This window comes from Streptomyces sp. bgisy130 (assembly GCF_057708345.1).
Genome location: NZ_JBYISA010000028.1, coordinates 1 through 95374 on the forward strand (window position 1 = coordinate 1; position 95374 = coordinate 95374).

The 95374-nt window shown below is 69.8% G+C and carries 92 protein-coding genes and 1 pseudogene; 45 read left to right on the forward strand and 48 right to left on the reverse strand.

The annotated features are described in order from the left end of the window. Positions 1-29: 29 nt before the first annotated feature. Positions 30-872: a TIM barrel protein gene (locus AC3EUV_RS28305; protein ID WP_432145265.1), complete on the reverse strand. Its 843-nt coding sequence runs from the start codon at positions 870-872 to the stop codon at positions 30-32. 134 nt (positions 873-1006) lie between these two features. Between AC3EUV_RS28305 and AC3EUV_RS28310 the strand changes: the two genes are divergently transcribed. The 8 genes from AC3EUV_RS28310 (at position 1007) to AC3EUV_RS28345 (ending at position 7889) form a co-directional block, all read left to right on the forward strand. After that, positions 1007-1276 carry a YkoF family thiamine-binding protein gene (locus tag AC3EUV_RS28310; protein ID WP_432145264.1) on the forward strand — a complete coding sequence of 90 codons (270 nt, stop codon included), beginning with the start codon at positions 1007-1009 and terminating at the stop codon, positions 1274-1276. After that, positions 1273-1653 carry a helix-turn-helix domain-containing protein gene (locus AC3EUV_RS28315; protein ID WP_432145263.1) on the forward strand — a complete coding sequence of 127 codons (381 nt, stop codon included), beginning with the start codon at positions 1273-1275 and terminating at the stop codon, positions 1651-1653. Before AC3EUV_RS28310 ends, AC3EUV_RS28315 begins: the two co-directional genes overlap by 4 nt. Positions 1654-1863: 210 nt before the next feature. Then, the gene (uraD, locus tag AC3EUV_RS28320; RefSeq protein WP_432145271.1) at positions 1864-2376 is read left to right on the forward strand and encodes a 2-oxo-4-hydroxy-4-carboxy-5-ureidoimidazoline decarboxylase; all 513 of its coding nucleotides are present in this window, start codon (positions 1864-1866) and stop codon (positions 2374-2376) included. Then, complete coding sequence (gene uraH, locus AC3EUV_RS28325) at positions 2373-2783, forward strand: hydroxyisourate hydrolase (protein ID WP_435604169.1); 411 nt, start codon at positions 2373-2375, stop codon at positions 2781-2783. The genes uraD and uraH overlap by 4 nt, the downstream gene beginning before the upstream one ends. A gap of 7 nt (positions 2784-2790) precedes the next feature. Beyond that, positions 2791-3747: a factor-independent urate hydroxylase gene (pucL, locus tag AC3EUV_RS28330; protein ID WP_432145261.1), complete on the forward strand. Its 957-nt coding sequence runs from the start codon at positions 2791-2793 to the stop codon at positions 3745-3747. 84 nt (positions 3748-3831) lie between these two features. After that, positions 3832-4641 carry a solute carrier family 23 protein gene (locus tag AC3EUV_RS28335; protein WP_432145260.1) on the forward strand — a complete coding sequence of 270 codons (810 nt, stop codon included), beginning with the start codon at positions 3832-3834 and terminating at the stop codon, positions 4639-4641. Between the two features lie 45 nt (positions 4642-4686). Next, positions 4687-6090, forward strand: a complete 1404-nt coding sequence (locus tag AC3EUV_RS28340) for an 8-oxoguanine deaminase (protein WP_435604170.1) — start codon at positions 4687-4689, stop codon at positions 6088-6090. Positions 6091-6392: 302 nt separating this feature from the next. Continuing rightward, a complete protein-coding gene (locus tag AC3EUV_RS28345; protein ID WP_432145270.1) occupies positions 6393-7889 on the forward strand; it encodes a nucleobase:cation symporter-2 family protein in 1497 nt (498 codons plus the stop codon). Positions 7890-7996: 107 nt separating this feature from the next. Here the strand turns inward: AC3EUV_RS28345 and AC3EUV_RS28350 are convergent, their stop codons facing one another. Both AC3EUV_RS28350 and AC3EUV_RS28355 read right to left on the reverse strand, forming a co-directional pair. Next, complete coding sequence (locus AC3EUV_RS28350) at positions 7997-8872, reverse strand: chitosanase (RefSeq protein ID WP_432145258.1); 876 nt, start codon at positions 8870-8872, stop codon at positions 7997-7999. Positions 8873-8904: 32 nt separating this feature from the next. Further along, positions 8905-9459, reverse strand: a complete 555-nt coding sequence (locus AC3EUV_RS28355; protein ID WP_432145257.1) for a TetR/AcrR family transcriptional regulator — start codon at positions 9457-9459, stop codon at positions 8905-8907. A 336-nt stretch (positions 9460-9795) separates the two neighbouring features. On the opposite strand from AC3EUV_RS28355, the gene AC3EUV_RS28360 reads away from it, so the two are divergent. Continuing rightward, entirely contained in the window at positions 9796-10245 is a 450-nt protein-coding gene (locus AC3EUV_RS28360; RefSeq protein WP_432145256.1) for an FAD-dependent monooxygenase, read from the forward strand. Positions 10246-10265: 20 nt separating this feature from the next. Here AC3EUV_RS28360 and rocD read toward each other — a convergent pair whose 3' ends face one another. The 9 genes from rocD to AC3EUV_RS28405 form a co-directional block, all read right to left on the reverse strand. After that, on the reverse strand, positions 10266-11522 hold the full coding sequence (gene rocD, locus AC3EUV_RS28365) for an ornithine--oxo-acid transaminase (protein WP_432145255.1): 1257 nt from the start codon (positions 11520-11522) through the stop codon (positions 10266-10268). Between the two features lie 83 nt (positions 11523-11605). Next, positions 11606-12781: a M20 metallopeptidase family protein gene (locus AC3EUV_RS28370; protein ID WP_432145254.1), complete on the reverse strand. Its 1176-nt coding sequence runs from the start codon at positions 12779-12781 to the stop codon at positions 11606-11608. Next, positions 12778-13926: an amidohydrolase family protein gene (locus tag AC3EUV_RS28375; protein ID WP_435604171.1), complete on the reverse strand. Its 1149-nt coding sequence runs from the start codon at positions 13924-13926 to the stop codon at positions 12778-12780. The genes AC3EUV_RS28370 and AC3EUV_RS28375 overlap by 4 nt, the downstream gene beginning before the upstream one ends. Then, positions 13916-15313 (reverse strand): glutamine synthetase family protein, encoded by a 1398-nt coding sequence (locus AC3EUV_RS28380; protein ID WP_435604172.1) that lies wholly within the window; start codon positions 15311-15313, stop codon positions 13916-13918. The genes AC3EUV_RS28375 and AC3EUV_RS28380 overlap by 11 nt, the downstream gene beginning before the upstream one ends. Further along, positions 15310-16758 (reverse strand): APC family permease, encoded by a 1449-nt coding sequence (locus tag AC3EUV_RS28385; RefSeq protein WP_432145251.1) that lies wholly within the window; start codon positions 16756-16758, stop codon positions 15310-15312. The genes AC3EUV_RS28380 and AC3EUV_RS28385 overlap by 4 nt, the downstream gene beginning before the upstream one ends. A gap of 116 nt (positions 16759-16874) precedes the next feature. Continuing rightward, complete coding sequence (locus AC3EUV_RS28390) at positions 16875-17795, reverse strand: MurR/RpiR family transcriptional regulator (RefSeq protein ID WP_432145250.1); 921 nt, start codon at positions 17793-17795, stop codon at positions 16875-16877. A gap of 141 nt (positions 17796-17936) precedes the next feature. After that, positions 17937-19565, reverse strand: coding sequence for a malate synthase A (aceB, locus tag AC3EUV_RS28395; RefSeq protein WP_432145249.1), 1629 nt, complete (start codon positions 19563-19565; stop codon positions 17937-17939). Between the two features lie 277 nt (positions 19566-19842). Continuing rightward, positions 19843-20421, reverse strand: a complete 579-nt coding sequence (locus AC3EUV_RS28400; protein ID WP_432145269.1) for a nucleotidyltransferase family protein — start codon at positions 20419-20421, stop codon at positions 19843-19845. Between the two features lie 158 nt (positions 20422-20579). Then, on the reverse strand, positions 20580-20801 hold the full coding sequence (locus AC3EUV_RS28405; RefSeq protein ID WP_432145248.1) for a hypothetical protein: 222 nt from the start codon (positions 20799-20801) through the stop codon (positions 20580-20582). Positions 20802-21169: 368 nt separating this feature from the next. Between AC3EUV_RS28405 and AC3EUV_RS28410 the strand changes: the two genes are divergently transcribed. Both AC3EUV_RS28410 and AC3EUV_RS28415 read left to right on the forward strand, forming a co-directional pair. Continuing rightward, positions 21170-23008, forward strand: coding sequence for a serine/threonine-protein kinase (locus tag AC3EUV_RS28410; RefSeq protein WP_435604173.1), 1839 nt, complete (start codon positions 21170-21172; stop codon positions 23006-23008). Between the two features lie 363 nt (positions 23009-23371). After that, on the forward strand, positions 23372-23662 hold the full coding sequence (locus tag AC3EUV_RS28415) for a DUF5955 family protein (protein ID WP_432145246.1): 291 nt from the start codon (positions 23372-23374) through the stop codon (positions 23660-23662). Between the two features lie 142 nt (positions 23663-23804). Here AC3EUV_RS28415 and AC3EUV_RS28420 read toward each other — a convergent pair whose 3' ends face one another. Further along, positions 23805-24605 (reverse strand): IclR family transcriptional regulator, encoded by an 801-nt coding sequence (locus AC3EUV_RS28420; protein WP_432145245.1) that lies wholly within the window; start codon positions 24603-24605, stop codon positions 23805-23807. A 267-nt stretch (positions 24606-24872) separates the two neighbouring features. Here AC3EUV_RS28420 and AC3EUV_RS28425 point away from each other — a divergent pair, with 267 nt between their 5' ends. The 4 genes from AC3EUV_RS28425 (at position 24873) to alc (ending at position 29879) form a co-directional block, all read left to right on the forward strand. Beyond that, positions 24873-25661, forward strand: a complete 789-nt coding sequence (locus AC3EUV_RS28425; RefSeq protein ID WP_435604174.1) for an aspartate/glutamate racemase family protein — start codon at positions 24873-24875, stop codon at positions 25659-25661. 42 nt (positions 25662-25703) lie between these two features. Next, positions 25704-27251 carry an NCS1 family nucleobase:cation symporter-1 gene (locus tag AC3EUV_RS28430; RefSeq protein ID WP_432145243.1) on the forward strand — a complete coding sequence of 516 codons (1548 nt, stop codon included), beginning with the start codon at positions 25704-25706 and terminating at the stop codon, positions 27249-27251. A 157-nt stretch (positions 27252-27408) separates the two neighbouring features. Beyond that, complete coding sequence (gene allB, locus AC3EUV_RS28435) at positions 27409-28752, forward strand: allantoinase AllB (RefSeq protein ID WP_488187902.1); 1344 nt, start codon at positions 27409-27411, stop codon at positions 28750-28752. Further along, a complete protein-coding gene (gene alc / locus AC3EUV_RS28440) occupies positions 28749-29879 on the forward strand; it encodes an allantoicase (protein WP_435604175.1) in 1131 nt (376 codons plus the stop codon). The genes allB and alc overlap by 4 nt, the downstream gene beginning before the upstream one ends. 20 nt (positions 29880-29899) lie before the next feature. On the opposite strand, the gene AC3EUV_RS28445 is transcribed toward alc, so the two are convergent. The 4 genes from AC3EUV_RS28445 to AC3EUV_RS28460 form a co-directional block, all read right to left on the reverse strand. Continuing rightward, the gene (locus AC3EUV_RS28445; protein WP_432145241.1) at positions 29900-30580 is read right to left on the reverse strand and encodes a thiaminase II/PqqC family protein; all 681 of its coding nucleotides are present in this window, start codon (positions 30578-30580) and stop codon (positions 29900-29902) included. Between the two features lie 204 nt (positions 30581-30784). Continuing rightward, complete coding sequence (locus AC3EUV_RS28450) at positions 30785-33472, reverse strand: glycoside hydrolase family 84 protein (protein ID WP_435604176.1); 2688 nt, start codon at positions 33470-33472, stop codon at positions 30785-30787. Positions 33473-33634: 162 nt separating this feature from the next. Continuing rightward, on the reverse strand, positions 33635-33823 hold the full coding sequence (locus AC3EUV_RS28455; protein ID WP_432145239.1) for a DUF6126 family protein: 189 nt from the start codon (positions 33821-33823) through the stop codon (positions 33635-33637). Positions 33824-33859: 36 nt separating this feature from the next. Beyond that, positions 33860-34486: a helix-turn-helix domain-containing protein gene (locus tag AC3EUV_RS28460; RefSeq protein ID WP_432145238.1), complete on the reverse strand. Its 627-nt coding sequence runs from the start codon at positions 34484-34486 to the stop codon at positions 33860-33862. A 334-nt stretch (positions 34487-34820) separates the two neighbouring features. On the opposite strand from AC3EUV_RS28460, the gene AC3EUV_RS28465 reads away from it, so the two are divergent. From AC3EUV_RS28465 to AC3EUV_RS28480, 4 genes and pseudogenes are all read left to right on the forward strand, one after another. After that, positions 34821-35270, forward strand: coding sequence for a guanyl-specific ribonuclease (locus tag AC3EUV_RS28465; RefSeq protein WP_432145237.1), 450 nt, complete (start codon positions 34821-34823; stop codon positions 35268-35270). 413 nt (positions 35271-35683) lie between these two features. Further along, positions 35684-36343, forward strand: a complete 660-nt coding sequence (locus AC3EUV_RS28470) for a bifunctional 4-hydroxy-2-oxoglutarate aldolase/2-dehydro-3-deoxy-phosphogluconate aldolase (RefSeq protein ID WP_432145236.1) — start codon at positions 35684-35686, stop codon at positions 36341-36343. Positions 36344-36486: 143 nt separating this feature from the next. After that, positions 36487-37311 carry a transporter substrate-binding domain-containing protein gene (locus tag AC3EUV_RS28475; RefSeq protein ID WP_435604177.1) on the forward strand — a complete coding sequence of 275 codons (825 nt, stop codon included), beginning with the start codon at positions 36487-36489 and terminating at the stop codon, positions 37309-37311. 149 nt (positions 37312-37460) lie between these two features. Continuing rightward, positions 37461-37700: pseudogene (locus AC3EUV_RS28480) on the forward strand (PaaI family thioesterase); the annotation flags it as partial. Between the two features lie 24 nt (positions 37701-37724). Here the strand turns inward: AC3EUV_RS28480 and AC3EUV_RS28485 are convergent. Next, on the reverse strand, positions 37725-38099 hold the full coding sequence (locus AC3EUV_RS28485; protein WP_432145234.1) for a VOC family protein: 375 nt from the start codon (positions 38097-38099) through the stop codon (positions 37725-37727). Positions 38100-38370: 271 nt separating this feature from the next. Here AC3EUV_RS28485 and AC3EUV_RS28490 point away from each other — a divergent pair, with 271 nt between their 5' ends. The 7 genes from AC3EUV_RS28490 to AC3EUV_RS28520 all read left to right on the forward strand — a co-directional run bounded on the left by AC3EUV_RS28490 (position 38371) and on the right by AC3EUV_RS28520 (position 45438). Further along, the gene (locus tag AC3EUV_RS28490) at positions 38371-39147 is read left to right on the forward strand and encodes a GntR family transcriptional regulator (protein WP_432145233.1); all 777 of its coding nucleotides are present in this window, start codon (positions 38371-38373) and stop codon (positions 39145-39147) included. Between the two features lie 299 nt (positions 39148-39446). After that, positions 39447-40451 carry a sugar ABC transporter substrate-binding protein gene (locus AC3EUV_RS28495; protein ID WP_432145232.1) on the forward strand — a complete coding sequence of 335 codons (1005 nt, stop codon included), beginning with the start codon at positions 39447-39449 and terminating at the stop codon, positions 40449-40451. A 182-nt stretch (positions 40452-40633) separates the two neighbouring features. Next, positions 40634-41647, forward strand: a complete 1014-nt coding sequence (locus tag AC3EUV_RS28500) for a sugar ABC transporter substrate-binding protein (protein WP_488187901.1) — start codon at positions 40634-40636, stop codon at positions 41645-41647. After that, on the forward strand, positions 41644-42714 hold the full coding sequence (locus tag AC3EUV_RS28505) for an ABC transporter permease (RefSeq protein WP_432145231.1): 1071 nt from the start codon (positions 41644-41646) through the stop codon (positions 42712-42714). Before AC3EUV_RS28500 ends, AC3EUV_RS28505 begins: the two co-directional genes overlap by 4 nt. Next, a complete protein-coding gene (locus AC3EUV_RS28510; protein WP_251083760.1) occupies positions 42711-43520 on the forward strand; it encodes an ATP-binding cassette domain-containing protein in 810 nt (269 codons plus the stop codon). The genes AC3EUV_RS28505 and AC3EUV_RS28510 overlap by 4 nt, the downstream gene beginning before the upstream one ends. Positions 43521-43747: 227 nt before the next feature. Next, positions 43748-44869 (forward strand): ROK family glucokinase, encoded by a 1122-nt coding sequence (locus tag AC3EUV_RS28515; RefSeq protein ID WP_190838507.1) that lies wholly within the window; start codon positions 43748-43750, stop codon positions 44867-44869. Next, positions 44866-45438, forward strand: coding sequence for a hypothetical protein (locus tag AC3EUV_RS28520; RefSeq protein ID WP_432145229.1), 573 nt, complete (start codon positions 44866-44868; stop codon positions 45436-45438). Before AC3EUV_RS28515 ends, AC3EUV_RS28520 begins: the two co-directional genes overlap by 4 nt. Here AC3EUV_RS28520 and AC3EUV_RS28525 read toward each other — a convergent pair. Beyond that, positions 45411-45695 (reverse strand): DUF6333 family protein, encoded by a 285-nt coding sequence (locus AC3EUV_RS28525; RefSeq protein ID WP_435604196.1) that lies wholly within the window; start codon positions 45693-45695, stop codon positions 45411-45413. The genes AC3EUV_RS28520 and AC3EUV_RS28525 overlap by 28 nt on opposite strands. Positions 45696-45871: 176 nt before the next feature. On the opposite strand from AC3EUV_RS28525, the gene AC3EUV_RS28530 reads away from it, so the two are divergent. The 3 genes from AC3EUV_RS28530 to AC3EUV_RS28540 all read left to right on the forward strand — a co-directional run bounded on the left by AC3EUV_RS28530 (position 45872) and on the right by AC3EUV_RS28540 (position 48020). Continuing rightward, positions 45872-46201, forward strand: coding sequence for a PadR family transcriptional regulator (locus tag AC3EUV_RS28530; RefSeq protein ID WP_432145228.1), 330 nt, complete (start codon positions 45872-45874; stop codon positions 46199-46201). A gap of 2 nt (positions 46202-46203) precedes the next feature. After that, complete coding sequence (locus AC3EUV_RS28535) at positions 46204-46581, forward strand: DUF1048 domain-containing protein (protein WP_432145227.1); 378 nt, start codon at positions 46204-46206, stop codon at positions 46579-46581. Between the two features lie 206 nt (positions 46582-46787). Further along, positions 46788-48020, forward strand: coding sequence for a serine hydrolase domain-containing protein (locus tag AC3EUV_RS28540; protein WP_435604178.1), 1233 nt, complete (start codon positions 46788-46790; stop codon positions 48018-48020). Between the two features lie 75 nt (positions 48021-48095). On the opposite strand, the gene AC3EUV_RS28545 is transcribed toward AC3EUV_RS28540, so the two are convergent. The 3 genes from AC3EUV_RS28545 to AC3EUV_RS28555 form a co-directional block, all read right to left on the reverse strand. Beyond that, a complete protein-coding gene (locus AC3EUV_RS28545; protein ID WP_432145225.1) occupies positions 48096-48410 on the reverse strand; it encodes a universal stress protein in 315 nt (104 codons plus the stop codon). Between the two features lie 333 nt (positions 48411-48743). Beyond that, positions 48744-49733, reverse strand: a complete 990-nt coding sequence (locus AC3EUV_RS28550) for a glycine betaine ABC transporter substrate-binding protein (RefSeq protein WP_432145224.1) — start codon at positions 49731-49733, stop codon at positions 48744-48746. Positions 49734-50043: 310 nt separating this feature from the next. Further along, positions 50044-51246 carry an erythromycin esterase family protein gene (locus AC3EUV_RS28555; RefSeq protein WP_432145223.1) on the reverse strand — a complete coding sequence of 401 codons (1203 nt, stop codon included), beginning with the start codon at positions 51244-51246 and terminating at the stop codon, positions 50044-50046. A 58-nt stretch (positions 51247-51304) separates the two neighbouring features. Between AC3EUV_RS28555 and AC3EUV_RS28560 the strand changes: the two genes are divergently transcribed. Then, positions 51305-52054: a TioE family transcriptional regulator gene (locus AC3EUV_RS28560; RefSeq protein WP_432145222.1), complete on the forward strand. Its 750-nt coding sequence runs from the start codon at positions 51305-51307 to the stop codon at positions 52052-52054. A gap of 154 nt (positions 52055-52208) precedes the next feature. Here the strand turns inward: AC3EUV_RS28560 and AC3EUV_RS28565 are convergent, their stop codons facing one another. The 4 genes from AC3EUV_RS28565 to AC3EUV_RS28580 form a co-directional block, all read right to left on the reverse strand. Beyond that, a complete protein-coding gene (locus AC3EUV_RS28565; protein ID WP_432145221.1) occupies positions 52209-52472 on the reverse strand; it encodes a hypothetical protein in 264 nt (87 codons plus the stop codon). 116 nt (positions 52473-52588) lie between these two features. Continuing rightward, on the reverse strand, positions 52589-53353 hold the full coding sequence (locus AC3EUV_RS28570) for an SDR family NAD(P)-dependent oxidoreductase (protein ID WP_432145220.1): 765 nt from the start codon (positions 53351-53353) through the stop codon (positions 52589-52591). Positions 53354-53623: 270 nt separating this feature from the next. Next, positions 53624-54361: a permease prefix domain 1-containing protein gene (locus AC3EUV_RS28575; RefSeq protein WP_435604179.1), complete on the reverse strand. Its 738-nt coding sequence runs from the start codon at positions 54359-54361 to the stop codon at positions 53624-53626. After that, the gene (locus tag AC3EUV_RS28580; protein ID WP_432145218.1) at positions 54358-54705 is read right to left on the reverse strand and encodes a PadR family transcriptional regulator; all 348 of its coding nucleotides are present in this window, start codon (positions 54703-54705) and stop codon (positions 54358-54360) included. The genes AC3EUV_RS28575 and AC3EUV_RS28580 overlap by 4 nt, the downstream gene beginning before the upstream one ends. 240 nt (positions 54706-54945) lie before the next feature. Here AC3EUV_RS28580 and AC3EUV_RS28585 point away from each other — a divergent pair, with 240 nt between their 5' ends. The 5 genes from AC3EUV_RS28585 to AC3EUV_RS28605 all read left to right on the forward strand — a co-directional run bounded on the left by AC3EUV_RS28585 (position 54946) and on the right by AC3EUV_RS28605 (position 59361). Next, complete coding sequence (locus AC3EUV_RS28585) at positions 54946-55278, forward strand: hypothetical protein (protein WP_435604180.1); 333 nt, start codon at positions 54946-54948, stop codon at positions 55276-55278. A gap of 153 nt (positions 55279-55431) precedes the next feature. Next, positions 55432-56058, forward strand: a complete 627-nt coding sequence (locus tag AC3EUV_RS28590; protein ID WP_432145216.1) for a hypothetical protein — start codon at positions 55432-55434, stop codon at positions 56056-56058. A gap of 5 nt (positions 56059-56063) precedes the next feature. Continuing rightward, positions 56064-56354, forward strand: a complete 291-nt coding sequence (locus tag AC3EUV_RS28595; RefSeq protein ID WP_435604181.1) for a hypothetical protein — start codon at positions 56064-56066, stop codon at positions 56352-56354. A 309-nt stretch (positions 56355-56663) separates the two neighbouring features. Beyond that, the gene (locus AC3EUV_RS28600; RefSeq protein WP_432145214.1) at positions 56664-57020 is read left to right on the forward strand and encodes a hypothetical protein; all 357 of its coding nucleotides are present in this window, start codon (positions 56664-56666) and stop codon (positions 57018-57020) included. 76 nt (positions 57021-57096) lie between these two features. Further along, positions 57097-59361: a hypothetical protein gene (locus AC3EUV_RS28605; protein WP_432145213.1), complete on the forward strand. Its 2265-nt coding sequence runs from the start codon at positions 57097-57099 to the stop codon at positions 59359-59361. Between the two features lie 46 nt (positions 59362-59407). Here AC3EUV_RS28605 and AC3EUV_RS28610 read toward each other — a convergent pair whose 3' ends face one another. From AC3EUV_RS28610 to AC3EUV_RS28620, 3 genes are read right to left on the reverse strand one after another with little or no spacing between them, the layout of a single operon-like run. Then, positions 59408-60391: a helix-turn-helix transcriptional regulator gene (locus AC3EUV_RS28610; RefSeq protein ID WP_432145212.1), complete on the reverse strand. Its 984-nt coding sequence runs from the start codon at positions 60389-60391 to the stop codon at positions 59408-59410. Between the two features lie 11 nt (positions 60392-60402). After that, positions 60403-61350, reverse strand: coding sequence for a VOC family protein (locus AC3EUV_RS28615; protein ID WP_435604183.1), 948 nt, complete (start codon positions 61348-61350; stop codon positions 60403-60405). A 45-nt stretch (positions 61351-61395) separates the two neighbouring features. Continuing rightward, positions 61396-62523 (reverse strand): FAD-dependent monooxygenase, encoded by a 1128-nt coding sequence (locus AC3EUV_RS28620; RefSeq protein WP_432145210.1) that lies wholly within the window; start codon positions 62521-62523, stop codon positions 61396-61398. A gap of 485 nt (positions 62524-63008) precedes the next feature. Between AC3EUV_RS28620 and AC3EUV_RS28625 the strand changes: the two genes are divergently transcribed. After that, positions 63009-64160: an ABC transporter substrate-binding protein gene (locus AC3EUV_RS28625; RefSeq protein ID WP_432145209.1), complete on the forward strand. Its 1152-nt coding sequence runs from the start codon at positions 63009-63011 to the stop codon at positions 64158-64160. 195 nt (positions 64161-64355) lie between these two features. Here AC3EUV_RS28625 and AC3EUV_RS28630 read toward each other — a convergent pair whose 3' ends face one another. Continuing rightward, positions 64356-65378 carry an ornithine cyclodeaminase family protein gene (locus tag AC3EUV_RS28630; protein ID WP_432145208.1) on the reverse strand — a complete coding sequence of 341 codons (1023 nt, stop codon included), beginning with the start codon at positions 65376-65378 and terminating at the stop codon, positions 64356-64358. A gap of 361 nt (positions 65379-65739) precedes the next feature. Between AC3EUV_RS28630 and AC3EUV_RS28635 the strand changes: the two genes are divergently transcribed. Beyond that, on the forward strand, positions 65740-66987 hold the full coding sequence (locus tag AC3EUV_RS28635) for a PucR family transcriptional regulator (protein ID WP_435604184.1): 1248 nt from the start codon (positions 65740-65742) through the stop codon (positions 66985-66987). Between the two features lie 130 nt (positions 66988-67117). Here AC3EUV_RS28635 and AC3EUV_RS28640 read toward each other — a convergent pair whose 3' ends face one another. The 14 genes from AC3EUV_RS28640 to AC3EUV_RS28705 form a co-directional block, all read right to left on the reverse strand. Continuing rightward, positions 67118-67519, reverse strand: a complete 402-nt coding sequence (locus AC3EUV_RS28640) for a hypothetical protein (RefSeq protein WP_435604185.1) — start codon at positions 67517-67519, stop codon at positions 67118-67120. Next, a complete protein-coding gene (locus AC3EUV_RS28645) occupies positions 67512-67697 on the reverse strand; it encodes a hypothetical protein (protein ID WP_432145205.1) in 186 nt (61 codons plus the stop codon). Before AC3EUV_RS28645 ends, AC3EUV_RS28640 begins: the two co-directional genes overlap by 8 nt. Positions 67698-67889: 192 nt before the next feature. Beyond that, positions 67890-68822, reverse strand: coding sequence for a DMT family transporter (locus AC3EUV_RS28650; RefSeq protein WP_432145204.1), 933 nt, complete (start codon positions 68820-68822; stop codon positions 67890-67892). Continuing rightward, positions 68819-71134, reverse strand: coding sequence for a WD40 repeat domain-containing protein (locus AC3EUV_RS28655; RefSeq protein WP_435604186.1), 2316 nt, complete (start codon positions 71132-71134; stop codon positions 68819-68821). The genes AC3EUV_RS28650 and AC3EUV_RS28655 overlap by 4 nt, the downstream gene beginning before the upstream one ends. Beyond that, positions 71131-72486 (reverse strand): lysine N(6)-hydroxylase/L-ornithine N(5)-oxygenase family protein, encoded by a 1356-nt coding sequence (locus AC3EUV_RS28660; RefSeq protein ID WP_432145202.1) that lies wholly within the window; start codon positions 72484-72486, stop codon positions 71131-71133. The genes AC3EUV_RS28655 and AC3EUV_RS28660 overlap by 4 nt, the downstream gene beginning before the upstream one ends. Then, on the reverse strand, positions 72479-74053 hold the full coding sequence (locus tag AC3EUV_RS28665) for a class I tRNA ligase family protein (protein WP_435604187.1): 1575 nt from the start codon (positions 74051-74053) through the stop codon (positions 72479-72481). The genes AC3EUV_RS28660 and AC3EUV_RS28665 overlap by 8 nt, the downstream gene beginning before the upstream one ends. Before the next feature lie 32 nt (positions 74054-74085). Beyond that, positions 74086-74877 (reverse strand): 2OG-Fe dioxygenase family protein, encoded by a 792-nt coding sequence (locus tag AC3EUV_RS28670; protein ID WP_435604188.1) that lies wholly within the window; start codon positions 74875-74877, stop codon positions 74086-74088. Between the two features lie 342 nt (positions 74878-75219). Beyond that, a complete protein-coding gene (locus tag AC3EUV_RS28675) occupies positions 75220-75918 on the reverse strand; it encodes a type 1 glutamine amidotransferase domain-containing protein (RefSeq protein WP_435604189.1) in 699 nt (232 codons plus the stop codon). An 87-nt stretch (positions 75919-76005) separates the two neighbouring features. After that, positions 76006-77079: a cupin domain-containing protein gene (locus tag AC3EUV_RS28680; RefSeq protein WP_435604190.1), complete on the reverse strand. Its 1074-nt coding sequence runs from the start codon at positions 77077-77079 to the stop codon at positions 76006-76008. After that, entirely contained in the window at positions 77076-78554 is a 1479-nt protein-coding gene (locus tag AC3EUV_RS28685; RefSeq protein ID WP_435604191.1) for a pyridoxal phosphate-dependent decarboxylase family protein, read from the reverse strand. Before AC3EUV_RS28685 ends, AC3EUV_RS28680 begins: the two co-directional genes overlap by 4 nt. 36 nt (positions 78555-78590) lie before the next feature. After that, on the reverse strand, positions 78591-78914 hold the full coding sequence (locus AC3EUV_RS28690; protein WP_432145196.1) for a hypothetical protein: 324 nt from the start codon (positions 78912-78914) through the stop codon (positions 78591-78593). Between the two features lie 26 nt (positions 78915-78940). After that, on the reverse strand, positions 78941-79618 hold the full coding sequence (locus AC3EUV_RS28695; protein ID WP_488187900.1) for a hypothetical protein: 678 nt from the start codon (positions 79616-79618) through the stop codon (positions 78941-78943). Beyond that, a complete protein-coding gene (locus AC3EUV_RS28700; RefSeq protein ID WP_432145194.1) occupies positions 79518-79820 on the reverse strand; it encodes a hypothetical protein in 303 nt (100 codons plus the stop codon). The genes AC3EUV_RS28695 and AC3EUV_RS28700 overlap by 101 nt, the downstream gene beginning before the upstream one ends. Positions 79821-79883: 63 nt before the next feature. After that, the gene (locus AC3EUV_RS28705) at positions 79884-80846 is read right to left on the reverse strand and encodes a DMT family transporter (RefSeq protein WP_435604192.1); all 963 of its coding nucleotides are present in this window, start codon (positions 80844-80846) and stop codon (positions 79884-79886) included. A gap of 65 nt (positions 80847-80911) precedes the next feature. On the opposite strand from AC3EUV_RS28705, the gene AC3EUV_RS28710 reads away from it, so the two are divergent. Then, positions 80912-81973: a LysR family transcriptional regulator gene (locus AC3EUV_RS28710; protein WP_432145192.1), complete on the forward strand. Its 1062-nt coding sequence runs from the start codon at positions 80912-80914 to the stop codon at positions 81971-81973. 176 nt (positions 81974-82149) lie between these two features. Here AC3EUV_RS28710 and AC3EUV_RS28715 read toward each other — a convergent pair whose 3' ends face one another. Beyond that, complete coding sequence (locus tag AC3EUV_RS28715; protein WP_432145191.1) at positions 82150-82869, reverse strand: HAD family hydrolase; 720 nt, start codon at positions 82867-82869, stop codon at positions 82150-82152. A 222-nt stretch (positions 82870-83091) separates the two neighbouring features. Further along, positions 83092-84012 carry a ScbA/BarX family gamma-butyrolactone biosynthesis protein gene (locus AC3EUV_RS28720; protein WP_435604193.1) on the reverse strand — a complete coding sequence of 307 codons (921 nt, stop codon included), beginning with the start codon at positions 84010-84012 and terminating at the stop codon, positions 83092-83094. A gap of 99 nt (positions 84013-84111) precedes the next feature. Here AC3EUV_RS28720 and AC3EUV_RS28725 point away from each other — a divergent pair, with 99 nt between their 5' ends. The 4 genes from AC3EUV_RS28725 (at position 84112) to AC3EUV_RS28740 (ending at position 88634) form a co-directional block, all read left to right on the forward strand. Then, on the forward strand, positions 84112-84732 hold the full coding sequence (locus tag AC3EUV_RS28725; RefSeq protein ID WP_432145189.1) for a ScbR family autoregulator-binding transcription factor: 621 nt from the start codon (positions 84112-84114) through the stop codon (positions 84730-84732). A 372-nt stretch (positions 84733-85104) separates the two neighbouring features. Then, the gene (locus AC3EUV_RS28730; protein ID WP_432145188.1) at positions 85105-85530 is read left to right on the forward strand and encodes a hypothetical protein; all 426 of its coding nucleotides are present in this window, start codon (positions 85105-85107) and stop codon (positions 85528-85530) included. Positions 85531-86144: 614 nt separating this feature from the next. Next, on the forward strand, positions 86145-86690 hold the full coding sequence (locus AC3EUV_RS28735; RefSeq protein WP_432145187.1) for a MarR family winged helix-turn-helix transcriptional regulator: 546 nt from the start codon (positions 86145-86147) through the stop codon (positions 86688-86690). Positions 86691-87164: 474 nt separating this feature from the next. Continuing rightward, positions 87165-88634: an IPT/TIG domain-containing protein gene (locus AC3EUV_RS28740; protein ID WP_435604197.1), complete on the forward strand. Its 1470-nt coding sequence runs from the start codon at positions 87165-87167 to the stop codon at positions 88632-88634. A 329-nt stretch (positions 88635-88963) separates the two neighbouring features. Here the strand turns inward: AC3EUV_RS28740 and AC3EUV_RS28745 are convergent, their stop codons facing one another. Then, complete coding sequence (locus AC3EUV_RS28745; RefSeq protein WP_432145186.1) at positions 88964-89341, reverse strand: hypothetical protein; 378 nt, start codon at positions 89339-89341, stop codon at positions 88964-88966. Between the two features lie 314 nt (positions 89342-89655). On the opposite strand from AC3EUV_RS28745, the gene AC3EUV_RS28750 reads away from it, so the two are divergent. Further along, the gene (locus AC3EUV_RS28750) at positions 89656-90648 is read left to right on the forward strand and encodes a PI-PLC domain-containing protein (protein ID WP_432145185.1); all 993 of its coding nucleotides are present in this window, start codon (positions 89656-89658) and stop codon (positions 90646-90648) included. A 1355-nt stretch (positions 90649-92003) separates the two neighbouring features. Continuing rightward, a complete protein-coding gene (locus tag AC3EUV_RS28755; protein ID WP_435604194.1) occupies positions 92004-93413 on the forward strand; it encodes a sugar transferase in 1410 nt (469 codons plus the stop codon). Between the two features lie 76 nt (positions 93414-93489). Here the strand turns inward: AC3EUV_RS28755 and AC3EUV_RS28760 are convergent, their stop codons facing one another. Further along, on the reverse strand, positions 93490-94434 hold the full coding sequence (locus tag AC3EUV_RS28760) for a GDP-L-fucose synthase family protein (protein WP_435604195.1): 945 nt from the start codon (positions 94432-94434) through the stop codon (positions 93490-93492). A gap of 161 nt (positions 94435-94595) precedes the next feature. On the opposite strand from AC3EUV_RS28760, the gene gmd reads away from it, so the two are divergent. After that, the coding region (gene gmd, locus AC3EUV_RS28765) for a GDP-mannose 4,6-dehydratase (protein WP_432147148.1) at positions 94596-95374 on the forward strand (779 nt) is incomplete at its 3' end.

Below are 95374 nucleotides of genomic sequence, written 5' to 3' on the forward strand. Positions count from 1 at the left end.
AGTGTCTCTTTCGAAGCGCTTACGAGGTGTCAGGAGTGCGCCGCGCGGCGGTCGGCCGGGAGCCAGCCGAAGGTCTCGGCGCTCGGGCGGTCGCCGGGCTTGTACTCCAGGCCGACCCAGCCGTCGTAACCGGCCTTGACGAGGCGGTCGAGCAGGCCGGCGAGGTCGAGGTCACCGGTGCCGGGCGCGCCGCGGCCGGGGTTGTCGGCGATCTGCACATGCGCGGTCTTGGCGGTGCAGCGGTCGATGACCTCGACCAGGTCCTCGCCGTTCATCGACAGGTGGTAGAGGTCCATCAGGAAGCGGGCGTTGTCCAGGCCCGTCGCCGCGTTCACCGCGTCCACGACCTCGATCGCCTTCGGCGCCGAGACGATCGGGCACTTCGGCGACTCGGGTGCGTTGAGCGCCTCGATCAGCAGCGTCCCGTTCACCTCCGCCACGGCCCGCGCGGCGTACGTGAGGTTCTCCAGCGCCAGCCGGTCCTGCTCGGCCGGGTCCACCCCCTCGACGCGGTTGCCGTACAGGGCGTTGAACGCCGTGCAGCCCAGTGAGCGGGCGAACTCCACCGCCACCGGCACATTCGCCCGGAACTTCGCCGACTCGTCGCCGGGGACGGACAGCGCGCCGCGGTCCGGGCCCGGCAGCTGTCCGGCGTAGAAGTTCAGCCCCACCAGCCGGGTCCCCGCGTCGTTGAGCGCGTCGCGCAGTGCGTCCAGCTCCGCCTGCTCCGGCACCGGGGCATCCACCCACGGCCACCACAGCTCCACGGCGGTGAAGCCCGCGGCCCGCGCGGCCGCCGGCCGCTCCAGCAGCGGAAGCTCGGTGAACAGGATCGACAGATTGACGTTGAAGCGCGTGTCCGGGAAACCCATAACGGCGGCGCCCTTCCGGATAGTGGAACTGTTTTTCTGCTTAATGGAACACTGCCTGCCGGGCTCGGAGGCTGTCAAGGGGGCCCCGGGGCAATTTCTGGTGGCCGGGCCGAACCGCGCGTAGGTTGAGCGGCGTGCGATTGAGAGTGGAGTTCACAACGGAGCCGTTCGACCTGGACGAGGCGCCGGCGCATGCGGTGGTGGCGCGGGACATCGTCACGGGCGCCGAGCTGGATGCCGTGGATGTCGGTCCGTTCGGCAATACGGCCGAGGGCGACGCCGATCAGGTGCTCGGCGCGGTGGCCGCGCTGCTGCGGGAATCCCTGCAAGCGGGCGCCACCCGGGTCTCCCTTCAGGTCAATGTCATCGGCGAGGCCGGGCGGGGCGAGGGGGGCGCGACATGACGGATCCCGCCGACCACCCCTTCGTCCAGGCGGTCAAGCCGCTGGTCGACGCGATGGGTGGCCAGATGGTCGAGCCGGACCTGGCCGAGGGTGACGATGTCGTCCTGACCTGGGAGGGCCAGGACCGGGTGGCCGTACGGCTGCCGCATCTGTCGGACTCGCTCGACCACATCCTTGCCGAGCTCCAGCGCCGGCACGGGGTGCCGCTGGCGGAGCTGGACCGTAAGACCAAGCAGTCGGTCGTGCGGATTCTGGAGTCCCGCGGCGCCTTCTCGGTCCGGCACGGCGTGGAGACGGTCGCCAGTGCGCTCGGGGTGAGTCGCTTCACCGTGTACAACTACCTGAACAGGGAGAATGCCGCGAAGGACGCCGACTGAGGGCGGCCGGTCACGGCCCCGCCGGCCGCCGCAGCCGCCGTCCCGCAGCACCGGACGGCGGCTTTTGTGTCGCCGAGTTTTCAACAAAGTGTTGACGTGATGTTGCCGGGGGTCTTAGCTGTTTCCAGCCAAGAAGAGCTGACCAGCACCACCAGGCCACGGAGGCTTCCCGTGTCTTCGAGTTCACCGCACTCGACGGGGGACACCCCCGTGCCCCCCGCGGGGCTCACCCGCTTCAACACCGCGGCCGACGCCACGGCACGCGCCGCACTGCACGAGGTGTGCGCGAGCCGGGCATGGGGCGAGCGGCTCCTCGCCCGGCGCCCCTACGCCACCACCGACGCCCTGTTCGCCGCGAACGACGCCGCCATGGCCGATCTGACCGCGGCGGATCTGGCCGAGGCGATGGCCGGGCACCCGCCCATCGGCCGGCCGAAGCCGGGCGACCCGACCTCCCACCGCGAGCAGAGCGGTATGGCGGGCGCCTCCGACGCGCTCAAGGCGGAGCTGCTCGAACTCAACCTGGCCTACCAGGAGAAGTTCGGGCATGTCTTCCTGATCTGTGCCTCCGGCCGCACCGGAGAGCAGATGCGGGACGCGGTCCGTCACCGGATCGACAACACGCCGGAACAAGAACGAGAGATCGTTCGTACCGAACTCGGCAAGATCAACCGCATTCGTCTGACCCGTATCGCGGAGCACGCAGAAGGAGACGCAGCATGAGCAGCGCGACGGCCGCACCGACGTCGGTGTCCACCCACATCCTGGACACCAGCGTGGGCCGCCCCGCGGAGGGCGTCGCCCTCACGCTCTCGGTGCGCTCCGGCAGCGACGGCGCCTGGACCGCCCACGGCGCGTCCACCACCGACGCGGACGGACGCTGCAAGGACCTGCCGGACCTGCCGGCCGGCGCCACCCATGTGCGCCTCGACTTCGCCGTCGAGGAGTACTTCGCTTCACCCCGCAAGGCACACCAGCAAGCCGAGGAACAGCAGGACGCCCCCCGCGCAAGGGACAGCGGAGCGTTCTTCCCGGAGGTGGCAATCACCTTTGCCGTCCAGCCGGGCGAGCACTATCACGTACCGCTGCTGCTCAACCCGTTCGGCTACTCCGTATACCGAGGGAGCTAGCACCGACATGACTGCCCATTCCCGCCCGGCCCGCCCGGTGATGCTCGGCCAGAACCAGTACGGCAAAGCGGAAAACCGCGTCGTCAAGATCACCCGCGACGGCGACACCCACCACATCAAGGACCTGAACGTCTCCGTGTCGCTCTCCGGCGACCTGGAAGAGGTCCACCTCTCCGGCTCCAACGCCCACTGCCTGCCGACGGACACGACCAAGAACACCGTGTACGCCTTCGCCAAGGAGTACGGGATCGAGTCGGCCGAGCAGTTCGGCATCCACCTGGCCCGGCACTTCGTCACCAGCCAGGAGCCGATCCACCGGGCCCGCATCCGGATCGAGGAGTACGCCTGGGAACGGATTGCCAGCTCGGACGCCAACTCCCGTTTCATCGGCGCCGACGAGGTCCGGCACTCCTTCGTCCGCAAGGGCCAGGAGACCCGCCTGACCGAGATCACCTACGACGGTGAGCAGTGGCAGGTCATCTCCGGGCTGAAGGACCTCGTGGTGATGAACTCCACCAACTCGGAGTTCTGGGGCTACATCAAGGACAAGTACACGACGCTCAAGGAGGCCTACGACCGCATTCTCGCCACCGAGGTGTCCGGCCGCTGGCGGTTCAACTGGACCGACGACGAGCAGCGGATGCCGAACTGGGAGCGTTCGTACGAGCAGGTCAAGAAGCACATGCTGGAGGCCTTCGCGGAGACCTACAGCCTCTCGCTTCAGCAGACCCTGTACCAAATGGGGTCGCGCGTCATCAATCACCGTTCCGAGATCGACGAGATCCGCTTCTCGCTCCCGAACAAGCATCACTTCCTGGTGGACCTGGAGCCGTTCGGGCTCAAGAACGATACCGACGAAGGTGCCGTCTACTACGCGGCGGACCGCCCGTACGGCCTGATCGAAGCCACTGTTCTGCGCGACGGTGTCGAGCCCAAGATCCCGGTGGATCTGACGAACCTCTGAGCGCTCCGACGCAACGCCGTGCCGTGCGTTCCCTTCCCCACCCCGCAGCGGGGAGGGGAACGCATATCCTGAGGGGAACGACCCATGGCACAGCACTCGCACGACCCGCACCACCCCACGTCCCCGGTCCATCCGGTGGACGAGAAGCCGGCGGTCCGGCGGCTCGTCCCGGCCGCGCTCCAGCACATCGCGGCCATGTACGCCGGTGTCGTCACCCCTCCGCTCATCATCGGCCAGGCCGTCGGCCTGGACACCGCGGGCCGCACCCGGCTGATCGCCGCGAGCCTGCTCATCGCCGGGCCCTCGGCCGGCATGCTGGCCCTCGGCGAGATCTGCGACCGCCCGGCCACCGCCGCCACCCTCACCCGCGGACTGCGCACCGACGGCCTCGCCACCCTGCTCGGCCCCGTCTTCGGCGGCTTCCCGACCAGCGCCTTCGCCCAGAACGTCGGGGTGGTCTCGCTGACCCGCGTGCGCAGCCGGTATGTCGTCGCGCTGGCCGGCGGCACGCTGCTCGTGCTGGGCGCGTTCCCCGTGCTGGGCGCGGTGGTCTCGCTGGTGCCGATGCCGGTGCTCGGTGGCGCGGGTATCGTCCTGTTCGGATCGATCGCGGTCAGCGGCATCCGTACGCTCTCCGAGGCCGGTCTCGACGACAGCTCCAACATCATCCTGGTGGCCGTCTCCCTCGGTGCGGGCATCATCCCGCTCGCCGCGCCCACCTTCTACGCCGACTTCCCCGCCTGGGCACGGACCGTGCTCGGCTCCGGGATCAGCGCCGGAGCCCTGACCGCGGTCGTGCTCAATCTGTTCTTCCACCATCTCGGCACCCGGAGCAGCCCACGGGCAGCGGTCCTGTCAGCCGCCTCGTCCGGCTCCGGCACTCAAATCCCCTAGGGCCATGCCGTGCCCACCGCCAGTACCGAAAGAAGGAACCGCACCATGGCTGCACCGGCATCCCCTGACAGCCCGGTGACGCAGCGCCTCGTCATCGAGAACTGCGCCATCGCGACCGTCGACGCCCATGACACCGAGTACGCCACCGGCCATGTGGTCGTCGCCGGCCAGGTCATCGAGTCGGTGGGCGCCGGCCGGGCCCCCGAGGGACTGGAGAACGTCGTCCGGCGGATCGACGGCACCGGACACCTCGTCACCCCCGGCCTGATCAACACCCATCACCACTTCTACCAGTGGCTCACCCGTGGCCTGGCCACCGACCACAACCTGTTCAACTGGCTGGTCGCGCTCTACCCGACCTGGGCCCGTATCGACGCCCCGATGCTCGCCGCGGCCACCCAGGGCTCGCTCGGCATGATGGTCAAGGGCGGCGTCACCACCGCCTCCGACCACCACTACGTCTTCCCCCGGGGCTCCGGCGACCTGGTCGGCGCGGAGCTCGCGGCGGCCGCGGAGATCGGTGCCCGGATCACCCTGGCCCGCGGCTCCATGGACCGCAGCGAGAAGGACGGCGGGCTGCCCCCGGACTTCGCCGTCGAGACCACCGAGGGCGCCCTGCTGGCGACCGAGGAGGCCATCGACACCCACCACGACGCCTCCTTCGGCTCGATGGTGCAGATCGCCGCCGCGCCCTGCTCGCCGTTCTCCGTCTCCACCGAACTCATGCGGCAGGGCGCCGAGTTGGCCCGCCGTAAGGGCGTACGGATGCACACCCACGGCTCGGAGACCGTGGAGGAGGAGAAGTTCTGCCACGAGCTGTTCGGCATGGGCCCGACCGACTACTTCGAGTCGACCGGCTGGCTCGGTGACGACGTGTGGATGGCGCACTGCGTCCACATGAACGACTCCGACATCGCCGCCTTCGCCCGCACCGGCACCGGCGTCGCGCACTGCCCGTCCTCCAACGCCCGCCTCGCGGCCGGCATCGCCCGGGTCCCCGACCTGCTCGCGGCCGGCGTCCCGGTCGGCCTCGGCGTCGACGGCACCGCCTCCAACGAGTCCGGCGAACTCCACACCGAGTTGCGCAACGCCCTGCTCATCAACCGTCTCGGCGCCCACCGGGAGGCCGCCCTCAACGCCCGCAAGGCGCTGCGGCTCGGCACCTACGGCGGTGCGCAGGTCCTCGGCCGGACCGCCGAGATCGGCTCGCTGGAGGCCGGCAAGCTCGCCGACCTCGTGCTGTGGAAGCTGGACGGTCTCGGGCACTCCTCGATCGCCGACCCGGTCACCGCGCTGGTCTTCGGAGCCGCCGCGCCGGTCACCCTCTCCCTCGTCGGCGGCCGGCCGGTCGTCGAGGACAACCACCTCAGCAACGTCGACGAGGACGCCATCGCCCGCACCGCGCGGGCGGAGGCCCAGCGTCTGGCCCGTATCGCCGCCGAGGGCTGACCCCCTTGGCGCGGTCACGCGACCGGCGCACACCCCTGACTCGGCCGGGAGGGACGGCTCCCGGCCGGGCTTGTGGATCCGAGCGGGATCCACAAGCGCCGGACCCCGGAGGTATGGGAACTCCCGTATCTCCGGGGCCGGTTGGCCCGGCCACCACCGTCCACGCGCCACAAGCGCGCCCGGCCGCACCACGCTCACCAGGCGACTTCCCGCAGTACGCACCACATCGCACGCCCTCCGTGACAGCCTCGCCTCGCCGGCCCCGGCGACGCAGAAATCGAAGGAGGCCCGCAGTGGCCGCAATGACCGGGCAGCAGTCGGAGGGGGACCGGAAGCATCCGGTCGATGAGACCCTCCCGCCCTTCAAGATGTTCACCAGTGGCCTCCAGCACGTGGCCGCCATGTACGCGGGTGTGGTGGCCCCGCCGATGATCGTGGGTCCGGCCTGCGGGCTGAGTGCCACCGAGACCGCCTTCCTGATGGGCGCCAGCCTCTTCACCGCGGGTATCGCCACCCTCCTCCAGACCCTGGGCTTCTGGAAGGTCGGCGCCAAGCTCCCGTTCGTCAACGGTGTCTCGTTCGCCGGTGTCACGCCGATGGTCGCCATCGGCAAGGCGCAGAGCCCCGAGAACGCCCTCCCCATCATCTTCGGCGCGGTGATCGTCGCCGGGGTGCTGGGATTCCTCGTCGCGCCCTACTTCTCCAGGCTCGTACGGTTCTTCCCGCCGGTGGTCACCGGCACCGTCATCACCCTGATCGGCGTCTCGCTGCTGCCGGTGGCGTTCAACTGGTCCCAGGGCGGCAACGACCGGGCCCCGGACTACGGTTCGCTGACGAACATCGGGATGGCCGCGCTGACGTTCCTGATCGTGCTGGTGCTGCGCCGGGTGCTGCGCGGCTTCCTCCAGCAGATCGCGATCCTGCTCGGGCTGATCGCCGGCACCCTGATCGCGATACCCGTCGGCATCACCAACTTCTCGGCGATCTCGGAGGCGTCGCTGGTCGGCTTCCCGACGCCGTTCCACTTCGGTGCCCCGCAGTTCGACATCGCGGCGATCGTCAGTATGTGCATCGTGATGCTGGTCTGTATGACCGAGTCGACGGCCGACATGCTCGCCCTCGGCCGGATCGTCGGCCGCCCGGCGGACGAGCGCACCATCGAGGGCGGACTGCGCGCCGACACCCTCGGCACCGCGCTCAGCCCGCTGTTCAACGGCTTCGCCAACAGCGCCTTCGCCCAGAACATCGGCCTGGTCGCGATGACCAAGGTGCGCAGCCGCTTCGTGGTGGCGACCGGCGGTCTGATCCTGATCGTGCTCGGCCTGTGCCCGGTGGCCGCCTCGGTCATCTCGCTGGTCCCGCTGCCGGTCCTCGGTGGCGCCGGCATCGTGCTCTTCGGCTCGGTGGCCGCCAGCGGCATCCAGACGCTGGCCTCCGCCGCGATGGAGAAGGGGGACAACGCCCTGATCGTCGCGGCGGCCGTCGGTATCGGCCTGATCCCGATCGCCGCCCCGGACTTCTACCACAGCCTCCCCAAGGACCTGCTGGTCGTCCTGGACTCCGGCATCAGCACCGGCTGTCTGGTCGCCATCGCCCTCAACCTCGCCTTCAACCACTTCGGCCGGAAGACGGCGGACGGGGATGCCGCGGACGGGGACGCGGCGGACAGGGACGCGGCGGACGGGACCACGACGGGCGATCCGGCAGCGGCCGGGCACGGCAACCCGGAGCCCGCATCGCCGCCCACCGCCGTCCCCACGGACGACGCCGGGGAGCCCGCGGCGGCGCCCGTCCACTGACGCCGGGCGGCCCGACGGCCCGTAGGGGAGCGGCATCCGGCGCTTCCCTACGGGCCGTCGGGCGCTGTGCGGGCTACGGTCCGGCGGTGCCGGCGCGGCCCAAGAGGTCAGCCGAGGTGGTAACGCTCCCCGTAGACCTTCCAGTTGAGCGGGGTGTGCAGATCGAGGTTGCCGTCCTTGAGGAACACCCGCTGCGCGGTGTCGATCCGGCTGGTGTCTTGGTGGGCCTCCTCCTGCCGCATCGCCCACACCCGGGCGTCGAGGAAGGCGTTGAGGTAGGTCTTCTCGTCGCCGCCCCGGGACGGCGGCTCGGCCTTCGCCAGCGCCCGCTTGCGGATGGCGGGGAAGCCGGTCCGGTCGTCGCCGTCGCCGTGCACCACGAGCGCGTCGTAGTACGCGAACTGGCCCAGTGCCCCGATGCCGTCGGCCTTGCCCCGCTCGACCGCGGGACGGAAGTACAGCCTGTCCCGCTCATCGTCCTGGGCCTTGCGGAACGCGGGGTCCCGGGCGGCCTTCTTCCATGCCTCCGGGTAGCCGGGGTCCAGGCCGTCGTGCGAGTCGCCGCCGTCCACTTCACGCAGGGCGGGCAGGTACCCGGCCAGGACGTTGTCCGGCTTGCGGTGGGTGTAGAGCTCGACGAGTTCGAGCATGTCGTGCGTTCCGGACGTGAAGCCGATGATGCCGCCGGTGTATCCCCGGCCGTCACCGATGTCCTCGATGTACCCGTACTGGGCCCGCCAGTCCAGCGAGGAGTTCTCCGCACTGGAGACCAGCTGCATGGCGATCTCCTTCTTCGCCGGGTCGTCCAGGTCCGCCGCCGCGCGCGCCGGGTGCCGGGCGTGGTGGCCCGGGGCCGTACGGTGCGGGGCATCCGGCGGGGCCGTGCAGGCGCCGGCGGTGGCCACGGTGAGCAGCACGAGGCCCAGGGTGAGGCCGGCGGTGGGGGTTTTGGGCACGGCCCGGCCGTTCGCTCGGGTGCGCATGGAATTCTCCTGTCGGAGCGGGTGGTGGTGCGTCAGCCCAGCAGCCCGCGCAGCAGTTCGCGGATGCCCGGCCCCGGGTCGAAGTCATCGACGGGGAAGGCGAGTTGGTGGAAGGCGACGCCGTCCATGTAGTCGAAGAGGATCTCGCAGTGCCTATGGGGGTCCGGCGAGTCGAAGCGCTGTAGCCACTCCGCTCCCCAGCCGACGACGGTCTCGCGGCCGCGGGTGAGCGTCGGGCGGAGTTCGGGCCGGGTGGTGGCCTCCAGGTAGAGCGCGAAGCGGGCGGCGGTCCTGGCCCGCTCGGGTCCGGTCGCGTACACCAGAAACCGGGTGACGGTGTCGGCGAGCTCCCCGGCGTCGGCCGGGCTGGCGGCCGCGGCGAAGCTCTCCCAGTCGCGGCGCTCCAGGACCTGGAGGTGGTCGACTATGCCGTCGATCAGCGCCGTCCGGTTGCGGAAGTAGTTGGAGGTGGTGCCGGACGGGACGCCCGCCGCGGCATCGACGGCCTGGTACGTCAGCCGCCGCGCTCCCTCGCTCCCCAGTACCTGGATCCCCGCGTCCAGCACCTGATCCCGCCGTCGTGCCACCCGAACGCCCTCCGCCGTGATTCTTAGCTCTGCTTGCCATGCCGGCTACTATGTTTGTAGTGCCGATCTACTACGGACATAGTATCGTGCCGGTATGACCCGGACACCGCACACGGCTGCCGTTGTCGGCGGCGGCATCGGCGGTCTCGCCACCGCCCTCTTCCTCCGCAGGAGCGGCTGGTCGGTCGCCACCGCGCCCGGTACGTCGGCGCGTCCTCCTGGCGCGGCACGGTCGAGGGGGAGACCGGGAGCACCACCGAGACCTGGGGCGAGGGCCTCCGCTTCGGCATTACGCCCAGCTCGGGCGGCCGGACCAACTGGTTCGCCTCTGCCGTCGTGCCCGAGGGGCAGCGCGACCCGGGCCGGGAAGCCGACACCCTGCGCGGCTGGTTCGGTCACTGGCACGCCGGAGTGCGCGACATCCTGGACCGGCTGGCGGAGCCCGAGGTGCTGCGCCTGGACCTCTACTACCTCGATCCGCCGCTGCCGTCCTACGTCAGGGGCCGTACCGCCCTCATCGGCGACGCGGCCCACGCCATGACTCCGGACCTCGGCCGGGGCGCCTGCGAAGCGCTCGTCGACGCCGTGGAGTTGGCCCGGTCCCTGACGGCCGCCCCGGACGTGCCGGCCGCGCTGCGTGCGTACGACCGGGCCCGGCGCCCGGCGACCCAGCGGCTGGTACGCGCCGCGCGCCTGATGAACCGGATGGCCCACGCCCGGCGGCTGCCCGCCCTGCGGAACGCCGCGCTGTGGACCGCGGTGACGGTGGGCGGTGGGCCGGGCTGAGGGCCGCCGGGCGGATCGCCTCAGGCGCGCGGTGCGGCGAGCACCTCGGCGAGCTGTCCGGCCATCCAGTCGAGTTCGTCGGCCGCGATGACCAGGGGCGGGGCGAGGCGGATCGTGGAGCCATGGGTGTCCTTGGCGAGGATGCCCCTGGCCAGGAGCCGTTCGCAGGCCTCGCGCCCCGACATGAGCTCCGGGTCGATGTCGATCCCGCTCCACAGCCCGCGGCTGCGCACGGCGCGGACGCCATGGCCTATGAGTCCTTCGAGCCGCTTGCGGTGCTGCTCGCCGAGCCGGGCGGCCCGCGCCTGGTACTCGCCGGTCCGCAGCAGCTCGACGACGGCGTGCCCGACGGCGGCGGCCAGCGGATTACCGCCGAAGGTCGAGCCGTGGCTGCCGGGCCGGATGACGCCGAGGACCGAGCGGGGGCCGACCACGGCGGAGAGCGGCACGATGCCGCCGCCGAGGGCCTTGCCCAGGATGTACAGGTCCGGGGTGACGCCCTCCGCGTCGCAGGCGAACGTGGTGCCGGTGCGGCCGAGACCGGACTGGATCTCGTCGGCCACGAACAGCACGTTCTCCCGGCTGCACAGCTCGCGCACGGCCGGCAGGTACCCCGGCGGCGGGATCAGCACGCCCGCCTCGCCCTGGATCGGTTCGAGCAGCACCGCCACGGTGTGCTCGTCGACCGCGGCCGCCAGCGCGGCGGCGTCTCCGTAGGGCACCGAGCGGAAGCCGGGCGTGAACGGGCCGAAGCCGTCCCGCGCGACCGGGTCCGACGAGAAGCTCACGATCGTGGTGGTGCGCCCGTGGAAGTTGCCGTCGGCGACGATGATATTGGCCCGGTCCGCGGGCACGCCCTTGACCTCGTAGCCCCACTTCCGGGCCACCTTCAGCGCGGTCTCGACGGCCTCGGCGCCGGTGTTCATCGGCAGGACCAGGTCCATCCCGGCGAGTTCGGCGAGATCCCGGCAGAACGGGCCGAGCCGGTCGTTGTGGAAGGCGCGGCTGGTCAGGGTGAGCCGTTCGAGCTGGTCCCGGGCCGCGTCCAGCAGCCGGGGGTGGCCGTGGCCGAAGTTGAGCGCCGAATAGCCGGCCAGGCAGTCCAGATAGCGGCGGCCGCCGACGTCGGTCACCCACGCGCCCTGGCCGGACGTGAGGACCACCGGCAGCGGGCTGTAGTTGCGGGCGGTGGCGGTATCGGCGAGGTGGAGGTGCTGCCGGGCCTCGGGGGCGAGCGGGAAGCCGCCGGTGGTGTCGGTGCTGTCGGCGGTGGTCATGGGTGGTTCCTCGTTCCTGGTGGCGCGGGTGATACGGGTGCGGGAGGAGGGAGGTGCGGGCAGCACCACGGGCGTAGCGGGTGTCAGGGCCGGGGGGCGAACTGCTCCGCGGCGGCCAGATAGCCGGCGAGCAGGGCGTGGGCGACGTCCCGCACCCGTTCGTCGGGCGGCAGGAACGTCGGGGAGTGCAGCTGCTCGGTGCCGCCGTGCGTCCCCACGAACAGCATCAGCGCGGGCATCCGCGCGGAGAAGTACGCGAAGTCGTCCGCGCCCGCGGAGCGCAGGTCCGCGGCGACCTTCAGCCCGAGGGAGGCGAGCAGCGGCCGGGTGGCGGCGGTCAGGGTCGCGTCGTTGTCGAGCACCGGCTCACCCCGGGTGATCCGGACGTCCGCGGTGCACCCGTACGCCTGCGCCACCAACTCGGCGGTCTCCGCCAGCCGTTGATGGAGGAACTCGCGGTCGGCCGGCCGCATCGCGCGCAGGGTGCCGCGCGCCTCGGCGGAGCCGGGGACGACATTCGCCGCGGTTCCGGCGGCGAGCGTGGTGACGCTCAGCACCACGGAGGACATCGGGTCGGTTCCGCGGCTCACCAGGGACTGGAGCGCGACCACGACATGGGCGAGGGTGACGACGGGGTCGCGGGTGAGGTGCGGGTAGGCCGCGTGGCCGCCGCGGCCCCGGACGGTCACGGTGAACTCGTCCGCCGAGGCGTTGACACCACCAGGGGTGCAGGCGACGGTGCCCGCCGCGAGCAGCGGCTGGACATGCGCCCCGACGGCCGCCCGGCACTGCTCCCGTTCGAGGATCCCGTTCTCGGTGACGTCCTGCGCGCCGGAAGGATAGGTCTCCTCGCGGGGCTGCAATACGGCGAGCAGCGGGGCCGGTCCGCCGGCCCGGTCCACCGCCCGCGCGAGGGCGACCAGCGCGGCCAGGTGCACATCATGACCGCAGGCATGCATCACCCCCGGGTGCCGGGACGCCCAGGGCACGCCGGTCTCCTCGTGCACCGCCAGGGCGTCGAGTTCCCCGCGCACGGCGATGGCCGGACCGCTGCCGCCCACGCGGACCACGGCTCCGGTGCCGGCGACCTCGGTGGCGGTGTGCCCGCCGGGCAGCGCGGCGAGCACCAGCTCGCGGGTGGCGGCCTCGTCGCCGGACAGCGCGGGCCGGGCATGGAGTTGATGGCGCAGCTCGACGGCGCCGGCCAGCTCCCGTTCGAGCTGCGCCGCGAGCGCGCCGAGGATGGTCTCGCTGCTCATGCGCCGCCCTCCAGACCGTAGACCCGGCGGGCGTTGTCGTGTCCGATCATGCGGGCCACCCGGACCGCCTCACCGAGGTCCCATTCGCCGCTGCCGACCCATGGAGCCAGCGCCCGCAGCATGCCGCGCCGCCACAACAGCGCGCCCAGATGGTGCAGTTCGGGCGGCCCCCAGGCATCGCTGGAGAAGAGGATCTTGGCGAACGGAGCCAGCTCCAGGGATTCGGCGACCACCGCGTCGGAGCGCACCCCGGTGTAGTTGACCCCGAGCCCGACATCGAAGAAGACATGCGGGAAGACCTGCGCCAGATAGCCGGCGTTGCGGTGGAAGGGGTAGCAGTGCAGCAGCAACAGGTCGACGCCGTGCGGCTGCACATTCCTGATGAAGCGGGTGAGCAGCAGCGGGTCGCAGCGGTGCAGCTCCACATCCGGATCGCCGTATCCCGCGTGCAGCTGGATGGGCAGCCCCCGGTCGACGCCGGACCACAGCACGAAGCGCAGCAGCACCGGGTCGCTGACCCGTACGGTTCCGGTGCGCGCGCACTCGGCCAGCCAGCTCCCGGCCGCGGCGATGACCTCGTCGTCCCCCGGCCGCCCGGGGTCGAAGTCGAAGCCGAACCGGTAGGCGACGATGCTCTTGAGGCCGACCGCGTCCACGGTCCGGGCGGCGAGGGTCTCGCGGAACCGCTCGGGCAGACCGGCCGCGTCCACCCCGCTGCGGGCCACGTCCTCCAGCACCGACTCCAGCCGTACGATCTCGTCGACGGGGCGTCCGGAGGCCCGGGCCATCTCGTCGGTGCCGAGGATCTCCGCGCCCCCGTAGCCGGTCTCCAGCAGGTAGTGGTCGATGCCCGAGGCCGCGAGCAGTCTGCGGGTGACCTCCGCCGCGCCCAGTTCGCCGCGCCGGGCGAGATAAGCCTCCGGCGTGGCGTGTGCGGGGAGGCCGAGGACCGGGGCGCACCAGCGGCGCACCGCGAACCCGATCTGCGAGTCGAACTGGGTCATCCACGGCGGGACCGGACGGTCGGACTCGGTGAGCATCAGCTCCAGTCCGGCGCGGTCGACGTCGTCGCGGAGCGCACCGTGGACATGGTGGTCCACGAGGGGCAGTTCCGCGAGCGCCGCCGCCAGGGCATCAGTGGACATCGGCAACCTTCCGGATACGTGCGGCGTCGTCCAGCCCGGCCAGCTGGGCGAGCTCGGAGCGCTTGACCGACAGATGGGTGGCGAGCAGCCGCGGGTCGAACCAGGACCGCACGATCTCGTCCGATTCGAGTGCGTGCAGGGCCTCTTCGAGGGAGGACGGGAGGGCGGGGACCCCGTCGAGCACCGCGGCGTCGGTGTCCTCCGGCCACACCGTGGGCTCGTCGTAGTCGCGGACCAGCCCTTCCAGCCCGGCGCGCAGCAGGACCCCCAGGGCGAGCCAGGGATTGGCGGTGGCGTCGGCCGCGCGGTACTCCAGGTTGAACTGTGCGGCGGGATCGGACCCGGCGAGCTCGGTCGTGGGGCAGATCCGCAGCAGCGACTCGCGGTTGTGCTCGGCCAGGAAGATCCCGCCGGCGCTCCAGCGGTGCGGGGTGAGCCGGAGGAAGGAGACCGGGCTCGGCGCCGTCCAGGCGGTCAGCGCCGGGGTGTGGCGCAGGATGCCGGCGGAGAACCGGGCGCCGAGCGCCGAGAGGCGGCCCGGCCGCGCGGCGTCGAAGAGGACCGGACGGCCCTCGGCGTCCCGCAGACTCAGATGGAGGTGGACCCCGTTGCCCACCCCGTCGGGCGCTAGCAGGGGCGCGAAGCTCACCGGCAGGCCACGACGGCGGGCGAGGTCGCGCACCAGCTCCTTGAGGAGGACGGCGCGGTCGGCGGCGGCCATCGCAGTACCGGGGCGCAGGGTGATCTCGAACTGGCCGTCCCCGTATTCCGGGAGCCAGTTCTCCGGCTGCAGCCCGGCCTGTTCCAGCAGCCGTACGAGGTCCGAGCCGAAGGGCTCCGCCTGGCGGAAGCGCTGGAGCGAGAACGGCGGGCTGTCCGGCAGTCCGCCGAGCACGAATTCGTGCTCGATCGCGGCGACCACCTCCAGCCCCGTGCGCTCGCGCAGCTCCTCGACCGCGTCACGGAGGAAGGTGCGCGGACAGCAGGGCCAGGGTTCCCCGTCGGGCAGGGTCTGGTCGGCGAGGTAGAGCCGCAGCGCCGGAGTGTCCCCGTCCGCCGGGATGTCGACGCCGGTGGCCGGGTCCGGGATCAGCCGCAGATCGCCCCGCGAACCGAAGACGTTGTCCGGCGCGATCGGGCCGAACGAGGAGATCGCGAGATCGGCCGGGACCCAACCGGTGCCGGAACGCAGCGCGGAGGACTGCTCCGCGGCCGGCACGGCACGCCCCCGCACCTGCCCGGCCAGATCACAGGTGGCGACGAAGACGGTGGCGGCGTCGGTCATCGGGGGGTCCTCGGGTGCGGTGCGGAGGGCGGGGGAGGGGCAGGGGGCGACGGCGGGACCGAGGAGTCCTGGCTCCTTCCCCTTCGTGTGCACCAGGGTCATGAGGGGACCTTTCGGTTCGGGTCGGGCAGCTGCGCGTCGGTGACCAGCGCGCCGGCCAGCCGGGCGCCGATGCGCCGGGTGAGGGAGGGGGCGAACAGGACGACCGCGACACCGGCCAGGCACCAGGCTGCGGCGATCCAGGGGAAGTAGGTGTAGGGCGCGCGCTGGCCGGTCGACTGCTGGAGGAAGACGAAGCCCAGATAGCCCAGCCCGGCGACCGGCACCACCAGCTCCCAGCGGGGGATGCGGCCCCGGCCGGAGAGCGTGAAGACGATCACCCCGACCCCGGCGACCGCGTACACCACCAGGACGCACAGCACACCGAGGGTGGCGAACCAGTAGTACGTGTCGAAGGCGCCGGCCCCGGTCCCGTACATCACCGCGGCCAGCACCGCCGCGACGGCGCCGCACACCCGCAGCGCGGTGGTCGGGGCGCCGGTGACGGGGTGCGTACGGGCGAGGGCGCGCGGCCCGAAGCCGTCGCGGGCCAGCGCCTGGACCATCCGGGCGGCCGCCGCCGAGGACGACAGTGCGGCGGCGAAGGCGGAGGCGACCGCGGTGAAGGCGATGACGAGCGCGAACCAGGTGCCGATGTACTGCCCGGAGAGCGACGACAGGGCCGACTCCGCCGCGCCGAACGCGCGCACCCCCTGGGCGTCGGTGCCGAAGCCGATGGTCTGGGCGAACATCATCAGGACGTAGAGACCGCCGGTCAGCAGCACGCTGCCGGCCAGTGCGCGGGGGATGTTGCGCTTGGGGTCGTCGGTCTCCTCACCCAGCGACGCGCAGGCCTCGAACCCGGCCCAGGACAGGAAGGCGAAGACGGTGGCCGTCATGACCGCGCTGTACGTGGTGCCGCCGGCGGTGAACACCGACAGATCGAGGCTCTGGTGCCGGGGCGCCGATCCCGTGGCGGCCCGCCCCATGATGACGGCGGCGAGCACCAGCATGGCGAGAATGCCGATGCCCTCCACGGTCAGCAGGGTGCGGGCGGTGGTGCGGCCGTCCCGGGAGTTGAGCGCGGTGACCCCGACGGCCGCGAGGAGCGCGACGGCCACCCAGGGCCCGGTGGAGCGGATGCCCGTCGCGTGCAGGAACGCCTGGGCGAAGACACCGGTCGCGGCGAGGGTGCAGACGAGAAAGGCGAGATAGGTGCCCAGCAGGGCGAAGCCGCCGAAGAAACCGGCGCGCGGGCCGATGGTGGCCCCGGCCAGGGCGTAGACGGAACCGGCCTGGTGGAAGTGCTGGGTCAGCCGCCAGAAGCCGTAGGCGACCAGGCCGACACCGAGCAGGCCGAGCAGGAAGACGAGCGGGACGGCCTTGCCGACCGTGGCTGCCACGCCGGCCCCGTTGAGGCCCATGGCGAGCGTAGGTCCCATGAGACCGACGGAGAGGGTCAGCGCTTCCCACAAGCGCAGCTTGCGTGTTCGAGGGGGATTCGACACAGGGCGCTCCGAGGAGGAGACGGGGCTGCGTCCGCAGCAGCCCGAGTCCCGCCATGAAACATACGTTGCAGGGAGCGCGTCAAGAGGGCGTCCTTGAAATATTCATTTCATGGCCGTCATTCCATGGTCCGGTCGCCCGACGCCTCCTCCGCGGCCCGCATCCGCTCCTCCGCCGCCGTCCCCAGGCGCACATGCACCGCGGCCACCAGCGTCTCCACCACGGCCATCGGCGCCACGATGCTGTCGAACGGACTGGGCGCCTCGACCCGCACCGGCAGCACCACATCCGCGAACTCGGCCACGGGGGACAGCCACGGATCGGTGAACAGCACCACCCGCGCGCCGCGCTCGTGCGCGAGGCGGGCGAGCTCCACCGTGTCGCGCTGATAGCGCCGGAAGTCGAAGACCACACACACCTCGCGCCGCCCGAGATCCACCCGGAAGCCGCCGTCCTGGCCGGGGGCCGGTATGTGCACCTGGGTGCCCGGCCGCAGGAGGCGCAGATGCAGATCCAGGTACTCGGCCAGCAGCCGGGAGAACCGCCCGCCGAAGCTCACGATCCGCTTCGCCGGGTCACAGATCAGCTCGACCGCCCGGTCGAACTCCTGCTCCGGCAGCGCGGCGAAGGTCTGGCTCAGCGCCGCCCGGCCGACCTCCTCCGCCGCCTCGATCAGGTCCGAGGTCGGCGAGCTCTCGCTGACCACCGGCCGCAGGGTCAGCGGTGAGGCACGGCGCGCCTGCACCTCGTCCCGCAGCGACTGCTGGAAGTGCCGGTAGCCCTCGAAGCCGAGCCGGGCGACGAAGCGGACGACGGTCGGCGGGCTCACCCCCGCCCGCCCGGCCAGCCCGGACGTCGACTCCAGGCCCGCCGCGGGGTAGTGCGCCATCAGCGCCCGGGCGATCTTGAGCTCCGCGGGCGACAGGGAGCCCTGGACCCGCCGCAGCCGCTCGGCCACCGTCGTCCCCAACTCCTGGCCCGCGCCCGCGTCCCCGCGCGCGGCCGACGGCGCACCGTGCTCTCCTGGCTGACCATCCATCCGACTGCCTCTCCACTTGGTGATCACATGACACCACACCGGGCCGGGGCACCCGCGGCGCCGCGGGCGGCGGCGGAAACACCGCTGTGCCGCGGTTCCGAAGGGGGACCGCGGCACAGCAGGGACATACGCCGGGCCGGCTCAGACCAGCAGCTCGTAGGCGGGCAGCGTCAGGAACTCCGCGTAATCCGCGTCCAGCGCCACCTTCAGCAGCAGGTCATGGGCCTGCTGCCACTTGCCCGCGGTGAAGGCGTCCTCGCCGATCTCGGCGCGGATGGCGGCCAGTTGCTCCGCGGCGATCGTGCGCACCAGTTCGGCGGTGGCCTGCTCACCGTTCTCGAAGACGACCCCGGCGTCGACCCACTGCCAGATCTGGGAGCGGGAGATCTCGGCGGTCGCGGCGTCCTCCATGAGGCCGAAGATGGCGACGGCGCCCAGGCCGCGCAGCCACGCCTCGATATAACGGGTGCCTACCTGGACGGCGTCGATCAGGCCCTGGTAGGTGGGCTTGGCGTCCAGCGAGTCGATGGCGATGAGGTCGGCGGCCGAGACCGAGACGTCCTCGCGCAGCCGGTCCTTCTGGTTCGGCCGGTCGCCGAGCACCGCGTCGAAGGAGGCACGGGCGACCGGGACCAGGTCGGGGTGGGCGACCCAGGAGCCGTCGAAGCCGTCGCCGGCCTCCCGGTCCTTGTCGTTCCTGACCTTGGTGAGGGCCTTCTCGTTGGCCTCCGGGTCGCGGCGGTTGGGAATGAAGGCCGCCATACCGCCGATCGCGTGCGCCCCGCGCTTGTGGCAGGTGCGGACGAGGAGTTCGGTGTAGGCGCGCATGAACGGCGCGGTCATCGTGACCGCGTTGCGGTCCGGGAGGACGAACTTGGCGCCGCCGTCACGGAAGTTCTTGACGATGGAGAAGAGGTAGTCCCAGCGGCCGGCGTTCAGGCCCGAGGCGTGGTCGCGCAGTTCGTAGAGGATCTCCTCCATCTCGTACGCGGCCGTGATGGTCTCGATCAGGACGGTGGCGCGCACCGTGCCCTGGGGGATGCCGACATAGTCCTGGGCGAAGACGAAGATCTCGTTCCAGAGGCGGGCCTCCAGGTACGACTCGGTCTTCGGCAGGTAGAAGTACGGGCCCTTGCCGAGGTCCAGGAGGCGCCGGGCGTTGTGGAAGAAGTACAGCCCGAAGTCCACCAGGGCACCGGGCACCGGCCGGCCCTCGAACTGAAGATGCCGCTCGTCGAGGTGCCAGCCGCGCGGCCGCATCACGACGGTGGCGAGCTCCTCGGCGGGCTTGAGGGCGTACGACTTGCCGGACCCGGCATCGGTGAAGTCGATACGGCGCTCGTAGGCGTCGATCAGGTTGACCTGGCCGCCGATGACGTTCTCCCAGGTCGGTGCCGAGGCGTCCTCGAAGTCGGCGAGCCAGACCCGGGCGCCCGAGTTGAGCGCGTTGATGGTCATCTTGCGGTCGGTGGGGCCGGTGATCTCCACTCGGCGGTCATTGAGGGCGGCGGGCGCCTCGGCGACCTTCCAGCTGTCGTCGGCGCGGACGGCCGCGGTCTCCGGGAGGAAGTCCAGCGAGCTGGTCCGGGCGATCTCGGCGCGGCGCTCGGCGCGGCGGGCGAGCAGCTCGTCGCGGCGGGGGGTGAACCGGCGGTGAAGCTCGGCGACGAAGGTGAGCGCGGCGTCGGTGAGGACCTCTCCCTGGCGTTCGGGGGTGTGCGCGGGATCGACTTCGACGATGGCCAGCGGGGACGGCGCTGGTGCGGACATGAGCTGTCACTCCATTCAGCGGCGGTGCCCGGCGGCCGCGGGAACGCCGGGCGGCACGGGGTGCCGCGGGCTCCCGGGTACGGTCGCGGGCGCCGACTGGGTTCAGGGCGCTTCTGACCAGTGGAGACTAGTTTCCTTATCGCGGAACTTCAATGGTTTGTTGATGTCGAGATTCTCAGGCTCGACAGAAGTAGTGATCGAATGGCTCTCGGTGCCATACCGGTCACTCTCCATTACTCCCGCACCCCGCCCGCCGCGTGCCCGCCGGCGCCCGCTCTCACTCCAGACGGTGAAGATCCTCCGGCGTGTCGATGTCGTACGGCTCCGCGACATCGGAGCACTCGATGAGGGTGAGGGCGTCCGCATGCCGCTGGAGGTAGGCCCGCGCACCGCGGTCGCCCTCCGCGGTCGCCGCGATGTCCGCCCAGCGGTCGGCGCCGAAGAGCACCGGGTGCCCCCGCCGGCCGCCGTACGCCGCAGAGACCAGTGAGCCGCGCCCGCCGTACGCCGCCACCACCCGCGCCACGGCCGTGGCGCCGATGCCCGGCTGGTCCACCAGGGACACCACCACCGCATCCGCCCCGGACCCCGCCAGCGCGGCCAGGCCCACCCGCAGTGAAGTGCCCATCCCCTGGGCCCAGTCCGGGTTCTCCGAGAGGCCGTACGCCGCGAGCTCGGCCCGTTCGCGCACGGAAGCGGCGGCCGCCCCCAGCACGATGTGCACCGGGTGGCAGCCGCCGTCCCGCAGGGCCCGTGCGGCGTGCTCGACCAGTGGCCGTCCCCGGTGGTCGAGCAGTGCCTTGGGTCGTCCCCCCAGTCGCCGCCCGCCGCCCGCGGCGAGCAGCAGACCGGCCACCCTCCCCTCGGGCCGCCCGGTGCTCCGCGTCCCCTCAGGGGCGTCCGGCCGGGCCCGGTGCGGCCGTTCTCGCGGGTCTTTCGGTGCTGTCGGTGCCATGGGGACTGCTTACCCCATGGCGTCCCGTTCCGCGGCCCGTTGGGGCGCGGCCGACCGGGTCAGGCCGCGTCACCGGCGGCTCGCGGCCGGGGGATGTGCGGCCGGAGCCGGTCGCGCAGCTGGTGCGTCTGTTCCTCCGCCCGCCGGCGCTCGGCGACATAGCGGTCTATGTGGTCCATCGTGATTTCCGAGGCGTCCGACAGGCCGTATGCGCGGCAGATGAGTTGGACGACGCTGACACGACTGGGGTTCGAGCCGCCGGGGCCGGAGTGGGACTCCATGGCATTCTCCGATCCAGTGATATGCCGGATATTTCCTTGAAAGGGAGAATGCTCCATCGTGTCGCGCCATACGCATCGGATCGTGCGTGCCCACACCAAAGGGTGCCGTGGGGAACGCATGTGCCGACGCATCATCAGGCCAATTTTGGGCACCGCGCTTCAGGGCCGGTTCCGGGCCGCCCCGGGCGCCAAAACCCTTCGCGAAACCGGCTCTTCGGACAAGGCGGCCCGGTCGCCGGCCGGCGATGTGCGGGTGCGGAGCCTGGCCGGATAAGGTTCTTCCCCGTTGCGGGTGTTGTGGTCGTCGTGCCGAAGTGGCGGGCCTTTTTCTGAGCCGGGGGACGGTAGCAGTGGTGAACAGTTCAGGCGTGTCCGGAATCTTTCAGCCGTTGGAAGGTGACGATCCGCGGGTGATCGCGGGCTACCGCCTCACGGCAAGGCTCGGCTCCGGCGGTATGGGGAAGGTCTATCTCTCCTACACGCCCGGCGGGCGGCCGGTGGCCATCAAGGTGATCCGCCCCGAGTTCAGCGAGGACGCGGAGTTCCGCCGCCGCTTCAAGCAGGAGGTGCAGTCCGCGCAGCGCGTCCAGGGCCTGTACACCGCGCCGGTCATCGACAGCGACGCCGAAGGCCCCAACCCCTGGCTCGCCACCGCGTACGTCCCCGGCCCCTCGCTCGCCGCGTCGGTCTCCGCGCACGGCAAACTGCCCGTGCCGACCGTGCTGCTGCTGGTCGCCGGGATCGCCGAGGCACTTCAGGTCATCCACGGCGCGGGCATCGTGCACCGCGATCTGAAGCCGTCCAATGTGCTGCTGGCCGCCGACGGCCCGCGCGTCATCGACTTCGGTATCGCCCGCGCCGCCGACGCCACGTCCCTGACCAGCAGCGGCGTCACCGTCGGCACCCCCACCTTCATGGCGCCCGAGCAGGCCGCGGGCAGCACCATCAGCCCCGCCACCGATGTCTTCGCGCTCGGCCAGGTCGCCGCCTACGCGGCCATCGGCACCCCCGCGTTCGGCGAGGGCACCTCGCACGGAGTGCTCTACCGCATCGTCCACGAAGAGCCCGACCTGACCGGACTCCCCGACGAGCTGCGGGAGTTGGTGACCCGCTGCCTGTCCAAGGAGGCGTCGGACCGGCCGTCCGTCGCCGAGGTGATCGAGCTGTGCGGCGCGGCCTCCGGTCAGACGCAGCTGCGCCGCCCCGAGGAATGGCTGCCCACCGCCGTCGCCGCCGACATCACCACGCGGGCCGCCGCACCCGCGCCCGCACAGACCCCGCCGCCCCCGCTGGAGGCGCCCACCGCGGGTGCCCCGGCCCAGCCGCCGGCCCCGCCCGCCCAGTCACCGGCTCCGCCGGCGCAGCCGCCGACCCGGCCCGCGGCGCCGGTCGCGCCGGTGCCGACCGCGCTGAACCATCCGCAGACCCCGCCGCCCGGGTTCGGCCCGGCGGCCTATGCGCCGACCGCCGCCGGGGCCGGTGCGCCGACGGCCATGGGCGCGGCCGCCACCGGTCCCACGGTCACCGGCCCGGCGATGGCCGGCCCGACCGGCCCGACCGCCGCGCAGCCGCCGAAGAAGAAGCGCAAGGGGCTGATGGCGGCCCTGGTGGTGGTCTGTCTGCTGGCCGTCGCGGGTGCCGGCGGTGCCGCCGTCTACACCGTCATGAAGGGCGAGGAGAAGAAGGGCAACCAGGCCACCGGCGACAGCAAGACGGCGAACAAGGGCTCCTCGCCGACGCCCGCCGCGGACCCGACCGCGAGCCCCGGTGACAGTGAGGACGACGCCCCGGCGCAGGACCCGGCCCCGGTCGACTACAAGACCATCAACCTGCCCGACGACTACCACATTTCGCTGGCCGACGAGCCGGTCCATCCGAGCAACTCCGACAGCGACACGGACATCGACTTCTCGTACACGGACAACACCTACACGGACGACGAGATCGACACCGAGACCGGCAAGCTGGTGCTGCTCAACGCCGGCCAGGAGGGCAACCTCGCCACCTGCCGCAACGAGACCCGGTTCACCGACAGCATCCTGACCAAGCAGCTCTCCAAGGGCGCCCAGATGTGCCTCACCACCAAGTACGGCCATCTCGCACTGATCACCTTCAAGGGCTACGCCCCGAAGTCGGACCCCAGCAGCTACATGACCATCGACGTCCGGGTCTGGCGCAACGCGGTGGAGCCCGAGCAGGACTCCTGAGGGGGAGGGGCGGCGGCCCCTCCCACCCCCTCCCCGCCTCCTCCCCCACCCGTCAGGGGTGGGCACCCTCGTCACTACACCCGCCCACCCCCCGAAGGGGGGTGGGCGGCGGGGAAAAAATACGGACGTGTCAGGCCGGCGACGCAGACGCATCAAGCCGGCGCCCCATCAAGCCCACGCCCCATCAAGCCCAGAACCCGTCACGCCCCGCCCACACCCACCGGATTCACCCGGTGATCCGGTCGATTTCGCTCTCCGTATGGCGCGATCAGCGCAGAGTGGCGTTAACTGTCCGGCATTGCGGAACGGGCAACGGCTTTGGAGGACGCCGTCGTTGTGGAACAGCTTCAGAAGGACCGACGAGTGACCGGGGTCGAGGGTGACCCACGGGTCCAGGAACTGCGCGGGGCAGTGGCCCGGCTGCGTCGCCAACTGGCCGTACTTCCAGGGGAGTTACCGGATCGTGGGGCAGCTGACGACGAGCTGGCCGCCTTGGACGCGATGGTGAGCCACGGGCTGCCCGAGGTGCCCCGGCTGCGCCGTTCGCTCCTGCTGATCGCCGGGGCCGTCGGCTCCGTGAGCGCGCTGTCGCCCGCGCTGGCAGAGGTGCGCGAGGGCATCGACCGGTTCGGCGAGCTGCCGCGCGCCCGGTGACCACCACCGCGCGGCCCGGACCGGAGTGCGCCGCGCCGGCGTGCCGCACCGGCTCGCCGACGGGTGGTGCGCGCCGCGGCAGCCGTGCGCGGACCGGCGCCGTACGCCGCCGGCCGGCCCGCGAGGGATGTGCCAGGTCCCGTTACGCCGGCGCCTGATTCGCGAGCGCCACCGACAGCTGCGCCGCGACATCCTGAAGCACCGGCACGATCTTGTCCGTCGACGCCTCGGTCACGCGGCCGGTCGGACCGGAGATGGAGATCGCCGCCGAGGTGGGGGAGTTGGGCACCGGCACCGCCAGGCAGCGGACGCCGATCTCCTGCTCGTTGTCGTCGACCGCGTAGCCGAGGCGGCGGACGTCGGCGAGCGCCTCCAGGAAGCGGTCCGGGTCGGTGATCGTCTTCTCGGTCGCGGCGGGCATGCCCGTACGGCCGAGCAGCGCGCGGACCTCCTCGGGCGCGTGGTGGGCCAGCAGGGCCTTGCCGACGCCGGTGGAGTGCGGCAGCACCCGGCGGCCGACCTCGGTGAACATCCGTACCGCGTGCCGGGACGGGACCTGGGCGACATAGACGATCTCGTCGCCGTCGAGCAGCGCCATATTGGCGGTCTCGCCGGTCTCCTCGACCAGACGGGCCAGGAACGGCCGGGCCCACGTGCCCAGCAGCCGGGAGGCGCTCTCGCCGAGCCGGATCAGCCGGGGGCCCAGCGCATAGCGGCGGTTGGGCTGCTGGCGGACGTAGCCGCAGGCGACGAGCGTGCGCATCAGGCGGTGGATGGTGGGGAGCGGCAGCCCGCTGCTGGTGGAGAGCTCGCTCAGGCCGACCTCGCCGCCGGCGTCGGCCATCCGCTCCAGCAGGTCGAAGGCGCGCTCGAGGGACTGGACGCCGCCGCTGGCGCCTGGCTTGGCTTCGGCGGCGGAGGGGCTGGCGCTGGACGGCGGCACGGAGCGTTCCTTTCGGGCGGGTCAGACCGGTCTCGGCTGGGGCGTGCGGGCGCCGGGCCCGACCGGAGAAGCCTACCGGTCCCCTTACGTTGACACATGGACTCTCGCACACTCGTTCCCGCCGGTCAGGCCCGCTTTGTCCGGCGGAGGCCACGGGTGGGCACACACCTAGCCCCGATCCCTTGACGGTGCCAGTGGTCGTAGCTACGTTCTGCTGCGCGAAACATACTGTCCATTCTGTGGAATCCTCCAAATCGCTGGAGCGTCATGCGCATTCTCGTCATGAACCCGAACACCACGGCTTCCATGACCGCTTCGATCCGCGCCACCGCCACCACAGCCGCCGCCCCGGGCACCGAGATCATCGCCACCGAACCCCTCTGGGGGCCGGAGTCCATCGAGGGCCACTTCGAGGGGTATCTCAGCGCCGCGGCCGTCCTGGACCGGCTCGCCACCCTCGACCTCCCCTTCGACGCGCTGGTCATGGCCGGTTTCGGCGAACCGGGCCGGGAGGGCGCCCAGGAACTGCTGGATGTACCCGTCCTGGACATCACCGAGAGCGCCGCCCAGATGGCGATGATGCTCGGCCACGCGTACGGCATCGTCACCACCCTCGACCGTGCCGTACCGCAGATCCGGGACCGGCTGCTGACCGCGGGGCTGCTCCAGCGCTGTGCCGCGGTCCGGGGCACCGGGCTCGGCGTCCTGGAGCTGGAGGAGGACGCCGAGCGCACCGTCGAGGTGATCATCGAGACCGCCCGGGAGGCCGTCCGGGACGGCGCCGAGGTGATCTGTCTGGGCTGCGGCGGGATGGCCGGGGTCCAGGAGAAGGTCGCCGCGGCGCTGGGTGTGCCGGTGGTGGACGGCGTCGCTGCGGCGGTGAAGTTCGCGGAGGCGGTGGTCGGCCTCGGGCTGACCACCAGTACGGGACGCAGTTTCGCGCCGCCCCGCCCGAAAGCCATCGGCTCCTGGCCGCTGAGCGCCCATCTGTCCCCGGGGCGCGTTCAGGGCTCCCCGCGACGCACCGCATTTTCCGCACAGACATCAGGCATCTGACAAATAATTCCCGAGCGCCACCCGATCTGCCTGGGAGGACACGTGACCACACCCCCGAAGCCCCCACAGCCGGACCCGCGCCTCTTCAACGAGGACCTCGCGCCGGCCCCCGAGCGCAAATGGGGCACGTACAGCATCTTCGCGCTGTGGATGTCCGACACCCACGCGATCAGCAATTACGCCTTCGCCGCCAGCCTGTTCGTGCTGGGCCTGCCGGCCTGGGAGGTGTTCGTCGCGCTGCTGGCGGGCATCTCCATCGTCTACTGGCTGATGAACCGCATGGGCCACGCCGGGCACCGGACCGGTGTGCCCTATCCGGTGCTCGCCCGGGCGAGCTGGGGCGTCTACGGCGCCAACATCCCCGCGCTGCTGCGCGCGGTCATGGCCGTGGCCTGGTACGGCATCCAGACCTGGCTGGCTTCAACTGCCGTGGTCCTGCTGACCCTTCAGCTCGCGCCGGGACTGGAGGTCTATCACCACAACTCGGTGCTGGGGCTGTCCACCCTGGGCTGGATCGCGTTCATGGTGATGTGGGGGCTTCAGGCCGTGCTGCTGACCCGCGGGATGGAGTTCATCCGCAAGGTGCAGGACTTCGCGACCGGCCCGGTGGTCTGGCTCGTGGTGCTCGCGCTCGCGGTGTATCTGGTCGTCAAGGCCGGCGGTGACATCTCGCTGACCCGCAGCCTCACCGGGCTCAGCGGCGCAGCGCAGCTCGAACAGAGCCTCATCGCGGTCAGTCTGACCGTGGCCACCTTTCTGACCCTGGTCCTCAATTACGCGGACTTCGCCCGCTTCACGCCCGACCACCGCTCCTACCGGCGCGGCAATCTGATCGGCCTGCCGGTGAATTTCACCGCCTTCGCGGTGGTCGCCGTGCTGGTCACCGCGGGCACGATCTCGGTCTTCGGGGAGGCGATCTACGACCCGGTGAAGGTGATCCAGAAGATCGACAACCCGGTGGTCACCGTCATCGGCGCGCTGGCCTTCATCGTCGCCACCATCGGCATCAATGTCGTCGCCAACTTCGTCTCGCCCGCCTACGACTTCGCCAATCTCGCGCCGAAGTATCTGAACTTCCGGCGCGGCGGCATGATCACCGCGGTGCTGGCCGTCGTCGTCATGCCCTGGAAGCTGTACTCCTCGGCGCTGGTGATCCAGTACTTCCTGGGGGCGCTGGGCGCCTTCCTCGGTCCGCTGGTGGCGATTCTGCTCGTCGACTACTACCTGCTGCGCCGGGGCCGGATCGATGTCGACGCACTGTTCTCGGCCGATGCCCGAGGTGCGTACTACTACCGCCGGGGCTACAACCCGAGGGCCGTGGCGGCCTTCCTGCCGGCCGCCGCGGTCTCCGCCGCGCTCGCCCTGATCCCGGCCTTCGGGGTGGTGGCGCCGTTCTCCTGGGTCTTCGGAATGGGGCTCGCCGGTGGGCTCTATGCCCTGCTCCCGGGCCGTGACCGGTCCGCCGTGAGCGCCGGCCCGATCCCGGACGAGATCATCCCGTCGCAGGTCAGTGCCGCGGTGGCGGGGGAGTCCAGGGCGTCCGAGGGGGCCGGGGCGGTCGTCCTGCCGGTGCCGGCGGAAGGGTCTTGACGGGCCGGGATCCGGAGTGAAGACTCGTTCAACAGATTGTTGAATCGGTGGGGCGTCCGAGCATGCGGAGAACGCTCCGGACGGCACGGCCACCCCGTCGGCCGTGCACCCCGCCCGCCCGCACGCCACGATGAAAACAGCTACGAGGAGGGACCGGGTGTCCGAAACAGAGCTGGTGCTGCGCTCCCGGCGCGTCGTCACCCCAGAGGGCACGCGCGCCGCGTCCGTCGTCGTCAAGGACGGCAGGATCGCCGCGGTGCTGCCGTATGACGACCGGGCTCCGGCCGGGGCGCGGATCGAGGACTTCGGTGACGACGTCCTGCTGCCCGGCCTCGTCGACACCCACGTCCACGTCAACGACCCCGGCCGCACCGAGTGGGAGGGCTTCTGGACCGCCACTCGCGCGGCCGCGGCCGGCGGTATCACCACCCTCGTGGACATGCCCCTCAACAGCCTCCCGCCCACCACCGCCGCCGCCCACCTCGACACCAAGCGCGCGGTCGCCCGCAGCAAGGCGCATATCGACGTCGGCTTCTGGGGCGGCGCGATCCCCGGCAACGTCAAGGACCTGCGCCCGCTGCACGACGCCGGGGTCTTCGGCTTCAAATGCTTTCTGTCGCCGTCCGGAGTGGACGAGTTCCCCGAGGTCGATCAGCAGCAACTGGCCGCCGCCCTCGGTGAGATCGCGGGCTTCGACGGTCTGCTGATCGTGCACGCCGAGGACCCGGGCCACCTGGACGCCGCACCCCCACCGCACGGCCCCAAGTACGCCGACTTCCTCGCCTCCCGCCCGCGGATCTCCGAGAACGACGCCATCGCCGGACTGATCGTGCTCGCCCAGCGGCTCGACGCACGGGTCCATGTCCTCCACCTGTCCTCCAGCGACGCGCTGCCGCTGATCGCCGCCGCCAAGCGCGAGGGCGTCCGGATCACCGTCGAGTCGTGCCCGCACTTCCTGACCCTGACCGCCGAGGAAATCCCGGACGGCGCAACGGAGTTCAAGTGCTGCCCGCCGATCCGCGAGGCCGCCAACCAGGACGCCCTGTGGGAGGGCCTGGCCGACGGCACCATCGACTGCATCGTCTCCGACCACTCCCCGTCCACCGCCGACCTCAAGACCGCCGACTTCGGCGCGGCCTGGGGCGGCATCTCCTCCCTCCAGCTCGGGCTGCCCGCCATCTGGACCGAGGCCCGCGAGCGCGGCCACACCCTCGACGACGTGGTGCGCTGGATGGCCACCGCACCGGCGGCGCTGGTCGGCCTCGACCGGAAGGGCGCCATCGAGCCCGGCCGGGACGCGGACTTCACGGTCCTCGCCCCCGAGGAGACCTTCACCGTCGACCCGCAGGCCCTCCAGCACCGCAACAAGATCACCGCCTACGCCGGCAAGACCCTGTACGGCGTCGTACGGTCCACCTGGCTGCGCGGCCGCCGGATCAACGACGGCGCCACCCTCGCCGAACCCACCGGCGAGCTGCTCGAACGGCCGCACCGCCCATGACCACCGCCGAGCCGCCCCGCTACACCGGTGACGCGGGCCCGTACCCGGGCGGCGACCCGTACTCCGACTACCGCACCCCCGGCCCCGCCGGCTTCCCCTTCACCCACCTCCCCGACCTGGCCGACCGACGGCTGGGCGCGGGCGTCCTCGCGGCGAACGACGAGTTCTTCGCCGAGCGGGAGAACCTCCTGACCCCCGGGCCCGCCCATTTCGACCCCGAGGCGTTCGGCCACAAGGGCAAGATCATGGACGGCTGGGAGACCCGCAGACGGCGCGGCACCGACGGCGACCACCCGTTCCCGGCGGACGAGGACCACGACTGGGCGCTGATCCGGCTCGGCGCCCCCGGCGTGATCCACGGCATCATCGTCGACACCGCCCACTTCCGCGGCAACTACCCGCAGTCCGTCAGCGTCGAGGGCACCTGCGTGGAGGGCTCGCCGTCGCCGGCCGAACTCCTCGCCGACGACGTGACCTGGACGCCGCTCGTCCCGCGGACCACCATCGGCGGCCACGCCGCCAACGGCTTCCTCGTCGACACCGGCCGCCGCTTCACCCATCTGCGGCTCAACCAGCATCCCGACGGTGGTATCGCCCGCCTCCGGGTCCATGGAGAGGTCGTTCCGGCCCCCGGCTGGCTTGCCGCACTGGGCACCTTCGACGTCGCCGCGCTGGAGAACGGCGGCCGGGTCGAGGACGCCTCGGACCGTTTCTACTCCTCACCCACCCACACCATCCAGCCGGGCCGCTCCCGCAAAATGGACGACGGCTGGGAGACCCGGCGCCGCCGCGGCACCGGCAACGACTGGGTCCGCTACCGCCTCACCGAGCGCTCCGTGATCCGCGCGGTGGAGATCGACACCGGCTTCCTCAAGGGCAACGCGGCGGGCTGGGCGGCCCTGTCCGGCCGCGACGGCGAGCGCGGCGACTGGGTCGAACTGCTGCCCCGCACCCGCCTGCAACCAGATACCGTGCACCGCTTCCTGCCGGACGACGCCCCGCCCGTCACCCACGTCCGGATCGACATCTTCCCGGACGGAGGCATAGCCCGGCTGCGTCTGCACGGCTCCCTCACCGCGGACGGCATGCGCCGGCTGGTGGCGCGGCATGACGAGCTGAGCGACTGACCGGGCCGGGCCCGGCCGGCTCACTCGGCGACGCAGTGCCAGAACATGAGCTCGTACGCCTGAAGGAGGCGCCCGTAGCGATGCGCCGTGGCCGGCTGCGCCTGGCCGGTGTCGAGGCCGTGCTGGACCGCCTCGCGGGCCTTCTCCGCGACGGCCGGGGCGGGCTCGGCGAAGAGGCCGAAGAAGCCGCGAGCCGCCTCGGGGAAGCCATAGTGGTCCCGCATCGCCGCCGCCACGATCGCGCAATAGCCGCCCCAGGCGGCGAAGTTGGCGGTCAGCGCGATCGCCACATCGGCCGGCTCGCCGCCGAGCGCGAGCCGCGCCGCGTAGGACGGATAGGCCTGACAGCCCGGCCGCGGCTGGTAGTCCGCGATCTCCCGCTCGGTCAGCTCACAGGCGTCCGCCAGCCCGGCCAGCTGCTTCAGCGCCCGCGTCTCGCCCTGGGCGAGCAGATCGAAGAAGTCGGCGACCGGCGGATCACCGTCCGCCCGCCGCGCCAGATGCTGGAAGCTGAGCCGGTCGGCGGCGATCACCTGGTGCTGTTCGAGGGCGAAGGTGGTGAACACGGAGCGCGGTGCCGCACCCGCCTCGATCTGCGAGACCAGCCGGTTGGCGGCGGAATCCGGGGCGAGCGCGCGGACCGCGTCGTCCAGCACGACGGCCGCGGTCGGACGAGGGGCATCGGGAGCGGTTCGGGCCATGAGTCGGTCTCCTCCGGGGCGAGGGCGGTGGCCAGCACCTCAGATTAGGGCGCGGGGTGGCTGCCGCGGGGGAGATGACGCGACGCTGACGGGCGAACCGCCGTCCGCCGCGGAAGGGAACGCGGCACACCGCCGGGCGTGCCGCGTCCGCCGTGCACCGGGCGGTATGGGTCGCACCACGCGGCCCGTACCCCTCAGTCCCCCTCAGTGCACCACCACCTCATTGACCTCGGGCGCTGCGGTCCCGGCCCGCCACACCAGCCGGACACCCCCGACCGGGCCGTCGCCCGCCGCGAGCCGCGTATAGGCGCCGGCCAACGTGCCGAGCGTGCGCCAGACGCCGTCCGTACGGACCTGGACCTCCGCCGCCCCGGACGGCGCGCCCTGCGGCCGCAGCACGACCACGGACCGCGCCGCACGGGGTGCGCCGGGGGTGAACTCCAGGGTCTCGCCGGGCTGCGCCGCCCGCGCCGCGCGATAGGCGGTCGCCGGATCGCCGTCCGCCGCCGACCGCAGCGCGCTGCCCTCCGCCGCGGGCGGGCCACCGGCCACCGTGCCCGCGTCGGCCCCGGCCACCGCGAACTCCCGCACCACCAGCCAGTTGTCCTGCGCCTGGGTGGCCCGGGCGCGGACGTACCGGGCCCGGACACCGGCCGGCGGCTCGACGCGTACCTCGGCCTTCCCGTCGAACGCGGCCAGCCGCTGCCAGTTCTTCCCGTCCGACGAGTACTCCAGGACGCCGTGCCGCAGATAGTCGTCCGGGCTGCCGCTCTTGCCCATCGCCAGGGCGACCGTGCCCAGCGGACGCTCGGCGTGCAGATCCAGCGCCACGAAGGAACCGGCCTTGGGGCCCGCGCCGCTCCAGAAGTACGTGGCGTCATCGCCATCGGTCATACGGGAGGCCGCGTTGTCCTGGTAGACGGAGAGATCCGTCGAGCCCTTGGGGCGGCCGGTGACGCCCAGCGCCCGGTCGTGCGCGGCCACCGCGTCCTCGACGAAGGTGTCCAGCACCCCGTCCGCCACCAGCACCGGAATCCGCTTCCCGGCCATGTCCACATACACGAACGACCTGGCGGTTCGCACCAACTCCGGTAGCTGCTGCCGTAGTTGCCAGGCCCGCGCGCCGTCGTCCGCATTGGTCGCCTCGATCAGGTGCAGCGCCGTACGGGCCGCGACGCCCCAGGCCCGGGTCGCGTCCAGCCATGGCGCGCTGTCCTGCACAAAGCCCCGGTCGGCGAGCCGGTCACGCAGCACCGCCGGTGCCTCTTGAAGATTCCGCAGCACCGCATCGAGCCGCCGCGCCTCCCCGCCCTTGCCGAACTCCCCGATGGCGGCGGCAAGTTCGGGCGCCTGTCGCGGGTTGAGCGCCGAGGCGTAATGGGCGTCCGCGAAGGCCCGCAGCGCCCGTGCCGTACGGGCGTCACCGCCGGCCAGCTCCTCGATCGCCCCGCCCCAGGACGTCCGGGCGTCATACGCCGCGTCGTTCCACGCGTAGTCCGCCACCGTGTACAGCGCGAGCTTGGACGCCGCGGGCTGGATCATCGGGTTCGCGCTGATCCCCGCCAGCTGCGCCGGCAGCCCCTTCTCCCGGCCGTTGAACGGCCCGAGCAGCAGCCGGTTGGTCACATAGTCGTTGACCGGGTAGTTGTCCCAGGTCAGGATCGGGTGGCCGAAGACCTCCCGGGCCTGCCGGGCCTGGGCGACGGTCATCGTCGGCGCGATCACCCCCACCCCCGTCCACTCCACCAGCACATCCTTGTCCAGCTGGGTGGCCAGCGCCTTCTTGTACGGCGACGGCTTCACGTCGTAGTACTCGGTCGGCACCATCTGGAGCGGCTCGGCGCCCGGATGCCGGGCGATGAACTCCTGGTTGACGCGGTTGAGCAGATGCGCCTGCGCGGCACCGGCCGCCCCGCCGCCGGTCCCGAACCGGTCCTTGTCCGCCGCACAGCTCCAGTCCGTGTAACTGATGTCGTCCAACGGCACCGCGAAGGTCCGCACCCCGATGTCCCACAACGTCTCGAACTTGGCGGTCAGCGCCCGGAGATCCGCGTCGGAGCTGTAGCAGACGGACAGCCCCGGGGAGAGCGCATAGGTGAACTCCACATGCCGCGCCCGCGCCCGGTCCACCAGCTCCTTGATCTGCGCCAGCTGGTCGGCGGGGTACGGATCGCGCCACTTCTCCCGCAGATAGGCGTCGTCCTTCGGCGAGTACACATAGAGGTTCATCTTGTGCGCACCGTAGAAGTCGAGCTGGTCGAGCCGGGCCCGGTGCGACCACGGGGTGCCGTAGAAGCCCTCGATGACACCGCGCAGCGGGGTGGCCGGCCAGTCCCGTACGACGGTGCCCGGCACCCGGGCGCCCGGCCGCTGTGCATGCGGCAGCAGCTGCCGCAGCGACTGCGCGGCGTAGTAGGTCCCGGCGGCGTCCTTGCCGGCCAGCGCGATCCGCCCCGCGCCGACGGCCAGCGCATACCCCTCGGCGGGCAGCCCGCCGGTGCCCCGCGCGCCGAGCTCCGCCAGCGCCCGCGCCGCGCCCGCACCGTCCACATACACCGACAACTGCCCGCCGCCCGGCGCCCGTTCGGCCCGCACCACCCGCTGCGCACCGGCGTCCTTCAGCGACGTCTCGACGACGGCCAGCGCCGCCGCATCGGCGCGCGGCCCGGCGACGACGGTCACGGACGGGGTGACGGCGACCTGGTCGGACCGGCTCCGGACGGACCGGGGCGTGGGCGAAATGGCCTGGGAGGCGGTGCCTCCGGGGTGGTCGCCGGCCCCGTCCCGCCCCGCCTTCCCTCCCGAATCCGGTGGCCCCGCCATGCCCGTCAGGGGGATCAGGGCCAGGGCCATGGCCAGCGCGGTGGCCGCCGCGGTGCGCGTACGGTGCATCCTTCGGTCCTCCTCGGTGCGGCGAGGTTCGGGGACAGGAGTCGTGCGACCTCTTCGCGCCAGCAGGCTTCACCCGGCCGGCCCACCGGGGCAATGGACTTTCGGACGAAAGGGATGGACGTTGCCACCACCGCGCGGAGCGCCCTCCCAAGGGGGCGCCTGCTAGCGGTTGTTCGCGGCGATCACCACAAGACTCATCATCGCCAGCAGCACATGCGTCGCGATGACGTAGATGAACACCCGCACATACAGCCCGCGGGGTGGCTTGTTCTCGACGTACTTCCGGCCGGGCACCGCCTCGGCGAGCGGCTCCGGCGACGGGGGAGTGGCAGGGACGGTCTGATCGGGCACCACGGTGGATCCTTCCCTCAAAAACGGTGCCTGGGCTCACAGCCCGCGGCGCCTGGTGTCGTCGCCGAGGCACAGCTCGGCGGCCCCGCTCTGGAGGAGCGTGTGGACGAACAGCAGCTCCGCCCCGCCCCGCGAGACGGCGGAGAGCCGGTGCGGCGTCAGCGAGTCAAAGTGCGCCGCGTCCCCCGGCTCCAGCACATGCACGGCCGCGCCGAGCGTCAGCCGCAGCCGCCCCTTGAGGACGTACAGCCACTCCTCGCCCGGATGGACCCGCACCAGCTCGCCCTGCGCCCGCTGCGGCACCAGCACCCGCAGCGCCTGCATCGCCCGCCCGGCGCCGCCCGCGGTCCAGTACGTCCAGCCGCCGGCCTCCGACGGCTCCGCCCGCCCGGCCCGCACGATGGGGTCCCGCTCCGGCGCGGTCTCGCCGAGCAGGTCGGATACCGTGGTGCCGTACGTACGGGCCAGCGCCAGCAGCATCGGCAGCGAAGGCTGGCGCCGACCGGTCTCCAGCCGCGACAGATGCGCGGGCGAGAGCCCCACCAGCCGGGCCGCGGTCTCCAGCGTGAGACCACTGCGTCGCCGCAGGTCACGCAGGCGCGGCGCAACGGTGGACAGCTCATCCGGCGAAGCGCCGGCGGGCTCGTCGGGGAGCTCGGTCATATCCCCGGTATAACGACCTATCCCCTCCCGGGCAAAAGATTTGCCTCAGAGGCAAAGCCGCACAGCCGCCTTCGCCGCGACCATTCGGGAATTCCTGGACGGTCTGTCCGGTGCCGCTCCGCGCCGGTAGGACGTGGCGCGGGCCGCCTCACCTGCCGCCAGTGAGTGCGGCGGGTCAGCGGTGCGTCTTCGACCGGGAGCCCGGACCTGATCACTCGTGGCCCGGGATATGTGGAAATGTACGGGAGTTGATGGGGCGGGCTTGTGAACTCCCGGAAAACGTCCGCTGGTTGGGATTGACAGGGGCACGTCTACGCGCGTCATTCTGGAGGGCATGAGAATCCCCCCACGGATCACCAAGTTCGGCGCAGTTGGCGCCCTCGCTTCGGCCCTTCTCATCGGCGGGACCGCGGTCTCCGCCACCCCCGCCGTCGCCACGACGCACGCGGCCACCTCGTACGCCACGTCGGCGCACGTCTCGTCCGTGCACGTCCAGGACGTCGGCAAGGTCTGCTACTCCAAGCTGCCTTCGCAGGCGCACGACACCCTCGATCTGATCGCGAAGGGCGGACCCTACCCGTATCCGAAGGACGGCACGGTCTTCGACAACCGGGAGGGCATCCTCCCGTCCCAGAGTGACGGCTACTACCACGAGTACACCGTCATCACTCCGGGCTCGCCCGACCGCGGTGCACGGCGCATCGTGGCCGGCGAGAAGAAGGAAGAGGACTACTACACCGCCGACCACTACAAGACGTTCGATCTCGTCGACCGCGGCTGCTGAAGCCGGCGGACCGGCGGGCGAGCGGTCGGCCGGCTCACGACAACAGGACAACAGAACACCGGAGGTGACGGGCCGGCTGAGCCCGTGACCCGGAACCCGCGGCGGCCGGGGTGCACACTCACCCCGGTCGCCGTCATGCTGCGCCGCCGTGCTGCACGCCGGTGCCGTGCGCCCCCTCCGACCTCCCTCTTCTCCCCATTCTCGGCAGAAGGGGCGCACGGGGCGCACCCCCGAGAGAGGATTGTCAGTGGCTCCCGGTAGCGTTTCGGTGAAAACGAGGAGCGGGCGGGCATCAGCGGAAAAAGACCATCTGCGGTCAGCTGCTGCGGCACGCCCCGGAAAATGCCGTATCCGCTGTAGGCCAAGGCGCGGCGGCATGGAGCGTCGGAGACAAGGAAGGACGGCGAACTGCCGTGTATCGCTGGGAAATCACCCGGGCCGCACTGGCGCAGCGTGTTTTCGCCATCGTCCGCAGCCGGACCTATGACGAGGCCAGCGCCACTGCCGACACTCTGCTGTCCGCGGGCATCACCAGCCTGGAGATATCCCTCACCACCCCGTTCGCCCTGGAAGCGGTCACCACGCTCACCCGGGAGCTGGGGGACGACGCGGTCATCGGCGCCGGCACGGTCCTTGACGCGGTATCGGCCCGGATGGCGGTCGACGCGGGTGCCCGGTTCCTGGTCTCGCCGAGCCTGGACGCCGAGGTCATCCGTACCGGCCACCGCTACGGCGTCCCGGTCTTCCCCGGGGTGTCGACGCCGGGCGAGATGGTCCGCGGGCTGGAGCTCGGGGCGGACGCGCTCAAGCTGTTCCCCGCCTCGGGGCATGACCCGGCCTGGCTGACGGAGGTCCGTGCCGCGCTGCCGCAGGTGCCGCTGCTGCCGACGGGCGGGGTGACGGTCGACAGCGCGCCGGAGTGGATCGCCGCGGGCGCCGTCGCCGTCGGCATGGGTGCGGCGCTCTCCGACGGCGATCGTGACACCGTTGCCAAGCGCGCCGCCGATCTCCTCACCCGCCTGGAGGAGGCCGCCCCGGACCGCCCGGCGATCCACGGCAGCGCGGACTTCTGAGCGGGACGATGGCGCGGGGGCGGTAGGAGAGTTGACGGCGCGTATTCCGTACGCGGGCTGACGGCGCGTCGGTGCGTTGCCGACCCGCCCCCCATCAGCCACATCCGGCCCTCCCGGGCCGCCTAACAACTTACGGAGCCCCCATGAAGCGCGCCGCCACGCTCTCCGCCCTCGCCTGTCTGCTCGCCGTCACCGCCGCCGCCCCGGCGGCCTCGGACACCCCCGCCGCCGTACGAGGAGCCACCACCACCGCCGGGAAGACGTCGGCCCTCGATACCGTCCCCCGGCGCGGGGTGCTGCGCGTCTGCACCACCGGCGACTACCGCCCCTTCACGCACCGCGACCCCGCGACCGGCAAGTACAGCGGGGTGGACATCAAGATGGCCGGGGATCTCGCCAAGGGCCTGGATGCCACCCCGCGTTATGTGGCCACGACCTGGGCCCGGCTCGTCGGTGATCTGTCGGCCGGCCGCTGTGACATCGCCATGGGCGGGGTCTCGGTCACCCTTCCGCGTGCCCGCGCGGTGTACTTCAGCGCACCCACCCGCACCGACGGCAAGACGCCGCTCGTGCGCTGCACGGACAAGGACAAGTACCGGACCCTGGCGCAGATCGACCGGCCCGGCACGCGCGTCATCGTCAACCCGGGCGGCACCAACGAGGAGTTCGCCCGCGCCCATATCCACCGGGCGACACTCACGGTCCACCCGGACAACACCACGATCTTCGACGAGATCCTCGCGGGCCGCGCCGATGTGATGATGACCGATGCCGGAGAGACCCGCTACCAGGCCAAGATCCACCCCGAACTCTGCTCGCTCCACCCGGACAAGCCCTTCACCTTCTCCGAGAAGGCCTACGCCCTGCCCCGCGGCGACGACGAGTTCAAGGCGTATGTGGACCAGTGGGTTCACTTGGCCACGCACGACGGGACGTACCGGAAGTACGAGGATGCCTGGATGAAGTGATGAAGTAGCGGGGCGGAGGCGGCCGCGTGCCGTTTGGGAGGGCCAGTCCTCGTATCGGGGCGGGCTTTCGGATGCACGGCGAGAGACGCAGGGCGACAGGCACAGGGGGAGAGACGTAGGACGAGAGGTGGAGGGCGAGATGCTTCGCCGCGGCCACGGCCCTGGGCCCGGCCATTGTCACCGGCGGCTTCTCCATCCAGTACGTGCGCCCGGCGCGCGGCCGGACGCTGCGGGCCCGCGCCCAGGTCGTCCAGGCCGGACGCCGGCAGGCCGTGTGCCGCTGCGAGTTGACCGTGCTCGACGGGGAGGGGGCGGAGACGGTGTGCGCGGTGGCGCAGGGGACCGCCATGCCGCTCAACGGGCCCACGGGCGGCGGCGACGGGGCGTAGGGCCGGCCGCCGGTGGCCGGCAGCTCAGTCGCCGCCGGTGCCGCCCGCCGTCGGCCGGTGGCCGAGGACATTGACGACCCGGCCGTTCGGGTCCTGGACGAAGAAGCGGCGGACGCCCCACTCCTCGTCCTGGAGCGGCCGGACGATCGGCGCGCCGGCGGCCAGGACAGCGGCGTAGGCCGCGTCCACGTCGTCGACCTCGATGCTCATGTCGGGGGTGACGGGGGCGGTCTTGTCGTGCGTCATGAAGATGAGCTGGGCGGTGGGGTTGGCGGGGGAGGCGAGGGTCATGACCCAGCCCAGGTTCATGACCTCCTCGAACCCCAGCAGGCCGTAGAACGTGCGGCTTCCGTCCAGGTCGTCGGAGTGGATGTCGGGGACGACGCGGCGAATGGGCATGGGGCTCCTCCGGGACGTGCGGATGGTCGGGGCGCGGGCGGGGCCGCCCGGCCCGGTGTGCGGTCACGGCTGTCCTCGGCCCAGTATTCCGGCGTGCGGGCGGCCTGTACGGGGCGAGGGCATGCACCGCGCCCCGGTTTCCGGCCGGGCGCCCCGGTTTCCCGGCCGGGGCGGGCGGCCGGGCCGGCGGAAGGCCCACGTGGTCCGTCTTGTCCGGACAATGTGACCTCCGGACTTCCCGTCATCTGCCGGGGCGGATACGCTCGCGAGCGTGGGGAAACGCGAAACAGAACAAGCCCTGAGTGCCGACGGCCCCGTCCAGTTCAGCGTGGACCGGAGCAGTCCGGTCCCGTTGTATTTCCAGCTGTCCCAGCAGCTGGAGGCCGCGATCGAGCACGGGAAGCTGGCGCCCGGCAGCCTGCTCGGCAATGAGATCGAGCTGGCCGGCCGGCTCGGGCTGTCCCGGCCGACGGTGCGGCAGGCGATCCAGTCGCTGGTCGACAAGGGCCTGCTGGTGCGCCGCCGCGGTATCGGCACCCAGGTCGTCCACAGCCAGGTCAAGCGCCCGCTGGAGCTGAGCAGCCTCTACGACGACCTGGAGGCGGCCGGGCAGAAGCCGGCCACCCGCGTGCTGCTCAACACCACCACCGAGGCCGATGCCGAGGTCGCCGCCGCGCTGGGGATCGCGGAGGGGGCGGAGGTCGCGCTGGTCGAGCGGCTGCGGCTGGCCCATGGTGAGCCCGTGGCGCATCTGCGGAACCACCTCCCCGCCGGGCTGATCGAGCTGAAGACCGCCGAGCTGGAGGAGACCGGTCTCTACCGCCTGATGCGGTCGGCCGGGATCACCCTGCACAGCGCCCGGCAGGCCGTCGGGGCCCGTGCCGCGACCGTGGAGGAGGGCGAGCGGCTCGATGAGCCCGAGGGCGCGCCGCTGCTCACGATGCAGCGGACCACCTTCGACGACACCGGGCGCGCGGTCGAATTCGGCTCGCACGTCTACCGCGCGTCCCGTTACGCCTTCGAGTTCCAGCTGCTGGTCCGGCCCTGAGCGGAAGCGGGCTCCGCCCCCGCCGTCCGCCGGAACGGTCACCCGTCACCTCGCCGTCCGCCGGACCGGTCACCCGCCCTTGCCGTCCGCCGGCCGGTCACCCGTCCCCCTGACCGCCCCCCGACCGTCCCCCTGAGCACGGCCGGGCACGCCGTATTGCCCGAAATCTCCCGTTCTGTAGGCCCCGCGCGACCCGCATTCGTCAGAATGTTCTGACAAACCATTGACGTGGCTTGGCGCGCGCCGTTACAAACTCCTCCAGCCGCATTCCGGCGGCCGGGAGAAAAGGCGGTCCCACGATGAACGGCGTGCGTACGACTGGCCCCCTCACTGTCCGCAGTGTCGCGCTGCGCAGCGCAGCCGCTTTACTGGCGATCACCGCGCTCGCCACCGGGTGCGGCGCCGCCGGCGACCCCGACGCCACCGGCAAGGACGCCGGCACCCCGCGCATGACCATCGGCATGGTCAGCCACTCCGGCGACGGCGACACCTTCTGGGACATCGTGCAGAACGGCGCCCAGCAGGCCGCCGCCAAGGACAAGGTGAAGTTCCTGTACGCACACGACAAGGAAGGCGCCCAGCAGGCCGCGCTGATCCAGTCGTACATCGACCAGAAGGTGGACGGGCTGATCGTCACCCTCGCCAAGCCGCACGCCGTCAAGGCGGCTGTCCGCAAGGCCGTGGCGCGGGGCATCCCCGTCATCACCGTCAATTCCGGTGGCGAGTTCTCCGCGGCGTACGGGGCGCTCACCCACATCGGGCAGGACGAGTCGGTGGCCGGCCGCGCGGTCGGCGCCGAGCTGACCGAGCGGAAGGCGAAGAAGGTGCTCTGCGTCATCCACGAGCAGGGCAATGTGTCGCTGGAGGACCGCTGCGCCGGCGTCCGCAAGGGCTTCCGCGGCACGGTCGAGAACCTCGATGTGGACGGCACCAACGCGCCGAACTCACAGTCCTCGATCGAGGCCAAGCTCCAGTCCGACCCGTCCATCGACGCGATCGTCACGCTCGGTGCGCCGATGGCGGCGATCTCGCTCAAGGCCAAGGAGGAGGCCGGCAGCCGGGCGCAGATCGCGACGTTCGACCTGAACGCCGCCGTCGTCAAGCTGCTCAAGGCCAAGGACCTCAGTTTCGCTGTCGACCAGCAGCCCTACCTCCAGGGCTACGAGGCGGTGGATCTGCTCTGGCTCCACAGGGCCAACGCCGATGTGCTCGGCGGCGGCAAGCCGGTGCTCACCGGGCCCGCCCTGGTCACCGAGAAGGACGTACCCAAGCTCACCGAATACACCGGGCGAGGCACCCGGTGACGCCCCACGGAAGACGGGACCCCATGAACCGGGACAGATCACCGGTCACGGATACTTGGCCGGTCGGTACCGGCCGGCCGGTACCGGTGAACGACACCACACAGCGGCCGGCCGGACCGGCCGGACAGCGAATACGACCAACGCAGCCGACACGGCAAGATCAGCGGGAAGGGCGAGTCCTCGTGGCACGGGTTCGGAGAAGGGGACGCGTCATCGGCGCCGTGCTGGCGGCGGCGCTGGGCGCCTCCCTGGCGGGATGCAGCAGTACCGGAGGTCTGCGCGCCGAGCAGGAGCGCGCCGCCAAGGCCGCCGGCGGCAAGGCCGCGGTGAACACCCCCAGGTGGACGTTCGCGATGGTCACCCACTCGGGAGACGGCGACACCTTCTGGGACATCGTGCAGAACGGCGCCCAGCAGGCCGCCGTCAAGGACAACATCAAGTTCGTCTACGGGCACGACAAGGAGGCCCAGCGGCAGAGCCAGCTGGTGCAGTCCTACATCGACCAGAAGGTCGACGGGCTGATCGTCTCGCTGGCCAAGCCCAACGCCATGAAGGACGTAGTCGCCAAGGCCGAGAAGGCCGGCATCCCGGTGATCACGGTGAATTCCGGCGCCGAGGAGTCCAAGGCGTTCGGGGCGCTCAGCCACATCGGGCAGGACGAGACGGTGGCCGGCGAGGCGGTCGGCGAGGAGCTGAACAAGCGCGGCCGCAAGAAGGCCCTGTGCATCCTGCACGAGCAGGGCAATGTCGGCCATGAGCAGCGCTGCGACGGCGCCAAGAAGACCTTCAAGGGCGATCTTCAGAAGCTGTACGTCGAGGGCACCAACATGCCCGATGTGCAGTCCTCGATCGAGTCCAAGCTCCAGTCGGACAGCGCCCTCGACGCCGTCGTCACGCTCGGCGCGCCCTTCGCCGCCACCGCCGTCAAGGCCAAGGAGCAGGCCGGCAGCAAGGCCGAGATCGACACCTTCGACCTCAACGCCCAGGTCGCGACCGGTCTGAAGGACGGCACCCTCGGCTTCGCCGTCGACCAGCAGCCCTACCTCCAGGGCTACGAGGCCGTCGACCTGCTGTGGCTCTACAAGTACAACTCCGACGTCCTCGGCGGTGGCAAGCCGGTGCTCACCGGGCCCCAGGTGATCACCAAGAAGGACGCCGCCGCACTGGAGGACTACACGAAGCGGGGGACCCGATGAGCCACGCGGACGCACCACCACTGCAACCGGCCGGTCCGGCCAAGGGCGGCGGCGACGAACGGCTGCTGCACCGCTCCCTCGCCCGGCGGCTGATGGGCCGCCCCGAACTGGGCTCCGTCGTCGGCGCCGCCGCGGTCTTCCTTTTCTTCTCGATCGTCGCCGAGCCGTTCCTGCGGGCCGCCAGCCTCTCCACCGTGCTCTACGCGTCGTCGACGATCGGCATCATGGCCGTGCCGGTGGCGCTGCTGATGATCGGCGGGGAATTCGATCTGTCGGCCGGTGTCATGGTCGTCAGCTCGGCGCTGATCTCGTCGATGGTCAGCTACCAGATGACCGCCAACACCTGGGTGGGCGTGGGGGTGTCGCTGCTGATCACCCTCGCCATCGGGGCCTTCAACGGCCTGCTGCTGACCCGTACCAAACTGCCCAGCTTCATCATCACGCTCGGCACCTTCTTCATGCTGACCGGCCTCAACCTCGGCTTCACCAAGCTGATCAGCGGCACCGTCTCGACGAAGACCATCGCCGACATGGAGGGCTTCGACTCGGCCCGTACGGTCTTCGCCTCGCATCTGAGCCTGGGCAGTGTGGACATCCAGGTCACCATCCTGTGGTGGCTGGCGCTCGTCGCGGTCGCCACCTGGATCCTGCTGCGCACCCGCGTCGGCAACTGGATCTTCGCGGTGGGCGGTAACGCCGACGCCGCACGGGCCGTGGGTGTCCCGGTCACCAAGACCAAGATCGGCCTCTACATGGGCGTCGCCTTCGCCGCCTGGGTCTCCGGCCAGCATCTGCTGTTCTCGTACGACGCGATCCAGTCCGGCGACGGCGTCGGCAACGAGTTCCTCTACATCATCGCCGCAGCGGTCGGCGGCTGTCTGATGACCGGCGGCTTCGGCTCGGCGATCGGCGCGGCCGTCGGCGCCTTCATCTTCGGCATGGCCAGCAAGGGCATCGTCTACGCGCAGTGGAATCCGGACTGGTACAAGTTCTTCCTCGGCGCGATGCTGCTGCTCGCCACGCTCCTGAACGCATGGGTCCGCAAGCGGGCGGAGGAAAAGGCATGACAGCGCTGGTCGAGCTGACCGACGTCAGCAAGTACTACGGGAACGTCCGGGCCCTGGAAGGCGTCTCGCTGGAGGTGCACGCGGGAGAGATCTCCTGTGTGCTCGGCGACAACGGCGCCGGCAAGTCCACCCTCATCAAGATCATCGCAGGGCTGCACCGGCACGACGCCGGCTCCTTCACCATCGACGGCGAGGAGACCACCCTCGCCTCTCCGCGCGAGGCCCTGGACCGCGGTATCGCCACCGTCTACCAGGACCTCGCGGTGGTCCCCCTCATGCCGGTGTGGCGGAACTTCTTCCTCGGCTCCGAGCCGACCACCGGCGCCGGCCCCTTCAAGCGGCTCGATGTCCGCACGATGCGCGAGACCACCCGCAGTGAGCTGCTGCGGATGGGCATCGACCTGCGCGATGTCGACCAGCCCATCGGCACCCTCTCGGGCGGCGAACGGCAGTGCGTCGCCATCGCCCGTGCCGTCTACTTCGGCGCCAAGGTCCTCGTCCTGGACGAGCCGACCGCGGCGCTCGGCGTCAAGCAGTCCGGCGTCGTCCTCAAGTACGTCGCGGCCGCCCGGGACGCCGGACTCGGCGTGGTGTTGATCACCCATAATCCCCATCACGCCTATCTCGTCGGCGACCGCTTCGTGCTGCTCAAGCGGGGAACGATGGCCGGCAGCCACGCCAAATCGGAGATCGCCCTGGAGGAGCTGACCCGCCAAATGGCAGGCGGCAGCGAGCTGGAACAGCTCAGTCACGAGCTGGCCCGCACCGCGACACCGGAATTCCCCGGCGGTCACCGGCCCGAGTGATCTTCACCGCGCCCCGCGCAGGCCCCCGGGCCGCGCGGGGCGCGTCACTCTCCGTCGCGGTGCGCGGAACGGTGCGGGTGATGCACAATCGCAGCGAACCAGCACATCGAGGCCCCGGCCTCCCGAGACCCGCAGGGACGACGACTCTTGCGAGCACGCAGCAGCCGCATGGGGGCACCACCCACGCCGTTCAGGCAGTGGGGGAGTACCGGCGAAGAGGTGGGTCGATGAGCATGTACCGGGACCGGGTGCACCGAGGATCCGCCAGAGCCACCGTGCTGCGCACGGTCGGCACCCGCGAGCGGCGCTCGCTGCTGACCGCCCCCCGGGTGCCCACCGTCGGCATCGACATCGGCGGCACCAAGGTCATGGCGGGGGTGGTCGACGCCGACGGCGCCATCCTGGAGAAGGTCCGCACCGAGACGCCGGACAAGTCCAAGAGCCCCAAGGTCGTCGAGGACACCATCACCGAGCTGGTGCTCGACCTCTCCGACCGGCACGACGTGCACGCGGTCGGCATCGGCGCGGCCGGCTGGGTCGACGCGGACCGCAGCAAGGTGCTGTTCGCCCCGCATCTGAACTGGCGCAACGAGCCCCTGCGCGACCGCCTCGCCGGCCGCCTGGCCGTGCCCGTCATGGTCGACAACGACGCCAACACCGCCGCCTGGGCGGAGTGGCGCTTCGGTGCCGGCCGCGGCCAGGACCACCTCGTCATGATCACGCTCGGTACGGGTATCGGCGGCGCGATCCTGGAGGACGGCGCGGTCAAGCGCGGCAAGTACGGCGTGGCCGGTGAATTCGGCCATATGCAGGTCGTCCCCGGCGGCCACCGCTGCCCGTGCGGCAACCGCGGCTGCTGGGAGCAGTACAGCTCCGGCAACGCCCTGGTGCGCGAGGCCCGTGAGCTGGCCGCCGCCGACTCCCCGGTCGCGTACAACATCATCGAGCGGGTCGGCGGCCGGGTCGGCGACATCACCGGACCGCTGATCACCGAGCTGGCCCGGGAGGGCGACGCGATGTGCGTCGAGCTCCTCCAGGAGATCGGCCAGTGGCTCGGCGTCGGCATCGCCAACCTCGCCGCCGCCCTCGACCCGTCCTGCTTCGTCATCGGAGGTGGCGTCAGCGCCGCCGACGACCTGCTGATCGCCCCGGCCCGGGACGCCTTCCGGCGCCAGCTCACCGGGCGCGGTTACCGTCCCGAAGCCACCATCGCCAAGGCTCAGTTGGGTCCCGAGGCCGGCATGGTCGGCGCCGCCGACCTGGCCCGACTGGTGGCCCGCCGCTTCCGGCGCGCCAACCGGCGCCGCGTCGAGCGCCACGAACGCTATGAACGGGCCGGCCGCCGATGACCGACACCGACCTGCACTCCGTCCACGACGACCACCAGCCGCCCGCGCCGCCGCGCGCCAAGCGCCGCCGTCCGCTGCTGATGGCGCTGATCGTCTTCCTGCTGATCGCGATCCCGGCCGGCTATATCGTCATCTCCGCCGAGCAGAGCCGCGACAGCGGCGAGGGCAAGGAGCTCGAGGCCGCCGCCACCGGCCTGACCAACGCCTTCCCCTCCAAGGTCCAGCAGCGGATCTACAACGTCCCGGTCCCCGTCGGCTCCACCCCGGTCTACTACTACGAGACCAACTCCTGGCAGACCAGCGCGCTGTTCGTGCAGTTCCGGACCAATGAGTGGGGCCTGGAGCACTACCTCGCGGCCGTCGGCACCAGCACCGCCGCCCTCAAGAAGGACCGGATGACCATCCCGCCCGGCCAGGCGGCCAAGGTCGGCTGGGACCTGGGCACCGACGGCCCGTGGGCCGGCACGACGACCACGGACCGTTCCCCGCACCCCTCCCAGCGGATCATGGTCAGCTACGACGAACCCGGGCACCCGGTGGTCTACACGGTCTCCACCGTGAAGTTCTGAAACCGCTTGCGCAGTCGCGTGGCCTCGGCGAGCAGCGGCATGCCGTTGCCGTCGTCCACGAACGCCGGATCGGAGACCGATATGAGGTTGCCCCACGCCCCGGCCTGAACGACGTCCAGATCGGCCCGGGTGCTGACTGTAAGGGTGTCGCTCTGCCTGCGGGGGCCGAGGTCCTCGATCACCTCGTCGATCGTGTCCAGCGAGCGGGCGAACGCGGCAGCCCGGACGGGATCGTTGGCGACCAGGTACCCCCGAATCCCACCGACGCGCGCTGATCCTGCGCGTCCAAGCCTTCATTCAAGGGCACTTACGCCTGCTCCCGCACGTCTGGAGCTTCCGGGAGCGGAGCGACTATTCAGCGTTGCTATGTACCAGTAGTCAGTGTTACTTTGTACCGGTAGTCAGCAACACTGAATAGCTGGAAGGGTGTCCCATGGGTAAGCAGGGGACGGAGATGCTCAAGGGAACGCTGGAGGGCATCGTCCTGGCGATCCTGTCCGGCCGGCCTGCCTACGGATACGAGATCACGGCGTGGCTGCGGGATCAGGGCTTCACCGACATCGCCGAGGGCACCATCTACGCGCTGCTGGTCAGGGTCGAGCAGCGTGGCCTCGTTGACGTGGCGAAGGTCCCGTCCGAGAAGGGGCCGCCGCGCAAGGTGTATTCCCTCAACGCGCAGGGACGGGAACACCTCGAAGAGTTCTGGAGGACCTGGAGCTTCCTCGCAGAACGGCTCGAACAGCTCCGCAAAGGAGGCAGTTGACCATGTCCGACGCTGAAAAGGGCGGCTTCTTCTCAAAGATGATCGGCCCCAAGAAGCGGTGGCGGGCGTACCAGGCGCGCGTAAGGCAACTTCCGCCGAACTACCGCACGGCGGTCGAAGCGATCGAGCACTACCTGATGCACTTCGTGCCGACCGACGCCGACAGCAGTGCGTCGATGTTCGAAGACCTCGCCGACCTCTTCGAGCAGTCCGCGGCGGACGGAACGCCGATCCGCGAGATCGTCGGGGAGGACCCCGCGGAGTTCGCCGAGGCGTTCGCTCAGAACTACTCGGAGGATGGCTACGTCCCCGCCCGTGCACGCAAGCGGCTGACCGACGCCATCGAGCGCGCCGCCGGCGAAGACACCAAGACGGACTGATAGCAGACAGCACACCTCAACAGCCGCTATCAGACCGCTTGTTGACGGTTCAGCGATTGCGCCCTCGGGGCCGCGAACCGGGCCACGTCGAGCTCCTCCCCACCCTCGTGCGGCGCTGATGGCAGCCCATGAGCGCCGCGCCGGGAGAGCCTTGCCGATCGCGCACTGCACGTATCCAACAGTTGCAACAGGTAAGGAGATTCATGATGGGAAGAGGCAACACCGGTTTCTCCGACGCAGGGCTTCGCAGACTGCGTGAAGTGCTGTTACGGCATGTCGAGTCCGGACGGATTCCCGGGCTCGTCGCCCTGGTCGGCCGGGGCGAGGAGATACACGTCGAAGCGATCGGCACGATGCGCCATGACGGTGGCGCACCGATGCGCCGGGACACCATCTTCCGGATGGCCTCGACGACCAAGCCGGTCGCGGTGGCGGCGGCGATGGTCCTGCTGGACGAGTGCCGGCTGCGGCTGGACGACCCGGTAGATCAGTGGCTGCCCGAACTCGCCGACCGACAGGTGCTGAAGCGGCCCGACGGCCCGCTGGACGACACCGTGCCGGCGCGGCGGCCGATCACCGTACGGGACCTGCTCACCTCCACCTTCGGGCTCGGCCTGGAGACGACGGCGATGGGCTCCCCGATGATGGCCGTGCTCTTCGAGCAGGGGGTTTACGGCCAGGACTGGTTGCTGCCGGCACCGGAGCCGGATGAGTGGATGCGCCGCCTCGGCACGCTCCCGCTGATGTACCAGCCCGGCGAGCGGTGGCAGTACAACATCAGCGACGACGTGCTCGGCGTGCTGGTGGCCAGGGTCACCGGCCGGCCGTTCGAGATGTTCCTGCGCGAACGCATCCTGGATCCGCTGGACATGAAGGACACCGGTTTCCACGTGCCCGCCGACAAGATCGACCGGCTGCCGCCCCTGTACGCCCCCGATCCGCAGACCGGAGAGTTCCTCGTGGCGGACGAGGCCGAAGGGGGACACCACAGCAAGCCGCCGGCGTTCCCGTCAGGCGGCGGCGGACTGGACTCCACCGTCGACGACTATCACGCCTACTTCCGGATGCTGCTCAACCAGGGGAGGCACGGGTCCCAACGGATCCTGTCCCGGCCCTCCGTCGAGCTGATGACCACCAACCGCCTCACCCCCGAGCAGCTGACCGCCCGGGAAACCTGGGCCCGCAACATCGTCCATCTGTCACACGGCCAGGGGCAGCACGGCGGCTGGGGCTTCGGGATGGCGGTGCGCACCTACCGTGGTGACTTCGCGCCCCTCGGCCAGTTCGGCTGGGACGGCGGAGCCGGCACCACTACGTACGCCGACCCGGCCAACCAACTCGTCGGCATCCTGCTCACCCAGACCGGGATGTCCACCCCGGATTCGGCGCGGGCCATCCACGACTTCTGGACCACGCTCTACCAGGCCATCGACGACTGACACCGAGCCCGCGGCCGCTGCGTCCACGCCGACGACAAGTTTCTCGGCGCCGCATAAGGCATCGTCGATCGCGTTCTAGTGGTTGCCGGCCACGGTGGGCACCACCATGACGGGGCAGGCAGCCGTATGGAGAGCTTCGGCGCTGACGGAGCCGAGCATCAGCCTGCGCAGTCCGGTGCGGCCATGGGAACCCACCACGAGAAGCGATGCGCCCCGTGACGCCTCCGCCAGAATGGTCGACGTACGTACCCGCTCGACCCGGGTGCGTACGTCGACTCCGGGGTAGCGTCCGGCGCGTTGGGCGGCCTCGGCGTCCAGGATCCGCAGAGCTGCCTCGTCGAGAGCCTCGAAGTCCGGCACGGGGCGGCTTGCTGCTTCGACGCCATACATCAAGGAGCTCCTCTCCTCTCGGTCGCGGGTCAGATCTCCCTCCGGGGCGCCTGGCTCAGCCGAGTACCCGTGCCTCCCGGCGCTAAGCACCTTTCCTTTGCGGGGCTCTCCGTTACCAGGCCCAGGCCAGGCCCGCTACCAGGCCCCGACCCAGGCCGTTCTGGCGGCGCAGCCATACAAGGCGCAGCCACACATAACGTCCGGCGCCGGGGCGCCTCGGGCGCGTCGTTCGGATCATGGTGTCCCGGCCGGCCCTCCGGGCGGCAGCTTCTACGCGAGCGGCAGGGCGCTCTCCTCCTGCCTGCTCGTCGGACGCTCGTGCGAATCCGTCTGTCAGCCTTCCCGGATGAAGCCCTCCCGCACCAGCCAGTCCTTCGCCACCTCGTGCGGGTCCTCCCCGTCCACGTCCACCCGCGCGTTCAGCCGCTGGGCCTCCGGCCCCGTCAGGCGCTTGGTGATCGGGGCGAGGAGGTCGGCGATGGCGGGGTACTTCCTCATCGTGGCGCTGTTCATCTCTGGTGCCGCGTTGTAGTTGGGGAAGAAGTGCCGGTCGTCCTCCAGCACCTTCAGCTTGAGTTCGGGAATGCGGCCGTCGGTGGTGGCCGCCACGCCGAGAGCGCAGGCCGCGCCCTCGGCGACCTGGGTGTAGACGACGCCGTCGTCCATCTTTTTGAAGTTCCCGCGCCGGAGGGCAAATCCGTACGTCTTCGCCACGCCCGGCAGACCGTCCTCGCGCAGCGAGAACTCGCTTCCGCCGCAGATCGTCGCCGCACCCGGGTCTTTCTTCGTCAGACGTGCCACGTCGGAGAGTGTGCGCAGCCGGTACTTCTGCGCATTCGCCTGGTTCGCGACCAGCGCGTAGGTGTTGTTGAGCGGGGCGGCGGCCAGCCAGGTGATGCCGTTGCGGCGGTCCTCCTCGCGTACGGCCTCCCACTGCTCGTACGGGTCGACGACCCGCTTGGTGTGACCGAGGTAGGTGATCCAGGCCGTGCCGGTGTACTCGTACATCCCGTCCGCCGCACCGGACTTGACCGCCTCGCGGGCACCGATGGAGCCCTGGATGTTCGTCCGGTCCAGGACTTCCGCGCCGGCCGCTTTGAAGACCAGCCCCATGATCTGGCCCAGGATGATCTGCTCGGTGAACTCCTTTGAGGTCACGGTCAGTTGGGCGCCCTCCAGCGGTCGCCCCTTCCCGATGGAGCCGGGCTGCACCGAGTCGGCCAGCGGGCTGCCGCTGGTCAGTCCGCAGCCGCTCAGCCCTGCGACGGCGAGCAGCAGGGCGCCCGCGCCCGCGACGGCTGTCCGTAACTGCGCCAGGCTCATCAGTCCACCTCCAGGCCGCATGGGCGTAGCAGTGCCCCGAGGCCGGCTTGATGAGGCCCGCACGATGCCATCGAATCCCACCATCCGGTCGATCACGCGCTGCATGTCGGCATCCGAGCGTGCCACCAAACGGCACAGCATGCCACCACCCCGCCAGCGGCGAGGAGCACTTGGCCGCGCCCGACGGGAGCCGCATCACCGGCTCAGCAAACTGGCCCAGGTCAGGTCCTCGTCCGCGTCGGCCTGGGCCATCAGCGCGGTGAACGCTCGCTCCCAGGTGCCGTCGAGGGCCCACATCCGTAGAAACTGCCTAGCTCTGCGGGACGTCCTTGACGAACAGCATGCCGTCGATGTCCGTCAGATGGGCCGGGGCGAGCGGGGCGTAGCCGAACCAGGGGGACACGCGGGGCGCGGGCCGTGTGTCGCTGAGGGCGGAGGCCAGCCGTGGGGCGTCGATGATGCAGCGGTCCTCCGGGAGCGTGTACAGGAGTCCTTCGACGGTGTCCGGCGGCGGGGTGTCCACTCCCTGGTGCCGGATGGTGCCGAGGGCCGTGGCCACGAAGGCGTACTCCTCGCCGAGCTGGGCGCTCACCAGCGCACCGGCGCTCCACCACTCCACCGGGCCCTGCCACATCTGCATCGAGCTCTTCGGCCGCTGAAGATGGGAGTTGTGGGCGTGGATGAGTGCCGGGCACCGTGCGGCGAGGGCAAGGAGGTTGTCGGCCATCATCAGATCCCGCAGCGCACACAGCCGGGTCATACGGGCCGGTGAGGTGTCGGCCATCCAGTGGTGGTAGCGCAGCAGACCGGTCGCGGTGCGCCCGTACAGGCGCGCCCTGTCCCCGTCGTCCCGCGAGGACGTCGCCCTCAGGTGCGGTATCTGGGCGTCGAGCAGCGCCACCAAGTCATCGGCGAGCAGCCGCAGTTGACCGGCTTCGGCCGACTGCCCCACGGACTGGGCCGGGTCCATCATCGCGTCGGGATTGGTCCACCGGTCATCGCCGCCGAGCAGTCGGTCGAGCGCTTCCCCGGTGCAGGGGAGCAGGTCCGGGTCCACCCGGGCAGAGAGGTAGCCGTGGAGTGCGGTGAGGGCCTGCCGGGGGCTCGCGGCGCCGGTGATCTCCAGCGGGCCGTCGAACCCGGCGAAGCGGAGCTGCTCGGACGCGGGCCGGCCGTCGTTGTAGGCGCGCATCCAGCGCACGAGCTCGCGGTTGGCCGCGGACGCACCGAACCCGTGGCTGAATCCGTGCGCCATGACCTCGTCGAGGGTGCCCGTACCCGAGGTCACGTAGTCGTCCACGACCAGGCCCATCAGACAGTCGCTCTCGATCGCGATCGTCCGGTAGCCCTCGCGCTCGATGAGCTGCCGGAAGAGCTCGTTGCGCAGGTCGAGCAGAGTGTCCTCGCCGTGGGTGGGCTCGCCCAGGGCGAGCAGTCGCGGCCGGGCCGGGAGCAGCCCCATAACGGCGGCGGCCTCGACGGCATGGACGGAGTCCTTGATGTCAGTAGCCATGCCTTCAACGGTATCGTTGAACCTTCGGTTGAAACTTTTCCACGACCACGGCGGAGCCATGGCACGAAACCTTCAAAACGGCGAACGCCTCAGGCCGATTGATCTGGCCCGCGGGCACGGTCTGTCCACGCAGGCGGTCAGGAACTACGAGGAGACCGGCATCCTTCCGGCCGCCGGTCGCACACCCCACGGCTACCGCACCTACACCTCGCTGCACGCGTTGGCCCTGCGCGCGTTCCTGGCCCTGATCCCCGGCCACGGCCACCAGACGGCGACGTCAATCATGCGGGCGGTGAACGAGGGCGCGGCAGAGGAGGCGTTCCGCCTCATCGACGAGAGTCACGCCCAGCTCCTCGACGACCGCCGCACCCTCCAGGCCGTGGAGAACGCCCTGCGCGACCTGGAGCCCGCGACGGCGTCCGGTCCTGATGCGGGGCCCGAACCGGCCACCGCGTCCGCGGCCGGCGGCACCTTCATCGGGCCGCTGGCCGGGAAGCTCGGCATCCGGCCCGCGACGCTGCGCAAATGGGAGCGCGCCGGGCTGGTGCGTCCGCACCGCGACCCGGTGACCGGGTACCGCGTCTACAACGAGGCCGACGTACGGGACGCCCGGCTGGCCCACCAGCTCAGGCGGGGCGGCTACCTGCTGGAGCAGATCGCCCCGCTGCTCGCCCAAGTACGGGCGGCCGGCGGGCTGGAGCCCCTGGAAGGCGCCCTGCGCGACTGGCACGGCCGGCTGTCCGCCCGCGGGCGGGCGATGCTGACCGGGGCCGCAGAGCTGGAGGCGTACCTCCGCGCGCGCGAATGAGGCTTCGTTCGCGGCGTGCAGATCAGTGGCGTACGTCGCCATGGCGGGGAACGCCGCTGACTCACCATCAGCCGCCCCCTCCGCCAACGACGTCGCGATCAGCGATCAGCGATCAGCGACCAGCGGTCAACGATCGGCGGTCAACAATCAGCGGTCAGGTAGCGACAGTCACCGTAGCGATGAGCCCATAGTCCAGCTCCGAACCATCGACGAGCAGCGCCTCGACCGTGCGCGTACTGGGGTCGATGTCGGCCACGATCCCGTGTCCGGCGTAGCGGGGATAGCCCGAGGCGCCCGTCTCGCCCGTCGCCTCGACGACCGCCGATCGCACGGCTGAGTCCTCCACGGAGGCACCGCCCCTGTCCTCAACATGTTCAGGGATCAACAAGATCGTGAAGCGCCGCGGCTTTGTAGTCACGCTCCGATATTTAAGTGTCTGCGCCGCCGGCCGTGGGACAGGCGCGCGGCATCGGAGCTGCGATATGCGGGTGTTTGCCGGACCTGGATACGGCCTCGGCGTTGACGTTGATGTCGCTACAGGTTGACGCCGCCGGTGACGTCGATCTTGGTGCCGGTGATCCAGCGAGCGTCGCGGGAGGCCAGGAGGCCGACCGCGTCGGCGATGTCCGGAACCTGGCCGATCCGGCCGAGGGCGGTCCGGCTGATGTTGCGCTCCAGATTCGCCGGGTCGGCCAGCACTCCGGCGGTCATGTCGGTGTGGGTGAATCCGACGACGACGGAATTCACCGTGATTCCGCGGGGGCCGAGGTGCTTGGCCAGGGTGTGGCTGAACACGTCGAGTGCGCCCTTGGTGAGCGGATAGCCGATGCCGTGGGAGGAAGCGATACGAGTCGAGACGGACGAGATGTTGATGATCCGGCCACCGTCGCGCAGTCGTGGCAGCAGTCGCTGGGTGAGGAAGAACGGAGCCTTGACGTTGACGGCGACCATCTGGTCGAACTCCTCAGGGGTGAGAACCTCGATCGGCCGCCCCATGAGATTGAGCCCCGCGTTGTGAACCAGGATGTCGATCGCCGATTCCCCATGTGCGCGCAGTCCGTCCTCCAGCCCAGCCATGAGCGTCTCCACGTCGCCGGGAACCCCCAGTTCAGCGCCCACGGTGAACGCCCGGCCACCGGCCTCGGCGATGCTCGCGGCGGTCTCCCTGGCCGCTGCCTCGTTACTCCCGTAGTGCACGGCGACCAAAGCACCGTCCCGCGCCAGGCGTTCGGCGATACCTCGCCCGATGCCCCGGCTGCTGCCGGTGACCAGCGCGACCTTGCCGGTGAGGTTTGCCATGAGCACTCCTTGTTTGTGTTGCGCAGAGTTCTCCTCATTCCATAGGTAAGGTTAGCCTCTCCTAAGTCGGCTGTTCTTTAGGTTGTTGGCACGGTCGGAGGTGCTGTCCCGGCTGGGGGCTGGCTCGCGTGAGAGCGGGCCAGGGTGTCTTGTCGCGGATACGGCGGCCGCCGGTGCGGGATGGCGCCGGCCGGAACCGAGTTGGCGAGGTGTGTCCCGGCCCACCGGCCAGGAGGTTCGGGCGGCCACGGAGCCGTTCTCCCGTACGACTTACAGCGCCACAGGCTCCGTTGAGGGCATGCGTGCGCACTGGCGGCAGGCGCGGGCCGAGCCGGCGATGACGGCGTGCGACAGGGCGGCGAGGGTGCCGGCCGCTGCGGTCAGCAGCCAGTTCTCGGCGAGGACCGAGGCGGTGGCGAGGGCGAGGGTGGCGACGGCCATGGATGCGCTCGCGGTGGTGGCAGTCCAGGCGATGGTGAGGGGCAGCCGGTGGGGGGTGGGGAGCCAGCGGGCCAGGGTGCCGGTGGTGGCCAGGGTCGCCGCGGCGAGCAGGACCGCGGCGCCGGAGACCGAGGCGAGGTGGACCGCGAGCCACTGCGCGGTGCGCGGCACCTGGGAGTCCTGGATGTTCCCGGCGTTCTGTACCAGGTACCAGCAGGCGATCAGAAAGGGGGCGGTGAGGGCCACGGCGCGGGCCGTGTGCCGGGCCTGGGCAATCGTCAGTTCGCGCTGGCAGCTGTCGGCCAGGTCATCGGCCGAGCCGAATTCCTCCACTGCCTGGCGGACCGCGAGCGCGTACGGCACGCCCTCGCGGGTGAGCGCCGCCACGGTTTCGGTGAGCCCCTCGCGTACTTCCCCCACCATGCGGGACTTGGCCTTGGCGGGGCCGCGCAGGGCGGCTTTCAGCGTGGTGACGTACTCCTCGACGGGATCTCCGGGATTTCCAGGGGCATTCGGACCCTCGGCGTCGGCGTCGGAGGTTTCGGCCTGCTCGCTCGTCGTGTTCATGTGGCCAGGCCGCGCGGCTTGGGTGCCGCGGGGTTGAGGACCGAGCTGATCGCGGTGGTGAAGTCCCGCCAGGCCGTGCGTTCGGTGGCGAGGTGGCGCTGTCCGGCGTCGGTCAGCTCGTAACGGCGCCGCTGTCGTTGACCTGCGGATTCCCAGCTGCTGCGCAGCAGACCGAGCCGCTCCAGCCGCTTCAGCGCCGGGTAGATGGTGCCGGTGCGCAGTTCGAGTGCACCGCCGCTGCGTTGCTGCACCGCGGTGATGATCGCGTAGCCGTGCAGCGGGCCCGGTTCAAGAACCGCCAGGAGCAGACCATCCAGGTGTCCACGTACCGCGTCCTGTCTCATGGGTGGGCAGCCTACGCATGCCCCTGCGGAAGTGCTACCCGTTGCGACAAGCGCGCTGTGGACGACGGCGTCGACCTCGCCCGCGCCCCCGGCGCCGGGTACGGCCTGCCACGGTTCGCCCTCTCTCGGCGCAACTTCCCTTCCCTGCCGCCCTGCCACGCCATTGGCCGACCTCGCGGGCACGCCCCGCGTCGTACATGTCTCGACCGACGAGGTCTATGGCAGCATCGATCAGGGATCGTGGAGCGAGGCCACGTCGAGGGTCACTGCCGGGGCATCCACCTGGTCGCCGAGCGCGGGGTGACGGGTGAGTGCTACCACGTGGCGGGCACCGCGGAACTGACGAACCGTGAGCTGACCGGGCTGCTGCTGGACGGGCTCGGCGCCGACTGGTCACACGTCGAGCGGGTGGCCGACCGCAAGGGGCACGACTTCCGCTACTCGCTCAGCGACAAGAAGCTGCGCGCCCTCGGCTACACACCCGAAGTCTCCTTCGCTCAGGGGTCGGCCTCGACGGTCGGCTGGTACCGGAGCCACCCGGACTGGTGGGGGCCGCTCGTCGGTGACCGGTAACTCCCGTGTCGGCAAAGCCTGGTGAGTGGGGTGCGCGCCGTCCTCGTACCGCATGCGCCATGCGTAGGCCGCCTACCCAAACCGGCCCGAGGTGTGCTACCTCTCTTATGTTGGTAGCCAATCTATTGGTAGGAAACCCTGAAGGGACCCCTGGTGACCAAGCTGCTGCTGTCCCTGCACGTTCTGGCGGCGATCCTGGCGATCGGCCCCATCACGGTCGCGGCCTCGATGTTTCCCCGCTACGCCAAACCGCCGGCCCTCGACGCCGAGGGCCCGCATGACCACGACACCCGCACGGCGGCGTTCCTGCACAGGATCTGCCGCGGCTACACGATCGTCGCCATCGCGGTACCGGTCTTTGGCCTCGCCACCGGCGCGGCGCTGGGCGTGCTGACCGACGCCTGGCTGTTGGCGTCGATCGCCCTGACAGGAATAGCCGCGGCCGTGCTGCTGGTGTCGATCCTGCCCGGGCAGCAGCAGCTGCTCGGCCAACAGGAAATAGCGGCTGCCGGTACCGGCGCGGAGAGGGGAGCGGTCTCGGGTGCGGCCTCAGGTGCGGGCTCGACGGGCAGTGGCGCAGCCGGAGTCGGAGTCGCGGACGAAGCCGGAATCGTGGCCGAAGTCGAAGTCGGAGCCGAAGTCGGTACGAGCACGAGCACAGTGGCGGCACAGCGCTCGGCCGCGGCGAAGCTCGCCATGACCACCGGCATCTTCAACCTGCTCTGGGCGACCGTCGTCGTGTTGATGATCGTCCGCCCCGGCTCCACGACGGGAGCCTGATCCCTGTGCGCATCCTGCGGATCGCGGCGGCGGTCGAGGCCCTGTCCCTCACGCTGCTACTGCTCAACCTCTTCACCGTGCACACCCAGGTGATCACCTCGCTGGGCGGTCCGGTGCACGGCACGGCCTACCTGACGACGATTCTCGTCGTGCGGCTCATCCCCGCCCTCACTGTCCCGGGCGCCACCCCGCGCGCCTTCGTCCCCGGCGTCGGAGGGTTGCTCGTCCTTCGGCGGATCGAGCGACAGACGCCGTCGGCACCGGCCCACCGACCCACGCCCACGGACCCGCGGTAGACGTCCGTGGCGCCAACACACAGTCGAGGAAGGGGATGCTGTGCTGCGGCCGGCCGCCCAGCACGGGGTGCCGGCCACCGTGCACAACACCGGGCACGGGAGGCGATTTGCGTCCAGCAGCAGCTAGTTGACGATGCGTCAGCAACCCCTAAGTGAACGGCACTCACCGCCATCCGGCATGATTGACCATACGATGGCGTATGGAGAGGGTGCGCGCGACCAGGTGGCACGCATGCACATGCATCGCTGTGTCGGCGTTTCGTGAGGTCATGCGCACGCGACGGTGACGTATGGAGGGGCGGAGGGGTCATGACAACCGCAGCGGACGAGACGCGAATAGGTGATCCTGCGCAGCTGCGCAAGGCGGGCACGGGAGCGACTGAGGTCGCGGGGGAGACCAATACGGCGGGCAAGCATCCGGTCGATGAGACCAAGGATGCGTCCAACGCCTTCCGCGCCGGCAACTGGGACGGCGGGCTGGGCGGGGCCCTGGCCGATCTGGCCGAGACCTGGTCGAGCCAGACGGCCGCCCTGGTCGGGAAGTGCCGTTCCCTGGGCGCTCAGTGCACGGACACCGCGGACAACTACACCTCCGTGGAGACGCAGAACAAGGCGGCTATGGCCAACGTGGCCAAGGGGTCGAATTCCCCGTCCCCCTTCGGATGAGCCCCTGCTGATTCTGTTTCCTGTTTCCTTTTAAGTCGCGCTTGTCAGTCCACAACATCACACGGGGGCAACGGAAATGCCGACATACGAACAGCTGTACCACCTTGACCTCGGTGCTCTCAAGACCGCTGTCGACCGCTGGGCCGAGGTGCCAGGGAAATTCAAGAGCCTGCACACCTCCTTCAAGGACCGCGTCAAGCAGCCCTTCGACGCGGCCGCTTGGGTAGGGCCCATGCACGTCGCCGACAATGCGCGCAGCAAGGTGGACATGTGCGCCGGGGAGTACGAGGATGCCGGGGCCGAGGCCAAGGGCATTCATGGGATCCTCGCCGATGCGCATGGCGAGCTGAAGCAGGCCAAGGCCGATCTGCGCCATCTCGCCGACGTCGAGGCCAAGGAACAGGGGCTGCACGTCACCAGCAACGGCGAAGTCTTCTCCCGAAAGCTCCTGGACCAGGATTCGTCCGATGCCGACGCCCCGGACCAGGCGGAAGCGCAGAAGGAGCAGCAGAAGGCCGATGCCTTCGCCGAGCGCCTCGAAGCCGTACTGAAGCGCGCCGCCGGCATCGACGAGACCACCTGCTGGGCGCTGCGCAACGACCTTGGGCGCCACAAGAACGACTTCAATGACAAGGGAATTGCCAAGTCCCTCGATGACGCCAAAGACAAGCGTGCGGCGGAACGTGAGAAGGAACGTGAGGAGGACCGGCGGGCCAGGGCCGACGCCAAGCGAGCCGCGGAGCTGTCCGAGCAGGGGGATCTTTCCGATGAGGAGCTCAAGGAGTTGCAGCGGCTTGTGCACCGCAATCGCGACTCGCCGGAATTCAGCACCACCTTCTACAAGGCCCGGGGTGCGGACGGGGCCATGGACGACTTCCAGGGCCTTTCCTGGCGCCTCAAGCAGGACTTTCCTGCCATCTCACCGGAAGAGAAGAAGCTCTACGAGGACCTACAGAAGGACCTCGGCCACTCCTTGGCGACGGCCACCAACCCGGCCAATGAGCCGCACCTGTCGGAAGAATGGAACACCGAGTTGCGCAAGGAAGGCTCCGAGGATCCCGCACGGTACAACGCCCTCGGTGCCGTAGTACGGCACGGCGAATACGACCCGAGTTTCCTTCTTCCCGTGGTCGAGCATGTTGCGCAGCTCCAGGCCGCGAATCCCAAGTCCTTCGACAGCACCGGCTTCATGGACGCACTGTCGAACAGCCCGGCGGCTGCCGAGGCGTTCTTCACCGAGCGGCCTCATGCGTACAACGAAGACGGTACGCCGAAGGACGGAGCCCCCGATCTCGGCACCGATGAAGACGGGAAGCCGATCACCAACTACTTCGATATGTACACGTCCGACGACTTTGAATGGGTGACGTGGGAGGACTCGTCATACAGCGATGAAGTGTTCGACACCGGGAAGGGCAGTGAGGGGCGCGACGCCTTCGGCCAGGCCCTCGAAGCGGCGCTCACGGGGCGTACTCCTGGCGATGACACCGAGAGTGCCGGGTCGCCGCACTCCCCTGGTCAGGCCGCGCTGATGCACGACGTGGTCGAGAAATTCGGGAACGACCCCGACGTCTTGAGCAAGGAGGAGCGAGGACGCTTTGCTTGCATCAACGACAGTCTCGGAAACATCACGGCCGAGTACATGCTGGATGTTCAGCGGGCCATGGCGGGTGGCGGTGACAGCGAATATTTCCCGACACATGGCCAGGATGCAAAACTCTCCGATCTGAACAACGGCCCGTTGGCGGACTTCGTCGGAGCGGTGGGCAAGGACCCGGATGCGTATGGCGCGATCTCGCATGCGCAGCAGGCAGCCACGACACAGGTGATCACGAAGGCCGTTGACTCCTGTGACAACGAAGCGGACCGAGCTGCGCTGGTCAAGGATGTGGTCCGGCCCGGAGTCACCGTCCAGGGCATTCTCGCCGAATCCCGTGGGGTCGCGACCTATGACGAGAAGATCGCCGACGACGAGGCGTACAACAAGGGGCTGGACGAGGGGAGCATGTGGGCAGGCCGCATCGTCGACGCGAGCGTCGGGTGGGTTCCCGTCGCTGGTCCGGTGATCGGCTGGGGAGTTGAGGAATCGCAGGATGCCGTCAAGGAGAACTACCAACGGGACTCCAGTGACGATGCCGAGCAGGACGCCGATTCGTATGTCGAATCGAATCGGGAGGATGCCGCACAGGCTTCCCGACGTGCGGCAGAGACTGCCGCGAAGCAGGCTGGATTGTCCTCCTCCGAGGCGGAGCGACTCGGCCTCGCCGCCTACAACGAGGCCAACGATGGGTACGACGACGGGCGCGGACGCGAGCAGGGAATCGGCCGGCACCAGCAGTAGCCGAGGCCGCACCCGCAGGCTTCCTTCGTTCCGTAGGCGGCTGGGGTCACCTTCGGGCTGCGGTGTCGGAGGGGAGTTCGGCGAAGCGGTCGCGATATGCGCCGGCGAAGCGGCCGAGGTGGGAGATGCCCCACCGGTAGGCGATCGTGCCGATGGGGTCGTTGGAGGCGAGGATGTCCGCGCGGATCCGGTCGAGCCGCAGGTTGCGGACGTAGGTCATGGGCGAGAGGCCGAGTCGGTTGCGGAACGCCGCGCTGAGGGTGCGAGGGCTGCACTGGGCGGCCTGAGCGATGTCACTGAGGCTGAGGTGCTCGGTGAGGTTCGCCTCGATGAACGCGAGGGCTGCGCGAACGGCACGCGGGTGGCCGGGTGGGGGACCGTCGCGCAGCTCGGCCGTGTGCGAGTGCGGCTGGGCCAGGAGCAGGGCGGTGACGAGCGAGCGCAGCTGGCTGCGCTGCACGTCCGAGCGCTGGAAGAGGGGGTCTCCCGAGTCCAGCTGTTCGAGGAGGGAACGGACCAGTAGCCGCACCGCCCGGCCCTTGGACGTGGCCAGGTCCAGGGCGAAGTCAAAGCGTATGGGGGACAGCGGCGGGTGCCCGGTCAGCGCGCTGAACTCCTGGTCGATCAGGGCGGCGTCGATGCGCAGCCCCAGGAACCGGGTCCCGCGGGCACGCACGGGCCGTAGTTCCTGGGAGTCTCCGGGGTTGATGACTCCCGCCGTCGACGTGTCCAAGGTCGCCCGCAGGCTGCCGCGCGCTGCCGAGATCGCGCCGGAGACGCCGATGTTGACGAAGTAGGACCTGCGGCCCTCGGCCGACGCGACGCGCACATCGAGCGGCGAGGCGAAGTAGCCCACCGCGAAATCGTGGGCGGCTACGCCGCGCAGTTCGTGATCGCCGCTGCACAGGCCGTCCAGCGGCGATGTGGCGATGGAGCCGCCGAAGAGCAGGGTGGCGGCGTTCAGCAGGTCGACGGGGTTCCGGGACTTGGTGAGGAGGTAGGTGCGCAGCGGATCCGGTACGGCGTTCACCTCGGGCGCGCTCACATCGGTGGGGCGACGAACAGCCCCGGGTCCACGTCGTTGTGGGACTTGGCGGCGATGAACTCGTCCATCTCATTGGCCGTGCCCCACTGATCCGCGTTGGCGGGGTCGCGCAGGTCGTAGAGGTGGGGGTGCCAGGTGTCCTCGTCCAGGATTTCCAGCTCGGTGGTGTACTCGACGGTGTTGCCGGCCCGGTCGAGGAAGTAGCTGAAGGAGTTGTCACCGGCACGGTGCCGCCCCGGCCCCCACAGCCGCTCGATGCCCATGCGCCGCATCCGGCCGGTGCCGCGCAGGAACTCGTCGATTCCGCGCAGCTCGAAGGAGGCGTGATGGAAGGCCGCGTGCGGCCCGCGCACGATGCCGAAGCTGTGGTGGTAGGTGTTGCACCGCAGAAACCAGATGATCTCGCCGCGGCCGCCAAGGCACATGGTGTCCGAGAGGCGGAACCCCAGGTGCCTGATGTACCAGTCAACCGTGGCCTCGGGGGTGGGGGAGTTCATCAGGACGTGGGAGAGGCGCACGGGGACCGGCTCGCGGGCCTCGATCCGGCGGTGCCGGCGCGCGGCGACGTCGGCGGAGACCTCCACCACGCGGCCCTCGTTGTCGAAGAAGCGGACCGCGTAGCCGCCCCCGGGTGTGTCCAACGGCTTCGGTTCGTGCACCAGCCGCACGCCCTGCGCGATCAGCTGTGCGGCCAGCGTGTCGACATCGCCGGCGCCGGCAGCGCCGAAGGCGATCAGGTCGGTGCGCTTGTGGGCGTCCTCGCGCAGCCGCACCACGTACTGCTCCGGGGAGCCTTCGGCTGCCAGGAACGAGACACCGGTGTCGCCGGCGGTCTCCGTCAGCCCCCACAGCTCGGTGTAGAACTGACGCTGCCCGGCGAAGTTCGGCATGGCGATATCGATGTGCCGCAGGTGGGTGATCAGACTGCTGCTGCTGTTGCTCATGGTGAACTCCCTTGTCTCGTTGCCCACTTCGCGTCGGCAGGATGGTCACACGGGCACGGCCATGAGCCGGTGAGCGGCCTTCATCAGCGGATGTGCCTCGCGATGGCGCTGCATCTGTTCCAGGCCGGCGATCGCCACCGAGGTCTCCACGAGCGTTCGGCACCGCTGTCTGCGCCGTCTCACGAACGCCTCAAGCCCCGCCTCGACCGACCCGTGCCGCCCGAGCTCTTCGGCCAGCACCAGCCCGTCCTCGATGGCCAGCGCCGCGCCGCTGGCCATCTGCGGTGCGGGCGCGTGCGCGGCGTCACCGATGATGACGCCGTTGCCCCGGTTCCAGGCGCCCTCCAGGAACGCGGTCAGCACCGGGCGGCGCACCACCGAATCCGACACGGACACCAGAGGGCGGATCTCCGCCACCCGGCCCGGGAAGGCTGCCAGTATCTGCTCCAGGCGCGGGGCGAGTTCGGCCTCGGGCAGGACGCTCTGCTCCACCCCGTTCTCCGTCAGGAACACGTACGCCTGGCCCACCGAGAGGGGCACGAGACCGGCCGTGTCGGCCTTCCCGGCAAACTGGTGGATCCCGGTGGCCCACTGCGGGCGGGGCACCAGAGCCCGCCAGACCATCTGCCCGTGATAGTCGAGCGAGGTCTCAAGTCCCAGCAGGCTCCGCGTCGTTGAGCGGATCCCGTCCGCGCCCACCAACAGCGCGACCTGCCGGACCGTCCCGTCCGACAACTGCACGTGGACCAGCCCCCCGTCCTGGTCCACCGCCGTGACGGTCATTCCCTGGTGTACGACCACGCCGCGCTGCTCGGCTTCCGCGTGCAGGATGCGGTGCAGCACGGGCCGCGCTATGCCGGCCATCGCCGGCCGCCGCGCGCCGATCAGGCGCGGCAGCCGGGCCTGGCCCGCGGGTTCGCCGTCCACGTCCATGTGCGTGATCACGCTCATGCCGTAGCCCTCGGTCAGACAGTCGCCCACGAGACCCAGCTCGGCCAGCGCGCGCAGCGCGGGACCGGTCAGACACAACCCCCAGCCCGAAGTCACCCTTGACGGGTTGATCTCAGCGATCTCCACCTGCCACCCCGCGCCTGCCAGGGCCGTGGCCGCTGACAGACCAGCGACGCCCGCGCCCACGATCATGGCCGTACGTGCACCGCGATAGCTGTTCATGTACGCCTCCAGAGCACCTGATGTCGTCAAAACCGTAAGCTCCGTCGGCGCTCCGCCTTATCCGAATCAGGCGGCGGCCATCCGCTGTACGCAATCGACTAGCTGATCGGCGGAGCGTCGGCGGACGGCGCCTGAGGGGTCCGCGTCGACCGGTGTGCACAGCGCCCACGACTGGCGCGCGGGTCCCGGATTTCGGGCTACCGGGGGTGGTAGGGATGGGTGGTACCTGCGTGTCGGATGGCGGAAAGTGCGGGGGGCAGCTGGGCTGCCCCCAGACAGCGTGGATGAGGCACTGCGGAAGATCCTTGTGTGCCACAGATGTGCAGGAATGGTAGCCAAGAGTTTCGAAGATGTTACGGACCAGACATCAACAGCGTGCCTACCATGGCCAACTTGTTCAGACGAGGTATTCGCGCACGCCCTCACCCCCCACGCGAATGCCCGCGTGTCCTTTGTGTCCTGTTGTGTACCCCTCTGGAGAGACCGTGACCGAGACCCTGCCGAGATCCGCCGTCCGTACCGGCGGCCTCGTCGCCGCCGCACTCGTCCTCAGCGCCTGTGGCGCGGGCTCCGACGCGTCGACCAACGCCGACGGGGAGAGCGCGGCCACCGCGATCACGGCCGAGGACTTCGGGGGCATGGACGCGCTCGTCAAGGCAGCCAAAGAGGAAGGCACGCTGAACGCCATCGCGCTTCCCCGGGACTGGGCCAATTACGGCGCGCTGATCGACGGCTTCGAGAAGAAGTACGGCATCAAGATCAAGGTGGAGAACCCGAACGGCGCCAGCCAGGACGAGGTCAACGCCGTCACCTCCCGCAAGGGCAAGGACGGGGCGCCCGACGTCCTCGACCTCGGCAGCTCCTTCGCGTACAGCGCCGCCGCGAAGGATCTGCTCGCGCAGTACATGGTCGCCGATTTCATCGACATACCCGACGGCCAGAAGGACACGATGAGCCGCTGGTACAACGGCTACGGCGGCTATATCTCCATCGGCTGCGATGCCCGTCGCGTGAAGACCTGTCCGACCACCTTCAAGGATCTCCTCAAGCCGGAGTACAAGGGGAAGGTCGCGCTCAACGGCAACCCCAACAAGTCGGGTTCGGCCTTCGGCAGTGTGTACGCGGCCGCCCTCGCCACCGGCGGCTCATTCGACTACATCCAGCCTGGCCTGGACTTCTTCGCCAAGCTCAAGAAGAACGGCAACTACACGCCGGTCCAGTCCACCGCGGCCAGCATCACGAAGGGCCAGACGCCGATCGTCCTCGACTGGGACTACCTCAACGCCAGGTACACCGACGAGTTCAAGCGCAAGGGACTCGACTGGGAGGTCACGGTCCCGGAGGACGGCAAGTTCTCGCAGTACTACTCGCAGGCCATCAACAAGGAAGCCCCGCACCCGGCGGCCGCCCGACTGTGGCAGGAGTACCTCTTCAGCGCCGAGGGCCAGAACCTCTGGCTCAAGGGCTACGCCCGCCCGTCCCTGATGGCCGCCATGAAGAAGAAGGGCACGCTCGACAAGGCCGCGGCCGCCAAGCTGCCGGAGGTCTCCGGCACGCCGAGTATCCCGAGCGAGTCGCAGCTGGACTTTGCCAAGGCTGACATTGCCGAGGGCTGGGACAAGGTCGTCTCCCGATAGCCGCGACTCCCACCAGGGCCGACGCGGTGCCCGCCGTTTCTTCGGAGCGGCGGGCACCGCGCGGCCTCGACGCCTTCCGCGCCGACACGGCCCGCCCGCTGCCCGCCCCCCATGACACCTGTCGAGGTCAGCCGCGCTGTGACCGCCCTCGGCGGCTCCTGCACCGAATGATCCGGACCCGCGCCCGCCCGGAGATCAGAGGGGGAGCCGCACCCCGACGCCGCGCTCCAGCGCGCGGTGCATGAGCGCGTGGCCCACCGCGATGTCGCAGACGGCCATGCCGATGTTGCTGTTGACGATGATCTCGTCGGGGTTCTCCCGGCCGGGCTTCACCCCGGCCAGCACCTCGCCGGTCTCGGCGGCGACCTCGGGCAGGCCGTCGGGGAAGTACCCCATCGACGCGAAGAGTTCGTGCTCCTCGACGCTGTCGACGAGGTACTTGTCGGCGCGTCGGGACGTGCGGGGGTCCCAGAAGGTGTTCAGGTCGCACGGCAGGATCGTCTGTCCGGCGCTGACCCACTCGTCCTTCACCACCGCGAGCGGCTCGCGCAGGATGACCGTCGCCGAGCTCAGTACTTCCGCGCTCTTGGTGACCGCCTCGGCCGACTCACCCTTGACGATCCGCACCTCCAGCTCAGGCTGGAGTTGCGCGATCAGGGCGTCCGCGGCGGCCTCGTTGCTGTCGTAGACGTGGACCGTCTCCAGTCCGGGCAGCGCCAGGGCCGCGTAGCGGACGTGTTCCACTCCCTGCACGCCGCAGCCGAACATGCCGAACGTGGTGGCGCCGGGGTGGAGCGCCGCGGCGGCCAGGACCGTCACCGCCGGGGTACGCATCGCGGTCAGCCACGCCGAGTCCATGACGGCCAGCGGCACACCGGATTCCACATCGTTGAGCACGAGCAGCCCGGTGGTCTGCGGGAGACCGAACCTGCGCGGGTTGTCCGGGTAGCACTCGATCCACTTCGCGCCCACGATTCCCGGCCCCGGCAAGTAGGCCGGCATGGCGTGGTAGAAGACGTTGTCGTACGGGTGGACACCGATCTTGGCCGGCATCTCGTAGCGGCGGTGACCGTGCTCGACCAGGGCCTGGCGGGTCAGCCCCAGGATGTCGTCCCGCATCAGGTGCAGGTCCTCGACATCCTGTCGGGACAGGTAGAGCAGCTCCGAGCCGAGCTTCAGCTGGTCAGCGATCCGCTGTCGGTCGGTGGGGAAGGTCATGTGCGGGATCCTTGGCGATCGGTTCTCACCCGGGGACATCTCCGGGTTCCGCAGAGTCTCCGGCCGCCCGGCACCCGCCGGCATCGTCGTGGCTGAGGAACTTCCCCGCTGAGCGTCCTCTCCCCGTAGCAAAGCCGGGATGCCACTGTTGAGGAGGCGCTGCATCGTCAGCCCCAGGTGCAGGGCCGGCCCGTCACGGCCGTTCTTCACGTCCCACCCGGTCTTCTTCTCGACCTGAGCCGGCCGGTAGCAGAGCGTCGTCCGGTGGATCATCGTGGGCAGCCGCATGCCGCTCGGATGGGGCTATCGTGCGACTGTGCACGACGTTCGTCGATCGTGCGACTGTGCATGACGTTTGTCGATGGCGGGAGTCGCCGTGGTCCTTCCGTATACGGACGCGATCCAGCAGCTGGTCGATTCGCTCGCCGCGCGGATCCAGCGTTCGGTCGCCGTGGACGATGTGCGCGGCGGCCTCATCGTGTCCAGCCGTCACTTCGGGGACGAGGACCGGATCCGTATCGACGTGATGCTGTCCCGGCGACTGCCGAGCCGCGTGGCCGAGTACCTCAACAGCTTCGGTATCTCCACTTCTGACCAGCCTCTTTCGATTCCGGCCCGCCCGTCTCTCGGCCTCAAGGCCCGCCGGTGCTATCCCATTCGTGATCATGGTCGGCTGCTCGGCTATGTGTGGCTGATCAATGATGGCGCGGAGCGCTTCGACGAGGTGGTGGGGGAGTGCGTGGTCCAGTTGGCGGCACGGCTTCGGGACCGGTCGCTCCAGGTGACAGGGGAGGAGGGGCGGCGCCGGGCCTTGGTGGCCGATCTCCTGCACGGAGGTGAAGGCTCCGCTCGCGCCGCAGCGGAGCTGGTGAGCCAGGGGCTCGTCTGCGCCGATGACACGATCGTGGTCATCGTGACGGACCCGTCCACGGACCCCGAGGCGGTTGCCGCGGTGATCGCGGAGGCCACCGGGCGGGGCGGCCGCGACGAGCCGGCCGTGCGGGCGCTTGCGTCTGCGGTGGGGGACCGTGGCGTGGTCCTCGTCGCCGGCCGAGAAGAAGTGGAGCGCGCAGGGGCCTGGTTCGCCGAGGCGGTGCGGCGGGGTGTGCGGCAGCGGGCTCCGGGAAGCGGCGGTGTCTTCGTCGGTGTGAGCAACGCCGGCCGGCTGGATCGCGCTCCCGATCTGTTGCGCCAGGCAGTGCTGGCGGCTTTCGCCGCAGCCGAACTGCCGGAGCTCGCGCCTGTGTTGTCCTGGCGGGATACCGGTGTCTACGGTCCGCTCATGCTTGCTGCGGTGGCATCTCCCGATCTTGTCGTACCGCCTGAGATCGCCGGCCTCGGTGCCGGTGGACGTACGGATTTCCTGGCTCACACCGCTGAGGTGTTCCTGGATGCCGCCGGGGACACTGCGACCGCGGCGGAACAGCTGATGATCCACCGCACGACGCTCTACTACCGGCTGGCCCAGGTCGAGAAGAAGACCGGCTGGGACCTGAAGAACGGCCGTGACCGGCTGGCCCTCCACCTGGGGCTGAAGATGCAGCGCCTCCTCGACACCGGCATCCCGGCTTTGCTACGGGGAGAGGAAGAGCACCGGGGACGTTCCTGATCCGTGGCGATGCCGGCGGGGGCCGGGCGGCCGGAGAAGTTCGAAGAGCTGGACTTCGTCATCCAACCCGGTCAGCAGTGGGCCGGGCTGAGCGAGAGCCACGCGCGAACGTGTGAGGCGGTCCAGTTGACTAGGACTCCGCCGGCTCGGCGGCTACTCCTCGCATGCTTTCAACGATGCGCTCGGCGTGCTCAAGGTCAGCCGCGTGCGCGAGCTCCAGCAGCTTCTTCTTCTGCGTCGGGTTCTTTGTGCTCTCGGCGAGCTGAAGCAGTTGGTTCCTCCGCACCTTGTACTGCCAGTACTTCAGCTTGGCGTCCGCAGCGTCGATCAGCACTCCGATCAGCCAGGGCAGGAAGAGGACCAGCCAGGGCGAGGACCACGTACAGATCTTGCCGGGCCAGGTGTTGGTTCCGAGGGCGACGCCGACCGAGACCACGATTGTGGCGATGCTTGCCCCGCTGACATCGGCTGCCGTGATGACCGGCTTGCGCTTCTGTGTGCTGCCGGCGGCCGTGTTGCTCCCCTCAGCCATTGCGCTTGTCCTTCGGCCCAGGAGAAATGTCGAGGCCCGTCGCGCGTCTCACCCGCTCGACCGTGGCGTCGAGCGTCTTCTTCCGGGAAAGGAAGCGGTGCCCCAGCTCCCGCAGCACCGCAAACACTGCGCTGGTCATCGAGAGGACAGCGACCAGGTAGTACGGGAAATCACCCACGGCCTAGCTCCTCCGACGGCGTTCCTGCGCGGTTTCCCTCATGGCCATGTCCCCCTGTCTCGCGGGCAGTTCGGCTACAGATCATGCCGCACCAAGGCTCGTGGCGTGGTCAGGATGACGATGCTGGAGTGTCCGGCGCCGGGACGGGGTGAGCCGCGGGCCGGCGACCGTACCACCCACGCAGCGTGGCGCTCATGCGTGACTCGTGCTCGCGCGGCGGCGGTTGACCAGGGCGGCTCCCGCGAGGGAGATGACGCCGCCGATGAGGCCGAGAAGGCTGGGGAGCTCCCGGAGGAAGGCGAACGAGACGACGATCGTGATGAGTGGCAGGGCATACAGGCCGGAGGTCGATGCGGAGACGTCGAGCCTGGCCAGGGCGTAGTTCCACAGGAGGTAGGCCACGGCGGCGGGGAAGATGCCGAGGTACACCATCATCAGGATGCTGCCGGTCGCGGCCGAAGCCAGCTGACGGGTGAGGTCGCCGGCGAACGGCAGCATCATCAGGGTGCCGGGGATGGTGACGTACACATTGAGTTCCATGGCCCCGTAGCGCTCCAGGAGCGGTTTGGACAGGACGAAGTAGAGGCTTTCGGCGAGGGCGGCGGCGAGAACATAGAGCGTCCCGGTGTTGATCTGGAGCCCGGTCTGATCGGCGAAGAGCATGACGACCGTGCCGGCGATGCCGACGCCGATGCCGATCCAGCCGACCACCGCCACGCGCTCCCTGAGGATCGCGGCGGCCAGCATGATGCTGAACACCGGTACCTGGCCCACAAGGAAGCTGGCTGTTCCCGGACTGACGGTCTGCTCGCCGAAGTTCACGCCCAGGTTGTAGACGACGATCAGCAGCAAGGCGCACAGCAGCAGCAAGGGCACGTCCCGGGCCGCGGGGAGCCGCAGCCGTCCGCGACGCAGCCGTGTGGTCACCACCCACACGACCAGACATCCCCCCGAGGCGACGAGGAAGCGGAAGAGGGCCATGGGGCCGGGGGTGAAGTCGTGCAGGGCGGAGCGGATGCCGACGAACGCGGACGCCCACAGGGTCAGCGCTCCGGCGAGGGCGAACCAGACCGTCGAGGTCGTGGATTTGGTACCGACGTGTGGGGGAGTCTGCTCGATGGTCATGAGCGGGTCCTGTCTACAAGTATTCCGCCGAGGAGGGCGTGGGTGTTCTTCCGGCGCGTGCTCGGGTCCGCCCCTCCACGCCGGTATCGGTCGAAGCTGCGCAGGTGGTCGGGGAGGTCCGCCGGCAGCCGTGTGGCGTCCACGGTGACCGGCAGCCAGCGGATCCGGCGGCCCGTTTCCCTGGTCACCCGGGTGAGCTGGTCGTAGGCGCCGGCGAGGGGACCGGCGGACCAGTCGGACAGCGCGGGGGTGATCAGCAGCAGGGCGGTTCTGGCATGCAGCGTGGCCTCCGCCAAGCGCGCCGTGTGCTCTCCGTAGGCGGTGCGCAGCCCCAGCGTCGCCAGCTCGGCGGCCAGTTCCGCCGCGGCGCGGCCGTCGTCCGGTGCGTGCCAGATGTGGACGTCGGGCGGTTCGTGCCCGGCGAAGCCGTCGTTCAACAACAGGCGTTCCTGCCGCAGCCGTTCGTCGTCGATGTGCTCGTCGACGACCGCGACCCGGTCGGCCGGATGCGTCGGCAGGTCCTGTCGGGAGAGCGCCCAGCCCCCGACGGCGGCCGGGTCCCACTCGTGCAGGTTCGCGGGTACGGGACAGGCCATCTGGATGCGGCGGCGGGCGGGCGGGGCCGCGCCCGGGTACGCGCGCGCGATACGGCGTGCCAGGAGCGCGACGAGCAGGTCGCGGTCCGCTTCGTGTGCGGCGGCCACCCGCACCGTCAGTCCTTCACCGGGCGCGCGCGTCGCGGTGACCCGGACGGGGTGGTGGTCGTCCGTGAGGGCCGTGAGCTCGTGGCGCCCGGCGGCCCAGCGCCGGAACAGGGTGGTGTTCAGGACGTCGGACAGCACCTCGGCCGGAGTGTGGGCCACGTCCGGCGCGTAGCGCAGTTCCTCGGCCGGCCCGGCGGGGTGCCCGGCCGACGGGGCGTCCGGTGCCGCCGGCAGGGCGTCCACGACGCAGAGGCTCCCGGGCTGCGTCGTGCCGCGGACCCAGGCCCGGCCACTGCGCACCAGCCGGCAGCCGACCAGGCTCGCGGTCGTCCTCGCTGACGCATGACGGCTCCCGGTGACCGCGGGTGTGTCGCGCAGCAGCCGCTCGACGGTGGGTAACAGGCGCAGGTCACCCTCCGCCGCGGCCGCGGCACCCACGCACAGGTCGGCAAGTTGCCCGAGCCAGGGCGGGTCCAGGGCGGCCACCCGGGCTCCGTAGAGCGCGAGTTGGCCCGCATCGGCGCTCCGCACCAGCTCCGCCTCGGCCCAGCCCTCCGGCTTGCGCCGCGTCGGCAGCGCGGCGCTCAGGTGCCGGGTCGCTTCGGTCAGGGTCAGATGGCCGGCACCTGCCTGCCGGGCGTCGCGGAGCGCGTCGCGCACGGAGGCGGTCACCGGCAGCTCGCGCGGGGCGGCGGCGGTGGGAGCGAGCGGCCAGATACGGACTTCCTGCCCGTCCGCGTCGGTGCCCGCGAGAAGGGCGGCCGTCGGTGAGGCTTCGAGACAGCCGGTCCACCCCGGGTAGGCATCCTCCCGGCGCCACAGCAGCCGGCCGGTGCGGGCGTCCCACACGCCGATGCTCTGGTCGTGCGAGAGCGTCGCGATGACCGCGCCGTCGCTGCTCGCGGTGACCCGCGCGACGGCGCCGCCGTGCCCGTCGATCAGCTCGCGGGGCCGCAGCGTCCGCGGGTCCCACAGCCGCACCCGGCCGGCGGCGTTGCCCGTGGCCAGGCCGCCACGCCACCAGCACACCGTCCAGATGCTTCCCGGGCCGGCCGGGGCGGCGCGCACGGTCCACTCGGTGGTGTCCCAGACGGTGAGGTCCGAGCCGCGGCCCGTGCCGGCCAGCGAGGCGCCGTCGGGCGACCACGCCAGGCTGAGGAACACGCCGTAGGGGCTGTGCAGGGGCGGGGCGGCCGGACGGCCGTACCGGTCGGTGACGACGATCCGCCGGTCGCCGCCGGCGGTTGCCAGCCGCCTGCCGTCCGGAGACCAGGCGACGGCGTTGACCCACCGCCGGTTGCGTTGCGGGGTGGCCTGCCGCTCGCCGGTGGAGCTGTCCCACACCACGGCCGTCCCGTCCTCCGCACCGGAGGCCAGCAGGGTGTCGTCGGGGGTCCAGGACAGCGACCGCACGGCTCCGTCATGGCCGCGCAAGGTGAGCAGCAGGTCCGCGGTGCCGTCGCGGGGGCGCCACACCTTGATGAGGCCGTCGTTGCCTCCGGTGGCGAGGCGTTGTCCGTCGTGTGACCAGGAAAGGGCGCAGAGCCCGGCGGGGTGGGCGTGCCAGCCGGCTGCCGCCGGCGGGCACACCCCGGTCCTCTCGGTCATACACCGGCCCCGGCGGGCTGCGGTGCGGGCTGCGGTGCGGGCAGTTCCAGGGCGGTGGTGGTCTTGCCTCCCCAGTCCACGGTGGTCCCGTCGACATCCACGTCGTAGAGGTAGCGGCCGAGCACGCTGTTGACGATGACGCCGCTGCGCCACGCCATCCCCGCGAAATTGGGGTCGATCCAGCCGTGGGTGTGCAGGGACATGTTGTGGGCGAAGATCCGGTGGTCCGGCGGCCCGTCCCACTGGAGCGAGAAGTCCTCGTTGACGACGACCTGTCCGTCCTCGTCGCGGACGAGCCGGTCGGAGAGCTGGTCGAGGATCGCGGGGGTCTCGTGGCAGAAGCCGGTCGCCAGGATGACGATGTCCGCCTCGACCGCCTCGGTGCCCTGCGGGCCCTCCATCGTGACCAGCCATCCCGAGGCCGCGGGGGAGACGCGGGTGAAGTGCCGGTCCACCAGCATCCGGTAGCCGAGCCGCCGGTCCTGGAGGAAGTCCGTCTCGTACAGCCGCCGGTAGATGGACTCCAGCAAGGGCTGGAGGATGGCATCGCTGGAGAGCTTCTGCTGGGGCAGCAGGCGCTTCCGCTCGGCGCGGGACTGCGCGTGGAAGTACCGCGTATAGCCGGGTACGTACAGCTCGTTGGCGAACGGGGACTCGTCGAACGGCGCGAAGTTGCCGCGCCGGGTCACCCAGGTGACTTCGGACGGCAGCCGGGAGTCGTCGCCGATGAGGTCGTCGAAGATCTCCGCGCCGGTCTGCCCGCCGCCGATCACCGCGACGCGTTTGCCGGTGATGTCGAGGTCGCGCAGCAGGTACTCACTGCCGTGCAAGACGGTGCTGCCGAGATGGCGGCGGGCGCCTTCGGGGACGAAGGGGGCACGGCCGACACCGAGGATCACGTCCTTGGCACGGTAGGTACCCCGGTTGGTGTCCGCGACGAAGGCGCGGCCGTCGAAGTCCAGGGACCGCACATCGGTGCCGAAGCGGAGGGTGTCGAGGCTGGCGCAGATCCACTTGAAGTAGTCATTGAACTCACGGCGTTTGACGTTCGGGTGGTCGGCCACGACGAACCGGTTCAGCCTGCGGCTGCGCGAGAGGTAGTTCAGGAACGAGTACTCGCTGGTCGGATCGGCCAGGGTCACGCAGTCCTTGAGGAAGGGCGACTGGAGCGTGGCGTGCCGGAAGAGGAGACCGGGGTGCCAGTCGAAGGCTTCCTTGCGGTCGATGAAACGCGCCGTGACGGCGTCCTTCGGCAGCAGTGCCGCGGTACTGAGGTTGAAGGGTCCGATTCCGATGCCGAGGACGTCGAGGTCGTCGGTGGCGCCGGCTCGGTGGGTGTGGTGCTCAGACACGGTCGCTCCTCAGGTGGCACACGGGGGCTATCTCGTTGGCGGTGAAGGTGTTCGCCGGCTCCGCGGGCGCGGTGGCGGTGCGGCGGCCGGGCTCCCGGCCGAGGTCGGCGAGCCGGGGGCGGCCCGCCCGGCCGAGTGCCGTCCACAGGCGCTGGGCGACGACCGGCATGAAGGGTTCGGCGAGCAGGGCGAGACCGGTGAGCCAGGCGGTGTCACCGTCGGCCGGTGACGCCGCCAGCCAGTCGTCGAGGACCCGGACCGCGGCGGGCAGGGACACCGCCGCGCCGGGCCGCAGGCTCTCGCCCTGTTGGTGGACGGCCCGCACGATCCGTTCGGTGTCCTGCGCGGTGAGGACGCCGTCCGTGTCGCACGCCAGGCTCTCGGCGGCGGCGAACTGGGTGCGGACCCCGTTGACGCTGTCGACGAATGCGGCGATGGCGAAGTTGTCACTGCCGGCCGTGAGATCCACATGGCTGAGGTGGTAGCGCAGTTCGTCCGCGGTCGCCGAGGTGCGGGAGAGGAGTTCGTGCAGCCAGATGCCGTGTTTGCGGCTGGTGGAGCACTTCTCGCCCTCGAAGTCGAGAAAGTAGTTCGTGACCATGTGGTCGAACGCCTTGAGCTCGCCGTGGGACGCGGCGATCGCGTGGCTGGCGGCGACTCCGCCGATGGCGTTGTCGATGCCGAACAGTCCGACGGTGATGACGCCGGAGTCGCGGTGGAAGGCGTTGAGCTCGGTGCCGTGGCGCCGGCGGTACACCTCTCCGCAGTAGAGGCTGAAGCCGAAGTAGGGGTTGCTCAGCACGCCTTCGGGCCCGGCCAGCTCGCTGGGGATTCCCCAGTCACCCGGCTGCGAAAGCCGCACCGCGCCCTTGGTCTGCCGCAGGTAGGTGGCCGCGATACCGGCGAAGTCGGCTGCCACGTCCGAGGCGTGGACGGCGTCGATGACGTCCTCGACGGACGGCGGGCTGAGGTACCAGCTGTCGAAGTCCTCCCACTCCAGGGGGCCTTCGTCCAGCCGCGAGTACGGTTCGAGGATCTCGGCCGGCTGGTAGTGGTAGCCACAGGCCTCACAGGCGTTGCCGCCGCCGGGCGTATGGCACTGGGGGCAGGTGCCCTTCAGCCACACACCGATGACATGGCGGCCGGTGTCGCGTGAGCGCGGCGTGGGGTCCGGCACCTTCCTGGCGGTGCCGGCGTCGGCGAGCCGCTTCAGCAGCTCCTCGTGCACCCGCTGGTAGGGATCGGCGTGGTCGTCGTCGAGGGGACTGATCCACTCGTCGAGCTCCACCCCGAGGCTGCGCAGGTCGTCCCCGATGAGCGCGTGGAAGCGCCAGCAGGTCTCCGCCGGCGTCCGGTCGGCGTCGAGCGCGTCGAGCAGGATCCAGTTCTCGTACGCGTCGCTGCCGCTCATCACGGACACCTGGTGGCCCTCGCGGCGCAGATGGCGCGCGAGCACATCGGCACGGAGGTAGGCGCCGGCCGCATGCCCGATGTGCAGCCGCCCGTTGGGCGTCGGATGCATGGGCACGAGCAGATAGCGCTGTGGCGCCTGGGTTTCGCTGGTCATGTCACTCCTGAATGAGGGGAGGGGCGCGGAGGCTAGATGTGCGGCACGTAGGGGGTGAAGTCGACAAGAAGGACGGAGCGCTCGCCGCGGCGTGCCGCGGTGCCACGGCGCACCGGGCTGACGTAGTGGCTGACCTGGGGGTCGTAGACGCCATAGGAATCCAGCGGCCGGTCCAGGGTGAACTCGGCCTGGATCAGCTCCTTGCTGACCTCCTCCGGGTGCAGGCCGGCGCATCGTGGGGGTGCGATCACGTTGACGCCGCCCGTGACGTTGTCCCGGCTGATCAGGTGGGCGAAGGTGAAGGGTTCGCCGTCCTGGTGCAGGACGTTCGGGGACGGCACGGCCTCCTCTTCGGAGCCGTCCACGGCGAGCTTGAGGAGGTGCACGCCGACATGCACGAGCCCGTTGCGGAGCGACTCCAGCTGGGTGGCTTCCTGGGCGTCGAAGAGAATGATCTGGCGGAGCAGCGCATTGGCCCGGGTCGCCGCCGAGATTGCGGGGAAGCGGCGGCGCCGGCCGGGGTGTTCGGGGTTGTGGTCGCCCTGGTAGTACTCCGTGACCGGGCCCAGAACCGGGTCCTGGTGGGTGGGCAGCCAGGTGAGGGACTGCTCCCAGGGCACCAGCACCGCGCGTCCGTACCTGCGGTACCGGTGCGCCCGCTCGGCGTACGGGTCCGGGGGCAGCTCGGTGAAGGCGTCCCGGAGCTGGCCGAAGAGCGCGTCGGCGTCCCGGTCGCCCAGCCCCTCCAGGAAGTCTTCGCAGTCGTAGCGCTCAAATCCTTTGGCCATCAGACGTGTTGTCGCTTCGACAGCTACGGTCGTCATGATTTCCTCCGTCTTCGCTATGGGAATTCCGCGCCGGGCCAGGATGAGGCCGGGCGGGGTTTGGGATTTAACGGGGAGATGGAAGGTGCCTGCCGATATTTGGAAACCGAGGAGGTCTCGACTCGGATTTCCGTGAACTTTCGGCGGCCGGGGAATTCAGTAAACCACTTGAATTTCCCTCTTGCATCTCACGGTAATTGAATGAGGATGCGATGTGCAAGGTGGCTGATGAAACAATTTTTTAGCAGGTCCGCCGGGATGCCTCGGGCAGGCCGGCGGTGGCCCCCGTGGACCGCGGCGTCACAGGCCGCCGCGGTCACACGACGTCAGGCGTGCGTCGTCTCAGAGGATTTCGCACAGCGCATGGGCGAGCGGCTTCGCGGAAGCGGGGTTCTGCCCGGTGAGCAGGGCACGGTCGCGAACGAGGTGTTCCCCCCACGGCGGGCCCGCGGAAAAGCGCGCGCCACGTTTGACCAGCCGGCCCTCAGCCGTCCAGGGAATCAGCTCCAGAAGCCCGAGGTCGGCTTCTTCCTCGTCGGTGAAGCAGGTCATTTCGTAACCGTTGAAAGGCCAGTCGCCGGTGGCGTCCAAGGACGAAAGCAATGCCGCCGGACCGTGGCAGACCGCTGCGATGGGTTTTCCGGACTGATGGAACGCACTCAGTACGCGCCCGCAGTCGGGATCGGCCCAAAGATCTGCCAGCGGCCCGTATCCGCCGGGAATGAACACCGCGTCGAACATCTCGACATTCACGGCCCGTAACGGCACCGGGGTGGTGAAGCGCGGGCGGAGCGCCTCGACGGCTTCGTGGAGCGCGGCGCAGCGCTCGGCGGAGTACCCGGTCCCCTCGGGGGTGAGCCCCGCGGGGTCGGGGCCGGCCGGCGCGCCTTCGGGCGTGGCGATGACCGTGGTGATGCCGGCGGCCGCGAACACGGCTTCAGGTTCGATGACCTCCTCCGGCCAGAATCCCGTTGTGTGACGGCTTCCGTCGGTGAGCGGGAGCTCGGTGGCAGCTGACAACAGCAGCAGGACAGATGGCATGGCCGTCCTCCTTCCTGATGGTGGTGGGTGTGCGGCGGTCGCCGGCGACGCTCACCGGTCGTGGAGTGCGCTGCGCGCGACCGCTGTTCATCGCTCGTCCGCTTCTTCGGTGTAGAGACCGAGCTTGTCGAGCAGGGGGAACTCGTTGTACGAGAACAGCACCGCCTCGTCGGCGCCGGGATTGCTGTGGCTGTGCCACGACCAGGAGGGCACGCAGAAGGTGTCGCCGGCGCTCCACGGATGGACCACGCCGTCGATCGTCACCAGACCGCTGCCGCGCGCCGCGACATAGACGACCGATCCCGTGTGCCGGTGGCTGCGGGTGTGTTCACCGGGCGCCAGCATCTGGAGTTTCGCGCCGAGGGTGTGGGTCACCGGGCCGCCGGTGACCGGATTCGTGTACTCCATGATGACGCCGTCGAACGGGGAGTGGGCCCCCGCGCGTGCCGCCGTGACCAGCGCCTCGTAGCACTTGTCCCAGGGGTAGGAGAACAGCGGGGACGCCTCGCCGCGCCGGCGGGTGTCGGGCAACAGCAGGCCGCCGTAGCGCGCGAGGGTGTCCGTGCGGTCCTGCGTCCCGAGGTGGCTGCGCTGCGGATGCAGCTCGAAGAAGTTCGCCCCGAGCGTGTTGACCAGCGGATCGTTGGTGCAGTCCTGCCAGATGACGAGACCGTCGTCGGCGTCGTTGCCGTGTTCGTGCCACAGCCGGCCCGGGGTGATCACCACGTCGCCCGGCCCGACGGCCATCCGGTCACCGTCGACCGCCGTCCAGCCGCCCTCGCCCTCGATCACGAAGCGGATGGCGGAGGCCGCGTGCCGGTGGGCCGTCATCCTCTCGTGCGGCTTGAGCGTCTGGAGCCCCGAGTACAGGTGCCCCACCGCCGCCTCGTAGTCGGGGTGCCCGGGGTTGAGGTGGGTGATGACCCGGAGCGCGGCGTCCTCGCCCTTGACGAACTCGGCCGCTTCGACCGCGAAGGGGCGCAGCTCCGCGTAGCGCCACAGGGCGGGTACCGAGCGGGGGTTGGGGGTCCAGGACTGGTTCTCGTTGGCGGCGCCCCAGCGTCCTACGGCGTGGTGGCGGCGCAGCCGGCCGGCGAAGGACTCCGGCTCGGTGGGCGCCAGTTGCCGGGTCGGCATCGCATCGAGGAGTGCCGGTTTCATCGGGTGCTCCCTTCTCGTGTGCGCGGGGCGGCGCAGCGCCGGGCGGCAGCGGTGAGTTCGGCCCACAGGGCCTGGATGTCGGCTTCGGTGGTGTGGATGTTCCCGATGGAGACGCGGATGGCGTACCCGGACGGCACCACGGTGTGCGAGACGAACGAGCACCCGGCCTCGTTGACGGCGTGGTGTATTCGCCGGTTCAGTTCATCGACGTCCCGCGGGGCCGGCTCCTGGTCGTGAGGCTGGTAGCGCAGGCACACCAATGGGAAGGGGGTGTCGTTCTCCACCACCCAGTCCGGGTCGGAGCGCGCCATGTCCCGCAGCCCTTCGGCGAGGGCCGCCGCGGCGCTGAGCCGGTCGGTGAGACCCGAGACGCCGAAGGACTTGATCAGCCACCACAGCTTGAGCGCGCGGAACTGCCGGCCCAGCTGTAGCGAGTAGTTCATGAAGTCGACGCTGCCGTCCTCATGACGGGTGCGCAGGTATTCCGGTACGACGCGGAAGGTGTTGGTGAGGGCATCGCGGTGCCGGCAGAACAGGGCACTGGCTTCCATGGGGCACATCAGGACCTTGTGCGGATTGGCGACCAGCGAGTCCGCCCGCGACAGGTCGGGAAGTTGTGCGCCGACCTGCGGGGCCAGCCGCCAGAACCCGCCGTAGGCGGCGTCGACATGCAGCCAGGTGCGGTGCGCGGCGCAGACCTCCGCGATGTCCTCGATCGGGTCGACCGCTCCGACGGAGGTCGTGCCGACGTTGGCGACCACGGCCATCGCGCGGTGGCCGAGCCGTTCATCCTGTTCCAGGCGCTCCCTCAGGGCGTCCGGGTCGAGCCGCCCGTCGGCGTCGGCGGGGATGCGCACCACGTTGTCGAGGCCGATCCCGAGGGTGATGGCTGCCTTGTCGATGGAGCTGTGGGTCTGGTCGGAGGTGTAGATCCGCAACCGCGGCACATCCCGGCCGGCCAGCCCCTGCTGCCTGATGTCCAGCCCGGCGAGGTGCTCCCGGGCGGCGGCGAGTCCGTACAGCGTGCCCAGGGACGCGCCGTCGACCAGCACCGAGTCCTGCGCCACGGTGTAACCGACCATCTGGGCAAGCCAGTCCAGGACGGTCAGTTCCACGGCTGCGGCGGCCGGAGCGGCGTCCCACAGCATCACATTGACGTTCATCGCGGCGGTGAACATCTCGGCCAGGATGGCCGGCCCGCTGGAGCTGTTGCTGAAGTACGCATGGAACCGCGGGTGGTTCCACAAGGTGAGGTTGGGGCGCACGTCGTCCCAGGTCTGGCTCAGGATCTCGGTGAACGGCTGTGGGGCGTCCGGTAGGGGTTCGTCGAGCAGCGCCCGGATCTCCTGTGCGGAGCGCTGGGTGGTCACGGGCTGCTGCCCCAGGGTCGAGAAGTGCTCGCGCAGTTGCGACAACAGGAGTTGGCCGTTCTTCTCCAGCTCTTCGGGGCTCCAGTCCCCGACGTTCTCACTCATGTGTGTCCTTAGGTCATACGCGGTCGAGTCGACGGATCAGTGGTCGTGCTCGACCTCCACCTCCAGCTCGGTGGCGTAGCGGATGTGCCGCGGACGCGTGCAGTACGTGCGGTACAGCGGCTCCGCCAGGCGCTCTTCGGAGGCGAGCAGGTCCTGGTGGTCCTGCTTGCTGCGCCAGGAGTACTGCCACGTCACCAGGTGCGGGTCGGCGTCGTCCTGGAGGAAGGTGGCGTGTCCGTTCCAGCCGGGGTGCGCATGGGCGTTGTCGCCGAGCGCGTCGTCCATGCGCTGCATGACAGTGGTCGCCTGGCCGGCGGCCTCGTCGTTCAGGTACCAGGTCTCGATCACGGTGACAGCCATGACAATCTCCTCTTCGTGTGTGTCGGTCAGGCGTTGGCGTTGAAGTAGTCCTGGAGCAGCGACTGGCCGCCCGGGACGAACTTCTCGCAGATGAGCTTGTGGTTCGCGCGGTTGTGGGACTGCGCCCGCCAGAGCCGGGTGGCCGCGCTCTCGACCTCCTCCGGTACCTCCCCGGAACGGATCGCCCGCTTCAGGCTCGTCCGGACCGTGCGCATGAGGTCCAGCATCCGCTCGTGGTCGCTGTTGAACTTTCCGGAGAAACCGGGGTTCAGCCACGGCGGCTCCATCGACGGCCGGATAAGGCTTTCGTAGGCCGTCTCCGGGAAATCCGAGGCGTAGCGCATGCAGGAGGTCGCGGCGCCGTAGAGCCTGCTCAGCTTGGTCAGCAGCGGGCTCACCGACCGCCAGTCCGCTTCTGCGATCGACTTCTCCAGGGAGGCGAGGTAAGTGTTCATCACGGTGAGATGCAGATGGAAGACATGGTGCCCGAGCTTCCACCGGCGCACTGCCGTCTGCTGTTCGGCCGAGATATGCATTGCTTTGTGCTCCCCCTTAGGTCGGTGAGGTCGATGCGGTCGGTGCGGTCGGGAAACCGGTCCCTTTTCAGTTCGCCAGCTGACGCAGCGTGTGCTGGAGGATGATGGCGAGACCGTCAAGAATCTGAGCCTGTTCACACTCTTCGAGGCTCGTCGCCGGAAGATCATCACTGACCTGTTCCGCAACGGAAAGCACGGTCTTCATCCACGTGCCCGGCGATATGTCACTCTGATGCTCAATGCGGAAATACGCGTCGTATTCGTCCGAATCGCTGAGCACTTTGACGTCACCGGGCGCCCGGCCGTCACCGGGCAGGGTGATCGGGGCGATCAGGCGATAGTCGTCCACTGCGAGAGTCGCTTCACTCATGACGCTTCCCGTCGGTCGGCAGCTACTTCGGGTCAGAGTTGTGCTGTGTATCGGGCATTTCCTTCACGAACCGCTGGTGCTGCTCCGGGAGGGACTGCGGTGGGAGAACCACACGGCGGCGATCACGACCACACAGCCGACGAGCTGGCCGGCGGTGGGCGTCTCCCTGAGGATGACGAGGCCGAATCCGATGGCCATGACCGGCTGGAGCAGCAGCAGCGCGGCGGAGGTGTTCGGCGCGAGTTTGGGTGAACCGGTGCTGATCAGCAGCCAGGCCACGACCTGCCCGAGGAGGGCGAGGGCGATCACCCAACCCCATGACATCGGCGACATCGACAGACTGATGCCGGTGGTGAACAGGCTGATGACGCCGGCGGTCACCGCGGCGGCACCGGTGGAAATACAGATCGGGGCCACCACATGCGTCGGGCTGCGCTCGCCCGACACCCGGTTGAGGTACAGATACGCGGCGTAGGCGATGCCGGCGGCGACACCCAGCGCCGCACCGCGCACCGGGTTTCCGTCCACCGCACTGTGTTCCAGAGCGCCGCTGGACAGCGCGATTCCGGCCAACATCACGGGAATGGTGAACAGGAAACGACGAGAAATCGCTGTTCCGTTGATCAGCCGCGCCAGCAAAGGGAATGCGATGACTTGCACATTGATGAGCACCGTGGCGACCGCGGCACCCACGTCCAGGATACTCATGGTCCACATGACATAGTCCACGCCCAGAAATACGCCCGCGACCACCGCATATCCCTGAAGCGGCCGCGCCAGACGCCCTTTACGCCGTACCTCATGAACAAGCAACGGCACAAGTACGGCGAGGGCGAGAGCGCAGCGAAGGAATGCCGCGGTCCCCGCAGTGACGTCGGCGAGCTTGACAAACATCGCCGAAGCCGACAGGCAGGCGGCACCGCTGATGACCAACACGACCGGGGCAGCGGTGCTATGCCGCGGAGTCCGGTCGTTGTCATCGGCGGTTGTTACGGAGGGAGTTGAGGTCGCATCCACAAACTCCACGATCCCAGCGTGAGCCCCGTAACACTATTCAAGATTCATTACCGGAAACCATTAGCCTGCCTTACATGATCACCTGGGAGAGGTTACGTGTCTTTGCCGCCGTCGCCCGGCTCGGCTCCGTGGGAGAGGCGGCCGCCGTGCTGCACATCACCGGTCCGGCAGTGTCCCAGCACCTGCGCAAACTTGAGAAGGAGGTCCAGTGCCGGCTCGTCGAACGGGACGGCCGCGGCATACGGCTGACCAGCGCCGGGCACATCCTGGCGACGTCCGCACAGACCATGGTGGCCACGCTCGATGACGCCGAGCGCGACCTCGCCAATCTGCACGGTCTCGTCGCCGGTCCGCTGCGCATCGGCGGCGTCGCCAGCGCCCTGCGCGCACTGGTCCCCCCGGTGCTGAGCAGCCTGATCACCCGTCACCCGCGCCTCGAACCCTCGCTGCGCGACGGTGAAGCCGTCGACATGATCCCGATGCTCCAGGCCCGCCAACTGGACGCGGTCGTCACCGAGAGCTGGACCCATCGCCCCGCGCACATGCCGCCGGGCATCCGGATAACCCGGCTGATCTACGAGGACGCCCAGTTGGCGGTTCCTGAGGCGCACCCGCTCGCCGACCGGGAGTTCGTGGCGCTGAGCGATCTCCACGGGGAGTACTGGACCAGCTGCCCCGAGGGAAGCGACGCCCATGAAGCGCTGCTGCAACTGCTGCGCGCGCATGAGACGGAGGCGGAAGTGCGCTACTGCGTGTCCGACTACTCCACCCAACTCCATCTGGTGGCGGCGGGCCTCGCGGTGACCTTGGTGCCGCGCATGGTGCGGGAATCCTCGCCCCCCGGCGTGCGCTTCGTCCCCTGCCGGCCGACCGTGACCCGCAGCGTGGTGGTGGCCACCGCCGCCGACGCCGAAACGCCGAGTGTGCGGGCCTTCACGGCGGAGATGATCCGGGTCGCCTACCGGTCCGAGCCCAGCTTGACCCCACACGCGCCGCGGGAGAGCGCTCCGGACGAACGAGCCCTTGCGGCAGAGTCGAGTCCGGGCACCGACGCACCGCCGGATCCACCAGCGGGCACCTCGCACTCACCGCTCGGCACCCACGCCGCCCCGGGGGCGCGCTCACCTGAGGAGTGACGACGGAAGCGGAAACCACCCCGCAGGTGCCTGACGTCGCCGGGCACCTCATGGCCTGACGAGGCGGTGGTGCCCGCACCGCAGGTCACCCTGAACGCCACCCGGCCCGCGGACCCGCGACCCGTCATGGAGTCGGCCGCGGGCCGTCATGGAGTGTGCCGCGGGCCGGGCCGCCGTCATGCCGTCGTGCTCCCGGGCCCAGTGGGACCGGTGCCCTGGGCGGGGATGCGGGCGTCGGCCCATCCCTGCACCGCCGGCTCTGCCAGCGAGTGGACCCACCAGTCGGCCAACGCCGTCTCCCTGTCGCTGGGACGGGGACCGACGCCGAGTACCCGCATGCCCGCGCCTGCGGCAGCTTGGATGCCGCAGTGGGAGTCCTCGACAGCCAGCGTGTCGGCGGGCTCCACCCCGCAGAGTTGGGCGGCGGTGAGGTAGACGTCCGGATGAGGTTTGGGTCTCGTGGTGTCGTTGGGGACCACGATGTGGCTGAAGCAATCCCGGAGTCCCGCCATTCCGAGACAGGACTCGACGACTTCGAGCGGGCAGTTACTCGCCACGGCCAGCGGGGCGAACTGCACGGTCGAGTGCACCAATTCCGGCGCCCCGGGCATGGTGGTGGGGTCCGCGGCGACGAGTTCACGGAAGTGCTTGAGCAGTGATTCCGTCATGTCCCCGGTCAGTTCCGGTCGCCCGGCCTCATCGGCCATTAAGCGCCCGCATTCGGTGTAGTGCAGCCCTCGCGCCTTTTCCGCGAATTCGTCCGAGGGCGCGCAGCCGTAGCTGTGCAGCACCATGTCACGGGCGTCCACCCAGTGGCGTTCGGTGTCCATCAGTGTGCCGTCACAGTCGAAAACGACGGCCGCGGGGGTCCACGAAAGGATGCTGTCTGCGGTCATTCGGGATTCCGTTCTGAGAGGCCCGAAGGCGCCGATGTGACCGGTCGCGAAAGAGGCAGGGCAGCGTCGGTTTCACGGACGTCCGGCACGGGCCGAGGGATTCCGGCAGGGCAGCTCCCAGAGAGCGGAGTTCTTCCGCTCCAGCCGGAAAATAACGATCGTTACGTTACGGATGGCAACGCATAAAGGTCAACCAATTCGTAAATGTCAATATTGTGTGCTCTACGTATAACCGAAGATTCCGCGGGCCGTCTCTGAGCCGCCCTGGAGGATACGGAATGCGCACATTGAGCCGTGCCGGTTGCACAACACGCGTGCGGGCGGGGCTAGTTCGGTGAACCGGGAGGCCGTCAGCCGGCCGAACAGGGGCCGGCTCAGCCTGCCCCGGCTGCGGTACGAGACGGCCTGGCGGGCGGCTTCCAACAGCACCATGCCGGGCACGTGATCGGTGGGGTGGTCGAAGAAGAACGGGTGCAGCGGGTCGGCCGGCCGGACCAACAGCTCGCCCTGGTCGAGAGCGAGGACCGCATCATGCGGGTGATTCACGGTCAGCTGTGCGGCCGGCGGGCGCTGCCCGGCCTCCGGAGGACGCGCCGGAGCGGCACCGACCGCGCTCCTGGCGCGCAGCGCGGTGAAGCGCGCGCCGTCCAGGAATCGCACGCCCCCGCCACCGTGGCCGAACCTCACCCCACCAGCGGCGAAGGTGACATTCAGCCGCAGTCCGATGGCGGACTCGTCCGGCACCCGCCGTACCTCGCTGACGCGTGCCGAGCAGGTGATTTGGGTCGCTCCGGCGCAGGCCGGCAACTCGTCGGCGGGGCTGAGGTGGAAGTACAGGTCGGTGATGACCGCATGGAAGACCTCCGGAACCGCGTAGAACCGCAGGGGAATGTAGAGACCGAGCTGACGCAGTGTTTCCACCAGAATCAGCGGACTGTGCCGCTGCGACCCGTCGCGGGGGAATGTCGCATGCGCGCGCGGCCATGACGCCGCCGCCAGGAAGGCGTGCGGGGTGTCGGCCGGCCGTACATCCGTAAGGAGGACCTCTGCCACCGAGGTCCGGTGCACCAGTTCCCGCTCGACGGTACGGGACCAGCTGAGCGGCTCACTCTTTCCGACGACCCTGACCGTTGAGGTGCTCATACGACCAGGGAATACCGAAATTCGAACATGCGCACCCTTGAATTCCGGGACGCGGGGAGCGGTAGGTTGCCTTCCGGCGGAACGAGGACAACGTTTGAGGTGTACGTGCAGATCCGGGCGGAAACGACGCGCAGGTTCCTTCTCGAAGCGGCGGCAACCTTGTTCGACGAGAAAGGGTACGCCGGTACCAGCATCAGTGACATCAGTGCGCATTCCGGTCGCACCAGCGGGGCCATCTATTTCCACTACGCCAGCAAGGAGAAGCTCGCCCTCGCCATCGTCGAGGAGCATTTCGCCACCTGGCCGCATTTGATCAGCCGCTACCGGCAGCCCGGCCTGCCGGCCCTGGAGAAACTCGTCGGGCTGAGCTTCGAGGTGGCACGCGCCTTTCGCGACGACATCATCGTCCGTGCCGGAGCCCGCCTTTGGGCCGAACGCAAAGCCATCGACGCCCAGCTCCCCGCACCGTTCCTCGGCTGGATCGAAGCCGTTACCCAGCTACTCGAAGAAGCCGCCCGCAACGGTGAACTCGCTGCCGATGTACCACCTGCCGCCACCGCCCACGGCATCGTCTGCTCCTTCTTCGGTCTGCACACCGTCTCCGACGCCCTGGAGGGACGCCGGCACATCGAGGAGCACCTGCACGACCTGTGGACTCTGCTGCTCCGCGGCCTCCAGGCCGACCCCGATCCCGCCGGTCTGCTCAATCGCGTGCGCTGAGCGGCGGGCGACGATGCGGTGAGTTGGTAGGTGAGGTCGGCGGCGATCCAGAGCGTCATCGCGTCGCCCCGGTCCTGTTCTGCTCGGCCGAGAGCTGCCTCGAAGTAACGGAGAAACTCGCCTTCTTGGACGGACCGGACGGCTCTGCCCTTCGAGCCTTGAAGGGCACCGGCCATATACCAGCCATCGGACCGGCCGGGCAACTGCTGCGCGATCCCTCGTTTCCGGCTTCACGGCCACGTCAGGGACGCGAACCAATGCGACATCCCCGCATACCTTCGGCTCGAACAAGGCGGAAGCTTGTCCGAAAACGGGTCGTGCCAGTGATTGATCCTTTGTACCGTCAGGAAACCACTGAACGGGGAGATTTCCATGATTCGTCGTGCCTCACTGGCAGCCGCCGCGTGTGCGGCCGTTGGCTTCTCGCTTCTCACGGTTCCGGCTCATGCGGCTGGAGCCGAGGCGTCGCCCACCCGCGCGTCGCAGAAGGTGGCGTCAGGCTCGGACCATGTCAAGTGCACCAGGTTGAGCAAAGGCCAGCTCTGCATCGCCATGAACAGCCGGCCCCAGTCCATCGACGTCTTCTACACCAAAAAGGGTGGCTCGAACATCAAGGCGCAACTCGGGTACCGCATGGGCGGTTCGTCGTCGTACGACAGGCTGGAGACCATCAGCGACGGCGACCGGGCCACCAGCACCTGGAAGATGAGCTGGCCCTGCAAGAAGGCCGTTGGCCTGATCAAGGTCCAGGGGCAAGGGACCTTCGAAACCCCGGCGGCGACGTTCCCGGGCTGCTGACGAGGCAGCGCAGGACAACAAGGGGGAAGTGAGCTGGGGAGCAAGTCGGAGAATCACCCGCCTACTGGGCGTACTCGGGCGGCTCCGACAACCCGACCCCCAAGGGGCCCGCCGGGAGCGGGCCCCTTTCGCATGTCCGCACGCGCCCGCCAGGAGCAGGTGCCGCCGCAAGAAGCCCCGCTCTCGCCACCTTTGGCGACGAGTTCGACCCCGCCGAGCGCGTCGGCCTGTTCATCAACAGTGCCCAGATGGTCGATGCCATCACGACCATGGACGTGATCCGCCCGTGTTGGCTCGGCGTCCTGCCGGTGTGGGGATCCGCGAGGCGCGGCACGGCGCCCGGCATCCGACGCTCTGATCAGGGCATCCAGGCCACCAATGACGTCCTGACCTGCATAAATGAGGGGGCTTTGAGGCTATTGGCGCGCGGTCGGCCGCGTGAAGGGCAGGCGCCGACGGTGGTCGCCCCGGCGGTCCTCCGAGCTGTGCACGCCCAGGAGGAGGTCCCGCCGACCAGGGTCGGAAGTTCACCCGGATTCAAGGGTCGGCCAATATTCTGGTGGATTTCGCGACCCGCGCGGACTCGCGACCTGCCTTTCACCTGAGGAGACCCGATGACCACGCCGACGCCTGACGCCACAGGGAAGAGCGACCAAGTCGTACCTGAGGTGGCAGGCACCCCGATGAGCACGGCACTCTTCTCCGCGGCCCGGGTGCATCGCATCGCCGCCGGAAATCTGCTGCGCGACACCGGCCTGTACCCAGGCCAGGAGCTGCTGATGATGCGCCTTTGGCGGGAGGGGGAGCAGCGGCAGGCGGACCTGATCAAGACTCTCGGTCTCGACCCGTCGACGGTGACGAAGATGCTCAAGCGCCTGGAGCAGTCCGGATTCGTCACCCGCGCACAGTCCGCGACCGACCGCCGGGCCGTTGTGGTGCGCCCGACCCGCGCGGGCCAGGCGCTGCGCGAGCGGGTGGAGCAGGCGTGGAGAGAGCTGGAGAAGGCGACCACCGCAGGACTGACCCGCGAGGAGCGCGACATCGTGATGCGCCTGCTCGGCCACATCACCGAGAATCTGACGTTCCCCTCGCCCGGCGCGCAACCTGGTGGTTCCCCGGCGGCTGCCGCACCGCCCGCCGATCACTCCTCGGCCGACTGACCCGAAGGGCTGTATCGAGCCGGGGTATTCATTTGGTCGACCAAGTTATGTTGCGGGCATCGCTTGGTCGGCCAACCTTTGGGACCCGCTTGTGGCCACGGCATTCGATCCGCTCAACCTCGCCGGCGTGACGCTCGACAACCGCATCGTGAGGGTGCCAATGGGGACGTCGCCTGGGCCCGCCGCCCGGGCCTGCCCGCGGACGCCGCAGATCCGGCGCCCACGCTGCGCACCGGACTCGGCGTACCGCAGACACGTATGGCGAACGACCAACGAGGTGAACCTGGTCAGGCTGAAGGCAGGAAGAGCACCGGACCACACAGAGGGGAGGTCTGATGGTGTGCGATCCACTCTGACGGTCGGTTCGGCGCAGATCTGCCCTGATGCTGCCGAAAGGCCGTCCCGCCTCCGCACCGGCACAACATCCGAGGAGCAGGAACGATGGCACCCGATACGACAATCTCCCAGGTGAACATGACCCTGGCTGCCCTTGCAGCCACCGGGGCCACCACGCGTCCGTCCGGGGAAACCCTGGAGCAGCAGACCAAACGAATCATCACCGGCATCGACGCGCAACTGAGCGATCCCACCCTTGCGACGCAGGGCTCGTGGGAACTGGTGTGGCTGGCCCTGAGCGAAGCCAACGCCAATATGGCCTACCTCGCACGGAGCACCGATGGCTCGAACGCGTTCGCCGTGGTCGCTCGCGGAACGGACGCCGATTGGACCGACATCCTCGAGGACATGGAAGTCGGCACGGTCGTCCCGTTCCCCGAAAGCGGATCGCCGAAGCCCATCTACGTGTCCAAGGGGGCAAAGGACGCGTTCACACGAGTGGTCAACGCCCGCTCGATCGCCTCTCCCTCCCCGAACGTCACGCTCGCTCAGGCGCTCTCCGTCGCGCTCAAGGCGGCGCCCTCCTCGCCGCAGCCGACCGTCTATCTGACCGGGCACAGCCTGGGCGGTTGCATCGCCAGCATGCTCGCGCCGTACCTACAGGCACAGACCTGGCCGAAGCAGCCGAAGTTCGCGGTGATGACCTATGCCGCTCCCACCGCCGGCGTGCAGAGCTTCGTCGACTACTTCGACTCCATTTCGTGGCTCATCGACGAGCGCCAGAACAACGCCTACGACCTGGTACCGCACGCGTGGGCCGATCTCGACACCACCGCCGACTGGTACCCGAGCCCGGGGCCGCAGGCGACCGAAGAAGTGAAGCTGCTCATCGGGAAGATCGCCAGGCGCACCAACGGCAATGTCTACGTCCAGCCCGGCACGCTCTGCCTGATGAACACCGGATACACGAGCTTTTCCGAGAAGCTGATCCACAAGACCACCCAGGACTTCCTCGGCCAGGTCGCCTACCAGCACGCCAACTCCACCTACCTGGACCTGGTGGGGGCGCCTGACGTGCCTTCACCGCCGATGGTGACCCACCTGAGTCCCACCTTCGGCGCAGCAGGCGACACGGTGACCATCTACGGCACGGGTTTCAGTAAGGACAGCATGGTCGACTTCGGCCGCTTCGCCTGCACCGAGCCGCCCACGATCGACCCCTCCGGCCTCAAGATCACCGCCAAGGTCCCCAACGGCACGGGCGTCGTCCATGTCCGCGTCACCAACACCCTCGGCACCTCCCCGGCCATCGCGATGTCGCAGTTCGCCTATGGCGGACCCGCACCTGTAGTGGTCAGTTCGGTCAGCCCGACCAGCGGAAAGGTCGGCACCCCGGTCACCATCAACGGCGAGGGCTTCGCCGCGGGCGCCACCGTGCACTTCAAGGACAAGGCATCCGACTCGGTCACGTTCGTCTCCACCAGCCAGATCACCGCAACCGCGCCCGGTCTGCTCGACGTCCAACAAACGGTGAACATCACCGTGACGGTCGGCAAGGCCACCTCGCCCACCAGCCCGGACGACGAGTTCACCTACACCGGACGGTAGGGCCCGCCCGCGCCGTTCTTGTGTACCTGTCCGCGAACTACGCGGGCGACATGGGCGCGGTGCAGCGCGGCCATGGCATCGGCGATCTCTCGGAACACCCCTTGGTACAAGAACATCGCCTCCAACCACTGGTGTTGAGGGCATGCGTGCTAACCAGCGGTCGTGATCGCTCGGTGGCTGCTGGCGGTGGGCGGGTGCTCCCAAGCACCCGCCCACCGGGGCGACGGCCCGTCGCCCGCGCCGTTCGTCGGGGGCCGTGGCCTCCGTGGAGCAGGCCCTCCCCGGCGGCGGCGTCCCCGCGGTCGCCGATCAGCTGGGGGCGTCCGACCTCAGCGGTCTTCGCAGGCAAGTGTCAGACACAGCATCAGCACCTCGTAGGGGGTGCGGTCGTTCTGTGCGGTGGGCGTCTCCTCGGAGTCCGCGACGAACCGCCACTGCGATGGCTGGGCGTGTTGGGTCTCTCCCTTCTTCTCCACCTCGACGTGGAGTGTGCGGGCCTGCGGGTCGTTCGTCTCGACGAGCACTTCGTCGCCGTCCACCGAGAAGTGGTCGTGCAACAGGACCAGGCCGAACCGGTCCAGGTTGCCGTGCTTCTCCAGTACGGCCTGGATGTCCCTGGCGAACTCCGTGTCCTGTGGGCCGAGTGGTTCTGCGTCTTCGAAGCGGGGAAGGGGGTGGTGCGATGCGCGGCTGGTCTGCGTAGGCATGAGCATCTCCCTTCGACCGCGCTCTGCGGTCTCAAGACACCATAGGCAAAGGGTGAGTTGCGGCAGAAGGGCCCGACGGTGGCAGGGGTCCGATGTGAGCCGGTGGCAGTGCCGTCGGCTCAACCACGGCGGCGACCGGCAGGGCAGGGCGGCCGTGCACGGACCGCAGCCAATAATTACCCGTGGGTAACTTGGCGTACAGTGCTGGCAGTTGCGGGCAATCGGCCCGCCGGCTGTCTGTAGGGCAGACCGCCTTCGCACGGCACAACGGGCTGCCACCACGCGTAGCCCGTGCAACGGAAAGGACCCCCCTCATGGCCGCCCCACGTCGGCTTCGCGCGATACTGCTGCCGCTGACTCTGGTCGTCTCCGCAGCCACCCTGGGCACCGGAGCCGCAATGGCCGTCCCGGAGGACAAGCTCTCCGGGAACGCGCCCAGCACCACCGAGCAGCGCCCCACCTGGGCCATCGCCCACCGGGTGCTGACCACGGGCGGGGTGACCAGGGCGCTCGCGAACGGGGCCAACGCGCTGGAGATGGACGCAACGGCCTGGCGCGAGGGCTGGTGGGCCGACCACGACGGCACTCTCACCAGCTACGGGGACACCATGTCGGCCATGTTCGACCAGGTGGCGAAGGAGCATGACGACGGGCGTCAGGTCTCCTTCGTCTGGCTGGACATGAAGAACCCCGACTGGTGCGACAGCAACGACCCCGAGTGGCGCCAATGCTCCGTGGCCGGGCTGCGGGACATGGCGCGCGAGAAGCTGGAGAGCAGGGGCATCCGGGTGCTCTACGGCTTCTACGGCAAGGAGGGCGGCAGCGGCTGGAAGAACGCCCTCGCTGACCTGAACTCCAAGGAAGCGGTCAGCTACAGCGGCGATTACGCGCAGGTCCGGGACGGCTTCGCCAAGCACGGGCCGAACGTCCCCGGCAACCAGCGCGTGATGGACAAGGGCGAGTTCAATATGGCCTTGAAGTTCGGCAGCATCCGGACGGAGCTGGAGGCCGCCAGGAAGGCCCGGGACGCCGGAGAGCTCGCGCAGACCGTCGGCTGGACGGTGGGCAAGGGCGACGGGGAGCGTGCCGCCACCCTGCTCGACTCCGTCGACGGGAGTGCCGCCGTGGACAGCCTGATCTACGGCAACCGCATGTCGTGCTACCCGGACGGCGTCAGCGGTCCGAAGGGCTGCGGCACGGACGACAGCGCGGTGCGTGAGTCGCTCTCGTACCTCACCGACTATGTGAAGGCCCACCCGGACACCCGCCGGATGGCCACCCCTCGGGACATCCCCTTCGGCAGCTGACGCCCCGAGCTGCCCCGCCCGGCCCCGGGGTTCGTGTCAGCTCCGTCGCCGCCCAGCCGTGTCCGTGTCCGGGGACCGAATCGTACGCAGCGGTTCCCGGACACGGCTGGACACGGCTGGACGCGGGGGAGTGCCCAGGCTTCCCGGGCGGCCCGCTATCCGACCTCATCGCCGCCCGCTGCGGCCATGGGCCGTCACAGCTGGCTCTGACGTGTCCCGCCGCCCGTCCGGGCCTTCTCCCGCCCACCGCACGGGTGTTGGCCCACGTCGCTGCACCCACGGGGACCGGCCAGTCGCGCGATGGCTGGACTTGTGACGACCGCGTTCCCAGCGCTTCTTCGACCAGGTTGTTGTCCTCCCGAAGAACGGGCCGCCGGGAGCCGTGAGCTCAAACGCTGCAACGAGGGTGCCCCGTGGGCGACGACGATGTCCTGCTATTTCAACGGGGACTTAATAGCCCGGAAGTTCGCTACCCCTCTCTTTCAACGGCAGTTGGTATCCCGGAAGTTCGCGGCCTTCTCTTTCAACGGGATTTGTTAGCCCGGAAGTTCGATGCCCTTGTCCACCCGGATTGCATTCTTGGGATACCCGGCGCCAAAGAAGAACCTCGCGGTACCGTGCGCTGCGCCAGCGGTCCGTGCGTACGGACAGCGTGGTCTCGGATTGCTGCTCCAGCCGACTGCGGCGTTGGAGGTGACGAACACCCGGGGAATGGGTGGACGCGAGTTTCGCCAAAAAAGTATGGGATTTCCCATAAGCATCACGCCCAGCGTGCGCCGGCCGCTGGAAACGTGGGGTTCGTGTGCGAAGCACCCCTGGCCGCGGGTCCCGTGCGGGCATCAGTGCCGCCCCTTCCCCGGTAACCGTGCGCCTGAGGAAATCTGGCGGATGCCCTGCCCCTCGGTTCTCGAATTTGAGATCGCTGCGGTGGGGCAGTCATCGCGGCCCCGCCCCGGCATAACACGCGCCACTCGGCGCGTACTTGAGGGATGTTGCCATCTGCTGCGTCATTCCGGACGCAGTGGCCGGCGGGGTCATGTTCTCCGAGGCGAAAGGGGAACTGTCCATGACAAAAGCGCCAAGCTCGCCTCTACGGGGCACCTCGAATACATCTCACTAAATGAGACATTAGAAGGGCAAAATAGGCGAAAGGCGTGAGGTCGCTTAATGTGTCTCGGCGTCAGGTTCGACACAGAAACGGTCATGTGCGCAGTTGGGCTCCAGCCGCACCTGAAGTGATGGGACGACAGGGGGTGGAGGCCATGGGGCTGTTCGAAGCTGCCGGAGCGCGGCAGATCGAGTCAACTGCCGGCACTGCCGCGTCGGATCGCGCACCGGAACGCAATGAGAGAGACATGCACAAGGTGACGAAACGGCGGCTGCTGCAGCTTGCGCTGGCCGTGGACGCCGCGGGTGCCTTGATGCCGGTGGGCGTGCTCTGTGCGGTGACACGGCAGCCACAGCCGCTGCTCACCGCGGTGCTGGCCGGCGCCGCATGGCTGGCCGTAGGTGCATTGAAGAATCGTTACACCCGGGATGAGCTGGCCGGTGACAATGCCGCGATCCCTATCGTGTGGGACTGGCTGATCATGCTGGGAGTGCTGTCCGTCGTCTTCGTCGCGGGGCGGGTCGAGGTCTCACTCGAAGTCTGTGTGCTTGCGCTGCTGCCCTGCCTGGCGCTGACTGTGGTCCGGCGCAAGCTCGTGCACCGTTATCTGCTGGCCGTCCGCCGTCGTGCGCAGGCGCTCCGCCGGGCACTGATCATCGGGGAAGCGGGCGCCGTCGACAAGGTGTGTGCGCTGCTGGCGCAGCGCACCGATCACGAATACGTCGTCGTCGGCAGCTGCCTTGTCGGTGCGGAAGCCACCGAGTCGGCATTGCCGGTCCTTGCCCGGCTCGTTCCCGACGCCGACGCAACAGATGCGGTGTTGGACGGGGAGACCGTGCTGAGATGCGCCGCGGAACTCGATGCCGAACTCGTCTTCGTGGCGCCGGGCCGTCAGCTGTCCGCGGCGCGGGTGCGGTGCCTCGCCTGGGCCCTGAACGACGGAGGCCGGGATCTGGCCGTACTCCCGGGTCTGATCGATGTGTCACAGCATCGTGTCCGGCTGGCGAACGCGGCGGGCCTGACGGTGATGCACATAGACCACGCGACGCGACGGGGGCTGCCGGTTCTGCTGAAGCAGGCCACGGACCGGTTGGGGGCGCTGCTGCTGCTCGTACTGCTCTCCCCGGTGTTCGTCGCGGTGGGTGCGGCGATACGGCTTTCCTCCACCGGGCCGGTGTTCTACTGGCAGATCCGGATGGGCCAGGATCTGCGGCCGTTCCGGATGTGGAAGTTCCGCACGATGGTCGTCACCGCCGACCTGATGCGGCCCGCGCTGGAATCGGCGAATGAGCACGACGGGGCGATGTTCAAGATCCGGCGGGACCCGCGGGTGACACGGGTGGGCCGACTGCTGCGCCGCTTCTCGCTGGACGAGCTGCCCCAGCTGTTCAACGTCCTGGCCGGCCATATGTCGTTGGTCGGCCCGCGGCCCCCGCTGCCCGAAGAGGTGGAGCGGTACGACGCGATCGAGCTCCGCCGGTTGTCGGTCAAGCCGGGGCTGACCGGGCTGTGGCAGGTCAGTGGGCGGTCCGATCTCTCGTGGGACGAGACCGTCGCACTGGATCTGAGCTATGTGGACAACTGGTCCTACGCCCGCGACATCGGTGTGCTGTTCCGTACCGTGCGGGCCGTCGTGGACGGGCGCGGTGCGTACTAGACGCAGCGGCCCCTGGTGTGCGGTCGGCGCCTCACCGAGTGGCGGACGCCGTACGCACACCAGGGGCCGGGAGCGCTCACACCGGTGCGGGCTCCACTCGCCACGCCTGGTAGGTGCGGGCGATGCCCTCGGCGAGCGGGATGGTGGGCGTCCAGCCCAGGGCCCGCATCCTGCTGATGTCGAGCAGCTTGCGCGGGGTGCCGTCGGGGCGGGAGGGGTCGAAGGCGATCCGGCCCTCGTATCCGACCGCGGCGGCGACGCAGGAGGCGAGGTCGGCGATGGTCAGGTCCTCGCCGCAGCCGACGTTGACCGTGTCGTCGCCGTCATAGCGGCGCAGCAGCACCTCGCAGGCGGCGGCCAGGTCGTCGACGTGCAGGAATTCGCGCAGTGGGGTGCCGGTGCCCCAGAGGGTGAGTTCCGGCAGCCGCTGTTCCTTGGCCTCGTGGAAGCGGCGGATGAGTGCGGGCAGGACGTGCGAGGTCTCCAGGTCGAAGTTGTCGCCGGGGCCGTAGAGGTTTGTCGGCATGGCGGAGATGAAGGAGGCACCGTATTGCCGGCGGTAGGAGCGGATCTGGACGAGGCCGGCGATCTTGGCTATCGCGTACGCCTCGTTGGTGGGCTCCAACGGGCCGCTCAGCAGGGCGTCTTCGGTGATCGGCTGGGCGGCGTGCTTGGGGTAGATGCAGCTCGATCCGAGGAACAGCAGTCGGCGCACCCCGGCCCGGTGGGCTCCTGCGATGACGCTGAGCTGGATGCTCAGATTGTCCTCGAGGAACTGCACGGGGTAGGTGCTGTTGGCCATGATTCCGCCGACTTTGGCGGCCGCCAGGACGACGGCGTCGGGCCGCGCCGCGCGCAGATACGCCTCGGTGGCCCCGGCGTCCCGCAGGTCGAGGTCCGCGCGGGTACGGGTCAGCACGTCATAGCCCTGCGCGGAGAGCCGCCGGGCCACGGCGGATCCCACCAGGCCTCGGTGGCCCGCGACGAAGACACGGGCGGGTGTGGGCAGCAAGTCATCCATAGGGCGGATTGTGCCATTCAACCCGATACACCCCGTGCCGATTTCGTGAAATAGCGCCCACTTATTGCTCTCGAGCACGGTGACGGAGCGGGCGTCCACGCCCCTCGAACCGTCGGCACGTGGCAACACCACATTGATGTACATCCTTCCGGGAGGAAGCCATGACGAAAACCGCCCTCATCACTGGAGTTACCGGCCAAGACGGCTCGTATCTGGCGGAGTTGCTGCTGGGCAAGGGCTATGAGGTGCACGGGCTGATGAGACGCTCGTCGAGCTTCAACACCGAGCGCATCGACCACATCTACCAGGACCCGCACACCCCCGACCGGCGGCTGCTGCTGCACCACGTCGATCTGTCGGACGGGGTGGCGCTGGTGAATCTGCTGCGCGATGTGCAGCCCGACGAGGTCTACAACCTCGGGGCCCAGTCCCATGTCCGGGTCTCCTTCGACACTCCGCTGTACACCGGCGATGTGACCGGGCTGGGCGCCGTGCGGCTGCTGGAGGCCATCCGCGCCAGCGGTATCCAGACCCGGCTCTACCAGGCCTCGTCCTCGGAAATGTTCGGCTCCACCCCGCCCCCGCAGCATGAAAGCACACCATTCCACCCGCGCAGCCCGTACGGCTGCGCCAAGCTCATGGCGTACTGGTCCACGGTCAACTACCGCGAGGCATATGGGCTGTTCGGGGTCAACGGGATTCTCTTCAACCACGAGAGCCCGCGGCGCGGCGAGACCTTTGTGACCCGCAAGATCACCCGAGCGGTGGCCCGCATACAGGCGGGCCTTCAGGAGCACCTCTACCTCGGCAATCTCGACGCCGTCCGCGACTGGGGCTACGCCCCGGAGTACGTCGAGGCCATGTGGCTGATGCTCCAGCAGGACGAGCCCGACGACTATGTGGTGGCGACCGGAGTGGCCGCGACCGTACGGGACTTCCT

Bases quoted from the DNA above. Each gene is read 5' to 3' on its own strand.
- AC3EUV_RS28305 (WP_432145265.1), bottom strand. From the start codon at position 872: ATGGGTTTCCCGGACACGCGCTTCAACGTCAATCTGTCGATCCTGTTC.
- AC3EUV_RS28315 (WP_432145263.1), top strand. From the start codon at position 1,273: ATGACGGATCCCGCCGACCACCCCTTCGTCCAGGCGGTCAAGCCGCTG.
- uraH (WP_435604169.1), top strand. From the start codon at position 2,373: ATGAGCAGCGCGACGGCCGCACCGACGTCGGTGTCCACCCACATCCTG.
- pucL (WP_432145261.1), top strand. From the start codon at position 2,791: ATGACTGCCCATTCCCGCCCGGCCCGCCCGGTGATGCTCGGCCAGAAC.
- AC3EUV_RS28335 (WP_432145260.1), top strand. From the start codon at position 3,832: ATGGCACAGCACTCGCACGACCCGCACCACCCCACGTCCCCGGTCCAT.
- AC3EUV_RS28340 (WP_435604170.1), top strand. From the start codon at position 4,687: ATGGCTGCACCGGCATCCCCTGACAGCCCGGTGACGCAGCGCCTCGTC.
- AC3EUV_RS28345 (WP_432145270.1), top strand. From the start codon at position 6,393: ATGACCGGGCAGCAGTCGGAGGGGGACCGGAAGCATCCGGTCGATGAG.
- AC3EUV_RS28350 (WP_432145258.1), bottom strand. From the start codon at position 8,872: ATGCGCACCCGAGCGAACGGCCGGGCCGTGCCCAAAACCCCCACCGCC.
- rocD (WP_432145255.1), bottom strand. From the start codon at position 11,522: ATGACCACCGCCGACAGCACCGACACCACCGGCGGCTTCCCGCTCGCC.
- AC3EUV_RS28370 (WP_432145254.1), bottom strand. From the start codon at position 12,781: ATGAGCAGCGAGACCATCCTCGGCGCGCTCGCGGCGCAGCTCGAACGG.
- AC3EUV_RS28375 (WP_435604171.1), bottom strand. From the start codon at position 13,926: ATGTCCACTGATGCCCTGGCGGCGGCGCTCGCGGAACTGCCCCTCGTG.
- AC3EUV_RS28380 (WP_435604172.1), bottom strand. From the start codon at position 15,313: ATGACCCTGGTGCACACGAAGGGGAAGGAGCCAGGACTCCTCGGTCCC.
- AC3EUV_RS28390 (WP_432145250.1), bottom strand. From the start codon at position 17,795: ATGGATGGTCAGCCAGGAGAGCACGGTGCGCCGTCGGCCGCGCGCGGG.
- aceB (WP_432145249.1), bottom strand. From the start codon at position 19,565: ATGTCCGCACCAGCGCCGTCCCCGCTGGCCATCGTCGAAGTCGATCCC.
- AC3EUV_RS28405 (WP_432145248.1), bottom strand. From the start codon at position 20,801: ATGGAGTCCCACTCCGGCCCCGGCGGCTCGAACCCCAGTCGTGTCAGC.
- AC3EUV_RS28425 (WP_435604174.1), top strand. From the start codon at position 24,873: ATGCGCATTCTCGTCATGAACCCGAACACCACGGCTTCCATGACCGCT.
- alc (WP_435604175.1), top strand. From the start codon at position 28,749: ATGACCACCGCCGAGCCGCCCCGCTACACCGGTGACGCGGGCCCGTAC.
- AC3EUV_RS28445 (WP_432145241.1), bottom strand. From the start codon at position 30,580: ATGGCCCGAACCGCTCCCGATGCCCCTCGTCCGACCGCGGCCGTCGTG.
- AC3EUV_RS28450 (WP_435604176.1), bottom strand. From the start codon at position 33,472: ATGCACCGTACGCGCACCGCGGCGGCCACCGCGCTGGCCATGGCCCTG.
- AC3EUV_RS28460 (WP_432145238.1), bottom strand. From the start codon at position 34,486: ATGACCGAGCTCCCCGACGAGCCCGCCGGCGCTTCGCCGGATGAGCTG.
- AC3EUV_RS28465 (WP_432145237.1), top strand. From the start codon at position 34,821: ATGAGAATCCCCCCACGGATCACCAAGTTCGGCGCAGTTGGCGCCCTC.
- AC3EUV_RS28475 (WP_435604177.1), top strand. From the start codon at position 36,487: ATGAAGCGCGCCGCCACGCTCTCCGCCCTCGCCTGTCTGCTCGCCGTC.
- AC3EUV_RS28485 (WP_432145234.1), bottom strand. From the start codon at position 38,099: ATGCCCATTCGCCGCGTCGTCCCCGACATCCACTCCGACGACCTGGAC.
- AC3EUV_RS28495 (WP_432145232.1), top strand. From the start codon at position 39,447: ATGAACGGCGTGCGTACGACTGGCCCCCTCACTGTCCGCAGTGTCGCG.
- AC3EUV_RS28505 (WP_432145231.1), top strand. From the start codon at position 41,644: ATGAGCCACGCGGACGCACCACCACTGCAACCGGCCGGTCCGGCCAAG.
- AC3EUV_RS28510 (WP_251083760.1), top strand. From the start codon at position 42,711: ATGACAGCGCTGGTCGAGCTGACCGACGTCAGCAAGTACTACGGGAAC.
- AC3EUV_RS28515 (WP_190838507.1), top strand. From the start codon at position 43,748: ATGAGCATGTACCGGGACCGGGTGCACCGAGGATCCGCCAGAGCCACC.
- AC3EUV_RS28520 (WP_432145229.1), top strand. From the start codon at position 44,866: ATGACCGACACCGACCTGCACTCCGTCCACGACGACCACCAGCCGCCC.
- AC3EUV_RS28530 (WP_432145228.1), top strand. From the start codon at position 45,872: ATGGGTAAGCAGGGGACGGAGATGCTCAAGGGAACGCTGGAGGGCATC.
- AC3EUV_RS28535 (WP_432145227.1), top strand. From the start codon at position 46,204: ATGTCCGACGCTGAAAAGGGCGGCTTCTTCTCAAAGATGATCGGCCCC.
- AC3EUV_RS28540 (WP_435604178.1), top strand. From the start codon at position 46,788: ATGGGAAGAGGCAACACCGGTTTCTCCGACGCAGGGCTTCGCAGACTG.
- AC3EUV_RS28545 (WP_432145225.1), bottom strand. From the start codon at position 48,410: ATGTATGGCGTCGAAGCAGCAAGCCGCCCCGTGCCGGACTTCGAGGCT.
- AC3EUV_RS28550 (WP_432145224.1), bottom strand. From the start codon at position 49,733: ATGAGCCTGGCGCAGTTACGGACAGCCGTCGCGGGCGCGGGCGCCCTG.
- AC3EUV_RS28555 (WP_432145223.1), bottom strand. From the start codon at position 51,246: ATGGCTACTGACATCAAGGACTCCGTCCATGCCGTCGAGGCCGCCGCC.
- AC3EUV_RS28560 (WP_432145222.1), top strand. From the start codon at position 51,305: ATGGCACGAAACCTTCAAAACGGCGAACGCCTCAGGCCGATTGATCTG.
- AC3EUV_RS28570 (WP_432145220.1), bottom strand. From the start codon at position 53,353: ATGGCAAACCTCACCGGCAAGGTCGCGCTGGTCACCGGCAGCAGCCGG.
- AC3EUV_RS28575 (WP_435604179.1), bottom strand. From the start codon at position 54,361: ATGAACACGACGAGCGAGCAGGCCGAAACCTCCGACGCCGACGCCGAG.
- AC3EUV_RS28580 (WP_432145218.1), bottom strand. From the start codon at position 54,705: ATGAGACAGGACGCGGTACGTGGACACCTGGATGGTCTGCTCCTGGCG.
- AC3EUV_RS28600 (WP_432145214.1), top strand. From the start codon at position 56,664: ATGACAACCGCAGCGGACGAGACGCGAATAGGTGATCCTGCGCAGCTG.
- AC3EUV_RS28605 (WP_432145213.1), top strand. From the start codon at position 57,097: ATGCCGACATACGAACAGCTGTACCACCTTGACCTCGGTGCTCTCAAG.
- AC3EUV_RS28615 (WP_435604183.1), bottom strand. From the start codon at position 61,350: ATGAGCAACAGCAGCAGCAGTCTGATCACCCACCTGCGGCACATCGAT.
- AC3EUV_RS28620 (WP_432145210.1), bottom strand. From the start codon at position 62,523: ATGAACAGCTATCGCGGTGCACGTACGGCCATGATCGTGGGCGCGGGC.
- AC3EUV_RS28630 (WP_432145208.1), bottom strand. From the start codon at position 65,378: ATGACCTTCCCCACCGACCGACAGCGGATCGCTGACCAGCTGAAGCTC.
- AC3EUV_RS28635 (WP_435604184.1), top strand. From the start codon at position 65,740: ATGGCGGGAGTCGCCGTGGTCCTTCCGTATACGGACGCGATCCAGCAG.
- AC3EUV_RS28640 (WP_435604185.1), bottom strand. From the start codon at position 67,519: ATGGCTGAGGGGAGCAACACGGCCGCCGGCAGCACACAGAAGCGCAAG.
- AC3EUV_RS28650 (WP_432145204.1), bottom strand. From the start codon at position 68,822: ATGACCATCGAGCAGACTCCCCCACACGTCGGTACCAAATCCACGACC.
- AC3EUV_RS28655 (WP_435604186.1), bottom strand. From the start codon at position 71,134: ATGACCGAGAGGACCGGGGTGTGCCCGCCGGCGGCAGCCGGCTGGCAC.
- AC3EUV_RS28665 (WP_435604187.1), bottom strand. From the start codon at position 74,053: ATGACCAGCGAAACCCAGGCGCCACAGCGCTATCTGCTCGTGCCCATG.
- AC3EUV_RS28670 (WP_435604188.1), bottom strand. From the start codon at position 74,877: ATGACGACCGTAGCTGTCGAAGCGACAACACGTCTGATGGCCAAAGGA.
- AC3EUV_RS28675 (WP_435604189.1), bottom strand. From the start codon at position 75,918: ATGCCATCTGTCCTGCTGCTGTTGTCAGCTGCCACCGAGCTCCCGCTC.
- AC3EUV_RS28680 (WP_435604190.1), bottom strand. From the start codon at position 77,079: ATGAAACCGGCACTCCTCGATGCGATGCCGACCCGGCAACTGGCGCCC.
- AC3EUV_RS28685 (WP_435604191.1), bottom strand. From the start codon at position 78,554: ATGAGTGAGAACGTCGGGGACTGGAGCCCCGAAGAGCTGGAGAAGAAC.
- AC3EUV_RS28690 (WP_432145196.1), bottom strand. From the start codon at position 78,914: ATGGCTGTCACCGTGATCGAGACCTGGTACCTGAACGACGAGGCCGCC.
- AC3EUV_RS28695 (WP_488187900.1), bottom strand. From the start codon at position 79,618: ATGATCTTCCGGCGACGAGCCTCGAAGAGTGTGAACAGGCTCAGATTC.
- AC3EUV_RS28700 (WP_432145194.1), bottom strand. From the start codon at position 79,820: ATGAGTGAAGCGACTCTCGCAGTGGACGACTATCGCCTGATCGCCCCG.
- AC3EUV_RS28710 (WP_432145192.1), top strand. From the start codon at position 80,912: ATGATCACCTGGGAGAGGTTACGTGTCTTTGCCGCCGTCGCCCGGCTC.
- AC3EUV_RS28715 (WP_432145191.1), bottom strand. From the start codon at position 82,869: ATGACCGCAGACAGCATCCTTTCGTGGACCCCCGCGGCCGTCGTTTTC.
- AC3EUV_RS28720 (WP_435604193.1), bottom strand. From the start codon at position 84,012: ATGAGCACCTCAACGGTCAGGGTCGTCGGAAAGAGTGAGCCGCTCAGC.
- AC3EUV_RS28730 (WP_432145188.1), top strand. From the start codon at position 85,105: ATGATTCGTCGTGCCTCACTGGCAGCCGCCGCGTGTGCGGCCGTTGGC.
- AC3EUV_RS28735 (WP_432145187.1), top strand. From the start codon at position 86,145: ATGACCACGCCGACGCCTGACGCCACAGGGAAGAGCGACCAAGTCGTA.
- AC3EUV_RS28740 (WP_435604197.1), top strand. From the start codon at position 87,165: ATGACCCTGGCTGCCCTTGCAGCCACCGGGGCCACCACGCGTCCGTCC.
- AC3EUV_RS28745 (WP_432145186.1), bottom strand. From the start codon at position 89,341: ATGCCTACGCAGACCAGCCGCGCATCGCACCACCCCCTTCCCCGCTTC.
- AC3EUV_RS28750 (WP_432145185.1), top strand. From the start codon at position 89,656: ATGGCCGCCCCACGTCGGCTTCGCGCGATACTGCTGCCGCTGACTCTG.
- AC3EUV_RS28755 (WP_435604194.1), top strand. From the start codon at position 92,004: ATGCACAAGGTGACGAAACGGCGGCTGCTGCAGCTTGCGCTGGCCGTG.
- AC3EUV_RS28760 (WP_435604195.1), bottom strand. From the start codon at position 94,434: ATGGATGACTTGCTGCCCACACCCGCCCGTGTCTTCGTCGCGGGCCAC.